Consider the following 112,004-nt stretch of genomic DNA (forward strand, 5'->3'; position numbering starts at 1 on the left):
GGTGTCGATACAGTAAAGCGCGCAATAACGGGTCCTTCCACTGCAATTATCGGTACCCGCCATACGCGTACTGACGAGAGAGACTACCTTCAGGTCTAGTTCAGTTATCCCAATTTATCAACCTGTGGCCGGGTCGACAGCGTTCCCTCAGGGCTCCGCTTATGGCCCGGCATGATTTTGGTAGCTGGAAAAAGAGCCTGTTTGGTGATAACCATGCCTATGGAGAGGAAGGAGTGCGCTGATACGGGGAGCCGAGCCATGCCGCGTAATGTCTTTGATTTCATCATTGTGGGTGGCGGTTCCGCTGGCTGCCTGCTGGCCAATCGCCTCAGCAGTGATCCGGACAAGCAGGTACTGTTGCTGGAAGCCGGCGGCAGTGACCGCTACCACTGGATACACATTCCCGTCGGTTATCTGTACTGCATCGGCAACCCGCGGACAGACTGGCTGTACCAGACTGAACCTGATGCGGGGCTGAATGGGCGCTCGCTGCGGTATCCGCGCGGCAAGACCCTCGGCGGCTGTTCGTCGATCAACGGCATGATCTACATGCGCGGCCAGGCTCGAGACTACGACGAATGGGCAAAACTCACCGGTGATGAAACCTGGTCCTGGCAGCACTGCCTGCCCGAATTCAAGGCACATGAAGATCACTACCGACTTGAGAGTGATGCCTTTGCCGATGCGGACGAACGTGAGGCGTTCGCCCGCCTGCATGGCAGTGGCGGGGAATGGCGGATTGAAAAGCAGCGCCTGCACTGGGACATTCTGGAATGCTTTGCGGATGCCGCAGAGCAGGCCGGCGTGCCGCGCACGGCCGACTTCAACAGTGGTGACAACCATGGTGTCGGCTATTTTGAAGTCAACCAGCGCCGCGGCTGGCGCTGGAACACGGCCAAGGCATTTCTGCGTCCGGTACGGCAGCGCAAGAACCTGACGGTGTGGACACAGGCCCAGGTCGAGCGGCTGACGCTCGACCGAACTGACGGCGGGCGGCCGCGCTGCTCGGGAGTCTGCGTGCGACGGTCCGACGAGAGTGTCAGCGTGCAGGCCCGACACGAAGTCATTCTGTCCGCCGGCGCCATTGGCTCACCGCAGATCCTGCAGCTCTCCGGCATCGGGCCGGCACCCTTGTTGCAAAAACTGGGCATTGATGTCGTGGCCGATGTTCCCGGGGTCGGGGCCAATCTGCAGGATCATCTGCAGATACGGTCGATCTACAAGGTACAGGGAGCCAAAACACTCAATACCATGGCCAACAGTCTGCTGGGCAAGGCGGCCATCGGCCTGGAATATCTGCTGAACCGGTCCGGTCCGATGAGCATGGCGCCCAGCCAGTTGGGCGCGTTTTCCCGCTCTGACCCGGAGCAGCCTTATGCCAACCTCGAATACCATGTGCAGCCGCTGAGCCTGGATGCGTTCGGAGAAGACCTGCACCCGTTTCCGGCCTTTACCGCCAGTGTGTGCAACCTGAACCCGACCAGCCGCGGTGAGATCCGAATCACCTCGCGCGACGCCAGCCAGGCTCCCGTGATCTGCCCCAACTACCTGAGTACGGAGGAAGATCGGCGCATCGCCGTGCAGAGTCTGCGGCAGGTTCGCCATATCGTGTCACGGCCGGCACTGGCGGTTTACCAGCCCGAGGAGTGGCGACCAGGCGCTCAGTATCAGAGCGACGAGGAACTGGCGCGGCTGGCGGGAGACATTGCCACCACCATCTTCCACCCGGTCGGCACGGCAAAAATGAGCACCCCGGATGACCCCATGGGTGTGGTCGACACCCGGCTGCGCGTGCGCAGTGTTGATGGCCTGAGGGTGGTCGACGCCAGCATCATGCCGTTGATTATCAGTGGCAATACGAACTCGCCCACCCTGATGATTGCCGAAAAGGCAGCCGTCTGGATAGCAGCTGACAGCCACAGGAGATAGGCGGCTGGAGTGTACGGCTCTGCGCGTCATGGTAGCAGTGGCTCGGGAGGGCGACCGGACGCGTGCCGCACCTCTGCGTGAACCTGATCACATTTGGTGCACTTGGCCATCGCCGTCCATTGCCCGCTGGTCTGAGCTCATCTAGTATTTTCCTGTTGTCCGACAGGCTTCTGCAGCATCTGAAGGCAGGGGGTCTGAACAACCATTGTATTGACCAAAGAGGTAATCAGAGAGTCTGTGGCAGACGGATGTTGGCATGGTGGTACTTTCTGAGTTGAAACATGTTGTTACAACATTCTCAACTGCAAAGGGACTTGAATCATGTGGCATCTGCGCTCTGTGTCCACGCTTCTGCTGGCCTCGGGTCTGATCGCCTGCAATATGGACGGCGGTCAGGATGATGAGGTTGGCTTCGGGGATCTGGACGGCATTCTCTACTACGCGCACGCAGGCGACCTCTATGCCTTTGATGCCGACTCCCAGCACATAAACTTGATCGGCAGCCGGCAGGGTCGACAAGGCCCGTTTTTCAGCCCGGATGGCGACTATTTTACCTCCAATAACTGGCCCGGTGGGCGAGAGCTACTGGCCCTGTTCGAGTTGCCTTTTGCCAGCCCGGTAGCGGAATACCATTTTGGTGCCCCCGTATTCCGGAATGATATCGGCATACGGCCGTCCCCCGGTGCGGACTACTTTTCTGCGGTTGCGGCTGGTGGTACGCATGGCAACTTCAGAGTCGTGAACCAACAGGAGCAGATCGTACTCGAGATCGATCAGCAGGGCTTTCGGGTAAGGGGCCACGGTTGGTCTCCGGACGGTACCCTGGTCCTTGCGGGGCAGCTGTATCTGGAGGAAGACAATCCAATGGTTCTGGTCTATATCGAGGACGTGACGGACCCGGAAGTCACTCTGATTCGGGAACTGAATACCACATTCAGCAACCTTCCGACCAATATCGCTGTCTCCAACGATGGCAGCCAGATGGCCTACAGCCTGGCCGGCAGCATATGGATGGGCAGCCTGGGGCAGGGCGCCGACGACCATGGCGAAGTGGTGTTTTCAAACCAGAGTCTTGCCCGGCCTGTATTCTCCCCTGATGACACCCATCTGGCTCTGGTGCTGCTGAACAGTACCGCTTCCATGCGGGGCGACATTCACGTGGTATCCCTGCCTGACAACCCTCCGGTGCGCATTGAAGACGGAGGGCCGACCCGCCTTCCCGGGCCCAACAACGGCGGCATCTGGTCCAGTGGCGAAGACAGCTCACTGGGCTGGTTTGATCACTAGACGTCCTGGTTACATTTAATGCTGTCAAAGCCCGTTGTTGTCTTTTGTCTTTTCATGTAATAATATTTGTTACATAAAAAGAAGCGGCATGCTTTCTGGCGTACTGCACTTTCTTCTGCACATGGCAGAAGAGGGAGGGCTGGTGCGATCCGGGAAGCGCCGTGGCGGGGGATGGCAAATTTGCCTTCACCGGAACCATTGACAAGGAGCGGGGCCATGTATGATGTAGTGATTGTCGGAGGAAGTTATGCGGGTATGGCTGCGGCGCTGCAATTGGCCCGTGCCCGCCGCAAGGTATTGGTTGTTGATGCCGGCCAGCGCCGGAATCGGTTTGCCTCGACGTCGCATGGGCTGCTGGGCCGGGATGGCTATAGTCCGGCAGACATTGCCACCGAAGCGCGGGAACAACTGCTGAAGTATTCCACAGTCACCTGGCGGCAGGGGCAGGCAGTTGGTGCCAGTTCTGTGGATGGTGGGTTTGAAGTCGAATCGGACAGTGGTGAAAGGGTGACTGCACAGCGGTTGATACTGGCCATGGGGATCAGTGATGAAATGCCGCCCGTACCTGGTCTGGATGAACGCTGGGGCCGGTCCGTGTTCCATTGTCCCTACTGCCACGGCTATGAGCTGGAAGAAGGCCCGCTGGGCGTATTGGCGGTCGGTGAAGTTTCCATGCACCAGGCGCTGCTGCTCCCGGACTGGGGGCCGACCACGCTGTTCATCAACGGACAGTTCGAACCCACGGCTGAGCAACGCGAGCAGCTGGATGACCGTGAGGTTACTGTGGAGACCGAACAGGTGAGCCGGGTCAGTGGAGATCGAGCCACGGTAGAACTGGCTGACGGGCGCACAATCGAGCTGGCCGGGCTCTTTGTGGCTCCGCGCATCCGGCTCAACAGCCCGCTGGCCAGTCAGTTGGGTTGCCAGCTTGCCGACAGCCCCATGGGTGAGGTGATTGAAACTGATGGCATGAAGCAGACCACAGTGCCTGGCGTCTTTGCCTGCGGCGATGCCGCCAGAGCAGCCGGCAACGTGACCTTCGCCATTGCCGATGGTTCACAGGCCGCGTTGGCCGCTCACCACTCCCTGATCTGGCAGGGTTGAGCTCAGCTCTGCTGGCCCCATTGCAGCATGTGGTTCAGAATACCGAAAAGGTTTGAGAACAGGTTTTATGAACCAACAGGAACTGCTTGAGGCCATCAACCAGACCATGCCGTTCGGCAAGTACAAGGGACGCAAGCTGCTGGATCTGCCGGAACCCTACCTGGTGTGGTTTCATCGCCAGGGTTTTCCGGACAGCAAGCTGGGCCGCCAACTGGCATTGATGTACGAGGTGAAGCTGAACGGGCTTGAGGGTATGTTGCGTCAGGGGCTGAAGGACTAGCGAGGTCCCACAATTCAGACAGGCCCGTACACTCACAGCGTGTACCGGCCTGTGGACGGCAGGGCCTGCCTGCTGCATTTTACGTGTCCGACTTTTCTATTGGATAGCCTGCCTCCATCCAGTCTTGCTTGCCTTCCACATATTCGAATACCCGTTGGTAGCCCATGCTTGACAGCATTTGGACGGCGATGCGGGAGTTTCTGCATTCTGTGCTGGCGCAATACACCACGATCGTGGCGTTCTTGTCAGACAAATCACTGCCGGCCCGTGCGCGAACTTCATCATGTGGAATATTGATTGCCCCGGGGAGGTGTCCGTCGTCGTAATATTTGCGCGGGAGAGCTTCTACCAGCGTAACGGGCTCGCCGGTGTCCAGTCGGTGCTTGATCTCGTCTCTGGTCATGGTGTCCACAATAGTCTCCTTAGGTTTGTAGTTGCACTTGCAACTATATGCACAATAGGGCTTTAAAGTTGTAATTGCAACTATGTGTCGATAAAATTCCTGACATGACAACTCAACGACCCAGTGAAAATGCCATTGCAGCCTGGACTCGGCTGGTCAGAGTCTCAACGCAATTGCATGTGAAGATCGAGCAATCACTGAAAAATCAGGGGTTGCCGCCACTCTCATGGTACGACGTACTCATTGAAGTGCATCGGGCAGGCAGTGAAGGGCTGCGTCAGTTCGAGATTTCCAACAAAACGCTATTGCCGAAGCACAATCTTTCCCGGTTGATAGACCGCCTTGAGAAAGAAAAACTGGTGCGGAGGCAGACATGCTCTGAAGACGGCAGAGGTAACCTGATCCTGATCACTGAAGAAGGCACCGAGGTGCTTAAACGCATGTGGCCAGTTTACGGTTCTGGCATACATGAAGGTATAGAAGGGAGCCTGGAACCAGAGGAAGTTTTAATGCTGGCTGAATTGCTTGAAAAACTGACTACTGGATCCAGAAAGTAGAATCTGGCGTTGATGTACGAGGTGAAGCTGAACGGGCTTGCGGGTATGTTGCGTCAGGGGCTGAAGGGCTCATGAGACCGAGTCAGCATGGTCCTGACGTGCTCTCCGTAGAAATTGATCCGGGCTCAATGGTTGATTGAAATCCGAGCAGAAATTTCGCTGGTGACTTGCCAGCCCGCCAACTAATGGACTAGAACATATATCGTGGCATGATATTAGAGAGGCAAGTATGACACCGATGCAAATGATTGCTTCGCCATTTTCTGCCAGAGGGTGGGAAAAGCTGCAGGCGATGAACATTTCCATCCCGACTCTGGCCTGGGTTTTGGTGGTGCCACTGTCATTTCTGCCGCCGATATTGCTCTACTTTGCAGGCACCCACTATGGCGACAGCTATATTCAGGGCTTTGCCGACAAGAACTGGCAGTTCATTACCACCACCTTTTTTCTGGCCGAATTGCTGACGTTTTTTGTCATGGGTTGGCTGATCTACTCTGTCCTCAAGGGGCATGGTCTGGATATCAGCTATCATGATGCCTACCTGCTGGCCGCTGTCGCCCCGATTCCCATGTGGCTTTCTTCTCTCGGTTTGCTGGTACCCATGGTAATGGTCACCGCTGTTGTAGCCGGCCTGGGCATGATGGCCTCATGCGTGATCGTCTATATCGGCACGCGATCGCTGTGCCATCGCCAGCAGAACGATGTGGTCAGCATGTCGGCCACCTACACAGTGATGGCAGCGGCTTTTCTGGCCTGGGTTCTGCTGATGGTGACTATCTGGGCGTACTGACTTCCCGACCCGTTGCGGGCATTTTCGGGCCGCCGGACGGTAGTTCGTCACAGACAGACCAATTGCAGAATTGGAACAGGCCATATGGTGTCATGAACCGCCTGCGGGATCTGACCGGCCGCGACGGGTAAATCCTCCGGGTTTCGTGCTGTAAACCCTCAACTCGATGATAGTTCTTGACTCTTTTAAAACTGTATCTAAAATATATCTTTAAAGATGTATAAGAAATACATTTTTTAAAATACCTGCCATACCGATGTTGTGTGGAGTGACTCGTGTGCAGATGCGGGTCGCCCGCCGACCTCCAACCGGGAGAACACCATGATGACTACTGCCACCCCTTCCTTGCTTGGCACCAGCCTGGGCGAAATCGCCACTCAACTGGCCGGCGCCACACGCGTGCTGAGGCAATACAAGCTTGATTTCTGCTGTGGCGGCCACGTGACGCTGGAAGAAGCGCTGGCCAGCAAGGGGCTCGATGCGGAGCCCATCGTGCAGCAACTGCAGGCACTGACTGCCGGCTCTGCCGAGCAGGACTGGCAGAGCCGGCCCGTAGAGGAACTGATCGACCATATCTATCAGAACTACCACCTGCTGCACCGGGAGCAGTTGCCGGACCTACTGCGCATGGCACGCCGGGTTGAAGCGGTGCACGGGGACAAGCCCGGATGCCCGGTTGGTTTGGCTGACCACCTGCAGGCCATGGCAATTGAACTGGAAAGCCACATGCAGAAGGAAGAGCAGGTTCTGTTTCCCATGCTCCGGCAGGGCATGACAGCTCAGGCGGCGGGGCCGATCACGGTGATGCAGCATGAGCACGATGACCACGGTGAATCTCTGCAGCACATCATCGAACTTACCGATGACATGACACCGCCTCCGCACGCCTGCAATACCTGGCGGGCGCTGTATCTGGGACTGGACGGCCTGCGCAACGACCTGATGGAGCATATTCATCTGGAAAACAATGTGCTGTTCAAGGGTGCCTTGAATGCATAGGACGATGACAGGACGGCGCACAGACCAGAGCTTCGGGCAACGACAGACCGGCAGCAGACAGAAGATCCGCTTTCAGGCTGATTTCCCGGCGGGATTGGCGCGCGTCAGCAGGAAGGTGGCCACGCCGGTAAAGAACAGGGTCAGGAAGGACATCACCTCCCACCGTGTACCGATCAGCCACAGCGTTACCCAGCTCGCGGCAAGCAGCCCGCAGGCCACCCACTTGGCATGCAGCGGAATGGCACGCTCCCGGTGCCAGGCACGGATAATGGGGCCGAACTGACGATTGCGCAGAATGCGCCTGGCCAGGCGCGGAGACCCCCGAAACCCCGCCCACACCGCTACCAGCAGGAAGGGTGTGGTGGGCAGCAATGGCATGACCACGCCCACGGCACCAATTGCAGTACAGAGATAGGCCAGGCCAAGATAAAGCAGTCGCGTCATGGTCCAGTGTTCCTCCTGCTTCCAGGGTCAGAGGCGAGTCAGTTCAGGGCCAGCATCCGAACCAGTTCCGGCTGATGCCGAGAGGTCACCAGGTCTGCCAGGCTGTGGCGTGCCAGGGTGTCGATAAACGCCTGTTGCGCTTCGGCCAGGATGTGCTTGAGTTCGCACATGGGGGTGATGCGGCAGGTATTGTCGTCGGTAAAACACTCTACCAGGCTCAGGTCAGTCTCCGTCTGCCGGAACAGCACACCCAGGTTGATCTCGGCCGGCGGTTGCTGCAACCGGAGGCCGCCGTTCTTCCCGCGAACGGACTCGATATAACCCAGGCGGCTCAGTTGATGCACGACTTTCATCAGATGATTCTTGGAGATATCAAAGGTTGCCGCGATTTCGCCGATCGTTGTTTTCCGCTCCGGGTCGGTGGCCAGATAGATGAGCACGCGCAGTGCGTAGTCGCTATAGCTTGTGATGCGCACAGTGACCTCCTGTACATGCACAGCCGCTCGCACTCATCGTGCGGTGGCATTCAAGTGAGTCAGCAGCCATGCCAGGCGAGATAGTCAGCATCGCTATCGGCGTGACGAAGGTGTATATAAAATACATTAAAATGAGCCCATAATAAAGGCCGGGCCCTGTCAGCGGGCCTGCCCGGGTCCGATCTGACTGCATGCGTGCAGCAGGGGTTCTGCCAGTGCCGGCGCCAGATCCGGGCCGGTGGCCAACCCTACCTCGACCGTGCATTGCCAGTCGGTCAGTTCCACCAGCACCATGTCGGTCAGTTCGCGGTGTTCCTTCCAGTCCGGCATCAGAGCCAGGCCGACATTGGCCTGCACCAGAGCGCGACTGTACTCGATGGTGCGCAGGTGGGCCCGAGGCTGCACGGTGATCTGTAGCTGGTGCAGGGCCTGCACGAAATGGGCATTCGCTTCGCAGTGCTCGCGGATGATAAACGGCTGCCCGTTCAGGTCGGCCAGGGCGAGCCTGGGTTTCAGGGTCAGCGGGTGCCCGGCGGGGAGCGCGAGACGATAGGCATCCTGCCAGATGGGTTCGAAGCGTTCGTGCGGGGCACACATCGAGGCTGTAATGATGCGGGCGTCACAGGGCTCTTCGGGATTCACCAGCGTGAGTTCAAGTCGATCCCCCACCTGCAGCAGTCGCTGCAGCCAGCCACTCATCCGCTGCGCGCCCAGTGAACGCATCAGCCCAAGCGTCAGGGGCTGGCGCTGATCCGGCTCGCGGAAACTCTGCACGATAGCAGCGCTGTCTGCGAGCAGCCCGGCGGCCATGGGGTACAGCCGTTGCCCGGCTGCAGTAGGGCGCACGCCCTTGGTGTGGCGCTCGAACAGTGCCGTGCCGAGTTCATCTTCCAGTTGTGCCAGCGCAGCTGAAATCGAGGGCTGGGCTACATGGCAGTGCCGTGCAGCACCACTGACCGAGCCGGCCTTGTAGGTGGCCAGAAAATAGCGCAGGGCTCGCATGTCCATAGATTTTTCCGATACATGATCAAGTTAATAAATATTACACCTATGGAACTGGAAAGACTAAGCTGTTGCCGATAACAGTCTTGGCTGGAGCGTGATCATGCCGTCCTCTACCTCTCCCTTCGCAGGCCTGCGGCATCTGTTGCTGGAGGCACCACTGCCCGATCTCAGTGATACCCGCTGGCGACTGGCGGATACCGATCTGGGGGTATCGGCACTGGCAGAGCTGTTCGAGTCCCAGTTGCTGAGCCGAGTGCTGGACCTGCAGGCCCGTGTGCTGCAACCCCGCGGGGATGCCTATTACACCATCGGCAGTGCCGGCCATGAGGCCAATGCGGCGCTCGGGCTGGCGTTTCGGGCGGGCGATCCGGCCTTCCTGCATTATCGCGATGCGGCACTGTTCATCCAGCGCAGCAAGGCGGTGCCGGGGCAGACCATTACCTGGGACATGCTGCTCAGTTTCATGGCGTCCACCGACGACCCCATTGCCGGCGGGCGGCACAAGGTGCTCGGCTCCCGGCCGCTCAATGTACCGCCTCAAACCAGCACCATTGCCTCGCATCTGCCCAAGGCCGTCGGTGCCGCCTACAGCCTGGGGCTGTGGCGTCGCCTGGGCGGGCAGGGCGAGTGGAGCAACGACAGTGTGGTGCTGTGCAGTTTCGGAGATGCCTCGCTGAACCATTCCACGGCTCAGGGCGCGCTCAATACGGCCGGCTGGACGGCCTTTCAGGGGGTGCCGTTGCCGCTGGTATTCGTCTGTGCCGACAACGGCATAGGCATCTCAACACCGACGCCACCAGGTTGGGTGGAAGCCTCGGTCAGCCAGCGCCCGGGGTTGCATTACATTCATGCCAACGGTCTGGATCTGGTCGATACCTGGCAGGCCGGCTGCGCCGCCGCACGTCATGCACGCCGCCGCCAGAAGCCGGTCTTCCTGCATCTGGATACGGTGCGCCTGCTGGGCCATGCCGGTTCCGATACCCCGGAGTCCTATCTGACGCCGGACCAGATAACTGCCATGGAGGCTCGCGATCCCCTGCGCTACAGTGCCGCTCGTCTGGTGCACGAAGGTGGTTTCAGTCGGGCCGACCTGGCGCAGCTGCTGGAGCAGACCCTGCACCGGGTGGACGCTGTCTCGGAGCAGACCCGGCAGCGCCCGCGGCTGCAGGATCCGCAGCAGGTCATGTCCTCCATCGTGCCACCGAAAAGGGCCAGCCGGGCCGATCCGGACGCCCACCTGCCGGCTGGCAGTCAGTCGCCGCAGCCCATGGCCAAGCTGATCAACCAGGCTCTGCACCGTCTGCTGCGTCTCTATCCTCAACTGGTCATGGCGGGAGAAGACATTGGCCGCAAGGGCGGGGTCTACGGGGTCACGCTGCGTCTGCAGCAGACCTTTGGTCGACACCGGGTCATCGATACCCTGCTGGACGAGCAGAGCATCCTCGGCCTGGCCATTGGCCTGGGTCAGAACGGCATGCTGCCCATTGCCGAGATCCAGTTTCTGGCCTATCTGCACAATGCGGAAGACCAGTTGCGCGGCGAAGCCGCCACGCTCAGTTTCTTCTCCAGTGGTCAGTACACCAACCCGATGATCGTGCGCATTGCCGGCCTGGGCTATCAGAAGGGCTTTGGCGGTCACTTCCACAATGACAATGCCCTGGCCGTGCTGCGGGATATTCCGGGGCTGGTGGTGGCCTGCCCGAGTGATGGCGCCGAGGCGGTGGGCATGCTGCAGGAGTGCGTACGCCTGGCCGATGAGGAACAGCGGGTGGTGGTGTTTCTCGAACCCATTGCGCGCTATCACTGCCGGGATCTGCACGAAGACGGCGACCAGGGCTGGTGCCGTGTGGATCCAGGGCCGGACTATCGCATTCCGCACCGCCAGTTCCGCTGCGATGAGGCACCGGAAAACAGCGGCGGCCAAGCGGGCAAGGCGACCAGGCTGGCCATCATTACCTATGGCAACGGCGTCTATCTGAGCGAACAGGCCCGGCCGCTGCTGGCCGAGCAAGGGCTGGCGCCGCGCCTGATCGATCTGCGCTGGCTGACCGATATCGACCATGATGCGCTGCACGAGACCGTGCACGACTGCACCCATGTACTGATCGTGGACGAATGCCGACGCCATGGCTCGGTGAGCGAAGAACTGATGGCCGAGCTGACCGAACGCGGCTTCCCCGGTGATCGACTCGCCCGGTTGACTGCCGATGACAGCTTTATCGCGCTGGGGCGGGCGGCCACCAGTACTCTGCCTGGCCGGGACGATATCGTCGCCGCTGCCCTGAGCCTGGCTGCCCAGCATGACCGGGAGGCCACCCAATGAGTACACGGAGAGAGCGTGCCATACTGATCTGCCCCGGGCGTGGCACCTACAATGCTGAACAGTGGGGTTACCTGAACCGTCGGCACCAGGGCCGTTCGGACCTGCTGCAGGCGTTCGACGACTACCGCCGCCAGCACAACCAGCCCACCCTGACCGATCTGGACAGCCACAAGCCGTTCAGCCCGGCGCTGCAGGGGCGTGGTGAGCATGCGTCACCGCTGATCTATGCCTGCAGCTTCCTGGATGCGCAGGAGGTATTGGAAGGAGAGCTCGAAATCGTCGCTGTCACCGGCAATTCCATGGGCTGGTATTCCACCCTGGCCGCCGCCGGTGCACTGGAGGCCAAAGCCGGGCTGCATCTGGTCAATCAGATGGGCACGCTGATGCAGCAAGAGCTGATCGGCGGTCAACTGGTCTACCCCTGGTTCGATGAGGACTGGCGTCCTGATCCGGCGGCGCGACAGGCCTGTCTCGACACCATGGTCGCCCTGCGGGCCGAGCACGGGCACGAACTGTACATTTCCATCGAACTTGGCGGGCTGCTGGTGTTCGGCGGCGACAAGGCTGGCATCGACGCACTGGCCAGGGCACTGCCGCGACGCAAGCAGTTTCCCCTGCGCCTGCAGAACCATGCGGCCTTTCATACGCCGCTGCAGCAGCCGGTGCGAAAGCGGGCCCGAGAACTGCTGGCCGACCTGCCGCTGCAGCGGCTGCGGATCCCCATGGTGGATGGCCGCGGGCATATCTGGTCACCCTGGAGCACGGACACGGGAAAACTCTGGGACTATACGCTCGGCCATCAGGTCACCGAACCCTATGATTTCACGCGGGCGGTTACGGTGGCATTGCGCGAGTTTGCGCCGGATCGGGTAATCATCACGGGCCCGGGCACAACACTGGAAAGCGCGGTGGCACAGTGTCTGATCCTCGCCAACTGGCAGGATATCGACAGCCGTGCGGCCTTTGAGTCCCGGCAGCGTTCCGGACCTCTGGTGGTCTCCCAGGGGCGCGAATAAGGGGCGGGAGCAAGGGCAGTCCTTTGCCAGTCGGGTGCCAGGGGTTCAGGCCGGTATGCGGCTGAATTTGCCGGTTTGCAGGTCCTTGATGGCCTGATGAATTTCCTCCTGGGTGTTCATGACGAAGGGGCCGTAGCCTGCGATGGGCTCGTCAAGGGGCTCACCACTCAGCACCAGCACCGTGGCGTCACCGTCTGCGGCCAGCGAGAGGCCACTTCCGGAGCGGTCGAGCAGGGCGAACTCGCCTTCTCTGACGGCTTCCGTGCCATTGACCTGCACGTCACCGTGCAGCGCAATGACAATGCCGGACCAGCCCTCAGGCTGATCAAGCCGGGTTTCATGGCCGCCGTTCAGCCGCACATCCCATACGTTCATGGGTGAAAACGTACTGGCGGGGCCGGACTCGCCGTTGTAATCCCCGGCTATCAAGCGCATGTGGCCAGCACCATCGGGCAGTTCCGGGGTCGGAATGTCGGCATTCAGGATGGTCTGATAACCCGGTGTGGTCATCTTGTCCTTCGCGGGCATGTTGACCCAGAGCTGCACCATTTCCAGCTCGCCACCCTGGCGGGTGAATTCCTCGGAATGGAACTCCTGGTGCATGATGCCGCCGCCGGAGGTCATCCACTGCACATCGCCCGGGCCGATCCGGCCTCCGGAGCCGGTGGAATCCAGATGATCCACCTCGCCCTTGTAGACAATAGTCACCGTCTCGATGCCCCGGTGCGGGTGTTCACCCACGCCACGCGGGCGCTCTGCCGGTTCAAAGTACTTGGGCCCGGCATGGTCCAGCAGCAGAAACGGGCTGATGTGTTGCCCGTGACTGTCATAGGAGAACAGGGTACGTACCGGAAAACCATCACCGACCCAGTGGCGGGGTGGGGCCTTGTAGACGCCGAGTATCTTTTTCATGACAACCTCCAGTTGGGGTGTATTGGATGATGGTAGTCATTCTGGATCAGCAACACTGGAGTGACTAGGGGGCAATTGATACACTCATCGTTCCAAATATAGAACGATGCAGGGCGCTATCCATGCAGGATCTCAACGACCTCTACTATTTTGCCCAGGTGGTGGAGCACGGTGGCTTTGCCCCGGCAGGTCGTGCTCTGGGCGTGGCCAAGTCCCGCCTCAGCCGTCGCATAGCAGCGCTGGAAGAGCGCCTGGGTGTGCGGCTGCTGCAGCGCTCGACCCGGCAGGTGGCGGTCACTGAAGCCGGGCAGGTGTATTTTCAGCACTGTCGGGCCATGCTGGTAGAGGCGGAAGCCGCTCAGGAAGCCATCGACAGCCGCCGCGCCGAGCCCTGCGGCACCGTGCGTCTCAGTTGTCCGACGGCGCTGCTGGATGTCTGTGTCAGCGAGTTTCTGTGCACCTTCATGCAGCGCTATCCCGGTATCAACATCGAGGTTGAATCCACCGATCGCCGCGTGGATGTCATAGAAGAGCGCATGGACCTGGCTCTGCGCGTCCGGCCGCGACCGCTGGAGGACAGCGATCTGGTACTGCGCATCCTGTCCGACCGCGCCCAGTGCCTGGTGGCCAGCCCGGAACTGCTGGCAGACGTCGGCAAACCCGGCGTGCCGGCGGACCTGTCTGCGCTGCCCAGCCTCGCACTGGGGCAGCCCCAGCAGCGCCACCTCTGGCACCTGATCGGCCCCGAGCGCGCAGAGGCTCGCATCGAGCATTCGCCCAGACTGGTCACGCGCAACATGAACACCCTGCGCCTGGCCGCTGTGGCCGGGATTGGCCTGGTGCAGATGCCGACCATGATGATCCGCGCCGAACTGGACAGCGGAGACCTGCAGGCCGTCCTGCCCGACTGGGCCCCCAGAAGCGAAGTCATCCACGCCGTCATGCCCTCCCGTCGTGGCCTGCTGCCGGGTGTGCGGGCCCTGCTGGACTATCTGGTAGAGCGGTTTTCGGCGCCGGAGTTCAGTACTGATACGCCGGGCTGACGACGCCAGAGGCCATTTGACAGTCACGGCTGGATATATTTAAATTATTGAGTAAATTTACTCAATGATTTAAATATATGGAATTCAGACGAACTCAGGCACAAACACTGAATGGCCGCCTGAAAGAATCACCAAGAACACTGACCATCATTGCCGGGCCGCGACAGGTCGGAAAGAGTACGCTGGTCAGACAGGTGCTTGGCTCTTTTCACAGTCACTATGCGTCAGCCGACCAAGCTCCGGATAACTCTGTGCCGTTGATTGGGGAACCACTGGGTGACATTTCATCGTTGCCGGGCAGTCCGCCGACAGCAGATTGGCTGATCAGACAATGGGAGATAGCTCGGGCCCGTGCGCGACAGATGCCCGCAGACAGGTATTTTGTACTCGCCATTGATGAGATACAGAAGGTTCCTCGCTGGTCAGACGTAGTGAAGGGGCTGTGGGATGCTGACCGCATGCAAGGTCTCAATCTGCACGTGGTATTGCTGGGCTCGGCGCCTCTGCTGATGCAAGAGGGGCTTGCTGAAAGCCTGGCGGGTCGTTTCGAGTTGATATCTCTGACGCACTGGTCCTATACCGAAATGCGGGATGCGTTCGATCTTTCTCTGGATGAGTACATCTATTTTGGCGGCTACCCCGGAACGGCGACATTCCGCTATGAAGAATCACGCTGGCGGGAATACGTACGTGACGCTCTGGTCAGCCCGAACATCCAGAAAGATATCCTGCAGATGACGCGGGTCGACAAGCCTGCACTGTTGCGCAGCCTGTTCGAGTTGGGTTGCCATTATTCCGGTCAGATCATTTCCTATACCAAGCTGGTGGGGCAACTGCAGGACGCCGGGAATACCACTACTCTGGCTCATTACCTGCAACTGCTGGCGCAGGCCGGGCTGTTGACAGGGCTTACCAAATTTGCCGGACAGAAACACCGCCAGCGGGCTTCCAGCCCCAAGCTGCATGTACTCAACACGGCCTTGATTTCAGCTCAGGGGGATTACACCTTTGATGCAGCCCGAGCTGATCGATCATATTGGGGCCGCCTTGTGGAGAGTTCTGTGGGAGCCCACTTGTGCAACAGTGCGGAACCAGAGCTTCAAGTGCAGTATTGGCGGGAAGGTGCCCATGAGGTGGATTTCATCCTGACCCAGGGCAAGCGACAGGTCGCTCTGGAAGTGAAGAGCGGTCAGGGCACGATCAAGACCAAGGGTATGGCGATTTTTCAGCGCAAATATCCTGAAGCAACCGGGCGGATTGTCGGCAGCGGCGGTATTCCACTGGATGAGTTTCTGGCCCAGCCGGCCAGCCATTGGCTGGAGGAGTAAGCCCTCATGCGGTGTGAGCGTCAGATAGAGTTGCTGCAGAAAGACGGGTCAGCAAAGCAGGCAGCCGAGATCGGCTCGCTGGCAGATTTTCGGCACACACCGGCCTGGGTACTGCTGGGAGAGCCTGGCTCAGGCAAAACGACAGCGTTGCAGTATGAGGCAGAGGTGCTTGGAGACAATGGATTGTATCGGACGCTGGCGGAGTTTCTGGCGGAAGACACAGTGCTGGACGAATGGCGTGGAAAAACCCTGTTCCTCGATGGTCTGGATGAAATCCGTGGCAGTGGTGATCAGATGCTGTTGCACCGAATCGCCAGTCGTTTGCGCCAATTGGGCAATCCTCGATTCCGTCTGGCCTGCAGGGCTGCCGACTGGCGGGGCAGGAGCGATCTGGATCGCTTGAAGAGCTGTTCGCCAAACCAGCAGATCGCACAACTGACACTACGCCCGCTGGATCGCACAGACATCCTGACGTTGCTGCGCGACGAGTATCAGTTTGAAAACGCCGATCAGTTTATTCAGCAGGCAGAGCAGCATGGCATTGACGCCTTGCTGGGCAACCCGATCAGCCTGGAACTTCTGGTAAAGGCCATGAGGCAACAGGGCTCACAAAGCTGGCCAGCCGGTCGGTATGATGTTCTGGACTTGGCTTGTCGTGAACTCGTTACAGAATCCAACAGAGATCATCGAGACCGCTTGCGTGATTTCCCGATACCGCCGGAAAGCCTGCTCGACAGTGCCGGGGAACTGAGCGCCCTGATTCTTCTGGCCGACATCCAGGGGTTGGCTACAGATCAGGATGCCGGTAGTGATCTGTATCCAACCGTCGCAGACCTGAGGCTTGGTAATTCGTCTGCCGCTGCTCAGTCCCTGAGCACCCGGCTGTTCAGCGTGGCGGCTCCGGAGAGAATGAGGCCAGTTCACCGCACCGTTGCGGAGTTTCTAGGTGCGAGGTGGATCAACAGGCAGTTGGCTGACAAGCGCTTGATGCCGCATCGCTTGCTGAGTCAGCTCCTGGCCCCGGATGGCGGACTGGTGGCCGAGTTGCGCGGGTTGACTGCCTGGTTGGCTGCTTTGAACGCTGACTTGTGCCAGAAATTGACAGATGCAGACCCAGTCGCCGTGGCCCTCTATGGCGATATTCAGTTGCTCCCTGCAGCGTCGCAGCGCTATTTGCTTCGGGCACTGTTTAACAAGGCCCGGGGGTTGCCCCAGTTGCACTGGCAGCTAGCGCAGAGTCCGACCTCTGGAGATCTGGCAACGGCAGAGTTGCTTGAAGATTTTCAGGGTTTACTAACCGGTTATCGACATGCCGAAGCCAGTCAGGCCGAACTGAGTATTGCACTGACCATCTTCATGCATCGCCCCAAGGCTCTGCCTGAGCTCAAGGGCAACCTGTTGAATATCGTGCAGGACGCGCGCTGTTGGCAGATCAACCGAATTCGGGCGCTGGAATCCTGGCTGGGACAATGTGCACCTGATGAGGTGAGTGGTCTGCTGCAGGCAGTCGGCACCGGTCAGGTGCAAGATGCAGATGATGAACTGTTGGGTCATCTGCTGGAATTTGTCTATCCGAATCATCTGCGCACCCTTGATCTCCTGGACTATTTTCATCCCCTCAAGCAGCGTAATCTGCTCGGTACCTATTGGGGCTTTTGGCGGCTTAGTCTTTGGGACAAGCTGCCAGAAGCTGACATGCCTGCATTACTGGATCAACTGGTTAAACGCCCTGAGCTGTTCGAGGGTGAAGATCAGTTGTCTGCAGCGCGCGACCTGGCAGACCGGCTGCTGGTTACAACATTGCAATTCCACGGGGATCAGATTGATGACGATCGGTTGTTTCAGTGGCTGGGCGTCGGTATTGATCAGTATGGCCTGTTGCGGCGCGACCGCGAAATGCACAACCAGATTCGGGACTGGCTCAGTGCGCGACCGGAAAGGGTCAAGGCGATGGTACGCCGGGTGGTCGAGAAAGACGGAGCCGAGGAACGTCACCGCTGGCTAATGGATCAGGGGCGGCTGCATGACGCACGGCATCCCAATGATATGGCAGACTGGCTGCTGTCCGTGGCTGCCAGCGCTGATGAGTCCGTTGCGGTTGCCTGTGTCAATTATCTCGCCCAAGGGATCAATGCGGGACACAACCCGATCACTCTCACGCTTGATCAGGTACTGACCTGGCAGCAAAATCACCCTGATCGGGCGCATCTGCTTAAGCCACTTCTGGTCTGCAACCTCCCCTCTTTGCAAACACAGCAAGCGGAGTGGCAGGTGCGCGAAAATGATCGACGCCAGGAACTGCGGTCAAAACGCACCCAGGCCGTTCGGCCGTTGATTCCGGCTATTCGCGATGGCACAGCCGAAGCCCATGTCTATGATCAACTGGCAAAGCTGTGGCATGGCCGTTTCTATGACACACCGGGGGACACGCCGCAGGAGCGGTTTCAGAGCTATTGTGATGTGGGAGACGTGCTTTTTGAGGCCACACAGACCGGGTTTGTCACCTGTGTCAGAGAGGTTGAGCTGCCCACTGCACAAAAGATAATCGATCTGCGAGCGAACGATCAGAGGCACCGCCTTGACCTGGCGGTACTGACCGGCGCGCAGATACTGTTGGAAACCAACCGGGACGATTTTGACGCACTGCCGGATCAGCGACTGGCCTCGCTGGTCGCCTTTGATCTGGTCGACGGTGGAGAAGGTCGACACGACTGGTGGGCGCATTGCCTGAGCAGTCGCCCGCAACTCACCGCCAGCGTGTACATTGATTATGCCATTACCTTGCTAAAGGCAGGCAAAGACTATCTGAGCGGCAGTTATGCGCTGTACCATGATGACCAGTACAGGGCTCTTGCACTATACGCGCTGCCCGACCTCCTGCGCAGGTTCCCACTGCGTGCCAGACGGCATCAGTTGAACCATCTGACCCATTTTATTCGGGCCGCTCAGAAGCTGGTACCGGATGATTTGCGAACCATTGCCGCAGAAAAGCTCAGCAAAAAGAGCCTGCTTGCCAGTCAAAAAGCCTATTGGCTGGTCGCCGCTCTGGGGGCAGATCCAGAGGGTTACGAGGAGACACTGCTGCAGGAACTCAAGCATTCGACTCAGCGCCTGAGAACGACTGCCGATGTGCTGGAGAAGGTAGCCACAGAAGATACTCTTCACACCTTTTCTCCCCAATTGACTGGGCAACTGATCGAGTTGTTGATTCCGCAACAAAGCCTTGAACTTGAAAGCGGATGGGTAACGCTTGAGCACCGTTTGGGTGATTTTTCACGTGCGCTGATATCACGCCTTTCATCTGATCCGGACCCTGCCTGCACGCAGGAAATTGAGAGACTGCTACAACTTGAACTGCCGGACACCCTGAAATTCTCGCTGGCCAGTGCCAGGGAATCTCAGGTGTTGGCCCGTCGCGATCACGAATACCGGTTTCTCGACATCCATCAAGTGTCAAAGGTACTGCACAATCAGAGCCCGCAGAGTGCGAAAGACTTGCAGCACCTGGTGCTGGACGTGTTGCAGCAGATTGCAGAGGACTTGAGAAGCAGCAGAGCCGATATTTTCAAGCATTTCTGGGACAGGCCCAGCAAGTCGGACCGGACACCAAGACTTGAGAATGAGTGCCGGGATACGCTGATCAGCCTGCTCAAAGACAAACTGGACAGCTTCGACATCAGAGTTGACCCAGAAAGCGATCATCGGAATGACAAGCGTTCTGACATACAACTCAGCTATCGCAACAGCCTCTCGCTGCCGGTGGAAGTCAAGCTCGAGAGCAGTGACGACCTCTGGACGGCCATGCATCAGCAATTGATGGCTCAATATACGATCACTCCGGAGTCGGGAGGACGCGGGTTGTTCGTGGTGTTCTGGTTCAACAAGACGCCCACCAGGCCGCCACCGGGCGGTCTGCCTAAACCCAAATCCGCTGCGGAACTGAAACGCATGCTGGAAAAGCTTTTGAACAGAACTGAGGCCGATCTAATCAAGGTCATTGTGCTCGATGCAAGTTGGTCCAACTGACCCAACTGCCGTATATTTAGCGGTCCTTGATTTCAACTGACCGGAAGTGACGGCACCTCTATGACCTTCGATGCCATCCGCATTCGCGGCGCTCGCCAGAACAACCTCGCCAATCTGGATCTGGACATCCCCCTCGGAGAGATGGTGGTGGTCACCGGGGTGAGCGGGTCGGGCAAGTCGTCACTGGCGTTCGATACCATCTATGCCGAAGGTCAGCGCCGCTATGTCGAGACCTTCTCGGCCTATGCCCGGCAGTTTCTCGACCGCATGGACAAGCCGGCGGTGGACAGCATCGACGGCATCCCGCCGGCCATCGCCATCGAGCAGAGCAACACGGTACGCACCTCGCGCTCCACCGTGGGCACCATGACCGAACTGAACGACTACCTGAAGCTGTTGTTCGCCCGGCTGGCGCAGTTGTATTGCCAGGGCTGCGGCCGTGAGGTGGTGTGTGACTCGGCGCAGTCCGTGGTGGCCAGCCTGTATGCTGACTGGCCCGAGGACCAGCGCCTGATGGTGTGCATGCCGGTCCATGTGCCGGAAGACCTCGGTGACGATGAAGTGCTGAAACTGCTCAACCAGCAGGGCTATGCACGCATGCACAGGCGCGATGGCCGCCGAGTGGAGGTGGTGCAGGACCGACTGCGCCTGAGCGAGGAGAATCGGGGGCGGTTGACCGAAGCCGTGGAAACCGCGCTGCACTATGGCAAGGGGCATGTGCTGGTCTACCCGATGGATGAAGAGCGCAACACCGGCATGCCGGCCCGCTTTTCCAGCCATCACCATTGTGCGCACTGTGATATCGACTACCCGGACCCCAGCCCGAGCCAGTTCTCCTTCAACTCGCCGATCGGCGCCTGCGAGACCTGCCGAGGCTTTGGCCGCATCATAGGCGTCGATTACGGCCTGGTGATTCCGGATATCAGCAAGAGCCTGCAGGAAGGCGCCATCAAGCCGATTCAGACGCCGTCCTATGAAGAAGTACAGCGTGATCTGATCCGCTATGCACGCAAGAGCGGCGTGCCGGTGGATGTGCCCTGGGCCGAGCTGACCGAGGCGCAGCAAGAGTGGGTGATTCAGGGCGAAGGCGACTGGGACGAGGGCGTCTGGTACGGCGTTCAGGAGTTCTTCGACTGGCTGGAAAGCAAAGCCTACAAGATGCACATCCGGGTGCTGCTGTCCAAGTATCGCTCCTACACCCCCTGTCAGGCCTGTGGCGGTGCGCGGCTCAAGCCGACCGCGCTCTGGTGGCGGGTGGGTGACCATCAGGCTGCGGAAACCGCTCTGGGCGACCGCCCGCGCTTTGTACCGCAGGGCAACACCCTGGAGCAGACCCAGTTTGACCGGTTGAACGGCCTCAATATCGCCGACATCATGCGGCTGCCTCTGGGCCGCTGCGCCGACTTCTTTCAGACGCTGGGCGAGACAGATGCCGATGAGCCGACGCAACTGCTACTGGAGGAAATACGCGCCCGGCTGGGCTATCTGTGTGAAGTCGGGCTCGACTATCTGACGCTGGATCGCCAGTCACGCACACTGAGCGGCGGTGAGGTGCAGCGCATCAACCTGACCACGGCGCTTGGCACCTCACTGGTGAATACCCTGTTCGTGCTGGACGAGCCCAGCACCGGCCTGCACCCGCGCGATATCAATCGCCTGGTCAAGGTCCTGCACCGGTTGCGCGATGCCGGCAATTCGCTGCTGGTGGTGGAGCATGACCCACAGGTGATCCTTGCCGCCGATCGCATTCTGGACATTGGGCCCGGCCCTGGCCGGCAAGGTGGCCATATCGAATTCTTCGGCACGCCGGGCGACCTGCTGCAACACCACCACAACCTCACCGCCCGTTACCTGAACGGCTCTGAACAGGTAACCGGGAGGCGCATTTCGGGGCCGGAGGCGAATCCGGGAGTTCTGGCTCGGAGCCGTCTGCCGCAGGGAAGCGGATCCGAGGTTGCCTCAGGTGGTGACACGTCTGGGACTGAGAGGCCTGCGAGGGACCGTGCACAGCATGGACGCTGTGCCCGAGCCCCCATGGATGGGTTTACGGCGAGTCCCGAACAGGCCTCTCAGCCCCAGAGAACGCCAGCCATTGAAATCCACGGCGCCCGCGAACACAACCTGAAAAACATCGACGTGCACCTGCCGCTCGGGCAATTGGTGTGCCTCACCGGCGTCAGCGGCTCCGGCAAATCCACCCTGATGCGCCAGGTGCTCTATCCGGCCATACTGCGCCATCTGGGCGAGCAGACCGAAGCGCCCGGCGCCCATGAGCGCATCGACGGTCTGGAGCAGATCGACCGCGTCGTCATGGTCGACCAGAGCCCCATCGGCAAGACCACCCGCTCGACCCCGGCCACCTATGTCGGTGCCTATGACGCCATCCGCAAGCTGTTTGTGGCCGCTCCGCTGGCAAAGGAGCGCGGCTACACGCCGGGCACCTTCAGCTTCAACTCCGGCAACGGACGCTGTCCCACCTGTCAGGGCAACGGCTTCGAACATGTGGAAATGCAGTTCCTGAGCGATGTCTACCTGCGCTGCCCGGACTGCGACGGTACCCGCTTTCGCGACGAGATCCTGCAGATCCGCCTGCCGGAAGGCGACGACGGCCAGCGGGTGGTGTCCATTGCCGATGTACTGGCCATGACGGTCAGCGAAGCGCTCGATTTCTTCCGTGACCAACCCGCCGTGCAGCGCAGCCTGCAGCCACTGGCCGACGTGGGGCTGGACTATGTGCAGCTCGGTCAGGCCGTGCCCACGCTCAGTGGTGGCGAGGCGCAGCGTCTGAAACTGGCCGGGCATCTGGTGCAGACCGCCAGCAAGTCCAAAAGCGGCAAAGGAAAGGCAAAAGGCAACGAACACATCCTGTTCCTGTTCGACGAACCCACCACCGGCCTGCACTTCGCGGACATCGCCACCCTGATGGGTGCCTTCCGCCAATTGCAGGCGGCCGGGCATTCACTGCTGGTGATCGAACACAACCTCGACGTGATTCGCGCCGCCGACTGGGTGATCGACATTGGCCCCGAAGGCGGCGACGCCGGCGGGGAACTGCTGGGTGCAGGCACCCCGGCCCAGTTGATGGCCGGGGAGAGCGGCTATACCGCCCAGGCGCTGCGCGACTACGAGACCACACTGGCCGGCGGGTACCAGCCCCAGGCCGTCGCAGAGGCCAGGGCGACGTACCAGCCCAACCCCGTCATCAGTGTTCACCATGCCCGGGAACACAACCTGAAGAACATAGACGTCACCATTCCCCGCAACCAGCTCACCGTCATCTCCGGTGTCAGCGGCAGTGGCAAGAGCACCCTGGCCTTTGACCTGATCTTCGGCGAAGGTCAGCGGCGTTATCTGGAATCGCTCAATGCCTATGCACGCCAATTCGTGCAGCCCTCGGCGCGCCCGGATGTGGATGCCATCTACGGTATTCCGCCTGCCGTGGCCATCGAGCAGCGTACCAGCCGCGGCGGCCGCAAGAGTACCCTGGGTACCCTGACCGAGATTCATCATTATCTGCGCCTGCTGTACGTCAAGCTGGGCACCCAGCACTGCCCGGATTGCAACGTGCCGATTGAACCGCAGACGCCGGAGGCCATTCTGGCGCGTTTGCACACCGACTACCGACATCAGACGGTGACTCTGCTGGCGCCCATGGTGGTGGCGCGCAAGGGCATCTACCGGGAACTGGCCGAATGGGCGGCCACCCGCGGCTATGAGCGCCTGCGCGTGGACGGCAACTGGCAGCCCACGGCAGACTGGCCGGTGCTGGACCGCTACAAGGAACACAATATCGAACTGCCGGTGGCCGAACTCACCGTGCAGCCGGAAAACGAGCAGGCACTGAAGGCAGGACTGGAACAGGCTCTGAAGCTGGGCAACGGCATCGTGATGGTGGCACCCGTGGATGACCCAACCGGTGAGCGCCTGTTTTCCACCGAACGGGCCTGCCCTGGCTGTGGTCGCGGCTTCGACGAACTGGACCCGCGCCTGTTTTCCTACAACTCCAAGCATGGCTGGTGTCACAGCTGTTATGGCACAGGGCAGGCCATCAAGGGTTTTGACGAGGAGCAGACAGGCGAAGAAGGCGCCTGGCAACCCGCCGAGGAAGACGGCAAATCAGGTGGGACAGAGACCACCTGCAAGACCTGTGACGGCCAACGGCTCAACCCCACGGCATTGGCGGTGCGGTTTCGCGGACGGTCCATTGCCGAACTGTCCGCCATGCCCGTGGATGCCGCCGAGCAGTGGTGCGAAGCCCTGGAACTGCAGACCCACGAAGCGGCTATCGCCCGCGACCTGCTCTCTGAAATGAAAAACCGGCTGAGCTTCTTGCAGAAGGTTGGCCTTGATTATCTGAGCCTGGATCGGGCCGCGCCCACATTGAGCGGCGGCGAAGCCCAGCGCATTCGTCTGGCCGCGCAACTGGGCTCCAGTCTGCAGGGTGTCGCCTATGTGCTGGACGAGCCCACGATAGGCCTGCACACGCGCGACAACCGCCGGCTGATCGAGACCCTGCGTGAACTCCAGCAGCAGGGGAACACCGTCATTGTGGTGGAACACGATGAAGACACCATCCGTGAGGCGGATCATGTCATCGACATGGGCCCCCGTGCCGGTGTTAACGGCGGTGAAGTGGTGGCGTTTGGCTCCCTCGAACAGATCCTGCACAGCGAGCGCTCACTCACCGGGCGTATGCTGTCCGAACCCCTGCGCCACCCCATGCCGGACCTGCGCAATACCGAGATGCGCACTCTTTGGGAACCGGAAAGCCTGCACATCCAGGGCGCCACGCAGAACAATCTGCGCAACCTCAATGCCAAGATACCCCTGCGCCAACTGGTGGCCATCAGCGGCGTCAGCGGCAGCGGCAAGAGTACGTTGATTCGCGGCGTGCTCTACCCGAACCTGAAACAGGCCATTGCCGACAAGCGCAAACGCGCGCCCGTCTGGCACGGCGCCAAAGACATTACCGGCTGGGACAACATCGACCGCGTGCTGGAAGTGGACCAGACCCCCATCGGCAAAACACCGCGCTCCTGCCCGGCCACCTATATCGGCATCTGGGACACCATCCGCAAACTGTTTGCCGGCACGGTCGATGCGCGCCTGCGCGGCTATACGCCTGTGCGCTTCTCGTTCAATGCCGGTGACGGCCGCTGCGATGCCTGCGGCGGCCAGGGCGAACAGAAGATCGAAATGAACTTCCTGCCCGACGTGCGGGTACCCTGTGACGTCTGCCACGGCTGGCGCTTCAACGACGAAACCCTCAGCGTGCAGTACAAGGGCAAACACATCGGCGAAGTGCTGGCCATGAACATCGACGAAGCCGTGGATTTCTTCGCTCCCATCACCAAGGTACACCACGCCCTGCGCCTGCTGCAGGACGTCGGCCTGGGCTACCTGACCCTCGGCCAGCAGAGCCCCACCCTGAGCGGCGGCGAAGCCCAGCGCATCAAGCTGGTGGCAGAGCTCAGCAAGGCCAATATGACCCCGGAAGACAACAAGGGACGACGTTCACAACACAACCTCTACGTCCTCGACGAACCCACCGTCGGCCTGCACATGGCCGACGTGGACAAACTGCTGCACGTCCTCCACAGACTGGTCGACGCCGGCAACTCCGTCTTGGTGATCGAACACAACCTCGACGTCATCGCCGAAGCGGACTGGGTGATTGATATGGGACCGGAAGGAGGATCAGCAGGCGGGAAGGTGATAGCGCAGGGTACGCCGAAGGCGCTGACTAAGCGGAAAAAGTCTTATACCGGACGGTATTTGGGGGAGTTGTGGGAGTGAGGTGTATACATTTAATAAGATACAGTATTTCCGCTCAAGCGTCATACATTGGCTAAGAAAGCTCCTTATTTAATTCATTACTTTCGATTATTTTAGTGGGATTAGAATGAATTAATTGATCTATGTACATTAATATAGAATAAGTAAGTATAGGGGGGACAGCATTCGCGATGAGTTTGCGGATAGAGGTGATAGAATCTACAGCGTCAAAATTGTACCAGTCTGGAAAACCTTGAATCCGCATTGCTTCTCTTGCTGTAATAGGTCGCCTCTCACTCGGGTGAATATATCTGCCTTGTCCCATAGAACCGAATCCTGATGTAATAGTCTGAGCCGGCTGATCCCATCTGAGTCGGCCATATACAGACTTATAGCTATGCTTCTTATCCCTGTGGCATGGTGGGCGCATCTCGTTAGGTAGATCATACAAGTCATTAGCAAATAAATAATCAATCCTAGTTTGATTGTCATCGCTAATTTTTGTAGTTCTGTCTAATATTGAGTCATCGTATATTTTTATATCTTTAAGCCATGCAGATAAAGTATTATCGTTTTGAGGTTTGAATGATGAATCAGTTATCTCCGTAAACATGGAATTCTTGCTAGCCAAAAGAATATGGCGTTTTCGTTTTTGGGGTATTCCGATTTTATCAAATGAAATAACAATTTCAGTATTGTAGTATCCTATTGAGTCTAAGAAGTTTTTTGTCTTTTGGACAACTTTCTCTTTAGAGTGTACTATTTCGGGCACATTCTCAATAATTACAAAACTAGGCTTTAAAATCTCAACAGCTCTTGGAACTACGAAATATAACTCATTTCTCGGGTCGAGTCGTCTAGTTGAATTATTTAAGCTAGAATGCCCTTGGCAGGGAGGGCCTGCCATTAGCATGTCAACATGGCCAGCTGTATCAGCAATTTTTGATTCGGTTGGGGATAATGCATTTCCTAGGGGCGAAAAAACACTAGAAAGGTCGGTGCCTAAAAAATTATTTATAACCTCACTAAAGTTAGATTGATATGCTGAGAGTGCATCTGTATTTGAATCTGCAGCCAGCGTAATCTCCATGTTAAGCCCCAGCTCAGATGCTGCCATAGTGGCTCCCGCCGTCATTCCCCCTGCACCACAGAACAGGTCTACTACTTTTAGATCCCGGGTGCCACCAACCGGTAGATTAAATGGCCTTTTAACAGCCTCTAAAGGACTCGTAAAACTGTTTAATCGTTTATGCGACATAGCCTGAGTTTTTTATATATTTGTCGATATTACGAATTACACTTCTTAAAAAAACAACAGTTTCTTTTCTAAGTGAGGCTAAATCTTCGTGCGTATATTCCCTGCCGCATTCCGCGAAAGAAATATGCCCGTGGGCTAACGCATTTCTCTTCTCTTTGATAGTCAACAGCTGAGACCCACCATTTGCTTTATAGTGTACTTTCTCGCTAATGCCATGTTTTTTTAAAAGCTCCCTAGTTTTTCTGGCGTCTAAGTTACCAGAAATCGGGAGGGAGTCAATAGACAGACTTAACGGCTGACTATTAAGTATGTCAGAAACCATGTCTGAGATTAGGTTACGATAAGTTGATTGATTTGAGGAAACAGGATCTTTCCCTTTAAAAGATTGCATTATCCAAATTAATTTATATTCGTCTTTGAATTCCGAAATCACTTTATTTTCATTTTGTATGCAATCATAAAGCTCTTTAAAAGATGATCGAATTGTTGATTCAATTAGGTTGTATAATAACAAGAAGAAAGTAGCTTTCATTACTTTTGGTAAATCATTCCCCATTTTAATTTTTACAGAATTTCTGCTTCCAGTTCTGTAAAAACTATAGTCCTCGTTCTCCATTTTATAGATGGCATTTAAATATTCTTTAACTTCGTTTGCCCGCTCCTCAAACTCTTCTCTAATAATTTCCATCTTATTTACCTAACAGCATATCTCTAACGAACTCAACGCGTTTTTTTAGTTTCGGGGCTGAATTGCTGGCATGAGTAGTTGTGTGGAATTGAAATTCCTCTGAATCAAGCCAAGAGAGTGATCCTGGCGTTAAATTGGGATTTTGCCGCAACGCGAGGTTCGTGCCGACAGCAATAGCCTCAAACCTAACTCTCGGAGTGCTAGAGGAGTTTTTTGTTTTAGCGAACCCATTAGGGAAGTGCCGGTTCACAAAGTGCATTGTTTGATTGAATTCGCTTTCCATTTTATCTTTGTCGAAGTTATCCCGGAGATCTTCAGTGTATTTATCAAGAAACTTATATACATCGTGTTTAAATACTTTGTATCGATCTGAGTATGCGAAGAATCTTAACACAAGTTCCTCTGGTTCTCTGCGACTCACTAGAGACTTTGATACCGGGCATGTCTTCCTGAACATGGCATCACTAGCACAACGAATCACAAATTGCATAAATGGAGACTCAAAGTCGCCGCGCCGAACCTCAGAGGGTTTTGCTTTTACGGAACCCGTGTTAATTCTATTGAATATTTCTTTCCTTCTGTTTGCTGATGTCGCATCTTCTAAGACAACTATCCTCAACGCCTTAGTGTCAAATTTTCGTTGTTGAGACTCAGGCAAGTCTTCATATGTAAAGCCTTTTAAGCTATCTAGTATTTTGAGGTCTTTAAGTTTCAGGTCGCTGTTCCTGAACTCCTCAAGCGTTTGAATACGTTGTGCTCCGTCTACTATTTCTAGTCTACCGTCATCTAAGTCGGCTAGAAACATCATAGGTACAGGAAGCCCCAGAATAATTGACTCAATGAATCGCTCTTTATGATTTTGTGGCCAAATGAACTCTCTTTGGTATTTTGGCACAAAAAATAGTCCATCTTGAAATTTTTGTATAATATATTCGATGGTGAAATCTCTAATGTCGTATCTGGTTTCTTTTTGCTGCTCACGTATTTGGTTCTCAGCAGCATCACGAGTGTCCTTAGATACTGGGAAAGCTAAAGAGTTTTGATTTTTCATCTGCTATTCCTTTACTTTAGTAAACATTATCGAATAATTATATTTTGGGATACTTTAATGTCACCGCTACTGGTAGCCTCTATTATTTAGTAGTAGTGCTGTATAGGGGTGTCGCCCAGATAAATCGGACACATTTCTGTTAAGCAACGGCCTGCTCGTACTCTATCGTCCTTCGGTAGCCGATACCAGGGGCAGGCATTGCGGGCTGTAGAAGCCATCGAGGTAATTGCTGACTGCCGTGTACAGCCATACTCAGCACCCCGATCTGTATGGAAGATCAGCCCCGGTGCTGGCTTCCTCTGTCCAGTGCCGGGCGCAGCGCCACACGCGTCACTATGGCTGTTTTTTCATGGCTCAGTTTCCAACTGACAATGCGCCGTGTGAACCGATCCATTACCACCGACAGATAGCGCCATTTCTGGCCTACGCGGATAATAGTGTAGAGCGCCACGTTAATCTGCTTGTAAGGCGACACCCAGATTTACGCACCCCGGGGTGATTGTCTACGCTGCTCTCCTGTCCATTGCGGGGAGCGGCGTACCGATGACCACTCACTTGGAGGTACGTATGACTATCAAGACCCTGGCCCGCAAGGGCACACCCAAGCGGGCCATTGCCCGCCAACTGGACAACTAGGTTGACAGAGAGGGTCCGCTTCCAGCTTGCGGATCTCTTTCCGTTGTCAACACCAACTTAGATTGTCCGCTTTGGGGGTGCGGATCTTTTCTTGGACAGGTTCATGCTGCAAAACCCAAGCTAACTCGATACTCAAGGGGGCTCAAGCCACCCAGCGATATTTTAATTCGCTTCTCGTTGTACCAGCGGAGGTACGTCGAGCTCTTCCATAAATTGCTCAAGTAAGTATTAGGGTATGTCCAAACTGTCTGACAACACTTCATTGGCTCCCAGGTATATACACCCTAGCGGGTAGTAGAGTTAACCCTACGCTTGAACCGGTCATTTCTTTGAGTTGCTTTGCTCCATAGGGTGAGCGAGGTAACTGGTTTATTTCACGAATACAGATTCGGAGCGAAACATCTATGATCTCAATTGTTTCAGACTGGGCCTTCTTTGCCTTATTAGGAGTTGGATATTTGTACTGCGTAATCCCAGAATTCTTCATTAATAATATGGTGCCGCCTCTTTCGGAACGCGCCAGGTTTCCTCTACGAGAGCCAGGACTGGATGTGTAGTGACTCGACAGGTTGTGATGAACGTAATCACAAAGCTGGTCGTACTTTCCGACTAGGTTTTTTCCTTCTGTGCTAGCAACCAGTTTGGTAAGTGACTGCATGACATTGAAAGGCTCAAGGTGCTTTTTCGACGTTCCCGTTGTCTTTAATTGCTTTGCAAGTTCTTTATTTGATGTGCCGAACCGGGCGCGCATAATGATACCGAAAAATTGTTCTCCCTTGGGTCTCCACTTCTCTTCCGGTTCCTTTGTGATTGAAGTCAAGCGGTCAGTAACATCATGAAGAAATGCTGCGAGTTCCAGTAATGACCTGGTAAATAGGTACATTCCTAGAGAAGAGTTCAATCTAGCGTTCTCAAGGTATCCGTCCACCAGTGCAACGGTCTTTATCTGGTTTGCCGCTACGAAATTCTCACCATGCAAGGTACACATTTGATGCAGATACTTGAATTGTCGCAGCTTATCACCGCTACGCGCTGCCATATTGAGTTTCATTGCAGGCTCAGGTATTTCAATACCAGCGTACAGCTCTTCTCGATAGCAGCGGACTTGCTCTTCAATGTCATTTAAGTCCATTTACACCTCACATCAGGCCTAATACCCTGAATATTCTGCCAAATTCGAGTGGCTGCGGAAATTGATAATCTTATATCTGACAAATTAGTCGGTCCTGAAGGAAGTAGGCTGTGTGTCAACCTTTGTCGATACCGGACACAAGTTTTTTCACTCGCGCCTTAATGTTTTCGTAAGCCAAAGAGAGATGCGCTTTACCGTTTTCGGTTAGGAGGCCAGTGTGGCCCACTACATTTCTGACGGGGCGGTATGACACGGCATCAGTCCAAAGAGACTGGCTCTTACCCCCGTCTTTCTTCCTCTCCACACTAAAAGCCAAATCGTCCATACCAAGATAGCTGAGGTCGTTGTTACCTTTACGAATTGAAAAGCTGATGTTCGCCTCGCCTTTGCGGTTTGCTTCTCTATCCCTCCATTCCTGAGCAGTCTTCTCAATATTTGGTTTCAGTGGGACGCGTTTGTCCTCAAGGTACTTCCGCACTAGGTTTTCGGAGAGAAAACAGTCCACGTAGGCTGAAACATTGAATTCTGCATCATCACGAAGTTCATCCAACCAAGCATCCACTTGATCCTTCGCTGGTGCGTCCTTCTCTGGCCGATACTCGTCCTGCGTTGCAGTATATAGGTCACGAGCCTTACGTTGTTTTTTAGTCTTCCGTTCGTTTTCAACGTCACCTTCCTCGCCACGCCTCAAGCGATACTTGTCCCAGTCGTCGAATATTCTCAGCAGAGCATCTCTCTTCAAATAATCCAATAAGGCTTGAAAATTCGCATCGTCTTCAACTACGCCCTCTCGGCTGCTAGTGAACGGATCCTTCCCCTCGGAATCCATTGAGTCGAAGTGGATCTGACCATAGATGTAACTTTCGACGATACGTTGAGTAGGAATATGTTTGATTAGGTTTTTTTCCCTCAAACGGCCGTTCACGAACAAATCAATCGTGGCACGTTCTTCAGTTCCGGTAATTTTCAAATGGCGCGGTAACTCCACTGACGCGACAAAACCCTTGATGTCGAGTGCAGTTGTTAGTTCAATTTTGTCGTGCTTCAAATTTCCTAATGCATTTAAAAAACTATCCTGACAATTATTTATGTCCCATAAAAACTCAGTTTTTTGAACAAGATCTTTCAGGTCGTTAATTGAAACTTGTTCATCATTAACGAAGATCGAAAACTCTTTATCGATAAGTGTGAATCGAAAACTAAGTGCCAACATTTTCTTTATATGCGCAATAGAGTTTCGAATTTGCTCTTTTGTATCTTCAAAGATCACTATTGTCCCTTGAGGATGTTGGTCGATCAAATCAGAAATCAAGTCAAAGTTCAACCCCTCCAACGGGTACTTTTCTGGTGTTAAATCACTCTGGATAGCGCGATCTAGGTCTGAGTTATTAATTAGTCCGCCGACATACTCTAGTCCTTGCTTTCGCGAGAATACGGAGATTCGTTCGGCGCAAGACAGTAACGCCAACTTGCCTATCCCTTTGGCACCAATGAATGGTCGCCCTGAGGCAGACTTCATTCCTCCATCTTTTCTCTTCGAATATCCGATCTTAAGGAATTTGTTCTGAAAGTCATCAGAGTCCATGCCAACCCCATCATCTCGAATTGAAAACGTGGAGCTTTCGCGATTTATATTTATCCAAACATTTTTGGCATCCGCGTCCCAGGCATTGGATATTGCCTCACCTAATACCGTAATGAAGTTTCGATACAGATTCCGACCGAGGTGATTTAGTACGCTCAACGAAATTTCAAAATTGAAATTCTGGTTATCGGGCATGATTGTCAATCCTCGCTGACAGAGACTGAAGGATCGAAATTCCTATGGCTTCAGCTAGCTTAACTGGGACCGCGTTGCCAATCCATCGACCAACTTCAACAAATGAATGCCGTTCACTTGCCGGAAGAAATTCATAATCGCCTGGAAAGGACTGCAAAATTGCAGCTTCCCTTAGGGAGATAGCGCGATCCTGCTCGGGATGCCCGAACCTCCCATTTCCATAGCCGTAGCATTGTGTGGTCATAGTGGGAGCAGGCTCTTCCCATGACATCCTTGCGTACACTCCTGAATATGTTTTCCCCGCAGGCCTGCGGTGGCAAGCAGCTCGTAAGTCTTCTGGCCAATCACGCCAAGTGCCCCCAGCGGTAGATGCCCTAATACGGCGCAAATTTATTTCTGAAAGGGAAGATGCTGCGTGAAGGGGGTCATCTGGGTCGGAGGCACCCGCATTGATGCACCGAAGGCCTGAAATAGCTTCGCGTACGGTTACAACGTTAGAATGCGTTGGAGCTAACGGACAGACCTTTCCTGATTTTGAGGCAAGTACCACAAGGCGTCTGCGCCTCTGCGGAACGCCAAACTCCTCACACTTGGCTACTGTCCATTCGATCGTATATCCAGCTTCCCGGAGCGTTAGGCAAAACTTCTCGAACACGGTGCCATGCTTGTAGCGAAGGAGTGCAGGAACATTCTCCATCGTTAAGTAATCTGGTTGAACTTCAACCGCTAGCTCGGCAAATTTATTCACCAAACCCCACTGTGGGTCCTCTGCGTAACGCTGCTTGTATGATGAGAAAGGCTGACAAGGTGCGCATCCAGCCAGTACTGATGGCAATCTCCCGCTAAAATGACTTCGTAGTTCGGAAGCAGTCAACTTCGCTACGTCACGAGCATAAAAACTCGCAGCGTTATTTGTTTCGAATGCGTACTTACAGCGTGCATCCACATCGTAACCAGCAAGAATTCTCAGGCCCGCTCGCTTTAAGCCATGGCTCAGCGCACCGACACCACAAAATAAGTCAACAACCTCCCCAACAGGCTGCTGACAATCAAGATTCTGTACTTCAACCATCTATGCACTCCAGTTTAGGCGTCGACGATTATAGTTTTTCAGCGATCGAAAGTGTAAGAAAGCTTCCCTGACGCCTAAGCCCGCATACAGTGGATTGTGGTCTTCGTTCGCTAATCGGACACATTTCTGTTAAGCAGTAAGCTGGGCACACACTATCGGGCTTCGGTTGCCAATCAATGGGGTCACCCATTAGGAAGCCCGTGTCAATGAGCCAAACAAACCCCGTCATGGTTTTTTCCATGATTAAAATTATCAGTTTTTTTTGGTCTCACACCCCAAGTTTTCTTAAATCAATGGGGTCAGAGTCATTGGTCACCCCACGCGCTGTCGCCGATTCAACTCTCTCAACCGTTTTACCACCCCGCCGTGAGACAGAATCTGGTAGTCGATGCATTCACGCGCGTGTTGTTCGGGGTTCTGATTGTCAGACATACATTTACTATCCGGCGATGTCGGTATGCGGGGAGGTCTTGATGATTAACTTATGTTCCTTGGGGCGGTTCAATTGCCTGGTCTTTGTTGTTGGCGTTTCGGACACGCTTCCGCCCGGCCGGGTGAAGTGGCTTGCCAATCCCTGCGGCTGTGGTTGCGGTGCATCCCTTTGCTACAGGCCTAGCCTTAGGTTTAGCCGCCATGGCCTGATTTTGCAAGTGTTGCATTGAACACCTTGAGAATTCTGGGCACGACTTTGAACGGCACGGCCCCGGCGGTGACCTGGTTGACGGCGCCGGTGAGGTAAAGGTCCAGCTTCGGGGCGTGGAAGAGCCAGGTGCCGGTTGAGCCGGTGTGGCCTTCGACCCGTGGCATGGGCCGGAAGGGGGTGAACAGGCGGGGCAGTTGGAATCGCATGACGCCGAGGCCGTATTGGATGGGCCAGCCGGGTTGGCGCAGGGCGGCGCGGTCGCGCGGGAAGGAAAAGGTTCGGGCGTGGGCCTGCATCTGGTGCCAGGTGTCTGGGTTTTGAAACAGGCCGCCGTTCACCAGGCCTTTCAGAAACCGGGTGAGGTCGTCGCAGGTGGAATTCAGGTCGCCGATGTCGGCAAGAAAGTTGGGTAGCTGCACCACGTCTGCACCGGCGTAGAGTGCGGGGACCTGGGGCTCGGCTTCGCGGTTGTTGGGGCTGCTGGGATAGCGACCGGACAGCCAGGTGTTGTTGAGGCTCAGGGGGCGCAGGATCAGTTCATCCAACACCTGAAAGAAGGGGGCGCCTCGGCAGGTTTCGATGATGCCTATGAGCAGTTGATAGTTGGTATCGGAATACCGGATGCGGGCACGGGGGTCGCTCAGCGGTTGGGGTACAAAATGCGGTGTGAGTCGTTCGCGTACCCAATGGGTAGTCTCTGCCAGCGTCCAGGCTCGGTCGCCTTCTGCCAGCAGTGTTTCGACCAGGCTGCGCCGGTCGGGGCCCTGTTTCGGGTAGTCTTCAATGAAGTCGGGGAGCCCGGAGGCATGGCCCAGCAGGTGTTTGAGGGTGATCTGGTCTGTGTGGTCCTGTCCGTCGAGCACGTGAAGCCGGTGGGTGAGGGCGGTGTCGAGCCGGTCAACCAAGCGGTCCTGCAAGGCCAGTTCACCGTTCTCCACCAGCCGCAGCACGGTGGCGGCAATGAACAGTTTGGTAATGCTGGCGATGAACCAGGGTGTGGTCTCTGTCACCGGCGGGCCGCCCGGTGACATCACACCCCGGGCGCCGGCCCACTGGAATGACCCGTCGCCGGAGGTGACGGACATGACGGCGGAGTGAACATCCTTGCGTTCAATCAGTTCGTCGAGCAGAGCGTCCAGGCTCAGGGTCATTGTCATGTTCTCATTTATTGGTGGTCCGGCACTTTCCTGCGCTCTCGCATCAGGTTGATCAGATTGCCGGCAAGAATCAATGCTGCGCCCAAAGCCAGGAAACCGTCCAGGTGCTCATCATAGAGTGCATAGCCCACCAGGGCGATCAGTGGCAGGCGTAGAAAATCCATTGGCACCACCAGGGTTGCATCGGCTAGTGACAGAGCTCGCACCATGCAATAGTGGGCGGTAAGCCCGGTGATGCCCACGCCGACCACCCACGGCCAATGGGCAGCCGTGAGAGGCACCCAGTCAAAGGCTGCTGGCACAAACCCGAGCGGTAGCTGAATCAGCATCATGAAAAACAGGATGCACAGGGTGCTGTCACTGCCGGAAAGCTTCTTGGTGAGCGTGTGAGACAGCCCATAAGCCACGGCACCTCCCAGTATGGCCAATGCGGCGGGATGAACGACGTCCAATCCCGGTCGCAGGATCACCAGCACACCGACAATCCCAAACAGAATGGCCAGAACTCTTGCCCTGGTGATGCGCTCGGAAAGCAGGATCGTGGCAAATATCGCGGTCCAGATGGGCACGGTGAACTCGATGGCGAACACAGCCGCCAGGGGAATAAACGCAATCGCATAGAACCACCCGAACTGACCGCAAAAGTGCGCCAGGTTCCGAATCAGATGAAGCTTGATGTTCTGCAGCGACAACTGCTGCCAACCCACCCGGCTCAGAATGGCGGAGACAAGCAGCAGGCCGATCAGGCTGCGGACGGCCAGAATCTGAAAGGTGCCGAGATCAGCCGAAAGCTCACGCGCGGCAATTGCCATGGCCGCGAAAGAGACCAGGGTGCCGCCCATCCAGGCGGTGGCTTTGAGAGCAGGGGAATGCATGCGTTTACTTGACCTCAGCCTGAATAGAAGTGGCAACAATGTCGAAACGGTGCCAATGCTTGGGCCCCTGCATGCTGCTACCGTCCTCATCCACTTCATGCAGGTAGTGAATGTTCAGGTCTGTCAGCAGCTCTGCCACTTCCTCGGCGGTGTGGAAGGTCAGGTTGGGGTTGGCGGACCAGCCATCCCGGTCACCGAACAGATGGCCCACAAACACACCGCCAGGCCCGAGTGCGGAGAGAATCAGTCTCCAGAGCTCAGGGAAGCTCCGTGGGTGACAGAAGGGCAGGCTCAGCCCGGCGTGAATGAGCATTGATTCAGGCAGGGTGTCGAGCGCTTCAAATGAGCTGACTTTGGTTTCCAGGCGCGCGGTGCTGTCCGCAGGCTGAAGATTTCGAACCCGCTCTATGGCCCCGGGTTCCTGGTCTACCGCGAACACGTCCCATCCGGCCTCAAGCAGGAAGCGGGTTTCCGAACCACTGCCACAGCCGAGGTCAACGGCCTGTCGCGGCTGCGGCTGTGCCGGCAAATGCGTCATGGCACGCTTGAGCAGTGGCGAGACCGGACGCCTTTCATGATGCCGGTAGTATTCGGCCCAGCGCTTGCTGCGCATGGTGGTCTCATCAGGCATGGTGTTGCTCTCCTTGTTGCGATGCGGGGCGGCTACTCAGTACACCGCAGGCGCATCAACCCGCGCAAGGACGCCTCGCCCTGAGCCGAAAACTCTATGGCCCGGGAGTCCTCCACCCGCCGCGCCCAGCCGAGTTCAAGTATGCGTGACAGCAGTGCAGCGCCCAGCGCACCTGCCAGATGATCCTTGCGTTCGCTCCAGTCAAGGCAGGCTCTGCAGAATGAGCGTCTTGACTGCGCGACCTCATCGGCATCAATACCGAGTTGCCGGAACCACTCCCGCCCCTGGTCCGTGATCGACAATGCGCCGTCTTTCTGCAGCAGCAGGCCGTACTCCAGCATCTGCTGGTACACATAAACGCCCATTTCACCGGCCAGGTGGTCATAACAGATACGGGCCTTGCGCAGCGCCGGGTCCCGCGGGCCGGTACGAGGGTGCTGAGTCGTTGTGTGAAAGGCGACGCCCATCATCGACTCTATCAGGTACGCAACATCAGCGCCCGCCAGGCGAAAATATCGATGGCGCCCCTGCTGGCTGACCTTGAGCAACCCTGCCTCCAGCAGCTTTTGCAGGTGAGAGCTCATGGTCTGCCTTGTTACGCTGGCTGCGTCTGCCAGCTCGGTCGCGGTCAGGGCACGGCCAGACATCAGCGCAGAAAGCGCCTCGGCCCGGGCGTTGTCTCCAATAAGCGCAGCAATGCGCACAATGTTCGGCCCTTCACTCATGGTTCGGTCCTGATCGAATCAATCGGGTGTGGCGAAGTGTAGGGTCAACACCTCAGCCAACAGGAGTTTTCCCATGATAGCAGTAATCTTTGAAGCCATACCGCACCCGGAGCACAGCAAGGACTACTTCGACATTGCTGCTGCCTTGAAGGATCACCTGGAAGAGGTCGACGGGTTCCTGTCGGTCGAGCGCTTCGAGAGCCTGACCCACCCCGGCAAGTTCCTGTCATTGTCATTCTGGCGGGATGAAGAGGCCGTGCAACAGTGGCGCAACCTCCAGGTTCATCGGTCTGCACAGCGAACAGGCCGCAACCGAGTCTTCGCTGATTATCGCCTGCGCGTCGCAGCGGTGGTGCGGGACTATGGCCTGGAGGATCGGAAAGAGGCGCCTGATGACTCACTGTCGGCACACCGGCCCGAGTAGTTGCAGGCCGCTGGCATGATGGCGAAGTGATTCTCCGGTTGCGATCCGGCTAAGCGGTACACCGCACCAACAGGCACTTTATAGTTTGCTACCGTCTGTTTGCATCCCGTTGATGGTTTGAGTGATTCCCTGCCATCACGGACTTTGGGGTTTGCTTTCAGGCTGCAGAGCAGCCAGGAGAAATACCATGATGAAGAAAGAACAGACTTCGGCCAATGGCTCTCGTCCCACGCCCACGGGTAGTCAGGAGAGCGATGGAACCAAAGATCGCATTGCCAGAAGTGCTCATGCAGGCATTGATGCGGCCTCCGAAGCTGCTCACCCAACGATTGACAGTGCGGCTGAAGGTGCTCATAGGGCCGTGAAGAACGCAGACGAAATGGCCGATCATGCCGTCGAAGCCATGGAGCGGGCAGGCGTCAAGCGTGACGAAATGATCACTGCGAGTAGCAGCTATATGCGCGACCACCCTCTGATTACGTTGGGCCTTGCGGTCACAACAGGCTATGTACTGAGTCGCTTGCTGTCCTCGCGCCAGGATAAACAACCGAATTCATGAATACCTCAGACGAGGCGTCTGGTGCGGCGGGGACCCAGTCCTCGCCGTCATCCAGACCACTGGAGGCAAGCATGAATCGGCTGGTCCACGAGTTTCGCGAACTGGCGCAGGACCACCTGCAGTTGGCCACGCTGGAAGCGCGTCTTTCGGTGATCACATTGCTCAGGATGGCGGTGGTGTCCATGGCAACGGCGCTTGTGCTTGCCAGCGCCTGGGGGGCGCTGGTTGGTGCGGCAGCGCTGTGGCTTATCGGCATGGGTCTGGCGCCGGTATGGGCCATGCTGTTGCTGGCCGGAGCCAACCTGTTGCTGGCTGTTCTGGGTTGGCTGTGGATCAGGCGCATGAGTCGTTGGCTTGGCTGGCCCGCCACCCAGCGGGCGCTCAAGACATCTGACAGCCCTGACAAAGGCAAGCGAGGTGCAGAGTGATTTTTCTCCGCAGTTTTGATGGTCGGGCCGCGTCCCTGCGGGCACAGATCCTTGTCGTGGAGCACAGAATCAGGCGTCGTCGCGGTCATATTGATGGCGCCGTTGGTGGTATTACTGACAACCTCAGAAGGCAGATTATTTCACCGGCTGCCGTTATCACGGCAGGCGTGCTTGGTGTGGCCCTTCACCGCAGAGAATGGCTAAGCGGCAGTCGCGTGCTGGCTATCTCCCAGGCAGTAAATGCCGGCTTGAAGCTCCTGATGACAACTACCACCAAGCAGGAAAAATCTTGATCATTCACAATGCGGCCGCCGATACCCGTGCTATGGCTTCGATCTCGATCAGCAGATCCGGAGAGGCCAGGGACGCAACGCCAACACCGGTCAGTGCTGGGCGCGCCCGGCCCAGATACTTCACCAGAATTGGCACCACAGCCTCCATGTGGTCACTCAGCTCGCCTCTGACATAAACACGCAGTTGCAGCAGGTCATCGACGGACGAGCTCGCCTCTCCCAGTACCGTCAGCAGGTTTTTCGATGCCGCTTCGGTCTGTTCTTCGATGCTTTCATGCACCACTCCGAAGTCGGTGTTCCAGTCCACCTGGCCCGAGACAAAAACGAGTCCGTTGAGCGTGTCGACCCGGGCGTGGGACAGGCCGGAAGCTGCGCCGTCATACAAGGCAGCAGGATTGATGTTGCGGATACTCATGGTAATAACTCTATTCAATGCAAGACCGGCGCAATACTAGACTGCTGGGTGCACATCCCGCTATGGAACCTGGCTTGTGCTCAATACAAGCCTGGCTAGGGTTGGTCAATGAAGCGGTCTTTTACCTGATCAAGCAACCATGCCATGAACGAGTCGCTGGCGGTGCTGGGATGATAGGCCACCACCACCTCGTAGCCGGGTGGATGCTTCTCCAGCGGGATCTCGTGCAGGCCGTCGCACGGCAGCAGGCGAGAGGGCATGAACGCCACCATACGCGAGTGCTTCAGACAGACTTGCGTCATGAAGAACGATGGCGCCGAGACCGCCACCCGCCGTTTCAGCCCCTGGCGCTCGAACCAGGCATCCGCCGATCCCTGGAAACTGCCTGTCCCGGGCGACGTGATGACAAAGTCCTGTTCAGCCAGCTGTGCTGTCGACAGCGGTTCGTCCCGAGCCAATGTCTGGTCCGCAGAAACGCAGCTATAGCGTTCGGTGAAGAGCGGGTCGGACACCAGCCCTTCCGGTACATAGCCAGTGGAGGTGAAGGCCAGGTCGATTTCGCCCCGGCTCATGCGCGTGAGCAATTCGGCGCTTTCGATATGGGTGATAATGATCCTGACGCCGGGTGCAGCCTCTTTCAGTACCTCCAGCAGGGGCGCCACGATGACCTCCTGAGCATAGTCCGTAGCGGATATCACCAGCGTTCTATCCAGTTGGCCCAGGTCGAGGGATGCCGGCCGCGGGATGGCGTTCAAGTGCTCCAGCACCTGGTGGACGTGCGGTTGGATGGAGCGGGCATAGGGCGTGGGGACCATCCCGTGCCCAGAGCGGACGAACAATGGGTCGCCGAGAATCTCCCGCAGTCGTTTCAACTGGAGACTGGTGGCCTGCTGGGAGACGCAGAGATGTTCGGCTGCCACTGAAAGGTTGCCGAACTGATACAGGGCAGACAGCGTTCTGAGGTGGTGTATTTCCAGCTTGTCTATCAAAAAGCGTTCCCCTGCCAACTGCCTGCTTCGATTATCAGAAATATATCAGATCCCGTCCGTAATCTGGCTCTGAACGCAGGGTGGTGTCCCGTAAAGGGGTGAACAAACTCTGTGTGAGTGCTGCCTGGCAGCAGAATCAGCAGAAGGAGCAGGGAAATGAAAGCCATAACAACTCTATCGATACTGATTGCACTCGTACTGGCAGGATGCAACTCGTCCTCCGGGAGCGGAACGGCCAGTATGGACCCCAATGGTCACTGGGAAATGAGCTTGACGTTCGAGCCGCAGCAGCCCGGTGATGCCCCCGACGTCTTCACTACCAACATGGTGATCGCACCCGACAATCACTTTGTATGGAGTGGAGAAAATGGTGTGTTCATGAGTTTTGATAACAACTCGGTAACTGTTGCGGGCGGTCGTCTCGGGTTGAAGGGTTCCATCTGTGTTGCGGACTATGAAGATACCTTCTGTGCGGACGCTGAAGCCGATCTGAAGATAGAGAACAACAACCGGGCTGAAGGTTCGTTCTCTGCAGCATTGCCCGGCCTGGAAATCGAGAAGATGACGCTGGTCAGGGATGATGCTACCCATGTCGATACACCATTCAATAGTCTGGTCGGCATCTGGTCGGACATTGATGATGCCAACTCCACCTTTGAAATTCAGGCTGATGGCACCCTTGCCAATGGCAATATTATTGCTTCTGTGACCGGTGTTTACAGCCAGGTTGCATTTTCCAACATGACCGGAGATGTGGAAAAACTGGAACGGAACCTGTTCGGCCTGTCGATTCAGTTGCTGGATCCACAGGATGATCCGGTAGCGTCCATTGCCGGCTATGGCTATCTGGACAGTGACGAACAACTGGTTCTGGGTCTGGGTGGCACTGACAGCCACAACCAGAACGCTGTGCTGCAGGCAACATTCGAGAAGCACTGATGCCCGGGAATTTTGCCGCAGTCAAAAGGGGGCTGGCTCCATTGCGTTGCCTGTTTCTGGTGATGCTGCTGGGTCTGCCCCTGTCGGCAGCGGCAGACCCTGACGCGCAGAACGCCCTGGCCATGGCGGGTTTGTACGCCTGCGCGGCAACGATCAGTTCGTTGGGTTGTCCCTTCTTGTGCCAGTCGGGATAGGCTTTTTCTGAAACCTTACCGGTCCAACTTGGTTTCCCCGGCCACGCTTTCCAGTTCGCCCTCATTGACGCCGAGCAGTTGCAGGATATTGCTCTGGGCGGCACTCAATATGTGCTGGCGCTCCTGTTCCAGCTCGCCGGGCAGGCTCTTGGCAATGGCCACAGCGCCCACCAGCGAGGCGAGAATGGCGCGGGATTTCTCGGCAATGAGTTCGCGGTCCGGCTCGAAGGGCAGTCGCTTCAGGCGGCTCAGGGCAACAAGTCGGGTTTCCAGCATCTTCCTGAGACGCGAGTATGAGGCTTCGAACAAGGCGCGGATCTCGGTGTTCTCGTTGCCAATCTCATTGAACAGGACTGTTTCCGGCCCCGGCTGCCGCTTGCGTTCAAGCGCCTGCAGGTTCCAGCAGTTGGCCACCAGGTCCGTCAGGTGCTGCATGGACAAGGGCCCCTTGACCAGCCTGGCCGCACGGCTGCCCTCCAGCGTTTCTCTTACCGAGGCATGGTAGAGCGCCTCCTTGGAGGCGAAGTGGGCATAGAAGGCGCCGTGGGTCATCTTGGCCAGCTTCATGATCTGCCCAATGGACACCTTCTCGAAACCCTGGCGGCTGAACAGTTCGATGGCCGACTGCAGAATGCGCTTGCGCGATGTGACCTTGTGGTGCGTCGAGTAGGGCATGGCGAGCTTACTCTCCCCCGCAGAATATTATCTTGATCATATCAAGGCCGGTGCTAGCTTGGCACAACTTCAGGCCATCAAGGAATCTACCATGGAATCACCTATCGTCATCACCGGCATGGGCATGATCAGCCCCCTTGGCTGCGGCGTCAAGGCAAGCTGGGACCGCTTGCTGGACTGTCAATCCGGCATTTCGCCGATCACCCGCTTCGAAACCGATGAGCTGCCGATCAGGGTCGCGGGCGCGGTGCCCGACCTGGCCGCCGACCCCGAAGCAGGCTTTGACCCGGAACGCGTGGCTGACGCCAAGGAGCGGCGCAAGATGGATCTGTTCAGCCTGTACGCCATGGCTGCCGCCGAGGAAGCGTTGACTCAGGCCGCCTGGATGCCGTCGGGCGATACCGAGAAAATGGCCACGGCCACCGTTATCGGTACCGGGATAGGCGGCTTTCCTACCATCACGCAAGCACAGAATACCCTGGTGACGCGAGGCCACCGGCGGCTGTCTCCGTTCACGGTGCCCGCGTTTCTGGCCAACCTGGCGGCGGGCAATGTGTCTATTCGCTATGGCTTTCGGGGGCCTGTGGGTTGTCCGGTAACGGCCTGTGCCGCCGGGCTGCAGGCCATAGGCGATGGCATGCGCCTGATCCGCAGTGGCGAAGCCGATGTGGCGCTGGTGGGCGGCGCCGAGTCATGTATTGATTCGCTTGCGCTGGCCAGTTTCCATGCCATGAAGGCGCTGTCCACCGAGCAGGATGATCCCGCCGGTGCATCACGCCCCTTCGACCAGACCCGCAGCGGCTTCGTGATGGGGGAGGGCGCCGGACTGCTGGTTATCGAAACTCTGGCCCACGCCGAAGCACGTGGGGCGACCCCCCTGGCCATTCTCAGTGGTTATGGAACCAGTGCAGACGCCCACCACATTGCCGCCGGCCCGGAAGACGGCTCCGGTGCCGCCACAGCCATTCGGCTGGCGCTCCGCATGGCGGGCCTTTCTCCACAGGCCATTGACCACATCAATGCGCACGCCACCTCGACACCGGTAGGAGACCGGGCCGAGATCGCAGCCCTGCGCAACGCCTTTGGTGAAGCTCTGGCCGGTATTCCGATTTCTGCCAACAAGGCGGCGATTGGCCACCTGCTCGGTGCATCGGGCGGCGTCGAGAGCATCTTCTCTGCACTGTCCGCCATGCACGACCGGCTGCCACCCACGCTTAATCTGAACCAGGCCGATGACGACATGGAGGACCTCGACTTTGTGACCGGCGCGGCCCGCGACCAGGCCACACAGCATGTGCTGTGCAACGGGTTTGGTTTCGGCGGAGTGAATGCGGCCCTGATCGTCAGTAAGGTGTAGCCACTTGTTTCAGGCCTCTGCCTCATGGCAGACCGCTTCTATATTGTGTCCGTCCGGGCCAATGACAAAGGCGGCATAGTAGGTGGCGTGATAGTTCGGACGCAGTCCGGGCGCGCCATTATCCTTGCCGCCGGCCTCCAGGGCCGCGCGATAGAAAGCATCGACCTGTTGGCGAGTCTCCGCAACGAACGCAATGTGGAGCGGTGCAGGTGTCTCCGTGGCCTGGTACAGGCACAGTGATGCATCGTTACTGCCGCACAGCTCGATGCCGTAAGACGGATCGCCTTCGGCACCGGCCTCGACACCCAGCGGCTCGAGCGCCTGCAGGAAGAAGGCCTTGCTTTCCGCATAGTTACTGGCTCCAAACTTGAGATGATCAATCATGTTCTCTCCTGTGGCATGGGTTGGTGGTGCCCCCGGGATTTCAACCCGCTACTCTGCCCGAAGAGCAATAATTATCAAGCAATACACCGGCAGATCGTTATTGTGGGCTGGCGAGATAACTCAGGGAGGTCAAATGAATACTGTCCAAAGAGCCTTGTGGTATATCGAACACCACAGTCAGGAATCACTGACGCTCAACAGTATTGCTTCAGCCTGCAACGTGTCGCCCTTTTACCTGACACGTGCTTTCTCTGCACTGTTCGGGCAGACACCCGTGCGCTATATGCGCCGGCGTCGGCTCTCCGAGGCTGCGCGACAGTTGGCAGACGGCGCACCGGATATTCTCGCCCTGGCGCTGGAGCATGGCTACAACTCCCACGAGGCTTTCTCCCGCGCTTTCAAGGAAACCTTTGCCCTGACTCCAGAGCAGGTTCGCTCTCAGGGCCATACTGATAACCTGATACTGACGGAGGCAATCTCTATGTCTATTGGAACCCATATTCAACTTGATGCACCACGCCGGGAATCACTCAAGTCCTTGCACCTGGCAGGACTGGTTTCGCGTTTCCACTGTGATGCCAAAGCAGGCATCCCCCAGCAATGGCAACGTTTCCAGCCGTTACTGTCGGCCCTTTCCTCGCACAGTGGCGATGCAGCGTATGGTGCCTGTTTCAATTTCGATGATGAAGGCAGTTTCGACTATATGACCGGCGTTGAAGTGCCAGCACAGGCATCACTGCCCAGTGGCGTGGTGAGGACTACGCTGCCCGAGCAAGACTATGCGGTGTTTGCCTACAGCGGCCATATTGCCGACATAACCTCGGTCATGGCCGCCATCTGGAACCATGGGCTCACCGACCATGGCCTGGAGCCCAGCCATGGTCCAACCCTGGAAAAATACGGCCCGGACTTTGATCCGAACACCGGACAGGGCGGCTTTGAAGTCTGGATCGCGGTACGTTGATGGCGTGCAGGCCCGGTGTCGTGAGAATTACCGGCTTTGCATTACAGACCACCGGAAGGATCAATGAAACTGCCGGTTACAAATGACGACTTGTCCGTAGCCAGCCAGAGTATGGCTTCAGCGATTTCTTCCGGCTGGCCCCCGCGCTGCATGGGGATCTTCGACTGCAAGCGGTCTACCCGGTTCGATTCACCACCGGACGCATGCATCTCGGTGTGGATCAGGCCCGGTCGTACCGCATTGACCCGAATGCCCTGTGCGGCCACTTCCAGGGCCAGCCCCCGGGTCAGGGTGTCGATAGCGCCCTTGGAAGCGGCGTAGTCGACGTACTCGTTGGGTGAACCGCTTCTTGCTGCAACCGATGACACGTTGACGATGGCGCCGCCTGTGCCTCCGTTATCTGTCGACATGCGTTTGATGGCTTCTTTCGAGCACAGGAAACAGCCCATGACATTGGTTTTGAGCACCTGCAGGAAGCGTTCTTCGGAAATGTCTTCCAGGCGGCATTGCGTCATCAGTATGCCGGCGTTGTTGACCAGCACGGATAATCGCCCCAGTTCAGCGTCCACGGTGCTGAACAGCCTGGCGACATCATCCGCTGACGACACATCGGCCTGCACCACCATGGCGTGCCCGCCGTCTGCAATGATCTGATCCCTGACGGATTTGGCCGCCCCGGCATCCGAGACATAATTGATGCAGACGGAGAACCCGTTACGGGCCAGCAGCTTTGCGGTTGAGGCACCAATGCCTCGACTCGAACCTGTGACGATAGCGACCTGATTGGTATCCATGCGTTCTCCTGCACCTTGTTGCTTTACGACAGAGCCCGAAGCATTCGGGGCACCATCTTGAACGGAACCGCCCCGGCGGTAACCTGATTGACGGCTCCGGTCAGGTACATGTCCAGCTCCGGGGCGTGGAACAGCCAGATGCCATCGCCGGAGGCCACCGACATGATGGCGGAGTGGATATCCTTGCGTGCAATCAGCTCGTCGAGCAGAGCGTCCAGGCTCTGTGTCATGTTCATGCTCTCGTGCTACAGGAGGGCTCCAGTATGATTATTTCAGCCGCTCAAGTCGCCCCTTGCGGCGGGCAAGATTCCTGTAGTCCCACTGGATCTCCTGTGCCTTCTCGAGCCAGCGCTGCAGGTCCGAAGTTCTTATTTCCGAAGCGTGGTTGAAGAACACCGAGGCATCCTTGAATTTCTTGCCCAGTACATTCAATTCGTCTTCATCAAAATCTGCGCCGCTCCAGAACATCAACCGTATGCCCGGCTTCTGTTTGCTGTATCCGACCGTTGGATTGCCATCCAGAAACCAGACCGGGTGTCGGTGCCAGATCTTGCTTTCAGCCTCCGGCAGGCCTTTGTCGATTGCGCGGGCCAGCAGGTCGCAGACGGCCCTGTGATCAGGCTCCTGCTGCTGGTTGTAGTTCACGATGTCGGGATGCATCACTGTTCCCCCTGCGCAGACTCCTGATCGGGCTCGACTGGAATATCAAAGTGCAGGACGTTTTCACGAACCCCGAGCTTGTCGTAGAGCGCGATGGCGGGTTCATCTTCAACGCCGGTATCAGCCTGCACGAAAATGACATAGGCGCCTCGTTCTGAAGCCATCACTTTCAGCCTCTCGATCAAGGCCGTCGCAATACCCTGCCGCCGGTAGTTGGTTGCAACGGCCAGGTCGTAGATGTAGATCTCACTGCGTTCCTGCTCGAACTTCTTCAACTCGTAGGCCGCAAGACCACCAATAACCTCATTGTTGTCCAGCGCCGCCAGTGCAATGAAGGTTTCACCGCCGAGCAGGCGTTGCAGGTAGTCCGCACTCGGGCGTCTGCCGGTATAGGTTTCCATGTCATCGAAAACCTCTCCGAACATCGCCAGCAGGGCATTCATCAGCTCTGTATCAGCGGGTGCAAGGTGATGGATTGTTACCGACATTATGGCCTCCTCTTCGAATGCCCGGCCCCACGAATGGGCGCTCGTCGACCGTCAATTATCGACTTCTTTGGCCAGATATTCAAAGAACGCCTTTGTGGCGTCATCGGCGGGAAAGTAACTCTCGATCATCAGTTCCTGCAAACCGGCATCCAGTGCCGTACCGAAGCTGGTGAGCGTCGAGAAGATGCTCAGTGGCTGGCCGTGCACATTCAGGTTGGCGGTGAGCATGGGGCCCTCCCAGCTTTGTGGAGTCGGTGTTTGCCAATGCTCGGGTGGGTCCAGGGACAGCAGATGGTTCATCAGGCCCGCGAGTTTGGGGCTGGGTTGGGTTTGCAGTTGCAGCTTCAGGCGGCGTAGCAGCAGGGCGGCAACGTCCGGCCAGTTGGTGATGAAGGGCCGCAGCCCGTCCGGTTCGAACAGGACGACCATCATGTTGAGTTGTGTGTCAGATTGGTGTGCCGGGAGCAGGGCGCTAATCAACTGTTGCATGGACCTGTTGGCCATCTGCAGATCCCAGTGCTGGTTCAGCACCACGGCTGGGTAAGGGGCATGATGTTCCAGCATGATGGTCAGGGCCTGGCGCACGGATGCCATGGCGGTCTCTTCAAGAGGGATATCGGAATAGACGGCAGCATAACCACAGGCCGTGAGCAGGTGATTGGTGTCGCGATGGCTCAGGTTCATCACGGCCGAGAGTCTCAGCAGAACGTCGCGGCTGGGTTGTGTGCGGCCGGTTTCAATAAAGCTGATATGGCGTGCCGACACATCGGCCTGCAGGCTCAGCTCGAGCTGCGACAGGCGCCTGGCACGACGGAATTGCGACAGGATGTGGCCGGCAGATCCCATGACGATTGTTCCTGTGCAGTGAAGATTTTCTCATTCTGCCGCAATCCGGGTAGGTGGTGCCATTACCTCTCAGGTAATTGAGTGGCAACGGGCTTCGGCGCAATCTGACAGGCCTCAACCCAAACGCGAGGATCATGACATGAAAATCCCAGGTATTTCTGCAACCCTGATGACCAATATTCTGCTTTCTGGCCTGTCCGGCATTCTGTTGCTGGCTTTTCCTGGCCTGATCAGTGACGTAATGGGCGGTGTGCCTGCCTGGCTGCTGCAAGGCGTCGGTGTCGGCCTGCTGCTGTTCGCGGCGGGCGTTTATGGTGTGCGCCGTGCATTGCCGGACGCCCGTAGCGGTGTGGCCTGGGTACTGGCCTTCGATGTTGCCTGGATTGTGGCGACACCGGTGGTAATGGTGGTATTCGCCAGCCAGCTCAGTCTGTGGGGGCACATTCTGCTCGCGGACGTGGCGCTGATCGTGACCGCCTTCGCGCTGCTGGAGTGGCGCTGGCTGAAAGCGCCCGAAGTGGAAGCCGCAACAGGCTGATACTCCTGCGCCTGATCAAAAGCCAGAAGAGGGCACACACTCATCGAGCGGTAAAGGCGGTCATCCAAGCTTGCTATGGGAGAGACCGAGTCCGGACATAGCGAGCGCTTTCCGCAATGACATCCTCTATTGGAGGGCGAGGCATCTGCTGTTCAGCCAGAAAGCGGTCCGTTATCGTGGTGTCGAAGCGCGTTGTCTGAATGAAGTGCAGAGTCTCAGGCATGGTGTTTAAAACTTTTGGCAGCCCAGGGATGCGCAGCAGCAGGGCCAGGGCCGGTATTGGAATATGGCGTGTTGGTGCGCGGCGGTTCAATGCATTGGCGGCTATGGCTAACGTACCTTGCAGGTTTGGTGTTTCAGGATCCAGTGCAAGTAGTCGTGACGGCACAGAGTCCGCAGTCGCCGCCTTCGCAATCAGCCCGGCCAAGTGGTCCACAGCCACCAGCGGCAGCCAGTGAGACGGGCTGCCTGGCACCATGGAAAGGCGCCCGTTGGCAAGGTTGGTCATGAGTGTGTAGAGGGGTTGGCTTGCATCCAGCTCACCGTTTTTACTATGCCCTGTGACGGTGCCCGGTTGCACTTCCACTAACTCCGTACCTGATTTCCTGGCAAAAGCTCGGAGGCGGAAAGTCGCCTCCAGTTTGCTCGCCTCATAAGCGCCAGTGCAACGGTATACCTGGTCCCAGTCAGTGTGTTGCGGGTCATCCTGGCTTATGCCCAGCCGCCTCAGATGCTCTTGATTCTCAAGCATGAACCCGCTGGTGAACACCAGCCGAACACGATGCCGGTGAGCCAGTTCTGCCACGGCGAGAGAGCCTGCCACATTGGTGCGCTTGGCAGCATCCTGATTCAATTGCCAGGCAAAGCGGGCGCCCAGATGGATGATGCCGCCGATTTCCGGCAATTCATCGACTATGCCCAGGTCTGGTTGATCCAGATCCCCCTTCAGTGCATGAATAAAATGAGCTCTGCCGCCAAGTGCGTTGACGTGTTCACGCAATTCGGATAACTGTCGGTCCGGTTCGCGCAGCATCGCCAGAACCCGCTGTCTGCCGCGGGTTAACTGGGCGCACAAGTGGCGGCCGACAAAGCCGGTTGCTCCGGTAATCAATAAAGCCATCTCTCTTCTCCTCTTTTGCAACAATGAAGACAAGCGAATAGCCTAAGGTGTAGAGTTAACTCTAAGGTCAATACCTTTGAAACCGGAGAGGCATGTCGCCATGAGAATTGCTGAATTGGAGTATCGAACCGGTATAAATCGCCATACCTTGCGCTACTACGAGAAAATCGGCCTGCTGAAAGAAGTCGACCGAACCAGCAATAATTACCGGGACTACCCGGAGAAGGCAGTGGAGAGGATGAACATGGTGCGGTGGTTCAAGGATCTGGGTTTCTCGATCCGGGAAATCAGCGCTGTGCTTGATGCTTTGCGCAGCGACAGCATTGATTGTGAGCAGGGTGCGTTGCTTATGGCAGAAAAGAAAGCTGCTGTGGATCACAAGATCACCGAGTTGACGCGCGTCAGTGTCATGCTGGGCAAGGAACAGCGCCGACTCGCAGCTAGCGCGGAGGCGGCTCGTCAAACCGGTCAGTGCGAAGCATGAACGATGTTTGCGGGGCTACTGTCTGGCGCTCTGACAGCTCACAATGGCCGGCGATTGGTGGATCAGGACATCGTTGTCGATGGCCTTGACCATGAACAACGCGAAATCGATACGGCGCGTGCGGTTACTGGCGAGAATCGGATCACCCACATGTTTCGCCCAGACGGGCAGGCCCTCGCTTTCGCCTTCTTCAAGATCACTGCCGCGCACCACAGTCCATTTGCGCTGGCTCTGAAAAATCAGGTTGGTGGCCCGCACCTGGTCCTCGATGTCGACCAGTCTCAGCCAGCGCGCCAGGGGGCTTGCAATGGCAACAAGGGCCTTGAGCTTCCAACTGTACTGGTCCTGGCCATCCTGGCTGATGTGCCAGCCACAGGAAAAGATCAACCGCGCGTCCGGCGGTGACTGCTCCAGCACGGCCCGTGCCGTGCCCAGTGAATAACCATGCACGCCCCAGGGCACCAGCACGGTCAGCACGGCAACACAGCCTTCGGTGGCCTGGCGGATGACGTCAGTGTCGTCCGTTGCTCCACCAAACAGAGTGATGCGGTCTTTGAAACGGTCAAGCTTGTGGCGGCTTTTCTCCCGACAGACACCGACCACCTGATAGCCTTCATTGAGGGCAAGCTCGACCATGTATTGTCCCAGCTTGCCCGAGGCACCGACGATACAGATCTGTTTGGCTTCCATGGTTTTGCTCCGACTGATTAACCTTGTTGATCATAATCTGTTTTTAAGTCCCGGATAATTGCGTAATCTGGTCTATCAGGTATACGAATTTGCATGGCTTAGTGGCATGGACTGGAGCGCAATCAAGTTTGACTGGAATCGGGCACGCGCCTTTCTGGTGACGGCCGAACAGGGCTCCTTCTCGGCGGGCGCACGGGCATTGGGCCTGACCCAACCCACGCTGGGGCGCCAGGTGGCCGCTCTGGAGCGGGAGTTGGGCGTGACCCTGTTCGAGCGGGTAGGGCAGGGGCTGGTGCTGACAGAATCAGGTCGCGCCATGGTGCACCATGTACGCGCCATGGGAGACGCCGCCACCCAACTGTCGATGGCTGCCTCCGGGCAGGCCAGTGCTCTGGAGGGAACGGTGAGCATCACGACCAGCGAGCTGGAAGCGGTGTTTCTGCTGCCGCCGGTGCTGGTGCAGTTGCGGCAGCAGTATCCCGGCATTCATCTGGATATTCAGGTGACGCATGAGGTGGCCAATCTGACTCGGCGAGAAGCGGATATAGCGCTGCGCAGCTTTCGGCCCAGCCAGCCGGACCTGATAGCGCGCAAGCTGTATGACGATCCGGTCTGGCTCTATGGCACGCCGGAATACCTGGCGCCTTTTGGCAACCCGACCTCCATCGAGGAACTGAATTCAATTCAGCTGATTGGCTTTGACCGGGAGCACCAGCTTCTCTCGGTACTGGGTGACAAAGGCTGGCCGCTGGACACCGGCAACATTCGGCTCACTACTCTCTCGTTGTCATTGCAGTGGGAACTGGTGAAACGCCATCAGGGTCTGGCCTTTATTCCACAGACGGTAGGCGATCGGGAGCCGCTGTTCAGACGGGCTTTCGAGCAGTTTGGCCCGCCGCTGGTGTTGCCGCTCTGGCTGGTCTGCCATCGCGAACTGCATACCAGCCAGCGGATACGTGTGGTGTTTGATGCCATTGCGGAGGCGCTGTCTGCCAAAGACAATGCGCCCGCACGAAGTGTTTGATTGCTATCGGGCCACGAACATTGTTGGGCGGGCATGCCTATTGTGAGTCGGGCGCCTCGGACATTCTCACCATCTCATTGGCCATGACGGCCCTTCCGTTGTACGACGTTTCAAACTCCCGGCTCACCGAGAAGCCGTATTTCCGGTAAAGGGCGATGGCGGGGGCATTGCTTTTTGCGACGTACAGTCTGGCAGGTGAATCGACTTCGGTGAGCAGGTATTCGAACATTGTGCTGCCAATGCCCTGACCGCGATGCCTTGGATGTACAAACAGAGATTCAATATCGTTCTGGCAGACCGCTCCGTAACCCGTTATGCCATCGGCCTCCCACACAAAGATCCTGGATGCCAGCAACGACTGCAGCCTTTTCTCGTCCTTCTCCAACGGCAGCAGCTCGAACTTTTTCGGCTCGAAACGCAGTTCATCCAACTTCGACTGCGCATAGATCGCCATGATCTCTTCGAAATCGGAGGGTCGGTAGTCTCGTATCATCATTTCAGCCCCCGCTTCGCAGTCTGCCAGGCCTGGCGTGCGGGCTTGCCCATACCGGTGGGCAGGCGTACACGGTCAGCACCCAGATACTGCATGAACTGGCGCGCTGCGTGCGTCAGGGCCTCGGGCAGGCCGTCCGGCAACTGCTTCGGGTTGATGTCCGCTTCCCAGTGCCAGGCCAGAATGGTCAGTTCGCCATTCTGGCAGCGGCCATCAAAGCGCGCCACAAAACGGTCACCCCACTGCACCGGCAGTACATAATAGCCCCAGCGCCGCTCCCTGACCGGCTTGTACACCTCCCACACATAATCGAACCCGAACAGGCGGGCCACGGCTGTGCGGTCCCACATCAGCGGGTCCAGCGGGGCCAGAAAGCGTACCGAGGCATCTGCGGCAGCGGCTGCCTCCGACGACTGGTCCAGCAACTCCAGCGCCGCGGGTGTCGCCCAGTAGCGGTCACCGTCAATGTCGACTTCCGCCAGTTCACCGGCACGGATGGCCTCGGCAGCGACCTCATCACGCTGCTTGCGATTGCAGGGCAGCAGCCAGACGGCCGCATCGGCTTTGGGGCGCAGCAGACCCACCGCCTGCACCCGGCGCAGAATCAGGTGCCGCAGAGCCTCGGACTCTGTGCCCGGCGTTGCCTTGACGGCCTCGGGAAACACTCGCTCCGGCAGGTCATAGGCATGGCGCCCGGCCACTCTGTGCCGAGTGACAAGCCGCCCGGAATCCCACAGGGCTTTCAGCAGATGGCGCGAGCGCTTGGGGCCGTACCAGGTACCGCGCAGGCCGGGGTCCGACTGCTGATCCCCCAGTTCCAGGCTGGTAGCCGGCCCCCGGTCTGCGACTTCTTTCAGCAGAGCCTGTGCCTCGTCGCCATCCACATCCACACCCTGCGCCCGCCAGCGCTGCGCAAACCAGCCATGGAAAGGCGCCTGGGCCCACCAGGCGTCGGGCTGAAACAGACTGGCCTGCTTGTCCCAGCCATCCAGAAGCAGGCGATCGCGATAGGCCGCCTGCTGCCAGTCATCAACGCGATACCCCGGGACCCGCGCCTGCAGCACCAGATCCGGGTTGTTGCCCATGGGGGACAGCGGGTCATATTGAATGGTCCCAAGGCGCTGGATGATGTCCGGCAGAGCCGCCTGCCGGAACTGATACCGAGTCAGCAGACGGCGAGCTGTGGCAGGGTCAAGCGGCTTGGGCATGATCAATTCCTTCTGGTTGCGGCGTCTGAACAGAATGTTGGCTCAGGGTACAGCAGGGCATGGTAGCCCAACAGAATCCTGTGGTCTCTGTACCTGTGACAACAATCTGGATCAAATCGTGTTGCTTAAAAACGGGACGTCCGGTATGTTCTGGGTTCAGCATAGAAAGTAAAATAGAAAACAGCATGAAAGGACCACCGCATGCCCTCACCATTTGATCGCGATATTCGCATTCCCTCCGCCTTTCATGAGGTGCTGGGTCGAAACCAGAGCCTGGGCGGGCTTGCTTCGATCGCGCTGGTGACCGCTCTCGCCGGGTTGACCTGGGCCTTGACGGCCCTGCCAGAGGTCTCTGATCTGGCCCTCTGGCGACAGCTGCTGGCGGCCCTGTTGATGCTCGATATTGCCGCTGGTGCCGTGGCCAATTTCACGTCGGGTACGAGCCGTTTCTACTCTGAACGGCCGGCTTGGCGCTGGGGGTTCATCGCGCTCCATGTGCACCTGCCCGTTGTCGGCCTGTTGCTGGGCCTCCCCATTGCACCCCTGCTGTTGGTCTGGGTCTATACCGTGGCGGGGGCGTGTCTGGTTAACCTTTGTTTTGCCCGGCCCTGGCAGCCGGTAGTCGCCGGTGCACTGCTGTGCATTGGCCTGCTGGGTGTGCCGCTGTTGTCGCTGGCGCCCTGGCTGACGGCGCTGTCACTGCTGTTCATGACCAAGGTGCTGTATGCGTTTGCGGTCAACCACTATGGGAATACCTATGAAAACCAGTCGCTATGAACTGCTGCTGATCGCTTTTCGATTGTTTCTGAAGAAGGGCTATGAACAGACCAGCATGCGCAATCTGGTGGCCGCCAGCGGACTGTCGAAAGGGGCATTTCACCATTACTTTCAGCGCAAGGGAGACCTGCTGGATGCCTGTATCGAGCATTTTTTCAGTCGTTTTCTGCCCCATGTCGAAGACGCGTCGCACAGCCACTTTGCGGAACTGGTAGAGGACAGCGCCCAGCAATATCTCGCGCTGCTACGCGAACTGCATCGCCTCGATATCCCGCCGCCGGCCTACCAGCGCTTTGTCTGGTCACTGCTGCCAGACCATGCTGCAGAGTTCGAGCAACGCCAAGAACTCATCGCGAACCGTCTGGTTCAACTGGCTGAGCAGGACCTGGCCGACGGCATCTTGCAAACGCCCAACAGCGCCCAGTCACTGGCTCTGCAGGCCATGGCCATCATTGAGGGGTTGGGCATACTCGCCTCGGCAAGCCCGAACACTGCATTCAGCACCCTGGAGGCTCAGTTCAGGCAGGGGATCAGCGATTACCTGGCCAACCTGAGGTCATAGGCCAATGGCCAGGGAAATTGCACTCGCCAGTTCCGGCAGTTGCCGGCGCAGTTCAGAGAGAGACAGCGCCCTGGCACCCAGGCTCAGCGCATAGGGCTGACCGGCACCGCAGATCACCAGAGCAACCGGGTCTGCCTGTGCATGCAGCCAGAGTGCGCGGTCATTGTAATCGCCTTGCAGGCGTATCTGCTCGATGGGAATCAACGACAGGCCAGCCACCTCGATCCGGTTGCCCATGCGCAGCTGTGTCCGCTTCATGACCGCATCGCTCGTATGGCCCGGAAGGTGGTGGGGGACACCATGAATCGAATCATCACAGCCAGGTATTCCAAAGGCACCACACGAACACGGCCGCTGCTGGAGAAATCCAGCACCTCTTCCGAGAAATCCGGTTGAATATCGACCTGCGTCACGCCGGGTGCGTCCAGAATCACGCTGATCGGGCCAATGAGCGCCCAGGCCAGGCCTGTGTCTGCCGGGTCGCCCAGACCCAACCGTCCCCGTATATCGAGATGATGAATGTGAAGGCCGGCCAACAGGCGGCGCACCAGTTTCAGCAGGTGGCTGACAAAGCCTTCTACAGACAGCGCTGCCATTGGACTGGTGCGCGGTCGCTCGGCTCGGCGTTTTGGCTTGGGTGTGGGCTTGGCTTTGGCGGGTAGTTTTTCTGACTTGCTGGAGCCGTCAGGCTGGCACGGAAGCTTCACCCGGACCAGCCCGAACAACCACCTGAACTGACCCTGTGCCGACCGCTGATCGGCGTCCAGCCGGATCGCATAGGACAGCTCCACCGGCACCGCCAGCAAAAGCAGCAAACCTGCCAGACATCCCATCAGGACCCAGAGGGTAAGCATGGGTCAGCCCTCAGTCCTTGCTCTCGTCAGCTTCCTTCTTCATCGTCTGGCCGATGACATCCGCCACCCGTTCCAGAACGGAAGTTGCCGCCCCCTTGATGGGTTCTATGCGAACGCCGTCCTTGTCGATGATGATCAGGGCGACAGGTTTCACACCGCCGCCACCGCCAGTTCCGCCGCCGGTGCCTTCACCACCTTCCCCTGTTTTCAGGGAGCCGGTGCCCTGACCGCCGCCGGCACCAAAACCAAACCCCACACTGACCAGCGGGATAATGGTGGTGCCTTCAATCTGAATCGGATCACCCACGACTGTCTTGGAGTCGAGCATCCGTTCGATTTCGCCCATTGCTGTTTTGAGTAACGCTTCAACATGTTCCATGGTTGTGTTCCCGAATGACGACCTTATCGGTCGAGCAATACCAATTATAGGCCGGTACTGTGGGCAGGAATTGACGCAAATCAGGGAAGTGAATGCTGCCTGAATGGGCTTCACCCCAAGACGGCAGGGGCAAAAATCTGGATAATGCCGGGTTTCTGTCCCCGCTTCTCCGAAGCGCCCTGCACCCGGTGTCTGTCTGCTCATGGAAATCAAGGTCAACTATCTCGACAACCTCCGCCTGGAGGCCAGGTTCGACGACTTCACGGTCATCTCCGACCAGCCCATTCGCTACAAGGGGGATGGTTCGGCACCCGGGCCCTTTGACTACTTCCTGGCCTCGTCGGCCCTGTGTGCGGCCTATTTCGTGAAGGTCTACTGCAACGCGCGGAACATTCCCACCGAGAACATCCGGCTGTCGCAGAACAACATTGTCGACCCCGAGAACCGCTACAACCAGATCTTCAGGATCCAGGTCGAGCTGCCGGAAGATATCTCCGACAAGGATCGCCAGGGCATCCTGCGTTCCATCGACCGCTGTACGGTGAAGAAGGTGGTGCAGGCCGGGCCCGAGTTCCAGATAGACACTGTCGAAAACATCGACGAGGACGCCCAGACGCTGCTGATGGGCACAGGGGCGGGCGAGGGGAGCGGTGCGGGCAGCACCTGGATCGAAGGCAAGGACCTGCCGCTGGAGCAGACCATCGCCAACATGAGCGGCATTCTGGCCGACCTGGGCATGAAGATCGAGATCGCCTCCTGGCGCAATATCGTGCCGCATGTCTGGTCGCTGCACATTCGTGATGCGGCGTCACCGGCCTGCTTTACCAACGGCAAGGGCGCCACCAAGGAAAGCGCCCTGTGTTCTGCGCTGGGCGAGTTTATCGAGCGGCTGAGCTGTAACTTCTTCTACAACGATCAGTTCTTCGGCGAGGAGATCGCCAACAGCGCCTTCGTGCACTACCCGAATGAACAGTGGTTTCAACCGGGGCCGAATGACGAGCTGCCCGAGGGCATTCTGGACGACCACTGCCGCGCCATCTATGACCCGGACGGCGAGCTGCGCGGTTCCCACCTGATCGACACCAACTCAGGCAAGATGGAACGCGGCATCGTGTCGCTGCCGTTCGTGCGTCAGTCCGATGGCGAGACGGTCTATTTTCCCTCCAACCTGGTGGAAAACCTGTATCTCAGCAACGGCATGAGTGCCGGCAACACGCTGCACGAGGCGCAGGTGCAGTGCCTGTCAGAGATCTTCGAGCGGGCCGTGAAGTGGGAAATCATCGAGCAGGAAATCGTGCTGCCGGATGTGCCGCAGGAAGTGCTCAATCGCTATCCGGCCATCGTGGAAGGCATCGCGGCGCTGGAAGCACAGGGCTTCCCGGTACTGGTGAAAGACGCCTCGCTGGGCGGCCAGTACCCCGTCATGTGCGTCACCCTGATGAACCCGCGCACCGGCGGGGTGTTTGCCTCGTTTGGTGCCCATCCCAGCTTCGAGGTAGCGCTGGAACGCAGTCTGACCGAACTGCTCCAGGGGCGCAGCTTCGAGGGGCTGAATGATTTCATGCCGCCCACCTTCAACTCACTGGCGGTTGCCGAGCCCAACAACTTTGTCGAACACTTTATCGACTCCTCCGGGCTGATCTCCTGGCGCTTCTTCAGCAGCAAGGCGGATGTGGACTTTGTCGAGTGGGATTTTTCCGGCACGAACGAAGAAGAGGCGGCCACCCTGTTCGGACTCCTGGAAGAACTGGGCCACGAGGCCTATGTGGCCGTGCACGAAGATCTGGGTGCGCCCGTGTGCCGCATCCTGGTACCGGGCTATTCAGAGATCTATCCGGTGGAAGACCTGATCTGGGACAACACCAACATGGCGCTGCTGTTTCGCGAGGACATTCTCAATCTGCATGCTCTTAGCGACGACCAGCTCGCCGCCCTGCTGGAACGGCTGGAGGAAAGCCAGCTCGACGAGCACATGGACATCATCACTCTGATCGGCATCGAGTTCGACGAGAATACCGACTGGGGCCAACTGACCATCCTCGAACTGAAACTGCTGATCCACCTCGCGCTCGGCCAGCATGAAGACGCACTGGAGCGGGTCGAGATGTTCCTGCAGTACAACGACAACAGCGTCGCGCGCGGGCTCTTCTATCGCGCCGTGCAGGCGGTGCTGGAAATCACCCTGGACGATGAGCTTGAGCTGGAGGATTTCCGGCACAACCTCGCGCGAATGTTTGGAGAAGAGACTCTGACAGCCGTAATCGGCTCAGTGAACGGCACCGTGCGCTTCCACGGCCTGACCCCCACCAGCATGAAACTCGAAGGCCTGGAGAAACACCAGCGCCTGATCGACAGCTACAAGAAACTGCATGCGCACCGGGCGGCGAGGGCGGGTGTTGGAACCTGATCTGCACCTGAGTGGCATTGACAGCTGTCAGATCAGGAAACCATAATGAAACCGTTATGCAACCCATTGAGGCTTGGCCATGGCTACGGTAACTTTCAAGAATATTCCTGACGACCTGTACGAGCAACTGAAGCAAGCTGCCAGGGCGCATCACAGAAGCGTCAACAGCGAACTGATTCATTGCCTCGAGAAAACCTACAAACCGACGCCGATCTCTGCCACCGAGCTTGCCGAACAGGCGCTGGCACTGCGGGGCCGTGTTTCCGCTTCTCAACTGAGCACTGAAGAAATCAACAACGCCAGAAATCAGGGCAGAGAATGATCGTCGCGGATACCAATACCATCGCCTATCTCTACCTGCCGACTGAGCAGACAGACAATGTCGTTTCACTGCTGCACAAAGATCCACACTGGGTTGCACCGTTACTGTGGCGAAGCGAATTCCGCAATGTCCTCGCCGTTTATGTCAGAAAGAGCATCATCGATCTGGATACGGCCATTGCCATGCAGGCTCAGGCAGAAAGGCAGCTTGCGGACAACGAGTATACCGTCAACTCGATGGACGTCCTGGCACTGGCAGAGGAATCCGGTTGCTCGGCCTATGATTGCGAGTTTGTATCGCTGGCAAAATCACTGAATCTGAAGCTGATTACCGGTGACAAGAAGCTCGTACGATCCTTCCCCGGCATTGCCATGACGGCTGGTGATTACCTGAACCTACAGGTCTGAATCCAGGCTTCGGTGTCCTGTTTTGTGTCCTCTCTCTGAAGCCTGTTCTCCAGCTCTGATGTGTTCATGAAGATGCTAAATAGGGCGCACCAGCATGTCCCCCGGTGCTCATCGCAAAATCTTTTCCATCGCCTTGCCCTTGGCCAGCTCATCCACCAGCTTGTCCAGGTAACGGATGTTGCGCATCAGCGGGTCTTCCACTTCTTCAACGCGAACACCACACACCACTCCCTTGATGAGTGAGACGTTCGGATTAATAGCCGGCGACTGCGCAAAGAAAGTTTGGAAATCGACTTCCCGCTCAACCTGCTTTTCCAGCTCAGCGGTTGAGTAACCGGTCAGCCAGCAGATGATTTTGTCGACTTCATCTCTGGTACGACCCTTGCCTTCCGCTTTCTGGACGTACATCGGATACACCCTGGAGAACGCCATCTTGAATATCGGGTGTTCTGTAGTCATTGTTCCTCCGACTGTTTCTGATTTTTACCGGCCTGGAATGAAATGGAAAGAATAGCCTGTTTTCAATAGGATGGTCCCGTTGCCAATATCAATACCGCTATTCCGATAATTATGACAATGATCAAAACGAGGCAGCCTATTCCTCTCGAAATGGTGTCACCAAAGGACCTTCCACCAGCCAGGGCACCTAAAATTGCTATTACTACAAATAAGATTACCCAGAATTCCATTGCTTTTCTCTCTGTCCACGCAGCATGTTCTTAGCCCTCGTGACTTGACCCGCACCTTGATGGGCTATAGCAGCGGTTTATAACGGCCGCCGACTACCAGGCAGTTTGAGGGCCTCTGCGGCAGATACAATGGTAGTGTATTCGCCCGCCAGATTCGCCAGGGACATGGCATGCACTTCATCTGCTGTTCTTGGTATGCCTGCGTAATCTTCCTGTGCAAAGGTAAATGTGGCGTCGGATACAACGGTTGTTTTGAAGCCGAGATTGCCTGCAGATCGAGCGGTAGATTCAATCGAGTGATTGGTGCTCACGCCAACGATGACCACCTGCCCAAGGCCACGAACATGCAGCCAGCGCTCGAGACCAGTATGAACGAAGGCATCGGGGACATTCTTTTCCACAACATGCTCATCGTCCAACGGGGCCAGCTCGGGCTGGAATTCTGCTCCAGGTCGACCGGGCCAGAACGGAGAATCGGGTGTCCTTGAAATATGGCGAACATGTACGACTGGCCAGCTCGCATTCCGCCACGCTGTTAACAGCGTCAGGATATTCCGCTCGGCGTCAGGGTTGTTTCGTACGCCGGCAGCAGGCTCTTTCATGCCTTTTTGCATGTCGACCACGATCAGCGAGATCGGTCCATCTTTCATTGAGTTGTTTCCGTCTCCAGTGTCGAGAGCATCCAGCAACAGGGCGGTACCCCTGCGCTGTGGCTCAAAGTAACAATAGCGCCCAGAGCATCAACACCATCGTAAAGCCTACCCCCGCCCAGCGCAGGGCGAACCTGCTGCGACTGGCCGGCTGCCACCAGGGCAGGCGGGGTACCAACAGCAGCGCCAACACCAGCAACCCGAGGGTGGCGATCAGGCCAGCCCACCAGTAGGCAAGGGGTACCACATTCCAGACACCAAGCTTCCAGATCAGCGCAAGCACGAAGGTGGTTTCAATCATTGTGCCTGCAAAGTGAAACCGGTCAACCGGCTTCTTCGCGGCGCCCTCCAGCGTGGCCCGTGCCTGGCTGCGTAAACCAAAAACCATCATCGGCGCCAGTGGCACAAGCACCAGAGTCAGCCCCAGCAGAAACCAGTTGCGCTCCGGGGCCGGCGGCGAGTCATCGCCCCGCAGCAGGCTGAAGGCAAAACCATCACCGGCATGGCTGGTGTTGCTGAGCATGACGAGGCCTCGCCCGCTATCGGGCAAGACGCCAATAAAGGCGTAATAGCCCCCGGTGCGCCCGTTGTGCCAGATCATCCGTTCACCGTCGCGCTCACTGATGGCCCAGCCCAGACCGGAGGCCTGTTCGCCGCTCTCGGCGGCCCAGTGCATGGCCATGCTTGCGGCCAGCGGCGACCCGGGCTCGGCCGCCATGGCCGCCTGCAGCAGGGTGATCATGTCCTCGAGGTCGGCACTCAGACCGCCCGCCGGATTGTAGGCATCCAGCCGCCAGTGGCGAGCCGGGCGCAGGTTCTCGCGATGTGGTCGCGCCAGACCAGGGTCATCCAGAACCCGGTCGGTAAAGGTTGTCTGGTCCAGGCCCAGGGGGGCCAGTACCCTTTCCTCAAGCAGGGTTTCATAGGGCTCACCCGCAGCGACTTCCAGCAGACGGCCCAGCAGGGCAGGCCCGAGATTGGAGTAGGCGAATTCGCCCCGGGTAGAGACATCTTCGGCGGCAAGATCAGCAACCGCCGCAAAGATGTCCTCATTGCTCAGACCTGCATACGGGTCGGCAGGGCGGGCGATTTGTCGCCAGAGCATCGAGGGGTTGTTGGGCAGGCGAGGCAGGCCGGATGTGTGCGTGGCCAGTTCCTGCAGGCGGATAGCGGCGACGGCCGGGTCAAGCGCCCAAGGCTCGGGCATCAGGTCACCCAGAGTAGTGTCGAGTGATACCACACCGTCGTCGCTCAGCTGCGCGAGCAGCAGGCCGGTCAGCACCTTGGTCACGGAGCCTATCTCGAACAGCGTGTCCTCGCTGACCACGCCATTCGGCCCGGCCTGACCGGACACCGCCCGGGTCAGCTCTTCCGGAGTCAGCAACGCAACGGCGATGCCCTGAGCCTGCCGCGACTGTGCTACATAGGCATCCACCTGTTCCTGCAGCGAGCTTGCGGCCGTATTCAGGGCCGCCAGCAGCAGGCCTGTCAGTGCCAGAAAACGAGTCATCCTTTCTCCCTTGTTGTGAGGCCTTGAGGCGTGCCGAAGACCCGGGTCAACGGTCGCGCTTAAGTACTGTCCAGATTTGGTGTCAAGCCCGGCTTCTTGCCAGAATCAGGTTGAATTCGGGCGTCTGCAACGCATTGTAGAGCCTTACCCACAGTGCCAGGTACATCTCCGTTCCGCGTGCCTGTTCTATGCCGCCCAGATCCAGCCACTGCTCGTGCTGCCAGCCGAAGGAAGCAGCAATCTCTCGCACCTTTTCCTTGGCGTCGGCATCATTGCCAGACACCAGCAACTGATGCGGACCTTCAAGTCTGGCTGGCTCGACCATCATGGCGTTTGCCAGGGTGTTGAAGGCCTTGACCACCCGAACGTCCGGCAAGACACGCTGAATCTGTTCACCCAGTGAATCGTCATTGCAGACCGTCAGCCGGGGCGGGAAACCGTTGGAAAAATCCAATGGGTTGGCCACATCTACCAGTACCTTACCATTCAAATGATCCTTGTTGATGCTGTCTATTACTGCGAGAGAGTGCATCCCGGCTGTGCAATTGAACACCAGGTCTGCAAAGGCAGCGGCGTCATCAAAGGTGCCCTGACGGGCCGATTCTCCCTGGCTCTCGGCCCACGCTCTGGCCGCGGGATTATCCGCCGTTCGCGACCCCATCATGACGGTGTGGCCTTGTTTGATCAGGGCGGTTGCCATCGTCCTGCCGACGTCTCCGGTACCCAATACGGCGATGTTCATGCTGTGTCTCCTCCAGTGGTGATTTGAATACAACAAGTGAAGTTTGGGCTTGTTACTTGTTATCCACTAGGCAATGATAGGAAAACTAAAATTAACCAAAGGTTAACCATGTGAGCTCGCTTGTTGATCTGGACTATTTTCTGGCCGTCGCCGATACCGGCAGCCTGACCCGGGCGTCCGAGCGGTGCGGCATCTCCGTGCCAGCCATGAGCAAGGCCATGCGCCGGCTTGAAAACAGTCTGGATGCTCGCTTGCTGGCGCGGTCCAGCCAGTCCATTCGCCTCACCGAGTCTGGCCAGTTGCTGGCAGCGCGGGCGCGGGTTATTCGGCAGGAGTGGGTTCTGGGGAAACAGGAACTGGCCCAGTTCCAGCAAGTGCCGGCCGGGCGAGTGAGCATCAGCGCTTCCGCCGGTTTTGCCAGAACGCTGTTGTTGCCTTTGTTGTCCGGGTTTCGAGCCAGATACCCCGAAGTTGTTCTGGACTTGCAACTGGACGACCACATTGCCGATCTGAGTAGCGTTGACCTGTCCATTCGGGTGGGATTGGTGGAAGAGCAGGGAGTAATAGCGCGGCCGCTGTTGCCGCTGGGCATGCAGTACGGTGCCAGCAAGGAATTCTTGAGCCGGTATCAGAAACCGGACCAACCGGAGGATCTGCACCAACTGCCGGTGATTGGCTTTCGGTTGCCTTCTTCCGGCCGCTTGATGCCCTGGCAATTTCAGCGTGAGAGTGAAATCTTCACGCTCGATATCAAGCCAGTGGTGATCGTCAACGAACCCCAGGCCATACTGGACCTGATTCGGGCTGGAGTGGGCGTCGGCCTGATCAATGCCTATATGTCGGAGCTCTTTGTCATGAGCGGCGAACTGGAGACACTGCTGACCGCTTACCTGCCGCCGAGTGAGCGCGGCATTTATCTCTGCTATCAGAGCCGTGAACATATGCCGCTAAAACAACGCGTGGTCATTGATTTTCTGATGGAAAAACTGGGCGCCCCTCTGAGCGGCAGGGGCATCGCCTGATTCCCCTGAAGATCGAATCAACAGTGGGCTGGCCACCTGTCGCGCCTTGCGCAGGCAGGGTTCGATCGCCTCTGCCTCTCGCAATCTCCCATTGGCGGCACTTGCAGGACAGCTTTACGTAAGCACCCGGTAACTGCCAGATATTCCAGCGATATTCGACTATTCTCAGGGCAAGCGCGGGAGGAAAAAAGATGATCTGGTTGTACCGGCTGAACGAGCTGGCGAACTACGTCTGGGCACTCGCTCCCGGGAGCAGAACACCTCTCGGCAACAGGGAAATCAAGCTGGTTGCCCATCGCGGTGTACATGGGCCGGGCGGCAGCGGCACTGTCATCGAGAATACACTGGATGCCTTCAGCCTGTGCCAGCAAGTGGGCGCGTGGGGGATAGAGTTCGACATTCGCCTGACGCGCGATAACGAGCCGGTGGTGAATCATGACCCTCACCTTGGCCGCCTGTTCAAGCGTCCGGACATTGTCATTGCCGAAACCCCGTTCGATGCCTTGCGGAAGGCCGTACCTCAGGTGCCGCATCTGGATGAAGTGGTGACGCGCTATGCCGGCAAGTTGCACCTGATGATAGAGATCAAGGAGTCCTGGCGGCAGCGCCCGGCACTGCCTGCCCGCGTCGCCCATTCGTTGGCCTCATTGGCACCCGGAAGGGACTACCACCTGATGAGCCTGGTACCCGATCATCTGGAAAGTTTCAGCGCAGTACCGCGCGATGCCTTTATTGACATCGCTCGTACCAATTTGCGCGATATCCTCAAACAGAACCTGGAACTGGGGCATGGCGCCCTGGCCGGCTCTTTTGCCCTGATCGGTCCGGGCAGTCTGCAACAACTGCATGCCGCCGGACGCCGAGTGGGCACCGGTATCGTAAAAAACCGGCGCGTCCTCAACAGGGAAGTGCAGCGCGGCGTGGAGTGGATCTTCACCGATGCCGTCGTGCCACTACTCGACAGCGGAGTAGTGGCAACAAACACCATGCAAGGGGATGACTCGTCGAAATAGATTCAGGCCAGCACAAACGGAAAATGAGCTCTCAACCAGCGTTTGCACTGGCTTTTGCCTGCCGAGCCAGCGCTTCTATCTGACCCCAGTCACGTTTTTTTAGCGCCTCTCCCGGAACTATCCAGGAACCCCCAACACAGGCCACATTGGGTAGCGCCAGATATTCCCTGAAATTGCTGGCTGAAATACCACCAGTGGGGCAGAACTGCAGATTGGGCAGAGGTCCGTAAAACGCTTTCAATGCCGAGACCCCTCCAGATACGGCGGCAGGAAAGAATTTAAAGCAATCGTAACCGACTTCCATGCCTTTCAGTATTTCGGACGCGGTGGAGACTGCCGGTAGATAGGGGACAGAACTCAGCCGCCCTACCTCCAGCAATTGAGGGGTTGATCCGGGGCTGACGGCGAAGTCAGTCCCCAGGGCTTCCAAGTCCCGCAGTTGGCCAACGTTGGTTAAAGTGCCGGCACCAACGGTGACTCCTTCCACTTGTTTCATGGCTTTGATCACTTCAAAGGCTGCTTTGGTTCGCAATGTCACTTCCAGAACCGTCAGCCCACCTCGCTTTAGCGCCTCTGCCAAAGGCACGGCATCTTCCACATTTTCAACGGCAAGCACCGGCATAACCGGATTTGATCGAGCCAGTATCTCCTTGATTTTAGAACTCATAGTGTTTCAACCTGTTGCTAATGAAGACATGTTCATTGATTGCGTATCGACTGCAAGGCACGCTCAACGCCTCGAATCTCTGCCATTCCCCGCAATCGCCCGATTGCGGGGTAGCCGGGCCTGAACCCAGTGCGCAGGTCGCTCAACATGGCATGGCCGTGATCTGGGCGGAACGGCAGCTGCTCACCCCGTCTTTCTTCAATATCGAGAATGATATCGATGATGCGGACCATATCGGTATCACCGTCCAGGTGTGCGTCTTCGAAGAAGCTGGCCCCGTCAGACTCCAGAGTTGTGTTGCGCAAATGCAGGAAGTGAACCCTGTCTGCCTGCTCCCGCAAGATGTCGTACACGTTGTTGTCGCTGCGAGCACTCATTGATGCCGGACAGAAGGTAAAGCCATTGGCGGGGGATCTTGCCATGCTCACGATATCCCGGAGATCCTGTGCGGTTGAGACGACACGCGGCAACCCAAACAAGGAATAGGGCGGATCATCGGGATGAATCGCCAACCGAGCGCCGGTCGACTCTATTTTTGGAATTACCCTGGAAAGAAACGATGCCAGGTGCTCTTTCAGGGTTTCAGGTGTGATGTCGTCGTAGTCCGCCAGGCGTGCTCTGAAACTGTCAAGGCTGTAGCTCTCCTCTGAACCGGGGAGACCAGCAATGATCGTTTTCGTCAGTTCTTCAATCTGGTCCGATGTCATCTCTGACAAACGAGCTCTGGCGGCATCAATCGTTTTATTGTCATAATCGGACTCAGCGCCAGACCGCTTCAGGATGAAGAGATCAAAAGCAGCAACATTCAGCGCGTCATAGCGCAAGCATAGGGCGCCATCCGGCAACTCGTGCCGCAAAGAAGTCCTGGTCCAGTCCAGCACGGGCATAAAGTTGTAACAGACCGTTTTTATGCCGGCATTGGCAAGGTTGACTGCGCTTTCTGCCCAGGCATCAGCAAGCTCTTCCCAGCCCTCGGCCTGAGTTTTTATGTTCTCGTGAATCGGTATGCTTTCTGTTACAGACCACTCAAGCCCTGCCGCCTCAATCATGGCCTTTCGATCAAGAATCTCTTGTTCCGGCCAGACAGTACCATTAGGCACATGATGCAAGGCTGTCACGACGCCGGTGGCTCCCGCCTGCCGAATGTCGGCCAAACTGATTGGATCGTCCGGGCCAAACCAGCGCCACGTATGTTTCATAAACTTCTCCCCCTGTACCTATCGTTTTAGTTCGCGGTATTGCTAAACAAGTACCCGTCAAAATGCGGGTCTTCCACATCGGACAGCTCCATCAGGGTGTCCCGAACGTTTTCCAAATGGGTCCACATTGCCTGCCGGGCGCCTTCGGCGTCTTTCAGTTGCAGCGCAGACAGGATGTCTTCATGGTCTTTGAGCCATTGCTCTCTGTAGTCAGTATCAAATATGCGCTCATGCAGTCGGGCCCACATCAGACTCTGGTCCCTCTTTCGCCAGAGCTCGGAGACCATGTCGACCAGGACACTGTTTTGAGTCGCTTCCGCTATCAGTCGATGAAACAACTCATCACCCGAGTAGTCGTTGTTCTTTGCTTCAATGCCCTTGCGCTCCATCTCAAGCGCTTCCCGCATCCTTACGATGTCGTTCTTTGTCACGGTAACCGCGGCGAAGCCGGCGATACTGCTCTCAAGCAACTGTCGGGCCTGTAGCAGCTCAAACGGGCCAATGTCATCCACTATGGGTCGGGCTAATCGGTTGCTGTCAGAAACCAGATATATTCCGGACCCTTTTCTCACCTCGACCAGATCTTCAATTTCAAGCATGAGAATGGCTTCCCGAGCTGCAGATCGGCCCACGTTCAGGGCTTCTGCTATTTGGCGTTCCGTTAAAATGCGATCGCCAACCTTGTATCCTTTCTGCTGAATCAGGATCTTGAGTTCGTGAGCAAGCTCTTGGTAGCGCCGTAAACCTTTACGCATGAGATTTTTCCACTTGTCAGTTCTTCAATGCATGGTAAAAAAGCCAGAACGCGAGTGCATCTTTGGCACACGATCCAGAGTACGAGTATTGTTGACACAGAACATCAACCAATTCCAATTTTTGGTATACCACGCGCTGCCCTCAAAGAAGTACCACTTCTCCTTCAGCATGGCCCAATTTGAGGGCACTGGGACTGACTCTCCATCAAACGGATCGCAGTCCCTGGGTTCAACGCGGTCGACTGGGGCTGGTGGCTGCATTTCATACCATTTTTGACGAAGATCCGTATCAAGCAGGTCCACACACTTCCTCAGCCACGACCTATTGAGCCGCTGCTCTGATACGATCGATCAGGTCTGCCAGATCATCAGATTGGTCAGCCAGTTCGTCATGCATTGGCATGACTGCTTCAATAAAAGGCGCCTTCTCTACTTCATTGATTTCGACACCCATCTCATTCTGAGCAGTCTCCAGTGCTGCCATCGCGGTTTCATTCCAGGACTCAGAGTGAAAGGCCTGGGCTTCCGACGCGGCCTGCCGCATCGCTACCTGCTGATCTTCCGTCAGGCCATCCCAAACTGCGGTAGAGATAACAACCACCGAGGGAATGATGGTGTGCTCGTTCAGCGAGAAGTTGCTTACCACTTCTCCATGACGGGCATTGGTCAGGGCGGTTGGGTTGTTCTCAGCCACGGCAACCACGCCTTGCTGCAGCGCGCTGTACAATTCACCCCAATCGATAGGCGTTGGATCGCCGCCCAGCAGCTCAACCATCCGAATCGCCGACGGGCTAGGCTGCACCCGCACATTAACGCCCTCCAGATCTGCTGGTGAGTTTACGGCACGGTCCCCGTAGAAAGAACGCGCACCCTCTGTCAGAAAGGCAAGACCGATAAAGCCCCTGTCGCGTGAAGCGTTCAGTATGTCCTGACCAATCTCACCGTTGATCACGGTTTCGAAATGCTCTTCACTCTCGAAGATGAATGGCAGGTTCATTACGGCATAAAGCGGTTCGAAAGCTTCAAGCTCGGCAGTATTGCTACGGGCCATGGCCAGGATCCCGCTTTCTACCAACTCCATGGATTCACGCTGAGATCCAAGCTGGGCGTTGGCATAAACGCGAATATTGAGTTCTCCATCCGTCAGCTCGGAGAGGCGTTCGCCCATGTACTCCATGCTGATGTGCGTCGGGTGATCTTCGGGGTTGTTGTGGTTCAGGCGCAGTGTTTCTGACTGAACCAGAGAGGCCACTGAGAGCAGCAAAGCCCCCGCCAGGGCGGAGCTCCGCAGATGTTTGATTGTCATGAGTCGTGTCTCCAGTTTTATTGTTTCGAGAGGCGCGTGCTCTCTTTTTTTGGTGCACCAGTTTTCGATTGCACGACCAAAAGATGGCTTACGGAATTCATTATGTCAACCAATAACTAAAATTGGTTGACAACTTATGTCACAGGAGCGACTCTCTCGAAAAAGAAGATCAGACTATGAGTTCTGGTCGTCCATCACAAAAATAAGACAAGAGGTCTTCCGTATGAAACGCGCACTGGACTTTGTGCTCGGTACGACTGTCTTTCTGATACTGGCTACCATCGTCGTCAGTGTGTCATGGCAGGTTTTGTCCCGCTACGTACTCGGAACTTCAAGCACGGCCACAAGTGAGGTCGCACGGCTGCTGTTCATGTGGCTGGCACTGCTGGGCGGGGCCTATACATTTGGTCAGGTCCGACATCTGGCGATAGACATTCTGCCACTCGCGTTACGTGGTCGCCCTCGCCAAATCCTGAATACTCTCATTTTGCTGATCGTGGCCAGCTTTGCTTTTTTTGTCATGGTTCGCGGAGGCTGGACCATGGTTTCACGCACTCTGGCGACAGGCCAGGCAACCCCAACCCTGGGGCTGCCCATGGGTTACGTCTACGGAGCCCTCCCCGCCGCTGGAATCATCATCCTTGTGTACTGTGTCATGTTTCTGGGACGCATCTGGCTGAATCCGAAGTCGGAGGGCGGTTTCGCCATCGATCCTCACAAAGCACCCGCCCCAGAAGAGAGAGCCTGATATGAACATGACAGTACTCGTGCTTTTCGGTTCGTTTGCGCTGCTGATGTTCCTTGGCGTGCCTATCGCCTTCGCGATTGGTGTAGCGGCAACACTGACATTTCTCCTGTTCATGACCACGGAGCAATCGCTCAGTATTGTGGCCCAGCAGATGGCTTCTGGGCTGGACAGTTTCACGCTGCTGGCGATTCCCTTCTTCATCCTGGCAGGCAACATCATGAACCGCGGCGGGATTGCGCTGCGCCTGATTGATCTGGCGAAAGTGCTCGCGGGTCGGCTTCCGGGATCTCTTGCACATGTCAACATCATCTCCAACATGCTGTTCGGCGCACTGTCCGGTTCAGCTGTAGCGTCGGCGGCCGCCGTCGGGGGCGTGATGTCTCCGATACAGAAACGGGACGGCTATGACCCTGCCTTTTCCACTGCCGTCAACGTTACGTCTTGTCCAACGGGGCTCTTGATTCCCCCCAGCACAACGCTGATCGTCTATTCGTTGATCAGTGGCGGCACCTCGATAGCAGCCTTGTTTCTGGCCGGATACCTCCCTGGCATCCTGATCGGCTTGTCGCTGATGGTGGTAGCGGGAATCATTGCAAAACGAAAGGGTTATCCGGTCGCAGAAAAATCCTCTTTCAAGGACGTAAGAGCCGCCGTCGGCCGGGCGATATTGCCTCTGGGTCTGATCTTTATTGTTATTGGTGGAATTATCAGTGGCGTTTTTACGGCCACGGAAGCTTCCGCCATCGCTGTCGCCTATTCACTCTTGCTGGCTCTGGTTTGGTACCGGGAAATCGGAATCAAGGATCTCCCGAGGATCTTTGTCGACTCTGCAGTGACAACCTCCATCGTACTTTTTCTGATCGGCTGTTCGATTGCCATGTCCCGGGCAATGGCTTTCGGTGATGTGCCCTCTACCATCTCGTCATTCATGATCGGGCTATCAGAAAACCCGGTGATCATTCTGTTATCCATTACAGCGGTACTGCTACTGATCGGTACCTTCATGGACATGACGCCGGCACTGCTTATATTTACGCCCATTTTCATGCCAGTCATGCAGGGGCTGGGTATAGATCCGGTGCATTTCGGGATCATCATGACGATCAATCTGTGTGTCGGCATATGCACCCCACCCGTGGGTTCTGCGCTATTTGTGGGCTGCTCCATCAGCGGTGTGAGCATTGGGCAGGTCATGAAACCGATACTCCCATTTTATTTCGTACTGATCGCCTGTGTTTTGCTGGTGACTTTCATACCTCAGATCAGCCTGTTTTTACCACAACTCATCCTGGGCTACTGACGACGTGACTGGCAAAGCAGTTAAGGATTCACAATGAAAACGTTAAAGAACTGGAACCTTGAAAAGAACGATGACACGACAGTCTACCTGAGAGTGGAAGATCGCCATCTGGTCTGCATCAACATTCTGGCAGACACGCTGTTCCGTGTGCGGCTACTAAAAGACGGCACCTGGCGCCTTGACCGCTCATGGACAATCAACCCTGATGGTCAAACCTTCCCGCAGGGCCGTTCACGTGATTCAGTTGCAGGTTTCAGCTGCCCTTCATACCGCCTGACGCAGTCAGAGAACCAGTTGCAGATTGAAACAGGTTCATTGCGGCTTACCATTACGCAGCCATTGCAGTTTACCTGGGAAGCACGAACGGAAAGAGGCTGGGCGCTGGTCACAGAAGACAGACCAACCGGCGCCTACATGCTGGGGGTTCGCACGCATGCCCATTCCCACTTTCTCCGCCGACAGTCCAAAGAAAGGGTATATGGACTGGGCGAGAAAGCCGGGAAGCTGGAACGGTCGAAGCGGCGCTTCGAGATGCGCAGCCTGGACGCCATGGGCTATGACGCAGAGCATACCGACCCGCTCTATAAACACCTGCCCTTTACCATTACCCAAACCGAGTCTGTTGGCAGCTTCAGTATCTTTTACGACACGTTGAACACCTGTGTCTTGGACATCGGGCGGGAGCTGGACAACTACCACGCGCCTTATCGCTCATTCACTGCTGATGATGGTGATCTGGATTACTACTTCCGGTGGTCCCCACGAATCCTCGACCTTGTCAAAAGTCAGCTCGAATTGACTGGCGGTATGGCGTTGCCACCTCGCTGGTCTCTGGGCTATTCGGGTTCGACGATGGCTTACACGGATGCGCCCGACGCACAGAATCAACTCATCGGCTTCTTGCAGAAGCTGGAAGAAGAAGGGATTCCCTGCGACAGCTTCCATCTGTCATCAGGCTACACCTCGATTGAGGATAAACGCTATGTGTTTACCTGGAACAGGGAAAAGATCCCTGATCCGGTAAAGCTGACCGGACAGTTCAATGATGCCGGCGTAAGACTGATTGCCAACATAAAACCCTGTTTGCTGAGAAATCATCCTCATTATCAGGAAGTGGCTCAGAGAAACCTCTTCATCAAGGACAGTGAGTCTGACAACCCGGAGCTTTCCAGCTTCTGGGACGACGAAGGGTCTCATCTCGACTTCACCAATCCCGACACACTTGCCTGGTGGCAAGACAATGTGACTCATGCGTTGCTGGATCAAGGCATTACTTCCACCTGGAATGACAACAACGAATTTGAAGTCTGGGATCATGGCGCTCGCTGCCACGGTTTTGGAAACGAGATCGAGGTCGGTCTGATACGCCCGCTGCATTCATTGTTGATGGTCCATGCCTCCTGGGAGGCACAGTCACACTACAGCCCCCAAACCAGGCCGTATCTGGTTACACGTTCGGGATGCGCTGGCCTGCAACAGTTCGCACAGACCTGGACCGGTGACAACAGAACCAACTGGGAAAGCCTGCGCTGGAACATCCGCATGGGGCTGGGTCTGTCTCTTTCCGGCATCTACAACATTGGGCATGACGTCGGGGGATTTGCGGGCCCGCAACCAGGACCGGAACTTTTGCTGCGCTGGGTCCAGAACGGCATATTCCATCCCAGATTCACCATTCACAGCTGGAATGATGACGGGTCAGTCACCGAGCCGTGGACGCATCCCGGTGTCGTCCGGGAGATACGAGCTGCCATCCGATTCCGCTATCGTCTGTTGCCGTATCTCTATACCTGTCTCTGGCAGGCGGTGAACCACAAGGAACCCATACTGCGACCGACGTTTCTGGACCATGAAAGTGACCCGCGGACCTACGATGACACCGACGACTTCCTGTTGGGGAGGGATCTGCTGGTAGCCTCGGTGGTCGAGGAAGGGGCGATTACGCGTGTTGTCTACCTGCCGGACAATGGCTCGGGCTGGTGGGATTTCTGGACCGGTCAATGGCACAGCCCGGGCACTCGGGTTGAACAATCGGTATCACTGGAAGACATGCCGTTATTCGTGCGAGCAGGGTCGATCCTGCCCCTGGCCGATGAGGCAGAAAAAGCGACGCCGGAGGCTGAAGTTGGTCGGACACTAATGCTGTTCCCGGCACCCGGGTCGTTTTCAAGCACCTCAATGATCTTTGATGACGATGGCGAGTCTCGAGACGGACCACAGTGCATCACGGAATTGCAGCTCAGCGGGGATGATCAAGGCCTGGAACTCAACCTGACCCATACTGGCGACATGCCATTTCCGTTCTCCCAACTCAAGGTATCTCTGCCCGCTGGCGAGCGCAGGCCATTGAGCTGCAAAGGTCAATTGATCAAGAAGGGCGGGCTGATAACGGTCAGGGAGGGCTCATGAACGAAGGTAGCACGCAGTTGAAGCCACGCTGGTTGCACATTGGTTTTGGCGCTTTCGCGCGGGCGCACACAATGGCTGCGCTGGATCGAAGCAACAAGGAAGGCGCCTCTGATTGGGGTGCAGTGGTCGCCCGCCTGAACTCCGGTGCCGACCAACTGGATGCTCTGGAACAAGCCGGATTCGAATATAACGTGGCGGAAGTCGATGACTCGGGCACAGCGGTGCAGACGGTAAAAGCAGTCGTTGGCACCTGTCACCCCGCACGCGACGGAAAAGACGCACTGAACGACCTGATAGCGTCACCCGAGTTGTCACTGATTACATTGACCATCACCGAGAAGGGCTATAGAGACGGCCCCGCCATGACGGCATTGTGCAGCGGTCTATCAAAACGCAAGCAGAATGGAGAAGCGGGGCTGACCATTCTGTCATGCGACAACCTTTCAGAAAACGGCGAACTGACTCGGCAGGCGGTGTTGGATAAAGCGTCCGCCGACGACTCGGAACTGGCTGGCTGGATCGAGAAAGAGTGTCGCTTCCCATCTTCCATGGTCGATCGGATCGTGCCTGCCATGACGGCAGAGAGCCACAACAAGCTGGAGGCCTTGTTGGGCAAGAGAGACTCCAACGGCGTAATCTGTGAACCATTTTTCCAATGGGTGGTAGAAGACAACTTCCTCGACGCCAGGCCGCCTCTGGAATTGGCCGGTGTACAGTGGGTAGATGATATTCGTCCGTGGGAATCGATGAAACTGAGAATGCTGAATGGGAGCCATACCTTTTTGGCTCTGCTGGGGCGGATCTCCGGCCACCGAACGATTGATGCCTGTATGGCCGACCCGGTTTTTTCAGATGCCGTTCATCGGTTGATGTTGCTCGAGTCGGCACCCACCCTGCCTGCACTGCCCGGTGCTGATCTGCCGGCATATGCCCAGCGCTTGCTTGAAAGGTTCAGCAACTCGGAACTCAAGCATCGCACGGAACAGATTGCGACCGACACCAGTCAGAAGCTTCCCCAGCGATTGCTGGAGTCGATAGCGGCCAATATTGACGCCCAAAGGGATTGGCAACTATCGGCCCTGGCCGTCGCGGCATGGGGTGTCTGGCTACTGGGGCGGGATGACAACCAGGAAACCCTGCCCCTGTCCGACCCTCTTGAGCAGGACCTCGAGGCACTTGCAGAGACAACTGGTGAGCAGGGATTCATGGAAGCCCTTGTAGGCCTGGATTCCGTTTTCCCCCCGGCCCTGGCGGACAACCCCAGCTTCCGTGCCGGGGTAACAAACGCCTACACAAGAATTCGGACGCTCGGTGCAAAAGGCGCCATTTCTGAAACATTGAACCGGAAGGCATCCCTATGACCAATTTTCTTCACTCTGACTTCCTGCTGGACACCGAGGCTGCGCAACGCCTGTATCACGACGTCGCTTCGGACCTGCCGATCATCGACTACCACAACCACTTGCCTCCGGAGGAAGTGGCTCAGAACCGCTCCTGGGACAACCTGGGGGATCTATGGCTCAGCCATGACCATTACAAATGGAGAGTGATGCGCTGGGCGGGTGTTCCCGAGTCTCACATCACCGGCTCTGCAACAGACAAGGAAAAATTTCTGGCGTTCGCCGAGATTCTGCCCAAAACCCTCGGCAACCCCATGTACCATTGGAGCCACCTTGAACTCTGGCGCTACTTTGGAGAAGAGGGCAGGCTGATAAGCAAGGATACAGCAGAGGGTATCTGGGAAACCACTCAGGAAAAGCTGAGCCAGCCAGATTTTCGAGCCCAGGGTCTGTTGGAGAAGATGAAGGTCGAGCTTATTGGCACGACCGATGATCCACTCGACAGCCTTGAACACCACCAGACGTTTGCCGCGCAAAAGCAGGATGGGCTTCTGATGGTCCCGACCTTTCGTCCGGATCGCGCGCTGGCGATAGAAGGGGCGGATTTCAGTACCTACATTGAAAAGCTCGAAACCCTGACCGGACAGTCGACCCAAACGTTTGAAGGGCTGGTTGGTGCCCTGCTGAATCGGCTGGAACACTTTATAGAGCACGGTTGTCGTGCTGCAGACCATGGCATTGGCGAGCTGGGCCCGGCCGACGAACTGAGTGCACATCAGCTTGATGCCATTCTGGAAAAGGGCCGCAGTGGCAAGGTAGTGGCGCCGAGAGAAGCAGAAAGCTTTCGCATGGCAGTATTGCAAGAGCTTGGCCGAGCCTACGCGCGTGCCGACCTCGTCATGCAGTTGCACATCGGCCCGCTTCGCAACAACAGAACTCGACTGTTTGAGGACGTGGGCGCTGATGCCGGTGCCGACTCCATTCAGGACAAACCCTTCGCCGAGCCGTTGAATCGATTGCTGAACCGTATGGATCGGACCAACCAGCTGCCTCGCACCATTCTCTATGCACTGGATCCGAGCAAGAACCCGATCATTGTCACCACAGCGGGTAATTTCCAAGGCGATGGCATTGCAGGCAAAGTGCAGGCCGGCACAGCGTGGTGGTTCAATGACCAGATCGATGGCATGGAAAACCAGATGAACCATCTGGCCCAAATGGGGTTGCTGTCTACATTCACTGGCATGTTGACGGACAGCCGATCATTTCTGTCTTTTCCACGCCATGAGTATTTCAGACGATTGCTCTGTCGCATCGTCGGCCGCTGGGTTTCAGAGGGTCTGGCACCGAATGACCATGAGCTCCTTGATGGCATGATCGCCGATATCTGTTATCACAATGCGCGTCGTTGGTTCATCTCATGAAAACCTCGAACTCATTTTTGACGTTGGGAGAGACCATGGTGGAGCTCGCCCCGGTAGAAGGCTCGTTGTACAAGCGGGGGTTCGCCGGTGACACACTGAATACCGCCTGGTATCTGCGGGCCTGTCTTCCAGGTGACTGGACAGTTGGCTATGTGACAGCCCTTGGGGACGACCCATTGTCCAGTGAGATGACAGCATTCATTCAGGATCACGGCATCGATACAACGTCCATACGATACGTATCGGGAAAGGCCTGCGGGCTCTATTTGATTGCACTTCAGGAAGGAGAGCGCAGTTTCTCGTATTGGCGGGACAGCTCAGCGGCGCGACAGTTGGTGGACGACCCTGACTGGCTGAAAGCGGCAATAAAAAAAGCCGACAACCTGTTCTTGTCCGGTATTTCCATTGCCATCCTGTCACCTCAGGACAGGGGAACGCTAATGGGCATACTGCAGGACTTTCTGTCGCAGGGTGGTGAAATTTCCTTCGATCCGAACTTCAGGCCAAAACTCTGGGAGAACAAAAAGACCAGTCGTGAGTGGCTTGAAAAATTTGCGGGGTTAAGTACCACTGTTTTGCCAAGCTTTGATGACGAGCGCGACCTGTTCGGAGATGCCAGTCCTGCAGATACCTGCATCAGATACCGGGACCTCGGCATCAGGGAAGTTGTGGTCAAAAACAGCAGCCAGCCGGTTACCTATTGCCGGAGCGACAATATTCATGTGATGCCAATATCGGATGTTGCTCGACCAAAAGACTCTACCGGCGCCGGTGACAGCTTCAACGGTGCTTATCTGGCCTCGGTAGCTCTGGGGCACTCGCAAGAGCAAGCGATCAAAAATGCCATCTCCCTCTCTGCGCAGGTAATCAATACTGAGGGGGCCTTGATGCCAATGTCCGAGGTCCGAACATCCAGTTGGAGCGGGTCGTTGGTGTAATGACAACCCTGTGAAAACACCCAAACAGGGAGAAATGATGTACTTTCGAGACTATCAAATCCATGTTTTTGACTGTGACGGTGTGGTACTCAACTCGAACAAGATAAAGACCGAAGCCTTTTATCAGGCTGCGTTGCCGTATGGCGAAACCGCGGCTCGCAGACTGGTGGAATATCACACCTCAAACGGCGGGATGTCTCGCTACAAGAAGTTTGCGCATTTTCTTGACGAAATAGTACCTGTTGCCGCACCTGGCCGTACTGGCCCTTCATTTGAGTCGCTTCTGAAACGCTATGCTGATGGTGCTCGTGAAGGGCTGATGACGTGCGAAGTGGCGCCCGGCCTGCAACAGCTCCGTGACCAGGCACCCAATGCCAAATGGTTGATCGTATCCGCCGGAGACCAGGACGAGCTCAGGGAAATATTTGCCGTGCGAGGGCTGGCAGATCTTTTCGATGGCGGCATTTATGGCAGCCCCAGAACCAAGATTGAAATCTTGGAGCACGCATTGGGTGACGGGCCATTCAAACGCTCAGGCTTGCTAATAGGTGATAGCAAATATGACTATGAGGCCGCGATGTTCGCTGGCCTCGACTTCGTCTTCCTCAGTGACTGGACTGAGGTCAACGGGTGGCAGGAATGGGCAGACGAAAACTCCATATCAGTGCGGAAAGCCCTGAAGGAATTGCTGTTTGATCCAGTTTGAAGGGACGATCTTGCAAACCTGGGCCTGTCAGATCGATACCGAGTCATCCTTCTCCCTTGCCTCACGCCCCCAGCATCGGCAGGTGCTTCACGCGGTGATACTGCAGCGCCATTGAAATGCAGTGCTTCAGTGGGCCAACTGGCATCTCGCCGCTGATCGGCAGGACTATGGCCCGATTCCCCTCAAACTCGAACAGGTCCCGGTAGAGTTCCCTGAAAGTCTCGACCAGCCGGGTCTGGCAGTGGCAGTACAGGTAGCACCGGTCAGGGGTATCCGGCTGCCAGTGGATACGCATCGTACTGCCGGAGCTCGTCACATAACTTGGCTGGCCCCATTTCAGAGTCTCCCTGAACCCGGTGACCTCTGCGCTCTCTGCGGCTGTTTCGAAGATCAGTTCGCGCAGGTGGAGCAGGGCAGTGCGCGCCTCATGCGGGCAGGCGTTGATTTTCTCCAGCGCCGCTGTGTCGGCCTGTGCCTTGTCGGCCAATGTGTCCGGGTTACGCGTCATCCGTGCCTCCGGCTACGCCCACGCAGATCTTGAACTGAACGCTTTCCGGGGCCATGTTTCGCAGGTCGTAAATTTCCAGATCCGTGTCATAGCGTCGTCGTGCCTTGAGTGTATCGTCGGCCCAGATTCTCTGCCAGCAGGCCAGGCCGACTTTCGAGAACGGGCCCTGCTCTGTGGTGAACTCGGCATAGGTTGCAGCAGGAATCTCCCCCCGGAAGAACGCTTCCGGGATGCCTTCGAAGGTGCTCACTTCGGTTCCGATCACAAAGCGATAGCGCCCGTTCTCATCGGATTCTATATCGGTATAGGCTGCGACCAGGGTGACGTCATCTACCCGGTTGGGTATCTGCGCCAGGATGTCCTCGGAAAAGAAGCGGCTCCAGAGCGCAGGGATCTTTCCTTCACCGCTGAACTCCTGTTCGTTGGATGTGAACACATCAATGCCGGCAATCAACATGCTTTCTCGAGCCACAATGGGGTAGTTCATCCGTTCCTCTCCTGTTTCGAGTCGTAGAGGAAGGGTATTCACCAGTGGGTTCGAGAACTTGACCCTATGTGCTGTTTCGGCCGCGTCGAGCAGCGCTACTTGATGGAGATATAGATCTCCGATACGGGCCCACCCGGGCCGTGGAAGCGTTCATCGAAGTGGTCGAAGTCATCGCTATCGCCGTGCTCGTAGCCGGTTTCCGCAAACCAGCGTCCGTAGATGTACTTCCACCCGGCGACAATCCGCTCCGTGGTGTTGCCGGGTAGGGTGAACTGCATATAGTCCCCGGCGGGCAGGGTATGGCTGACGTAGCCTTCGGGTGAGGTAGTGCCGGGCTAGGTAAAGGCACCCACCAGAAAATCGAAATTCTCCTCGAGGTCCCACCCGGTGTAGATGCCATTGGCGGTGCCGTATTGCAGCGGGGAGGGAATGAGATCGAAGCGGTTGCTGCGCGTTGCCTCGGCCCAGAATGCAGGGATGTCGGTGTAACTGCGCTCCTGCTGCATGGTGGTGCGGTATCGCCTGCCGACAAAGTGCATCTCCTTGCGTACTACCTTTTGCCAGGTGATGCCATGTGCCTCGTAGTAGGGGCGCCTGCTGTCAGTGGCCATGTTGATGCGGTCAAAGTGGAGGTGCTGGTTCAGCCGGCGATAGTCCGAGGGCACGGCCCCGAACTCCCGCTTGAACTCGCGCAGAAAGCTCTCGGGGGTTTCATACTGATACTTGAACGCCACGTCGATGACTTTGTGCCGGGTTGTCAGCAACTCGCGCGCGGCCTCCGAGAGGCGTCGCCGGCGAATGTAGGAATAGAGCGAACTCCCAGTCATCGACCTGAAAATCCGCTGAAAGTGCCACTTGGAACTGAAGATCTGCTCCGATACGTCCTGCACGGTGATCGGCTGCGTGAGGTTCTGCTCCATGTACTGGATAGCGCGTTCGATCTTTTCGATGTAGTCCATCTTCGGCTCCCGTTGCAGGCCGGTTTGGCAAAGGGATCGGTTAAAGGAACCTTTGTGTTTCAACGCCGATGTGTGTTCGGAGCACCGCACAGCGGCAGATAACCGGCTTCAATAGTGGTACCTGCAGGAGATTATCGTGACGGAGGAGTCATCCACTGCATAGACCAGGCGGTTGGTCTCGTCGATGCGCCGCGACCAGAACCCAGCCAGGTTCTCTTTAAGCGGCTCCGGTTTGCCAATACCCTCGAACGGAGATCGCTTCACGTCAGCGATTAACCTGTTGATGCGCTTCAGAGTCTTTTTGTCCTGACTTGGCCAATAGATATAGTTATTCCATGACTCGTCAGTCCAGCAGAGCAACCGACTACTCGTCTTCATCTATCAACTCATGCTCGACGACCTTTCCAGCCCTGTATTGTGCAATTGACTCATTCAGGTGCTGAGCATTGGCGGGGGAGCGCAACAGATGAACCGTCTCCATAAGGCTATTGTAATATTCAAGAGACATCACCACGGCATCCTCAGAGTCGCGCCGTGTAATCACCGTGGTATCGGCATCGTTGACCACGCCGTCAAGAACCGCTTTAAGGCCATTGCGAGCTTCCGTGAAAGAAACTATTTTCATGAAACACCTCTTGTACATGTCATTGTACAAGTATAGCCCAGACAGACAATCTGTACAGTATATAAGACATGTTTTTCTGCCCGCCGGATGCTGTGGTCAGACACTAGTTGTCCGAATGAAACCCAATGAGATTGCCTTCAGTATCCTTAACAAGTGCGCAGAAGCCGTGTTCACCGATGGATGTCTTTTCCTGTACTACACTGCCACCATTTTCTGCGGCTCGACTGGCCTGCACTGCACAGTCATCACAGCCAAAATAGACCAGAGTGCCGCTACCGCCGGGAGCAAAGCCTTCCATCTTGACCAGCATGCCGCCTGCACCGTAGCTGCTCATTCCGGTCTCTTGGTCGAAGGGAAAGATCCACATATCCATCTCTGTCTCAGGCGTCGGATTGGGCATATGCTCGAGCCCGGCTCCAAGCACAGCCTCATAGAACGTTTTGGCGCGCTCCATGTCCTGCACGTAAATCTCGAAATGAACCACTGGGTTGTTTTTCATTGAGTTTCTCCTGCAGTGGGGTTGAGAGGATGTCTAACTCAGCTTTGTGGGGTGCTATTGGTCCATGCAAATCACTATACAATGAAGTACCGATTGGTGGCCATTATGCGCACGTTCCTGGTTGAATTGACCGACGGCGTGTGTAACAGGCGCATATCCATCAAATAGACATCTCCTGGGCCGCCTGCCATCTCTGTTATTGAAAGCTCGATACCTCCCACCTTCGTACTGTGGTTGTTGCCGTGGCCCGTGAGCATGGAGATACCTTGCTTTGCTTGGGACTGGTTTTTCAGTCGATGTGAGCCAGCCAGCGCCAACGTGGCCCCACCTTTGGGGGATACCTTGTCCAGAAGGATGAAAGCTTGAACTCCTGGAATGCCCTTCAACTGAGATTGTGAAACATCACGATGCCAGTTCAATCCCTCCAGAGTCCATTCGACTTTATGAGGCAATGAAATGAGCAACTGGGTACCCTGGCCTGACAAAGGTGAGTCAGCCAACACACACATGGCAGAATGAAGCTCCTTTGAAATGAGCTTCTCATTCAGGTCTGGGTGACTTATCAACTGGCCCAATCTGGCAGTTTGCTGAAAAACCGGTACACCTTGCAGCTTTTTGGACTGCGCTCTTCCCGCCGACCAGATATTCAGCCTTTTCAGTTCATTGAGCACATGGGTCTTGAAGGGCTGAACCACATTCTTGCCGACAGCGCCCGGCATATAGAGAAAACCTTGCTCTTGAAACCATCGGTGTTGCTCTGGTGTCATTGGTCGGCTCGCTTTTGTCTTTTTGGGCGTGCTGGACGGGTCGTTGTAGCTTGGGTGCTGCGAGCACCACCCGCATTGATTGAGCAATCCGTCGGCGCAATCGGGCAACTGCAGCAGGCAAAATGGCCTATGCTTGGTAGTCTGTCATTCGTCACGCGAGGAGCAACCCATGCAGCCCATCAAGACTCGTGCCGCCGTGGCCTGGGGCCCAGGCCAGCCGTTGTCGATTGAAGAAGTGGATCTGATGCCGCCACAGCAGGGCGAAGTCCTGGTGCGGATCGTGGCCAGCGGTGTCTGCCATACGGATGCCTATACGCTGTCGGGTGATGATCCGGAAGGGCTGTTTCCGGTGATCCTCGGCCATGAAGGCGGGGGCATTGTGGAAGCCGTTGGTGACGGCGTCACCTCCGTTGCCGTGGGTGATCATGTGATACCGCTCTACACCCCGGAGTGCGGCCAGTGCAAGTTCTGTCTGTCCGGCAAGACCAACCTGTGTCAGGCCATTCGAGCCACGCAGGGCAAGGGTGTAATGCCGGACGGTACCAGCCGTTTTTCCAAGGACGGCAAGCCGCTGTATCACTATATGGGCACGTCGACCTTTTCCGAGTACACGGTGCTGCCGGAAATCTCACTGGCCAAGATCAACAAGAGCGCACCGCTGGAAAAGGTCTGCCTGCTGGGCTGTGGCGTGACCACCGGCATGGGTGCCGTCATGAACACCGCCAAAGTCCAGCCGGGTGATACCGTGGCGGTGTTTGGTCTGGGCGGCATCGGTCTGTCGGCCATCATTGGTGCCGTCATGGCCGGGGCCAGCCGCATCATCGCCATCGATATCAACGAGAGCAAGTTCCCCATTGCCACACAACTGGGCGCTACCGATGTGGTCAACCCCAGTGACCATGACAAACCGATTCAGGACGTGGTCATCGAGATGACCGACGGCGGCGTCGACTTCTCCTTCGAGTGCATCGGCAATGTGCATGTGATGCGCTCAGCGCTGGAGTGCTGTCACAAGGGCTGGGGTGAATCGGTGATTATCGGGGTCGCGGGTGCCGGTCAGGAAATTTCCACCCGTCCTTTCCAGTTGGTGACCGGCCGGGTCTGGCGGGGTACGGCGTTTGGTGGCGTGAAAGGGCGCTCCGAATTGCCGGACTATGTCGAGCGCTATCTGGCCGGGGAGTTCGAACTGGATACCTTCATCACGCATACCCTGCCGCTGGAGCGCATTAATGAGGCCTTTGACCTGATGCACGAGGGCAAATCCATCCGTACCGTCATTCATTTCTGAGAGGACTGCATGCACACTCTGGAGAAAATCAGCGATCAACGCCTGTTTGCCGGCCGTCAGATCCGCTACGCGCACGATTCCGCAGTACTGAACTGCCGCATGCAGTTCTCCGTCTACCTGCCGCCGCAGAGTGAGCAGCAACCGGTGCCGGCGCTGTACTGGCTGTCGGGCCTCACCTGCACGGACGAAAACTTTTCCGCCAAGTCCGGGGCCCAGCGTGTGGCAGCAGAGCTGGGGCTGGCCCTGGTCATACCGGATACCAGTCCGCGCGGGGAGGGCGTGCCGGATGACCCGGAAGGGGCGTACGACTTTGGCCTGGGAGCCGGCTTTTATGTCAATGCCACCCAGGCGCCTTACCAGGATCACTACCAGATGTACGATTACATCAGCCGGGAACTCCCGGCTCTGGCAGAAGCGGATCTGCCCATCTCGACGCAACGTGCGATATTCGGCCACTCCATGGGGGGGCATGGTGCCCTGGTCATGGCCTTGCGCGAGCCGTACCGCTACCGCTCGGTCTCTGCCTTTGCGCCCATCTGCAACCCGGTCAACTGCCCCTGGGGTCGCAAGGCATTGGCGGGCTATCTGGGCAACGATGAAAGCCAGTGGCAGGACTATGATGCCTCGATGCTGCTGGCAAAGCGGAAAGCGGCCGTGCCGATACTGGTAGATCAGGGCGATGCCGACCAGTTCCTGGCCGAGCAACTGAAACCCGATACCCTGCAAGCGGCCGGCACGGTGAGCGGCTCGGCACTGGAACTGCGCATGCAGCCCGGCTATGACCACAGCTACTACTTCGTTGCCACATTTATTGAAGAGCACTTGCGCTTTCATGCCCGTTATCTGCTGCCTTGAGGCTGACAGCAGTCAGTGCATCTTGCCGGTATTCTCGGGCCCGCAGACAGCGGGCTTACGCCGCCCGAAGAATGGGGGCTGGCCTATTCTTCTCGTATAGATGGGCTGTCGAGTGAAACTAGGTGCGGAGAAAAGACAGCATCTCATCGAACAGCTCGGTCGGCTTTTCCTCTATAACCAGATGGCCGGCGTCATCAACCACCCGCAGGGTTGAGCCGGGTATCAGGCTCTCGAGTTCCTGCCCCTTGGCCAGAGGAACCCAGGAGTCTTCCCGTCCCCATAGAATCAATACCGGCACTGACACCTGGGCATACAACCTCTGCACCTCATCGGTATAGCGCTGGTTTGCCTGGGCAATCTGCCGGTAAAACGCGGGCTTACCCTCTTCGCCGGTCCAGGGCCTGACAATGCCTTCGAGTGTCTGTTCATCCAGTTCCCTGAAAGCAGCCGTCTGCACGTAGGCACGAACTATCGCTTCATGAATATAGTCCGGAATACCGGAAAATGCTGCCTCGTGCTCATTTACGTGCCGGAAAAAAGGCGACCCCCAGGGCGCTATCGCCACCGGGTCGATCAGGACCATCTTCTCGAATCGACGGCCATTCAGCAGGTGAGTCCGCAGGCTTGTGGCACCACCAAAGTCATGACCCACGATAATCGGGTTCTCCAGCCCCCAGTGATCAAGCAGCTGATTCAGAACCTCGTTCTGGATACCCAGCGATACATCACCAGGCTGCTTGCTGGACTGCCCGTACCCGAGAAGATCATGGAAATAAACCGTGTAGTGCTCTGACAGCTTTCCAATCAAATGACGCAGATTGAAGGATGACCACGGCGTACCATGAACGCAGACAAGGGGCGGGCCATCCCCGACAATGCCATAGCGGACAGATCGGCCCTGATAATCAAAAACCTCTGGCAGTTCCCATGAATCCATAATCCGATCCTCCTGAATTGTGCTCATGAGCGTCTCCTTGAGTAAGCCAATATAGACCATACTTGGCCCATTTTATGGCGGATTCCATAGCCGACAATTGAACACAGCACTGTCTGCTGTCACTCGTCGACCTAGTCTTCTCCAAACAGCTCTTTCAACATGGGCTCGGGGTTGTTCAAAAAGGCCTTCGTCACCTCATAGTGCTCGGTATCCTCATACTTGATCGGATTGATGCCGGTGGAATCTATGAGGTAGATCGAAGCGCCCGGGTAGGCCATGAGGATCGGTGAATGGGTTGCGATGATGAACTGCGACTGTCTCTTGACCAATTGGCGCATGCGACTCAAAACAGCCAACTGCCGAGTGGGCGACAAAGCGGATTCCGGCTCATCCAGTATGTACAGGCCTCTGCCGGAGAAGCGCTCGATCAGCAACGTCAGAAATGACTCGCCATGGGATTGTTGATGTAGTGACAATCCGCCGTAATTGTCTTTTATGGGTGGCGTGTAGACGCTTTCATAACTGGGCGCTTCATCCAGTTCATCGATCTTTGTGGCGACATTGTAGAAGCTTTCAGCGCGCAGAAAATAGCCATCTCTGTGCTTGCTGTATGATCTCGAAAACCTCAGGAATCTGTGCAGATCAGAGTGGGTATCACGCGTGCCAAAGCTGATATTCTTGGAGCCACCTTCGGCATTGAACCCCATGCCGATGGCAATTGCTTCCAGCAGGGTCGACTTTCCGCTCCCGTTTTCGCCAACGAATATCGTTACTCCTTCTCCGAATTCGACCAGATCCAGCTCCTTGATTGAAGGTATGGAAAACGGATAGTCGGCGAAAGAGTCTATATCATTTCGCTTGAGTTCAATGGACTTCAGATAGGGCAACGGATTCATATCTCAGCCACTCGCGCGTCTGCTCTGAGCTGAGGGGAGCGATGCACTGTCGCTGATCTCAAGGCGGCTCGATCTCTGCGGCCCCAGCAGCAGCTTCCCTTGATCATGTATCACCTCTGAACATTGAGCGTTTGCTTCAGTGTCAGTACGATACAAAGAAACTGTATGCATGTACAGTTACGCGTCTCAATGACGCCAAACTCACTGGAAGCTGGGCAGGTCGTTGCTGTCGTTGCTCATGAGCTGCAGCAAGCGAGGATTCAGAAACAGCTTTTCATTGCCCGCAGTCTTCTCCTGCAGGACGCCCACCTCAACCAGTTGCTTGAGGTACACAGAAGCCGTCTGTCGCTTGGCGATGCCCTTGTCGACCAGATTGCCGATTCGGCAGTAGGGCTGCTCAAAAATGACCTGTATCAGCTCATGGCTGTATATTTTCGGAAGCTGCTGCTTGACGTGGGCCTCTGTCATGCCCATAAGTGTTCGCATGGCAGCGATCTTGTTGCAGGTCCAGGAAGATACCTGCGCCACGCCTTTGAGCATGAAGATAATCCATTGTTCCCATTCGCCGGTGCGGGTAACCTGGGTCAGCAGGCGATAATAGTCGTTCTTGTGGGCCACGATATACCGGCTGAGGTACAGGATCGGCAGCGTCAAAAGCTGTTGCTCGATCAGGTAGAGCACATTCATGATCCGCCCGGCGCGGCCGTTGCCATCATGGAAGGGGTGGATGGCTTCAAACTGGTAATGACTGACCGCCATCTTGATCAGCGGGTCGATATCATCCTCGGTGTGCAGAAACTGCTCCCAATTACCGAGCAGGTCCCGAATGACGCCTTCACCGTTTGGCGGCGTGTAAACCGTCTCGCCGGTATCCTGGTTGCCTATGATGGTTCCGGGCACCTTTCGAACGTCCATTTCCACGCCTTTTAGCGTACTGCAGACCTCTATCGCTGTATTCGCGGACAAGGGCCGGCGTTGAAGCTGGAGAAAGCCTTCATAAAGGGCGGTACGGTAGCGAAGGGCTTCCTTGGTGGCGGGATCCGCCCCTTTGACTTCCTGCGCATACTGAAACAGTTTGTCCGTCGTGGTGACAATGTTTTCGATTTCGGAGCTGTCCCTGGCTTCCAGCAAGGGCAACAGGTTGATCAGCAAAGCCTGATCGGGTATGAGCTTTCCCGCCTGCTTCAGTTCGGCCAGCGCGGCCCGTGCCGGGATGCAGGCCTTTAAAATGCCCACTGTTTCCATGGCTTCCTGAACTGGCGGCAGGGCGGGTAACTGGTTGTAAGGTTGATCTGGACACCAGTTCATGTACAAATTCCATTGATTTTTCGACATAGATGGGTTCTGAGAGCAGCCTATGTCGATTGCATCGACATAGCAAGGTTCTATGTCGAAATAGTTCACAAATTTCGACTCTTCTAGCCCAGAAGCCTTCCAGGTGCGTCCATATCCTCAATCAGCAGCCTTTATCCGCTTGGGCCGAATCAATGCACCGCTTCTTGCTTATAGTGGTGGTGGCTATTGTCCATGCAAATCACTATACAATGAAGTACCGATTGGTGGCCATTATGCGCACGTTCCTGGTTGAATTGACCGACGGCGTGTGTAACAGGCGCATATCCATCAAATAGACATCTCCTGGGCCGCCTGCCATCTCTGTTATTGAAAGCTCGATACCTCCCACCTTCGTACTGTGGTTGTTGCCGTGGCCCGTGAGCATGGAGATACCTTGCTTTGCTTGGGACTGGTTTTTCAGTCGATGTGAGCCAGCCAGCGCCAACGTGGCCCCACCTTTGGGGGATACCTTGTCCAGAAGGATGAAAGCTTGAACTCCTGGAATGCCCTTCAACTGAGATTGTGAAACATCACGATGCCAGTTCAATCCCTCCAGAGTCCATTCGACTTTATGAGGCAATGAAATGAGCAACTGGGTACCCTGGCCTGACAAAGGTGAGTCAGCCAACACACACATGGCAGAATGAAGCTCCTTTGAAATGAGCTTCTCATTCAGGTCTGGGTGACTTATCAACTGGCCCAATCTGGCAGTTTGCTGAAAAACCGGTACACCTTGCAGCTTTTTGGACTGCGCTCTTCCCGCCGACCAGATATTCAGCCTTTTCAGTTCATTGAGCACATGGGTCTTGAAGGGCTGAACCACATTCTTGCCGACAGCGCCCGGCATATAGAGAAAACCTTGCTCTTGAAACCATCGTTGTTGCTCTGGTGTCATTGCTCGGCTCGCTTTTGTTTTGCTGCAGTCTATATCTATAACTGCTTTCTGAAAAACACTCGGTTGAAACCGTCTTCGCGCCTACGGCTCACCTCGACGTACCCCATTTTCGGATACATTGATATATTTTCCACCATCGCTTCATTGGTGTAGAGCTCTACGGTTTCACATCCTGTATTCTTGGCGGTGTTTTCGACGTGCTCAATCAAGCGCTTGCCAATACCCCGACCGCTGTACTCTGGCAGCACGGCAACGCTCTCAAGGCTAAACTTGCTGTCCTCCGGGTAGCTCACCACGTAGCCGACCACACGTGATTCGCTTATCGCGACGTCTACACAGCCCTGGGCTATCTGTCTGGCAAAGTCAGCATGCATGGGCGCAGGCTCTTTACCCATACGCTGAACGTACCTTGTATACGCAAGCTGTGCGCACAACTGGATATCTGCCATGTCGGTTTCGAGAGCTGTCCGGATTTCGACTTTCATAACGTGCTTCAGCCCGATCGGCTGGGTGAGAACCTGCTCCATTCACTCGGCCGACAAGATAATGCTGATGCCACGAGACGTGGCTTTTTCAATGATGTCCGGGGTCAGTTCGCGTGGGCCAACTACCAGAACCTCCAGCCCGGCCAGGCGATCCCCTTCTTCTTCCAGATCAAGGGCATGCTCGACTACAAGTGTTGTCAGCTCGCTGTTGGAACCACCGACAACAATGCCAAAATCATTGGAGTGGCCAAGCTGGAAGGCGCCATGAAGATCAGATGCTGTGCGAGATGTGCCCTGAACTCTATAAGACGAGATTGTCATTGAATCAGGCACCGCCCCACGTGAAGGGACATAGAATGCGTAGAATCCTTGTTCGAACTGCCCGAATCCCTCTGCCAGCAAATCTTCCTGGCTGATGGGTGCAACAGTCGCACAGCCCACAAGAAACAGTGACAGCAGTAAAACCTTGATTCCTTTCATATTCTCATCCTCAAGGACTATGAATTCACACAGGGTTCGATCATGACTTGATTAGTTGGATATATAGCACCTTCTGGTGGGCCGGTACATTGGAACATCATTTCTGCGAAAACGTGACTCTGCCAGCACTCCCTTGTCCAGAGCCAGCGCCCCTCTAGTCGTCCACCATCGCGAAGTCCACATGGTAGTGGTCATCGTGCCGTACCCATGACGGATTGACGTTGAATCGCAGGCGGCTCTGGAGCGTACTGCCAGGATCGCTTTCGAATAAGCGTTCTTGCAGGTCTGGAGCAAAGACCACCAGATCTATCCGCAGCCCATGCTCCCTGGCTACGCGGTCCATAACATCCAGATGCGCTGCCATGGAATCAAAATCCACCTGAAGATTACCCGAGCGCCCGTTGCTGTCAAATTGCAACGCATAACCAAACTTGTTGAAGGGGCTTGTTGGCAGCGCAATCGGCTCGCCGTTGTGTGTCACCGGTACCATGAAGTCTACCGAGAGCCCGTTCTGATGTGTTCGGTGTGGTCTGAAGCGGCCGCCCCATGGCCACCCTGTTTCACCATAAACGTACTGAACGCCAGGGGTGCCTTGCTCAAGCTCTGCGTATGCTGCGAGCATCGCGTCGCGCACTCGGCTGTGGACCGCCGTTCTGCCAAGCGTTGAACCCAGCCGTGAATAGGTTTGGAAGTTTGGCCCGGATGACGGGAGACGCTTTCCGTGAATGAGTCGGCCGTCATTCACGGGCCCTATGCTCGTGCTTGGCGTGCTCGACTCGAGCAAGCGGAGAATGTCATTCCCCCAGAAGGCGCAGCCGAAGAGCAATAGCGCGGAGACGGCAGTGATTGCAAGAACGTTCTTCATCGGAAATTGATATTGGTCAGCAAGGAGCCACGCAGGCGTAACCATGATATTGGAACCATGGGGTCAGCCCGCACTTTATCGGGCTTCGGTAGCCGATGCCAGATTGAACTCGATGGTCTGCTCCTTGTGCGGACAGGACGGCCCTTCACGCCGGAAATTGCTGCACCCCCAGAAGCTGCCATAAGGCCCGTTACGCTGTTTCATATCCCCGCCACACTCCGGACAGATCGGCACCATGGTCTCGCACTCCGGGTTCACACAGACGCGGAAGCGGTCTTTTCGGTACATCTGGCTGTCGCAGGTCGGGCAGCCCGACTCCGTATGTGAGCATAGCGGATACTTGCTGCACCCGTAGAAGGGGCCGAATTCGCCATCACGGGGCACCATCGATCCGGTTTTGCACTTGATGCATTTCATCAACTCGAACAGTTGCTGGGTCAGGGAGGTTTCGAACTCGTCCAGTTCCAGCGGGTACTTGTCCTTGAGCAGTTCCACCACGAATTCCGAAGCCACCGTCATGTCGGTAACGAGGTAGACCCGATGCCTGGCGCGGGTCAGAGCTACGTAGAACAGGCGTCGTTCCTCCGCATGGGGATAGGGCTCGGCAACTGGCAACAAGGCCTCCAGCAACGGATGGGTCTGTTTCCGCGAGGGCGTGCCGTACTCGCCGGACACCGGCCCGAGAATGACCACATAATCGGCTTCCATACCCTTGGAGGCATGAATGCTGGCGCTTTTTATCGACAGGTTCGGAAACAGCCGACGCAGTCTTCTTTTTTCAGCCTTATCTGGCAAGTTGTTCTTGTAGCGCGACAGCAGGTAAACACTGCTGCCGTCGTCGGCAATCTTGCTGATGCGCTCCAGCACCTGCAGCAATCGATCATCGTCCTGATAGCGCCCGGTCTGGCGCAACAGTGACACGGCAGGGCGGTCAACCTTCTGCAGGGACTTCAGCTCCTTGGGAATCTGGGTCGGGTTGCGCAGCACGAACCGTGAGGCCACCTCGCCAATGCGGTTGTTGAAACGGAAGGTCTGATCCAGGGCCACGGTGCACGTAGGCCCGAACTCATTCTTGAACCGGGTGGTGTACTTGAGATCACTGCCGGTGAAGCGGTAGATCGACTGCCAGTCATCCCCCACGCAGAACAGCGAACAACCAGGGTTGGATTGTTTCAGCTCATACAGCAGGCGCGCCCGGGGTTCGGAAATGTCCTGAAACTCATCCACCATGATATAGCGCCACCGGCCCCGGCACTGGCCGCTGCGGACATACTGTATCGCCTTGCCGATCATGTCATCGAAGTCGATGTCCTGCTGCTCATCCAGGTGTTGCTGGTAGTCTTCGATGATGGGCTCCAGAAGCTCCAGGGCTGCGCGTAACTGCTCCGAATGGTCGCTTCTGATGACGGGCTCATGACGGCCGGGTTCATAGCAGTTGGCCCGGTAGCGCTGCAGCAGGTCCTTCATCAGGGTGGCAAACGTGCTGATCTCACCCAGCTCTCGCAGCGTTGCCAGAACAGCCTCACTGGGCAGCGGATCTCCAGACACCTCGTGCTCTGCCAGCGCCTCTGCAAGGTCTGTCTCCAGAGTGCCTTCCATGCGCTGGTAGTGGAACAGTTCGATCAGCGTGGTGTCTTGTTCCTTGTGCAGGTTCTCCTTCCAATCCATGTCTTCAAGGTATTTTTTGCGGTTCACGAAGGGCGGTGTATTCTTTTGGCGGTCAATGCCATAGAACTCGATGTAGATATCGTGCTCGGGCAGATAGAAGTCCGGCTGGTACTGGCGATGGAAGACAGTTGCTGTTGTGTGCTTGTACTTCGCCTCGTACGTGTACTCGATGCCCTGCACAAACAGATAGTTGGCAATATGGCACTCACCGAGGCTCTTCACGGATTCGCCTTTCAGCGTGCGGATGTTGTTGGCCTGCAGTGATTCCAGATAGTCACCTTCGGTTTCGAAATCGAACGGGTTGATCTCGGGGTACATATAATACTGAAAGTATCGGTTGGCCTTCTTGCGGTACTCCGGGTCCGCCAGGTGATCCTCCAGCCACTGGTTGACGGCATGGGCTAGTTGGGTGCCATCATTCTCGGTAGCAAACGGGCTGACGGTGGGTTTGGCGCCCTCCACGGCGCCAATGATGTCCTGCCCCAGCTTGTGAAAGGTCTTGGCCGTGATGCCGATGCTACCCAGCCGCTTGTCGGCGCGTTCCTGCATTTCCCTGGCGGCCTTGTTGCCGAAGGCCAGCATCAGGATGTCCTCAGCCTGCGCCTGGCCGCTGTGGACCAGGTAACCCGCCCGGCCGATCATCACACTGGTTTTGCCCGTGCCGGCACCCGCCAGAACCAAGTTGTTGTCCTCATCGATTACACAGGCCTCACGCTGACGCGGTGTCAGCGGCATGCTCTCCACCTGATCAAAAAACGCCGCATGTTCCTGCACCTGCTGCTCTATATAGCGCTGTTGCAGCAGAGCCTTCTGCTCATCATTCAGGTGTGCCGCCTTATGAAGATATTGGAACACCGGCAGCCTGGCATCCCCAGTGCACCACTCAGCTTTGGGCACCCGCCCGAACAACTGCACCGCATCGGTGGCTTTTGCCTGCGCCTGCGTGACCCGGTATTGGCTGGGGTACCCCGAATTCAGAATGGCTTTGACCGCAGCCGCCGAAGCATTCACTTCCGGCGCCATGCGAGCCAGCACACCCACCCGCAACCAGTGCACCAATGTCCTGGCCTCTTTCTTTCGCAGCCCGGAAAGCACCAGCGGCCCTTGCTCGGTGCTCAGGTGGACACGTGCGAACAGAAAACCCTGACTCAGAGCGGAAGGCTCTATCAGAGAGGCTGGCAGAACAGTGAGTACATTACCGTTGTGCTCCGCCTGCAGCACGGGCCCGGAAAAATGAAACTGAGTAGGACCTGCCCCGGCAAAGAGCCTGGCAAGAGGGTGGGGTTGGATGGTTCTGGAGGCTGGTGGTTGTGTCATGGAGGGACTGCTTTCTGGATACTGCTCTAGAGCTTTGATAACAGAATGATGGCCCGGTTTGCGATAGGTTAGACGCTATGGAATGATCTTTCGGCGCAATGTTGCCTGTTGGCGCTGCCTATCTGAAAACCTGGAGTAGGGCAGAGGGAGTCCGAGCGATGAGCTTTGCCTTCTATCTGACTTCATCCAGTTGAAATGCAACGCGGTACTTTAGCAGCTTTATGTTTGAAGAGGCTTTTGCTGCCAAAACAACTCTGGGATCAAAATCCGATGCCACTATAACTCCTCTTACTGGCCTATTTGGCTCCAGCTCCTGGACGCTGCCTATGTAGCCGAGAAGTTGTCCCACAGCGGCATCACGAGCTTTCCCTGCTTTGAGTTCAATCACAACCAGTTCACCGTTGCTTCCATTGCAGAGAAGATCAACTCTGCCTGCTTCTGTTTGGTACTCCACTCCTCCCTCAACAAGTTGAAGGCCAGGCTCAATGTCCGAAGGCATTCGAGCGAGGTAAGAATGGAGATCGCGTTCAAGCGATAGACTTGCCTCGATGGTCTCTTCAACTTCAGAATCTGTCGTCTCATCTTGGCTGTCTTGTGCCATGATTGCCCCCGGCACAACAATCTCGCCTCGTTTAATCTGAGACTTGTACCAAGCGTAGTGAGTTTTTTGCCACTTGCTGGAAGGAAAATTCTCGAGCACGAGCGACGTTAGTTTTTCATATGAAGGAAATTGACCTTCGCTCGCGCAGGTATCTATCACCAACTCTTTGATGCTTGAGTAATTGTTCATAGTTTTCTCGGGTAAGGATGGCTAGGCGTGCCAACAGTACCGGGGGAAGTCCAGCATCGGTTGGATGGCCTAGTTAGGACGCATCTACTCAAATGCCGCTATACACTGCCCGATCAGGCAATCCTTATTATACATGCCCTCTTGGATTTCCGTTCCGTGGCGAAAGGATACGTACTGTTCGCATACGGCCCGTTTGTCAATGACATTGCTGAAATATCCCGAAGCGATCGCTGGGTTTACTGAGACCGAAATCACAAGGACCACGAGGGCAAGTGGATACGCAATTGCTGCCCTATACTTACTTCGGAGGTACTTCCCTATTGGAATGGCGACTAGCCAGATGCTAAGTGCAAACGCGCAGAAGACCGCCATGGTGGCAAACACGAGATCTCCATTGCCGGTGGGCTCCGTGACATCTCCAATCACGACTATGCGGTTCAAAGCGATAATGAAGACAATGGCCACTGGAATGTTCAACAACGCGTAGGCCTTAATACCTTGATAGAAGATAGCACCGTGAAGTTTCAATCCACTGACGGCTAGGATAACTGCCGATGCAAGCCAAAGACAAATTGAAAAGGAAACTGTGTTGACTGTAAGTAGGACCAAAAACATGTCCATGCGTAAGATGCTCACGGGATCTATCTCAAGGTAGCCAGGCAGGAAAGTGCCTATTGTTGCAATCGCCGCTCCCAGTGCCGCCAGAGCCGCAATGTAATCAAGCAGCACATACTCCAGATCTGGGTCGTTCGAAGACTCCAGATGCAAATAGGGATTCCGGAAAAAGCGGACGAGGCGCTTGTAGCTCTCCGGTACAGATGCAAGAAATCGATGAATGGGGTCTTTGCTAACCATGAGAATGTACCATATTGGTTGAATGGATTTTCTAGAGCCCTAACGACTGGAACGGGGTAGGTTCAGGCTCCAAGTGCTTGCGATTGTTTTACGATATCCGCAGCATCACGGGAAAATCCCCTTTCGACCAAAATCGGATCCTCACATGGGGTTTGTTCTGGACAAAGCGCTTTCTGTTGCATATTTAGAAAACACAACGGAGCCCTGACTGCCGGTTACTCTCCGATAAGCGCTGCCCAACAGAACCTTAAGGTTGCTGCTTGTAGAAAGCGAAATATCACCAGTGTTCTTTTACTTGAGCATGAACAATTTGCTCTCCGCGCTTCACTAACCGATCTATCCACTCAGTCTCCATTGCATTGAAGTTGGTTGCATAGCCAGCCGTAACCTCTCTCTTTACCAAATTAGGGGGAGCGAATTTTAAACTGCTATCTTTCTGCCCAAGATATGGCAATAAGAAGCCTTTAAGCTTACCTGATTCCTTGAGATCAAACAGGCGTTTCGTTGCATGATTTTGAGCCCTAGCGAATACACTCTCAAAGGCTGCATGCATACGCGAAATCCAAACAGAAGGTGGTTCAGTTACATCTAGTCCGTATCCAGCTCTACAAGCAATAATCCAGTCATGTTGCTCTACAGGCATGCTGTCGGAAAAGTCACGGTCTGGCCATAACGGTGCAAGCCCGAGGTTGTCGTACACGCCGCCATCGGTCAACGTTATACGATGAGCCACTTCTTTACCGTTCTTGCTGAAAACCAGTACCTGTTCGAGCGCCGGCAATGCAGCTGGGTATGCCGCCGAGGCTACAACCGCATCAGCCAGTTCTACCCCATCTACGCTTGCTGAGCCATAACGCCAACAATGGAGGCGCTCCTTAGTGAAGTAAAACGCCGCCTTCGATCTAAGCTCGCATGCGACAACTATTAGCATTGGACGATCTTCACGAAGTTCTTGCAACTTGCAGTGATTGAACGTTTCGCTGAATACATTTCTCAAGATTGTGGTTCGGCTGGCTTTACGCAGAAACGGAGCAGAATTTGGCCAATGTTCACCTTGTCTGTCTCTCTTCAAAAGCTTCAGCGCCAGTCGCGCAATGATTGCGACTGCTCTCTCAATCATCAAGGCTGTGGCATAGCCTATTGCTTTCAGCCCATCAGTGGAGGTGACTGCCCTTATTACTGCAGGTCGTACAAATCCTCTCCTCAAGACCTCCTGAACCTTCGTCTCAAATGAATCGAACGATCCAGAGTGGCTGCAATAAAGCCCAGCAAGCACGCTGCCACCAGACACTGCAGTGATCGTGCTTACTTGCTCAAGGAGCTTCAGATCATGCAACGCTCGAAGACATCCTAAATGGAAAGCCATAGCCCGAGAACCTCCGCCAGAGAGAGCTAACGCAAGTTTGCCTGAGCTGCCATCAGCAGTTACCAGGAAGGTCTCATTCCTCTCCATGAGCAATCACTCCGTGCACTGTTTCACGCTCTTGCCACCCAGCTCGAAGCCAGGTATCCAGCTCTCCACAGATGGCCATCACAAACGGGGAACCAGAGGGCTCCATATGAGTTTTCAAATGGGTATAAACTCGTTCGTCATCATCACTCGGTCTCGCAGGCACCCCGCCTGGGTGACTGTGCCACTCACCGATGTAGTGCAGTCGACCTGCTGAGGCTTTGGCCAACCTCTCAATGATTGGCTTGAGATCTTTGATTCCGCGAATGAAGTACGTTGGTGTCTGTTGACTATCAGGAGGAGCGGGCAATGCTGCTACGATGTGCGTAACATTGCGCACAAGATCGAATGTCCCTAGAAGCACACCGCCGGTTTCATTTTCACCTGATTGGCGACGATGCATCCGCATCGTCCGAACAACCTCTTCGGAGACGGTTAAGCGCACATCGTTAGCTTGGAATCGGGAGACTTTGTGCACTGGCATGCATACAGAATCGACAGCACCTATGTCAGGCTCCAGTCTCCACATACGAAAACCGGCATTGACCTCAACAAGTAACTGAGCAAGGCGTCCGGCCGCTAGGCCGCATAGAGTGTGTACTTGCCACGGAGGTAGAGGTCGCGAAAGATCTTGGCATGCATTGGCATAACGAATTCGATCCAAGCGAGCCGCGATGAGATGATTCTTGAGTCGTTCTTCAGTCGCTACTGCCCAAAAATACTGTGCTTCAATTTCATCCAGCTTGATTGATCTGGACAGGTCTTCAGATATAACCACCAAATCTGAGCCATCGGGTCCGAAGAAGGCACTTGCCGCACGTTTTGCCGGTTGGTCCGTCAGCCACCCCAAGACCGCCGGAGATGCACTGAAATCGATTGCCACTTCAGCATTGCGTAACGCTCTATCCAACGAGGCTTGTTCCTTGCCAGGATTGAATACATTCACCGAGATAGAGGTATTGCCACCTACCGCTAAGACACTGTCTAGCTCCTGCTTGAGAACATAGGCTTTAGACAAGCCCACCGAAATATTTCTCTGCACTTGGCGAACAGTATTATGAGGTAATGTTATGTCGCCATCCACCAGTACCCATGGACCAAGCCCAGAGCGGGTTGCTATTGTGGCAACGTTAGAACCAATGGCACCAGCACCGATTCCGAGCAAAGGAGTGTCCTGTGCACGACTTGAGCCAGAAAAGACTCTGGCGGCAGACCTATCCAGCCGTTGAACAACCCGCCAAGGGTCCATCCGGATCGACGAAAGTTCGGCATTGCTGATGTCGCCGAGGACCTTAGGTGCCGTTGTATCATCTTCGGTAATGGTGACATCCAGGCGCTCCCCAAGCTCAGCGACAGAACCTCCAAGCGTATAGCACCAGATTTCAGGCTTCTCGTTCACCCCTTCAACGGTTCTTCGCTTCGGAACTGTAAGGATGAGCAATGGACGGCGATGGGCCGCGCTAGCGAGGTGTTCGCTCTCCAGAAGCCACGCTTTCAAGCCCTCTATCAAGTTGAAGCCCAGCTCTAAGCATAAGCTCTGCAATGCTCCCAAATCATAAGGAGTATTGGAAAGCCCCCGATGAACTTGGCTTGGCAAGCACGGAGAGTAGACTGCAAAGTCCTCTTCAAAGATTGGCGTTTCGGGCTCAGCCCTCGACATACTCACAATTGAGCACGTTCTATGCTTTAGCGCCATGTCGATATGCCAAGGCCCCTCCATCTCTCCGGCCGGTATAATGAGAGTGTTGGAACCGGTGAGAATCAACGGCTCCAAGAATTGATCATCATCGTGAATCGTGCCTGCAGCCATCGCTGTAAACCATGCCCTGATGCGCTCAATCAGGCTCTGACCCGTGAGGCTTGTCGCTAGGTCAGACCAGTCCTCTTCCCAAATACACAGACACAACCCACCATCAACATCCGGATCCAAGTTGGTATGCACAAGCCCAACGGGAAAATCACTACGGGTTGAAATAACATGAGGCGACCATGAATCATCATTAGCCATGAAGATTCTTATAGGCTCCGTTGAGCAAATTGGCACACTCCGGCGCTGATCAAGCGAAAGGTCAAGGTCGATGTCCAACACATCGACCGCGCCGCGCAGGGAGAAATCTCTAAGAGTCGCGTAAGGGTGTACCTGCGACTCACTTAAGTATCGTACAACCGATCGTGCGAGCCTAGAACGAGGCATGTCGTACCTCTGGTTCATGTCAAATCCCTGCGCGTGGCGCGGGAGTCTCGACGACGACATTCGGCGCTTGTTTTCGAATCTTATATCCCGTGCTCTTGATCTCGATAACTAGTGGTTCTGGCTTGGATATCGTCGGATGTTCCATTGAGACCACCCATTCCCCATTTAGCTTTCGAGCTACCCCTTTGTAGTAAGCGGCGGCCTGACGATGAGGTGGCTGCTTATCCTCGTCATCGCTCGGAATTGGCTTGCTAGTGGAAACTAGCAGGCCAGCAGATTGACCTGCCTCTTCGTAAAGCCACTTTGACGTTGCAGTTGGCTCAGTTTCCTCATTACCTTTTTCGTCAGACAAAGCAGTGTAGCTACAGTGATGTGGGATGTTGTTGATATCCCACTCTAGCCGGTAATCTCGATCACGATATCGAGTGACTTCAACGATGTCATCGATGACTTCATGCCCGACATCAGCCGACAAGATCATCTTGGTTTGTTCTCCATCGACCTCGAAAACCGCTTGCATGAACAGGGCATCATTGTTGCGCACTCGCACGATGTCTTCTTCATCACGCTTACCAAAAGGAGAATGCACGAAGAACTCGACACAGTCTTGTCCAAGGTTGAACTCTGGGCATAAGGTGCCTGCATCGCTGATCAGGTTACGGCGCTTGGCTGGCTCAATTTCACGGTCGATCAGGAACTGGTCTAGCTCTTCCGGCCTAGAGAACACTCGAATCCCCTCCCCCTTAAGGAAACGATGGCGAGCCTCAGCACGAAGAGTTCGGGCCTGCCCCTTCACTCCTGCCTCAAGGACGGCGTGAGCCGGTACCCACAACGTTTTGATCCTGATGCGATCATCGTTCTGGTACTTTTCTGCGTGTTCTAAATAAAAGACCTCTTTCGCCCGATTGCAGTGGTCTTGATCTAAATGGGTGAACGCCACGACATCGATTTCTGTATCGTCTCCAAGGATCTCGCGCAACTCCTTTTCCAAATCGCAACGCTTGTCGTCAGCATCGTCAGGGCTATGCATATCCGCGAAGTCGAAGAGAACTCGACGGCCATTGGCAAGCTCTATTAAGCAAGTATCGGCATTGCCGATGGGGAAAAACCGAACAATATGCATACGATCTCCTTTGGTGAAAAAATCTGTATAGCAACAGTCCGGCATCGCTTTAGATGCCGGAAATACTACACATAGCCTACATATGACTAGTGTCCTGCCTGATTAATTCGGCAACTCTCTGCGTGCGGTCTGCGGTCTCTAGCCAAGGCGACATCCCGCAGGCGTGGTGGGTCCACTTCAAGGGATGTCAACACTGGCCAGGGGCCGCAGAGGCACGCCCTCCGGGAGCCCCTGAAGCGCTCTGATAGCGGCGTTGCGATGTTTAGATTTGGAGCCACCAGACCTTCAACATCGCGCCTTGCTCTCAAAGCGCTCAATGGCTCAGGGCAGTGTCGAATTAACCATACAGGGCACTAGGGGACTCTCCGTTGGCACTTTCGTATCTCGGCTACACGGGCGCTGAGAATGTTTGTACAGCCACGCTACCGCCCGGCCGGGTGCAGTGGCTTGCCAATCCTTCGGGACTGTTGTTGACCCGCCCTGTCGCTATGGGCAGGTTTTGAACACTGTCCCTAGGTTTAGCTTCTGCGCCCGGGTTTTGCAAGTATTGCGTCAAGCAGTGGTGGTGGGGCGGAGTACTTTGGTCTGGTAGATGTCGGTGGCGGGCTGGGCCATCAGGCGGTCGGCCATTTCCTGTTTCAGTTCGGTCAGGCGCATTTCGTCGGTTTGGGTTCGGTTGGTTCTTCGGGCGAGGGTGATGAATTCGGAGCGCCCTTGGCATGATCAGGAGAGAGACGGCTAGAGCAGTCCGAGGCGACCTGCCTGCGCAACAGCGGCCGCGCGCGATGAGCAGTCCAAGCGGGTATAGATGTTGGCCAGATGACGATGCACGGTGTGCTCGCTCAGCACCAGATGTTTGGCGACCTGCCGTTCGGTCAGGCCTTCTGCTGCCAGCTTCAGGATCTCCAGCTGCCGCCGGGTGAGCGGGCAGGGTTCCGGAGGGGTGTCGTCCGTGGCGAGCTCTGCGAGCAGGGCGGTGGCCCGGTCGGCCTCGCTGGTAGCCTCCAGTTCATCCAGCGTTGCCCAGGCCCGGCGTGTCTCGACCACCGCCAGTTCAGAGCAGGCGGTCGATGTCAGCGCCTGGGCCAGCTCGAGGCGCGCCAGCGCGGCCTCGAAAGGTGTACCGGCACGGTCGAAGCTGGCGACGGCGTCGGCGCAGTGTTGTGCCGCCAGTTCGGCATTGCCGTCGGCCAGCGCGAGTCGGGCTTCACACAGTCTGGCCGTTGCCACCAGGGAGCTTGTGCCCACTGTGGCGGCGAGATGGCACAGCTCTCGGGCGTAACCAGCGGCCGTGTCAGGGGCTTCGAGTGCCAGCCGTGCGCGTACAGCTACCTCAAGGGCGTCAGCTCGTTTCGGGCTTGTGGCCGGTAATTGACGCAGTGTGCGCTCGGCCAGGATGGCGGCACCGGCAGCGTCGTCTGCGTCCAGATGCAGTGCTGCCAGCCCGGCCTGGGCGAACCAGTGTTCACCGGCCGCCTCGAAAGCCTGTCGCGCCTCGGCGTGACGGCCCTGGCGGCGTCGCAGGTCGCCGAGCCGGGCCAGTGCGTCGGCACGCCAGGCCTGTGGGCCGTTGGGGAGTCGGTCGACGGCGGTGACGAGTTCCTGTTCTGCATCCTGCCAGGAGCCCCTGCGCGTGAGGATACGACCATAATGCGAACGGCAGTTGCCGACCACGAAGGGTACGCCAAGGCGTTTGCTGAACGCGCCGATCTGCTGGCTCCACTGCCCGCCACGTTCGTCGTCGCGCAATTCCTCGCATGCGGTGAGTAGCAGGCAGCAGGACCAGACCGCCGGCACGAGCTCTTCGTACTCGCCGGCCAGGGCAGCCGTCGCTGCCTCATCCAGGCACCGCATGCCCGCCGCGATTTCACCCCGCTCCAGCAGCACGACGCCTTCCATGGCAACAGCGAACATCTGCAACCCGACCGCTCCGTGGGTTTGGCCAATTCTCTGGGCTTCGTGCACCAGCGTTCGCGCGGTGTCGAGTTGTTGGCTGCGCAACGCCAGATAGGCGTCGAACACTGCCAGCCAGCCATGTTCCGGAGCTTCGTCCAGTCCGTCGAGCAGACGACGGCTGCGGGCAAACCACCCCTCGGCAATCGCTGGCTTGCCGGCAAACCACAGGTGGTCGTCGCCGATCCATGCCGCCATCCGGGCGGCCCCGTGGGAGTCGCCTGCGGCATGATAGTCGCGGTAGGCCTGTTCTCGAGTTGCCAGGCAGGCGGCGAGGTCTTCCTGCCACCAGTGGACCCAGCTCAGCCCTTCGAGTGCGGCGGGGCCACTGTTGCTGGCCAACGCCGAGTCAAAGCACGACCGGGCCTTAACCCACCCGCCCCGAGCAAGTGCTTGATAGCCCTCGGCAACCGCCTCGCTGATCAATGCTGGCTCTGTCATGCGGCGCACCTGAGTACCCTGAATGAACCCCGAGTCCTCAGTGTACGCCGACATTTTTGTCGCCGGTACCCCGTCACGGCCTGCCCCGTTCAGGGGCACGGCCGCTTTCGGTCCGTTCGCTCTCCTCATCGGTTCTGGCCGGTGATAGTCAGGTACTCGGCCGGCAGCACGACCTGGCCATCGGCAGTCTTGTAGCGCGCAAACAGGTCGGCCAGCTCGGCTTGCAGGTCGGGCCAGCGGCCATCGGCCTGGGTCAACTCGCGGGCCATGTTGACCGGGCCGAGATAGTCGGTGTAGCAGGAAACAGCCGCATCGACGGAGGGGTGGGTGATTTCCCAGATCGCGCGCTCGAAGCTCAGTGCCAGGCCGGTGCCCTCGAAGAGCTCGCGGACATTCTTCTCGTCACCCCAGGCCAGCGGCGGATCGACGAACTCCGGGTCGGGTGGTAAATAGTTCGCTACGATGCGAAAGAAGTCGCCGAATACGCCCTCCGGCGTCCAGGCGCACAGCCCGAGTTGTCCGCCGGGTGCGAGTATCCGCGCGAGCTCGTCAGCAACGACGTCGTGGCGCGGCGCGAACATGCAGCCGAATGTCGACAGTACAATGTCGGCATGAGCATCGGAGAAGGGCAATTCCTCGGCGTCGCCTTCGATCCACTCGACGTCCACCCCGGCCTCCTGCGCGCGGCCGCGGGCCAGGTCGAGCATATGGGGTGTAAGGTCCACGCCCGTGACCCGGGCGCCCGCCTGAGCAGCCGGAATGGCAGCGTTGCCGCTGCCGCAGGCGACATCGACCACGTTCTGGCCAGCGCCGATGCCAAGCCTGCGCACAAGCTGCGCACCGACCTCATACAGGTTCTCTGCGCGCATCATGGCATCATAGTCGCCTCGAGCCCACACGGTGCGGGCGGCTGATTTGACCTCTGACAATTGTTGCATGGTGACCTCCTTGGTGATTGGGAGAACACCAGTATCGTCAGGGACGCCCCGGGGCGACTTCCCCTGAACGGGCCAACTTGTCAGGCGGCTGCCATGGCCCGGACGGGTAAGACCAATCCATTCAACTGTGCTATGTAACGTGCTGCTGCTTCTTGCGCTCGATCAGCATGGCCATGCCATCCAGAAACCGCTCCAGCCCGAACCTGAAGGCCCGTTCCGGGTCACCCAGGCCATAGGTCTCGCCGGCCACTCTGCCTACGTGTGAGGCCAATGGGTAGGGCGAGAAATCAACATCGGCAAGAAAGGGTTCGATGCTGGGCCACCATTCATCGTCGGTCATGCCGGTGGCTTCCAGAACCGTCTGTGCGCGGGCGGCATCGCGGACGGCTCCCAGCACATAGTTGTGCAGCGCCGTGACGCTCAGGTCCATCTCTATCTCATCCAGCCCCAGCCCTTCGAGGGCACTGAGTGCCACTTCATAGGAGGCCATGGTGTTGGGCCCGAGTATCGGGCGGTGGGTCTGAAACTGCACGATCCACGGATGCCGCAGGTAGAAGTGCCAGGCATCCTCGGCAATGAAGGTCATGCGTTGGCGCCAGTTCATGGTCGGCCAGTCGTCCGGCCGCGCTGCGCTTTCGGCGGTGACCTGGTCCAGCATCAGGTCATGCAGTTCTGCCTTGGAGGGCACATGGGTGTAGAACGACATGGGGGAGATGCCAACGGCTTCTGCCACATTGCGGGTACTCACGGCTTCGATGCCTTCCGAGTCGGCAATGGATATGGCGGCCGCCACAATGTCCTCGAGGCTGGCTTTGGGTTTGGGGCCACGCCTTGGAGCCCGAGATTTTCCCCACATCAATTCAATCAGTTTGCGTGGGTCACCCTTGCCGGCAAATTCCTGAGACATTTTTTCTCCTATAACTATTTACACTGTACATTGTTTTCAGTAACCTTGTGCACCGTACAAGGTTACTGTTGTCAGGGCACCTTGTCGAGGTCATGCGGTTCTGGAGCCTGCTGACAATATTTGTCACCAGGCTCTGCGAACCTTGAAACGAACACAAAGGGAGACCTGAACAATGATCCAAGCTACTGATCTGACTCGCTCCTTCAAAACCAAGGCTGGTCTCGTGGAAGCGGTGCGCGGGTTGAGCCTGCAGGTGGAAGAAGGTGAACTGGTTGCTTTCCTGGGCCCAAATGGCGCTGGCAAGTCCACCTCGGTGCGCATGCTGACAACACTGTTGCCGATCACGTCCGGCAGCGCCACCGTGGGCGGGTTTGATGTCGCCCGGGACCCGGTTGGCGTGCGCCGCACCATCGGCTATGTGGGGCAGGGCACCGGCTCCGGGCCCTATCATCGGGTACGTGATGAGCTGGTGACGCAGGGCAGGGCCTATCGCATGGGCGACGCAGAAGCCAGAAGGCGTGCCGATGAATTGCTCGGCGTGCTGGAACTGGAAGGCCTGGCTGATCGCAACTGTGCCACCCTGTCCGGTGGCCAGAAGCGCCGGCTGGATATCGCCCTGGGGCTGATGCATACGCCGAAAATCCTGTTTCTTGATGAACCATCGACCGGGCTGGACCCACACTCCCGGGCCAACCTCTGGGAGCATGTCATCAAGCTGCGCCGGCAAACCGGCATGACCATCTTCCTGACCACCCATTACCTGGATGAAGCCGACACCATGGCCGAACGGGTGATGATCATGGACCACGGCAAGATGATCGCCGATGACGTGCCGGAGAAACTGAAGGCAGATCTGGCCGGTGATCAGGTCAGCCTGGGCCTGGTCTCCGAAAGTGATGCCATCACTGCGGCGGAGAGCGCCATGAACCTGCCCACGGTGCGAGACGTCACCCAGACTGACCGGCGGCTGACATTCACTATTCAGAACGGTGAAACACTGATGCCGGAGTTCATTCGACAGTTGCACCAAAAGGGGCTTGAGGTCGCCACTGCCAATGTAGTCAGACCAACGCTGGATGACGTCTTTCTGAGCCTGACCGGGCGCAGTCTGCGTGAGAGTTCGCTGGCGGTACAAAAAACAGAACAGGTCGCCCACATTGAACGTTACACATCCGAGGTGAGTTCATGAACTTTGTACAAGACACCTTGGTGTCCTTTCGGCGCGAAATCGGGCCGACCCTGCGCAGTTGGTACTACATCCTGTTTGGCATTATTCAGCCCTTGCTGTATCTGGGGCTGTTTGTGCCGCTGCTGACCAGTGTGCCCATGGGTGGCGAAGGTCATCCGCTGCAATGGTTCGTACCGGGCATGATTGTCATGCTGGTGCTGTTTACCACCGTCAGCTGTGGCTGGGCGCTGACGGAAGAACTGATGTCAGGCAGTTTCGAGCGTTTTCTGGCCACCCCCATGAGCCGACCGGCCATGCTGATCGGGCGGGCTCTGAAGGAACTGGCACCCCTGCTGGCGCAGGCACTGATTGTCATCGGGCTGGCCGCGCCCTTCGGGCTGGTGCTGCATCCTGTGACCATGCTGTTTGGCCTGCTGCTGTTGCTGGTGTTCGGGGTCGGGGTAGCGGCGCTGTCATACGCACTGGCGATTGCCAGCAAGCATGACGGCGGGCTGTTCTATATGGTCTCGCATTCGGTGGCGCTGCCGTTGATGCTGCTCGGGGGCGTGCTGTTGCCCATGGATATGGCACCGGGCTGGCTGTATACGGCATCACGTTTCAACCCGTTGACGTATCTGGTCGAAGCGGAGCGCGCGCTGTTCCTCGGTGAACTGTATTCCGCTACGGTACTGAATGGCGTCATTGTAGCCTTTCTGGTGGCCGGTGTCGGTTTGCTGGTAGGGGCGATGACGATCCGCAGGGCGACGCTCTGACAAAACCCGGCCCGGTTCTTTCCGGGCCATGACCTGTCTGGGAGTGCAGTTCGGCGCTGACAGTACTGGAGTGTAGAATGGCCGGCATTCAATGCTCAGGGATTCTGCCACAAGGAGCCGACACCATGGACAGCACGCAGCAACAGGTTCAGCACCACCTGCAAAACACCTTCCGGCTCAGCGCTTTTCGCCCCGGCCAGCAGGACGTGATCAACACCCTGCTGGCGGGGCGTTCGGCGCTGGCTATTTTTCCGACCGGTGGCGGCAAGAGCCTCTGCTATCAACTGCCGGCGCTGATGCTCGACGGCCTGACGCTGGTGGTCTCACCGCTGATCGCCTTGATGAAGGATCAGGTGGATGCGCTCAATGCCCTGGGTGTGCCGGCGGCGCGTCTGGATTCGAGCCGCACCGGGGAAGAAGTGCAGGCGATCTATCAGTCCATGGACCAGGGCGAGCTCAAGCTGCTCTATGTGGCGCCGGAGCGGCTGGCCAACGAGCGATTCCTGACCCGGCTGTCGCGCCTGAATATCAGCATGATGGCGGTGGACGAAGCGCACTGTGTGTCCGAGTGGGGACACAACTTTCGGCCCGACTACCTGAAGCTGGCTCAGCTGGCGCACACGCTGAATGTGGGGCGGGTGCTGGCGCTGACGGCGACCGCGACGCCCAAGGTGTCGGAGCAGATCTGCTCGAATTTCGGCATTGCGAAACAGGACCATATTCAGACCGGCTTCTATCGCCCCAACCTGCAGATAGGTGTCACGCCCTGCACCAGCGAACAGCGCAATCAGCAACTGCTGGAACTGCTGGAACTGCTCAACAGCCGCCCGGCCGAGCCGTCCATCATCTATGTCACGCTGCAGAAAACGGCCCTGCAGGTGGCAGACTTTCTCAACCGGAATGGTTACCGGGCCCGGCCCTACCATGCCGGTTTGAAAGACGAAGAGCGCAGTGCCACGCAGGAAGCCTTCATGAGTGGCGAGACGCCCATAGTGGTCGCCACCATCGCCTTTGGCATGGGCATCGACAAGTCCGATATTCGCGCTGTGTACCACTACAACCTGCCCAAGTCACTGGAAAACTACATGCAGGAAATCGGGCGGGCAGGGCGTGACGGGGAGGACTCCCGGTGCCAGTTGCTGGCCTGCCGCGATGACCTCACCGTGCTGGAGAACTTCACCTACGGCGATACGCCGGACCCGGAGTCACTGGCTGAACTGGTGCGCTGGCTCTGTGTGCAGTCGTCGCCCTTTGATCTGTCGACCTATGAGCTGTCGCAGCAGTTCGATGTGCGCCCGCTGGTGCTGAACACTCTGCTGACCTATCTGGAACTGGAAGGGGTACTCGCGTCCACGGCGCCGTTCTATACCGAATACAAGCTGGCCCTGACCGTGCCCGAAAACGAACTGCTGGAACGCTTCGACCCTGCCCGGGCGGAGTTCCTGCAGCGGCTGTTCGCCACGGGCAAGGCCGGGCGCACCTGGCTGACGCTCAAACCGCGTGAAGCCGCCGAACAACTGGGCGAATCCCAACCCAGAATCATCAAGGCGCTCAACTACCTGGAACAGCAGGATCTGCTGGAGATGAAGGTGGCCGGTCTGCGCCAGGGCTATCGCATGGAGCAGGTGCCGGGAGATGTAGAAGGGCTGATCGATCGGATGGCAGAGCAGTTTCGGATGCGGGAAGAACGGGATATCGACCGCCTGCAGACGGTCTGCGACTGGGCGCAAAGCCCCGGCTGCCTGCAACAGCCGCTGATGCAGTATTTTGGCGAAACCCTGGAGCAAGCCTGTGGCCGCTGCAGCGGTTGCCTGGGCCAGACGCATGAACTGCCGCCGCGCCACAGCCAGTCGGTGGATCTTGATGTGGTGCGCGAGGTGATGGACCAGCAGCACGAAGCCCTCAGCCAACCCCGCCAACTGGCGCGTTTTCTGTGCGGCATCACCAGCCCCAAGGCCAGCCGGGCCAGGCTGGGCAAGCAGGCCCGCTTTGGCGCCCTGGCGGAAGTGCCCTTTACCGAAGTGTTGGCGGCCTGCGAGCAGTTGTAGCACCAACCTTGAGAGCAGATCAGCCCCCGCTCAACGCCTGAAAGATATACAGGGTGCCGTCTTCCGGCACCCTGTCTGACAGCGTTTTGCGGTCGAACACTATGGAGTCGTTGATGCCGAGGTTCACATGCCGACGCAGAGCCCCGCGGTCATCCAGTATGTAATCGGTGAAACCGGGGGCCTGCTCGTTGATGGCGTGCAGCGCCTCTTTCACCGAGCCGGCCGGCACGGTGACGGTCTGGCCTTCCAGTTGCGGGAAGAACCGGTAGAGGTGCGGTGTCATCTTTACGGTGGGCATGGCGGTCACCCGAAACGCACGGAGTAGATAGGCGGGAAATTGTTGCCCAGACACTGCCAGGTCTCTCCCCGATCTTCCGACACATAGGCATTGCCGGTGGTGCTGCCGAAACAGAGACGGTCACCGACGGCATCCAGGCCGTGGCGCAGCACGATGTCGTGGGCGTTTTCCTGGGGCAGGCCTTCGCGCAGTGGCTGCCAGCTCTGGCCGCCATCCGTGGTGCGGGCCACGAACAGGCCGCCGTCTATGGTCATGCGCTCGGCATCGCTGCGCCCCGGCACCACCCAGGCGGTGCGGCCATCGTGGTCATCCACTGCAATGGGGAAACCGAAGTGCACGCCGTTTTCCGGCTGGCTGACCCTCTTCCAGGTTTGGGCGCCGTCATCGCTGTAGAACACGCCAAAGTGGTTCTGCTGCCACACATGCTCCGGCTGCCCGGGGCAGTGGGTGACAAAGTGCGGGTCATGGCCCCATTCAACGTTCGGGTCGGGGGCATAGTCCACCAGCATGCCCTTGTTGCGACCGGCCCAGGTCTGGCCGCCGTCGGTGCTTTCCAGCACGCCGGCTGAAGAGGCTGCCACGGTGATGTGGTTCGGGTCGCGCGGGTCGACCATGATGGAGTGAATGCCGGGCTCGAACACACCATAGTCAATACTGGCCGGGGTGCCGAACCAGTGGGTTTCGCTGGTGGCTTCGCCGGCAAACAGATCACCGCCGCGGCTTTCGTGGTTCCACAGCGGGCGGTTGAGGGTCCAACTGTCGCCGCCGTCATCACTGACAAACAGGCCGCCGGGAATGGTGCCGGCATAGATGCGCCCGGGCTGGTCCGCGCTGCCAAAGGCGATATGCCAGATCTTGTAGAGCACGGCGTCAGCATACTCGGGCTGGCCAGTGGGGGCGTTGGGGTCGAAATCCGGCGTCGGCATGGTCTGCACGATGTGGCGGGCGCCCTCGGGGTATTTCAGCGAGCTCAGGTCTTCCCAGGTTGCACCGCCGTCGCGCGAGCGCGACAGCTTGGGCCCCCAATGCCCGTGATCCAGCGAGGCCCACAGGGTGCCATCGCGCGGGTCTTGGGTGGCAAAGCAGACCGGCACCCCGGCATGCTGAATGGGGCGGGGCTGCCAGCCCGCCGCAGTACGATCAACAATAACGGTGCCCTTGCGGGTACCCAGAATAATGGTGTCAGCCATCGGTCAGCCCTCATGCAGTCAGCTTTTTGTCGTTGTGCTCTTTCACTGCGGCACCTCTGAAACCCGGGTTCGACCGCAAATGTCAGGCACCCTGCCAATGGTCGAACGGGAACACTCAATATAGACAACTGATGAAACAAGATACAGCCGCAGTGCAAACTGCGGTGCCCTGTCAGCCGGTCTGAAGTGCAGATAGCTGAACTTGCAACGGTGTGCTCTGGGTATGTCGGACCGACACCGCCCCGAGTGGAGCAGACGGAAAAATCTGCTGGGTGATGCTCCACAGGCCCTCGCGGCCAAATACTTCCACCGATGAGCGGTCCAGGTAGATCACCAGGCTGGCATCCGCCAGGTTCAGTTCGTGAGCACTGTCGCAGGCCGCAAACTGAGCCGGCAGATGGCTTCCGGTCAGACCGCTGCGGTCAAGACGGGCGATGCCGCGGCGGGCATCCAGATGCACGGCCAGAATGTCCTCACCGAAGTGCAGATACAGTTCCAGCTCGCCATCGCTGAAGCCGCAGGTGTTCAGGCTGAGGCGCTGGGTGGTCGCCGGTAGTCTGACCTGCATGGCTTCGCGGTGGCCCAGGGCATGGTCGGGTACCAGGGCCCGCTCCGTTTCATTCTGCAGCCTTGGCCTGACCGGCTCAGATACCGGGCGATATTGCCCGTCCTGCTGGCGCAGGTGCAGCCGGCGTGCCAGTGTCATCTGCCCGCGAAACCCCTGATGCGGGATGTCGTTGGCATACTGCCAGTTGTTCATCCAGGCGATCACAAGCGGCTCCGAACCCGGCTCGTTGTGAAAGGACACGGCGGCATAATAGTCGCGCCCCCAGTCCAGCCGATTGTAGCCGGGGTGCGCGCCATCCCGGACGGGCGGATTGTCGGCCGCATTGAAATGGAATTCTCGGCCGTCGAAGTCACCCACGAAGTAGTGCTGGGTGGACCCGGCCTGGCGGTGAGCACCTTCGGTGTTGATGCTGAGCAGCAGCACCCAGCGGGTGTCGTCGCTGTTGCCAACGCGCATTTCCACCAGATCGGGTACTTCCCACAGGTCCCCCGGGTTGTTGCCGGGGTCCGAGAAAGTTGAGACAGCCTCCCAGTCCAGCAGATTCCTACTGCGGTAGAAGATGACCTTGCGGTCTTTGGCCAGCACCAGCACCATGATCCAGTAACCGGATGCAGCGTGGTAGAAAACCTTGGGGTCGCGGAACTCATCAGCGTCATAGCCCTGAGCATTGTCCTGATGCAGATGGATCAGCGGCACACCGCCGTAAAACTGCCAGCTGTCGCCGGCATCCAGGCTGTAGGCCAGTGACTGTGCCTGCCGCCCCATGGGTTTGGGGGCGGTGCTGTAGTGACTGGTGTAGAAGGCCAGCAGCGGCTGCTGGCCGGCCTCGCCAAGGCCACTGACATTGTCCTTGTCCAGCACACAGCAGCCGGAAAAGATGGCTTCGGTACGTTCGGCCAGTTCGCGCTGGGGCAGGGCGATGGGCTGCTCCTGCCAGGTCACCAGGTCGCGGCTCACCGCATGGCCCCAGGACATGTTGCCCCAGCGGGTACCGAAGGGATTGCACTGATAGAACAGATGGTACAGCCCGTCGATCCAGACCAGACCATTGGGGTCATTGATCCAGTGCCGCTCTGCCGAGAAGTGATATTGGGGGCGATAGTCCGGTTGTCGAGAAGTTGCTGTCACGTTGGTATCCACTGCTTGCATGAATTGAATCTCCGTTGGGCCTTCAGCCCTTTACTGCACTGCCGGTTACGCTCTGGACGAAGTGGCGCTGAACGATCAGGAAAAACACCATGATGGGGATGGACATCATGACGGCGAACGCCATGATCTGGCCCCAGTACATGCGGTTGGAGTCGAAGTAGGCTGCCATCGCCACCGAGAGCGGCCGGAACTCCGGGCCACGGGTGACCATGACCGGCCACAGGTAGTTGTTCCACTGCTCCAGAAATATCAGGATCGACAGTGTCGCAATGATGGGTTTGCACAGCGGCAGGCCGATGTACCAGTAAGTCTGGAACAGGTTCATGCCATCCACCCGGGCGGCTTCGATCAGATCTTTCGGAATCTTGGTGAAGAACTGATAGAACAGAAACAGCGCAAAGGCATTGGCGATAAAGGGCAGAATCTGCACTTCATAGCTGTTCACGATGCCCATGCGGCTGGACATCAGCAGCAGGGGGAGCACCAGGCTTTCCATGGGAACGGCAATCATGGCCACGACAGCCACCACGGCCCACTTGCGGTACCGCCCCTGACCCCAGGCCAGAGCGAAGGCGGCCATGGAGTTGACCAGAATGGCGCCGATCAGAATGGCGCCCACGATAAACGCCGTGTTGAACAGGTAGCGCAAAAAGGGGTGGTTGCGGTCGGTCAGCACGGCCTGATAGTTCTCGAAGGACACCACATGAGGAATAAAGGCCCGGATGGTACCCATGTTGACGCTGATGTCGGGTTCGCTTGGATTGAGGCTGACGGTTACCATCATCATCAGCGGGCCGAGGACGACGAGGACCATCAGCAGGGCGAAGAAATAGGTCAGTGTTCTGGACATGACGGGCCTCACTCGTTTTCGTTCTTGAAGACCAGGCGCTGAATCACGGCAATGACCGCGACCAGAATGAAGAACAGCACCGACACTGCGCTGGCAAAGCCGATGCGCCCCTCGGAATAACCGTTGACGAACATGTAATTGATGATGGTGTTCGTCGAGCCCAGAGGCCCGCCCTTGGTCAGGATGTTGATCTGGGTGAACAGCTTGAAGGCCTGCACCGTGGTGATGATCAGCACGAAGATGTTCACATTGATCAGCCCTGGCCAGGTAATGGCCTTGAACTGCTGCCAGGCGTTGGCGCCTTCCAGCGTGGCGGCTTCATAGCGGTCTTCGGGGATCTCCTGCAGCCCGGCCAGATAGATCAGCATCTGGAAGGGAAAGGAGGCCCAGGCCGACAACAGCACGATGGCCGGCATGGCCAGATCGCGGGAGCCGAGAAAATCGACAATGCGATCATCCCGGGTCACCAGATTGACCGCCGTATTGAAAAAGCCGTTCGGCACCTGATACAGCGCCGCCCAGATGGCAATGATGACGGTGATCGGGGCCAGCAGCGGCAACATGGCGACGCTGCGGAAAAACGTCAGGCCAGCCAGTTTCTTGTTGAGCAACAGGGCGGCGCCCAGAGAGATGGCACACTGAAAGGGCACCACCATCAGGGTGAAATAGAAGGTATTGCGTACTGCCTGCCAGAAATCAGGATCGGTCAGCACGCGGCTGTAGTTGCGCCATCCAACCCACTGGCTGGGTACCGGGCGGGGGATCAGCCGCTCATTGGTGAAAGACAGATAGCCAGAGAGAAAAAAGGGCGCGATAACGAACACCAGCAGCAGTATCACCGCCGGGGCCAGCAGGGCGCCTTCACTCCATAAATGCCGGATACGTTGCATGACTGAATGCTCCTGGATCAGGGTGGGCTGGGCTCGCCCGAGAGCGAACCCGGAGCCTGTCTCAGTTGAAAGGCGGGTAGCCCATGTTGTCTTCGATGTCTTCATCGATGCGACGG

113 protein-coding genes and 2 pseudogenes (2 of these 115 only partly in view) are annotated in these 112,004 nt (G+C 57.0%); 42 read left to right on the top strand and 73 right to left on the bottom strand.

All coding sequences use genetic code 11. The features are described 5' to 3' along the window. On the bottom strand, window positions 1-25 hold the 5' end (the start) of the coding sequence (locus E4656_RS11760) for a potassium channel family protein (RefSeq protein WP_135483472.1). Its footprint begins 740 nt before the window's first position; only the first 25 of its 765 coding nucleotides appear in the window; its start codon is at window positions 23-25; its stop codon lies beyond the left edge, outside the window. A 233-nt stretch (window positions 26-258) separates the two neighbouring features. On the opposite strand from E4656_RS11760, the gene E4656_RS11765 reads away from it, so the two are divergent. From E4656_RS11765 to E4656_RS11780, 4 genes are all read left to right on the top strand, one after another. Beyond that, window positions 259-1,929 (top strand): GMC family oxidoreductase, encoded by a 1,671-nt coding sequence (locus E4656_RS11765; RefSeq protein ID WP_135483473.1) that lies wholly within the window; start codon window positions 259-261, stop codon window positions 1,927-1,929. 321 nt (window positions 1,930-2,250) lie between these two features. After that, window positions 2,251-3,216, top strand: coding sequence for a TolB-like translocation protein (locus E4656_RS11770; protein ID WP_135483474.1), 966 nt, complete (start codon window positions 2,251-2,253; stop codon window positions 3,214-3,216). A gap of 216 nt (window positions 3,217-3,432) precedes the next feature. Beyond that, window positions 3,433-4,320, top strand: coding sequence for an NAD(P)/FAD-dependent oxidoreductase (locus E4656_RS11775; protein ID WP_135483475.1), 888 nt, complete (start codon window positions 3,433-3,435; stop codon window positions 4,318-4,320). A gap of 67 nt (window positions 4,321-4,387) precedes the next feature. Next, a complete protein-coding gene (locus E4656_RS11780) occupies window positions 4,388-4,600 on the top strand; it encodes a DUF3820 family protein (RefSeq protein ID WP_135483476.1) in 213 nt (70 codons plus the stop codon). A gap of 79 nt (window positions 4,601-4,679) precedes the next feature. On the opposite strand, the gene E4656_RS11785 is transcribed toward E4656_RS11780, so the two are convergent. Then, the gene (locus tag E4656_RS11785; RefSeq protein ID WP_240753982.1) at window positions 4,680-5,003 is read right to left on the bottom strand and encodes a rhodanese-like domain-containing protein; all 324 of its coding nucleotides are present in this window, start codon (window positions 5,001-5,003) and stop codon (window positions 4,680-4,682) included. A gap of 179 nt (window positions 5,004-5,182) precedes the next feature. On the opposite strand from E4656_RS11785, the gene E4656_RS11790 reads away from it, so the two are divergent. The 3 genes from E4656_RS11790 to ytfE all read left to right on the top strand — a co-directional run bounded on the left by E4656_RS11790 (window position 5,183) and on the right by ytfE (window position 7,349). Further along, window positions 5,183-5,560 carry a MarR family winged helix-turn-helix transcriptional regulator gene (locus E4656_RS11790; RefSeq protein ID WP_167856040.1) on the top strand — a complete coding sequence of 126 codons (378 nt, stop codon included), beginning with the start codon at window positions 5,183-5,185 and terminating at the stop codon, window positions 5,558-5,560. A 229-nt stretch (window positions 5,561-5,789) separates the two neighbouring features. Next, a complete protein-coding gene (locus tag E4656_RS11795; RefSeq protein ID WP_167856041.1) occupies window positions 5,790-6,350 on the top strand; it encodes a Yip1 family protein in 561 nt (186 codons plus the stop codon). A gap of 321 nt (window positions 6,351-6,671) precedes the next feature. Further along, on the top strand, window positions 6,672-7,349 hold the full coding sequence (gene ytfE, locus E4656_RS11800) for an iron-sulfur cluster repair protein YtfE (RefSeq protein ID WP_240753972.1): 678 nt from the start codon (window positions 6,672-6,674) through the stop codon (window positions 7,347-7,349). 72 nt (window positions 7,350-7,421) lie between these two features. Here ytfE and E4656_RS11805 read toward each other — a convergent pair whose 3' ends face one another. The 3 genes from E4656_RS11805 to E4656_RS11815 form a co-directional block, all read right to left on the bottom strand. Continuing rightward, window positions 7,422-7,793: a YbaN family protein gene (locus tag E4656_RS11805; protein WP_135483478.1), complete on the bottom strand. Its 372-nt coding sequence runs from the start codon at window positions 7,791-7,793 to the stop codon at window positions 7,422-7,424. A gap of 38 nt (window positions 7,794-7,831) precedes the next feature. Beyond that, window positions 7,832-8,269, bottom strand: a complete 438-nt coding sequence (locus E4656_RS11810; RefSeq protein WP_135483479.1) for an Rrf2 family transcriptional regulator — start codon at window positions 8,267-8,269, stop codon at window positions 7,832-7,834. Between the two features lie 159 nt (window positions 8,270-8,428). Next, a complete protein-coding gene (locus E4656_RS11815) occupies window positions 8,429-9,277 on the bottom strand; it encodes a LysR family transcriptional regulator (RefSeq protein ID WP_135483480.1) in 849 nt (282 codons plus the stop codon). 97 nt (window positions 9,278-9,374) lie between these two features. On the opposite strand from E4656_RS11815, the gene E4656_RS11820 reads away from it, so the two are divergent. Further along, window positions 9,375-11,597: a thiamine pyrophosphate-dependent enzyme gene (locus tag E4656_RS11820; RefSeq protein WP_135483481.1), complete on the top strand. Its 2,223-nt coding sequence runs from the start codon at window positions 9,375-9,377 to the stop codon at window positions 11,595-11,597. Then, complete coding sequence (locus E4656_RS11825; RefSeq protein ID WP_135483482.1) at window positions 11,594-12,613, top strand: ACP S-malonyltransferase; 1,020 nt, start codon at window positions 11,594-11,596, stop codon at window positions 12,611-12,613. Before E4656_RS11820 ends, E4656_RS11825 begins: the two co-directional genes overlap by 4 nt. Before the next feature lie 45 nt (window positions 12,614-12,658). Here E4656_RS11825 and E4656_RS11830 read toward each other — a convergent pair whose 3' ends face one another. Then, the gene (locus E4656_RS11830) at window positions 12,659-13,525 is read right to left on the bottom strand and encodes a pirin family protein (RefSeq protein WP_135483483.1); all 867 of its coding nucleotides are present in this window, start codon (window positions 13,523-13,525) and stop codon (window positions 12,659-12,661) included. Window positions 13,526-13,647: 122 nt separating this feature from the next. Between E4656_RS11830 and E4656_RS11835 the strand changes: the two genes are divergently transcribed. Together E4656_RS11835 and E4656_RS11840 are read left to right on the top strand one after the other, a co-directional pair. Next, window positions 13,648-14,568, top strand: a complete 921-nt coding sequence (locus E4656_RS11835; RefSeq protein ID WP_135483484.1) for a LysR family transcriptional regulator — start codon at window positions 13,648-13,650, stop codon at window positions 14,566-14,568. A gap of 77 nt (window positions 14,569-14,645) precedes the next feature. Next, on the top strand, window positions 14,646-15,896 hold the full coding sequence (locus tag E4656_RS11840) for an ATP-binding protein (RefSeq protein WP_135483485.1): 1,251 nt from the start codon (window positions 14,646-14,648) through the stop codon (window positions 15,894-15,896). A 129-nt stretch (window positions 15,897-16,025) separates the two neighbouring features. On the opposite strand, the gene E4656_RS11845 is transcribed toward E4656_RS11840, so the two are convergent. Next, window positions 16,026-16,226, bottom strand: a complete 201-nt coding sequence (locus E4656_RS11845) for a hypothetical protein (RefSeq protein WP_135483486.1) — start codon at window positions 16,224-16,226, stop codon at window positions 16,026-16,028. Window positions 16,227-16,445: 219 nt separating this feature from the next. Between E4656_RS11845 and E4656_RS11850 the strand changes: the two genes are divergently transcribed. Both E4656_RS11850 and uvrA read left to right on the top strand, forming a co-directional pair. Then, the gene (locus E4656_RS11850; protein ID WP_167856042.1) at window positions 16,446-19,922 is read left to right on the top strand and encodes a hypothetical protein; all 3,477 of its coding nucleotides are present in this window, start codon (window positions 16,446-16,448) and stop codon (window positions 19,920-19,922) included. A 60-nt stretch (window positions 19,923-19,982) separates the two neighbouring features. After that, window positions 19,983-25,718 carry an excinuclease ABC subunit UvrA gene (uvrA, locus tag E4656_RS20690; protein ID WP_135483488.1) on the top strand — a complete coding sequence of 1,912 codons (5,736 nt, stop codon included), beginning with the start codon at window positions 19,983-19,985 and terminating at the stop codon, window positions 25,716-25,718. Between the two features lie 52 nt (window positions 25,719-25,770). On the opposite strand, the gene E4656_RS11860 is transcribed toward uvrA, so the two are convergent. The 12 genes and pseudogenes from E4656_RS11860 to E4656_RS11910 all read right to left on the bottom strand — a co-directional run bounded on the left by E4656_RS11860 (window position 25,771) and on the right by E4656_RS11910 (window position 37,345). Beyond that, on the bottom strand, window positions 25,771-26,955 hold the full coding sequence (locus E4656_RS11860) for a DNA cytosine methyltransferase (protein ID WP_135483489.1): 1,185 nt from the start codon (window positions 26,953-26,955) through the stop codon (window positions 25,771-25,773). Further along, complete coding sequence (locus E4656_RS11865; RefSeq protein WP_135483490.1) at window positions 26,945-27,643, bottom strand: MAE_28990/MAE_18760 family HEPN-like nuclease; 699 nt, start codon at window positions 27,641-27,643, stop codon at window positions 26,945-26,947. The genes E4656_RS11860 and E4656_RS11865 overlap by 11 nt, the downstream gene beginning before the upstream one ends. Window position 27,644: 1 nt before the next feature. Then, window positions 27,645-28,694 (bottom strand): DUF262 domain-containing protein, encoded by a 1,050-nt coding sequence (locus E4656_RS11870; protein WP_135483491.1) that lies wholly within the window; start codon window positions 28,692-28,694, stop codon window positions 27,645-27,647. Between the two features lie 277 nt (window positions 28,695-28,971). Continuing rightward, window positions 28,972-29,145 carry a hypothetical protein gene (locus E4656_RS20240; RefSeq protein ID WP_167856043.1) on the bottom strand — a complete coding sequence of 58 codons (174 nt, stop codon included), beginning with the start codon at window positions 29,143-29,145 and terminating at the stop codon, window positions 28,972-28,974. A 286-nt stretch (window positions 29,146-29,431) separates the two neighbouring features. After that, a pseudogene (locus E4656_RS20695) lies at window positions 29,432-29,552 on the bottom strand (IS3 family transposase); the annotation flags it as partial. Between the two features lie 37 nt (window positions 29,553-29,589). After that, window positions 29,590-30,462 carry a hypothetical protein gene (locus E4656_RS11880; RefSeq protein ID WP_135483492.1) on the bottom strand — a complete coding sequence of 291 codons (873 nt, stop codon included), beginning with the start codon at window positions 30,460-30,462 and terminating at the stop codon, window positions 29,590-29,592. Between the two features lie 115 nt (window positions 30,463-30,577). Then, window positions 30,578-32,242, bottom strand: a complete 1,665-nt coding sequence (locus E4656_RS11885; RefSeq protein WP_135483493.1) for an ATP-binding protein — start codon at window positions 32,240-32,242, stop codon at window positions 30,578-30,580. Then, complete coding sequence (locus E4656_RS11890; RefSeq protein WP_135483494.1) at window positions 32,232-33,314, bottom strand: DNA cytosine methyltransferase; 1,083 nt, start codon at window positions 33,312-33,314, stop codon at window positions 32,232-32,234. Before E4656_RS11890 ends, E4656_RS11885 begins: the two co-directional genes overlap by 11 nt. 624 nt (window positions 33,315-33,938) lie before the next feature. Continuing rightward, window positions 33,939-35,108 (bottom strand): serine hydrolase domain-containing protein, encoded by a 1,170-nt coding sequence (locus E4656_RS11895; protein ID WP_167856044.1) that lies wholly within the window; start codon window positions 35,106-35,108, stop codon window positions 33,939-33,941. 14 nt (window positions 35,109-35,122) lie between these two features. Beyond that, window positions 35,123-35,989 (bottom strand): DMT family transporter, encoded by an 867-nt coding sequence (locus tag E4656_RS11900; protein WP_135483496.1) that lies wholly within the window; start codon window positions 35,987-35,989, stop codon window positions 35,123-35,125. A gap of 4 nt (window positions 35,990-35,993) precedes the next feature. Then, window positions 35,994-36,620: a class I SAM-dependent methyltransferase gene (locus E4656_RS11905; protein WP_205849192.1), complete on the bottom strand. Its 627-nt coding sequence runs from the start codon at window positions 36,618-36,620 to the stop codon at window positions 35,994-35,996. Between the two features lie 32 nt (window positions 36,621-36,652). Further along, a complete protein-coding gene (locus tag E4656_RS11910) occupies window positions 36,653-37,345 on the bottom strand; it encodes an ArsR/SmtB family transcription factor (RefSeq protein ID WP_135483497.1) in 693 nt (230 codons plus the stop codon). A 73-nt stretch (window positions 37,346-37,418) separates the two neighbouring features. Between E4656_RS11910 and E4656_RS11915 the strand changes: the two genes are divergently transcribed. The 4 genes from E4656_RS11915 (at window position 37,419) to E4656_RS11930 (ending at window position 39,049) form a co-directional block, all read left to right on the top strand. Continuing rightward, the gene (locus E4656_RS11915) at window positions 37,419-37,769 is read left to right on the top strand and encodes an antibiotic biosynthesis monooxygenase family protein (RefSeq protein ID WP_135483498.1); all 351 of its coding nucleotides are present in this window, start codon (window positions 37,419-37,421) and stop codon (window positions 37,767-37,769) included. A 187-nt stretch (window positions 37,770-37,956) separates the two neighbouring features. Continuing rightward, entirely contained in the window at window positions 37,957-38,328 is a 372-nt protein-coding gene (locus tag E4656_RS11920) for a hypothetical protein (RefSeq protein ID WP_135483499.1), read from the top strand. 71 nt (window positions 38,329-38,399) lie between these two features. Further along, window positions 38,400-38,756, top strand: coding sequence for a phage holin family protein (locus E4656_RS11925; RefSeq protein ID WP_167856045.1), 357 nt, complete (start codon window positions 38,400-38,402; stop codon window positions 38,754-38,756). Beyond that, window positions 38,753-39,049: a hypothetical protein gene (locus tag E4656_RS11930; RefSeq protein ID WP_135483501.1), complete on the top strand. Its 297-nt coding sequence runs from the start codon at window positions 38,753-38,755 to the stop codon at window positions 39,047-39,049. Before E4656_RS11925 ends, E4656_RS11930 begins: the two co-directional genes overlap by 4 nt. A gap of 4 nt (window positions 39,050-39,053) precedes the next feature. Here the strand turns inward: E4656_RS11930 and E4656_RS11935 are convergent, their stop codons facing one another. Beyond that, window positions 39,054-39,464 carry a RidA family protein gene (locus tag E4656_RS11935; protein WP_135483502.1) on the bottom strand — a complete coding sequence of 137 codons (411 nt, stop codon included), beginning with the start codon at window positions 39,462-39,464 and terminating at the stop codon, window positions 39,054-39,056. Window positions 39,465-39,559: 95 nt separating this feature from the next. Then, a complete protein-coding gene (locus E4656_RS11940; RefSeq protein WP_135483503.1) occupies window positions 39,560-40,453 on the bottom strand; it encodes a LysR family transcriptional regulator in 894 nt (297 codons plus the stop codon). A gap of 156 nt (window positions 40,454-40,609) precedes the next feature. Here E4656_RS11940 and E4656_RS11945 point away from each other — a divergent pair, with 156 nt between their 5' ends. Then, complete coding sequence (locus E4656_RS11945; protein ID WP_135483504.1) at window positions 40,610-41,392, top strand: hypothetical protein; 783 nt, start codon at window positions 40,610-40,612, stop codon at window positions 41,390-41,392. 209 nt (window positions 41,393-41,601) lie between these two features. On the opposite strand, the gene E4656_RS11950 is transcribed toward E4656_RS11945, so the two are convergent. Then, on the bottom strand, window positions 41,602-42,261 hold the full coding sequence (locus E4656_RS11950) for a TetR/AcrR family transcriptional regulator (RefSeq protein WP_135483505.1): 660 nt from the start codon (window positions 42,259-42,261) through the stop codon (window positions 41,602-41,604). A 91-nt stretch (window positions 42,262-42,352) separates the two neighbouring features. On the opposite strand from E4656_RS11950, the gene fabF reads away from it, so the two are divergent. After that, window positions 42,353-43,618 carry a beta-ketoacyl-ACP synthase II gene (fabF, locus tag E4656_RS11955; RefSeq protein ID WP_135483506.1) on the top strand — a complete coding sequence of 422 codons (1,266 nt, stop codon included), beginning with the start codon at window positions 42,353-42,355 and terminating at the stop codon, window positions 43,616-43,618. Between the two features lie 9 nt (window positions 43,619-43,627). Here fabF and E4656_RS11960 read toward each other — a convergent pair whose 3' ends face one another. Beyond that, window positions 43,628-44,002 (bottom strand): VOC family protein, encoded by a 375-nt coding sequence (locus tag E4656_RS11960; protein WP_135483507.1) that lies wholly within the window; start codon window positions 44,000-44,002, stop codon window positions 43,628-43,630. 133 nt (window positions 44,003-44,135) lie between these two features. Here E4656_RS11960 and E4656_RS11965 point away from each other — a divergent pair, with 133 nt between their 5' ends. Continuing rightward, window positions 44,136-44,966, top strand: coding sequence for an AraC family transcriptional regulator (locus tag E4656_RS11965; RefSeq protein ID WP_135483508.1), 831 nt, complete (start codon window positions 44,136-44,138; stop codon window positions 44,964-44,966). Between the two features lie 41 nt (window positions 44,967-45,007). Here E4656_RS11965 and E4656_RS11970 read toward each other — a convergent pair whose 3' ends face one another. The 5 genes from E4656_RS11970 to E4656_RS11990 are packed head-to-tail and all read right to left on the bottom strand — an operon-like array spanning window position 45,008 to window position 47,754. Then, a complete protein-coding gene (locus E4656_RS11970) occupies window positions 45,008-45,760 on the bottom strand; it encodes a glucose 1-dehydrogenase (RefSeq protein ID WP_135483509.1) in 753 nt (250 codons plus the stop codon). A gap of 23 nt (window positions 45,761-45,783) precedes the next feature. Next, complete coding sequence (locus E4656_RS11975) at window positions 45,784-45,990, bottom strand: hypothetical protein (protein WP_135483510.1); 207 nt, start codon at window positions 45,988-45,990, stop codon at window positions 45,784-45,786. 37 nt (window positions 45,991-46,027) lie between these two features. After that, a complete protein-coding gene (locus E4656_RS11980) occupies window positions 46,028-46,420 on the bottom strand; it encodes a DUF1801 domain-containing protein (RefSeq protein WP_135483511.1) in 393 nt (130 codons plus the stop codon). Continuing rightward, the gene (locus E4656_RS11985; protein ID WP_135483512.1) at window positions 46,420-46,908 is read right to left on the bottom strand and encodes an AAC(3)-I family aminoglycoside N-acetyltransferase; all 489 of its coding nucleotides are present in this window, start codon (window positions 46,906-46,908) and stop codon (window positions 46,420-46,422) included. The genes E4656_RS11980 and E4656_RS11985 overlap by 1 nt, the downstream gene beginning before the upstream one ends. Window positions 46,909-46,959: 51 nt before the next feature. Continuing rightward, complete coding sequence (locus E4656_RS11990) at window positions 46,960-47,754, bottom strand: helix-turn-helix domain-containing protein (RefSeq protein ID WP_135483513.1); 795 nt, start codon at window positions 47,752-47,754, stop codon at window positions 46,960-46,962. A 139-nt stretch (window positions 47,755-47,893) separates the two neighbouring features. On the opposite strand from E4656_RS11990, the gene E4656_RS11995 reads away from it, so the two are divergent. Continuing rightward, the gene (locus E4656_RS11995; RefSeq protein ID WP_135483514.1) at window positions 47,894-48,292 is read left to right on the top strand and encodes a hypothetical protein; all 399 of its coding nucleotides are present in this window, start codon (window positions 47,894-47,896) and stop codon (window positions 48,290-48,292) included. A gap of 73 nt (window positions 48,293-48,365) precedes the next feature. On the opposite strand, the gene E4656_RS12000 is transcribed toward E4656_RS11995, so the two are convergent. Beyond that, on the bottom strand, window positions 48,366-49,412 hold the full coding sequence (locus E4656_RS12000; RefSeq protein WP_135483515.1) for an SDR family oxidoreductase: 1,047 nt from the start codon (window positions 49,410-49,412) through the stop codon (window positions 48,366-48,368). 100 nt (window positions 49,413-49,512) lie between these two features. On the opposite strand from E4656_RS12000, the gene E4656_RS12005 reads away from it, so the two are divergent. After that, window positions 49,513-49,896, top strand: coding sequence for a MerR family transcriptional regulator (locus E4656_RS12005; protein WP_135483516.1), 384 nt, complete (start codon window positions 49,513-49,515; stop codon window positions 49,894-49,896). A 15-nt stretch (window positions 49,897-49,911) separates the two neighbouring features. Here the strand turns inward: E4656_RS12005 and E4656_RS12010 are convergent, their stop codons facing one another. Then, window positions 49,912-50,586: an NAD(P)H-binding protein gene (locus E4656_RS12010; protein WP_135483517.1), complete on the bottom strand. Its 675-nt coding sequence runs from the start codon at window positions 50,584-50,586 to the stop codon at window positions 49,912-49,914. 106 nt (window positions 50,587-50,692) lie between these two features. On the opposite strand from E4656_RS12010, the gene E4656_RS12015 reads away from it, so the two are divergent. Further along, complete coding sequence (locus E4656_RS12015) at window positions 50,693-51,610, top strand: LysR family transcriptional regulator (protein WP_135483518.1); 918 nt, start codon at window positions 50,693-50,695, stop codon at window positions 51,608-51,610. A 37-nt stretch (window positions 51,611-51,647) separates the two neighbouring features. On the opposite strand, the gene E4656_RS12020 is transcribed toward E4656_RS12015, so the two are convergent. Further along, a complete protein-coding gene (locus E4656_RS12020) occupies window positions 51,648-52,106 on the bottom strand; it encodes a GNAT family N-acetyltransferase (protein ID WP_135483519.1) in 459 nt (152 codons plus the stop codon). Next, the gene (locus E4656_RS12025; RefSeq protein ID WP_135483520.1) at window positions 52,103-53,311 is read right to left on the bottom strand and encodes a DNA glycosylase AlkZ-like family protein; all 1,209 of its coding nucleotides are present in this window, start codon (window positions 53,309-53,311) and stop codon (window positions 52,103-52,105) included. The genes E4656_RS12020 and E4656_RS12025 overlap by 4 nt, the downstream gene beginning before the upstream one ends. Window positions 53,312-53,512: 201 nt before the next feature. On the opposite strand from E4656_RS12025, the gene E4656_RS12030 reads away from it, so the two are divergent. Then, complete coding sequence (locus tag E4656_RS12030; RefSeq protein WP_135483521.1) at window positions 53,513-54,088, top strand: hypothetical protein; 576 nt, start codon at window positions 53,513-53,515, stop codon at window positions 54,086-54,088. Continuing rightward, entirely contained in the window at window positions 54,069-54,650 is a 582-nt protein-coding gene (locus E4656_RS12035; RefSeq protein ID WP_167856046.1) for a TetR/AcrR family transcriptional regulator, read from the top strand. Before E4656_RS12030 ends, E4656_RS12035 begins: the two co-directional genes overlap by 20 nt. Here E4656_RS12035 and E4656_RS12040 read toward each other — a convergent pair. From E4656_RS12040 to E4656_RS12050, 3 genes are read right to left on the bottom strand one after another with little or no spacing between them, the layout of a single operon-like run. Next, window positions 54,645-54,908, bottom strand: coding sequence for a hypothetical protein (locus tag E4656_RS12040; protein WP_135483523.1), 264 nt, complete (start codon window positions 54,906-54,908; stop codon window positions 54,645-54,647). The two genes, E4656_RS12035 and E4656_RS12040, sit on opposite strands and share 6 nt — an antisense overlap. Continuing rightward, window positions 54,905-55,504, bottom strand: coding sequence for a DUF2953 domain-containing protein (locus E4656_RS12045; protein WP_135483524.1), 600 nt, complete (start codon window positions 55,502-55,504; stop codon window positions 54,905-54,907). Before E4656_RS12045 ends, E4656_RS12040 begins: the two co-directional genes overlap by 4 nt. Before the next feature lie 10 nt (window positions 55,505-55,514). Continuing rightward, window positions 55,515-55,883: a GerW family sporulation protein gene (locus E4656_RS12050; RefSeq protein WP_135483525.1), complete on the bottom strand. Its 369-nt coding sequence runs from the start codon at window positions 55,881-55,883 to the stop codon at window positions 55,515-55,517. A gap of 202 nt (window positions 55,884-56,085) precedes the next feature. Between E4656_RS12050 and E4656_RS12055 the strand changes: the two genes are divergently transcribed. The 3 genes from E4656_RS12055 (at window position 56,086) to E4656_RS12065 (ending at window position 59,019) form a co-directional block, all read left to right on the top strand. Then, window positions 56,086-58,290 (top strand): OsmC domain/YcaO domain-containing protein, encoded by a 2,205-nt coding sequence (locus tag E4656_RS12055; protein WP_135483526.1) that lies wholly within the window; start codon window positions 56,086-56,088, stop codon window positions 58,288-58,290. Window positions 58,291-58,369: 79 nt separating this feature from the next. Next, window positions 58,370-58,612 (top strand): FitA-like ribbon-helix-helix domain-containing protein, encoded by a 243-nt coding sequence (locus tag E4656_RS12060; protein ID WP_135483527.1) that lies wholly within the window; start codon window positions 58,370-58,372, stop codon window positions 58,610-58,612. Next, complete coding sequence (locus tag E4656_RS12065; RefSeq protein WP_135483528.1) at window positions 58,609-59,019, top strand: type II toxin-antitoxin system VapC family toxin; 411 nt, start codon at window positions 58,609-58,611, stop codon at window positions 59,017-59,019. Before E4656_RS12060 ends, E4656_RS12065 begins: the two co-directional genes overlap by 4 nt. 108 nt (window positions 59,020-59,127) lie before the next feature. On the opposite strand, the gene E4656_RS12070 is transcribed toward E4656_RS12065, so the two are convergent. From E4656_RS12070 to E4656_RS12085, 4 genes are all read right to left on the bottom strand, one after another. Beyond that, window positions 59,128-59,478 carry a DUF2200 domain-containing protein gene (locus E4656_RS12070; protein WP_135483529.1) on the bottom strand — a complete coding sequence of 117 codons (351 nt, stop codon included), beginning with the start codon at window positions 59,476-59,478 and terminating at the stop codon, window positions 59,128-59,130. A gap of 307 nt (window positions 59,479-59,785) precedes the next feature. After that, the gene (locus tag E4656_RS12075) at window positions 59,786-60,358 is read right to left on the bottom strand and encodes a cysteine hydrolase family protein (RefSeq protein WP_135483530.1); all 573 of its coding nucleotides are present in this window, start codon (window positions 60,356-60,358) and stop codon (window positions 59,786-59,788) included. Between the two features lie 64 nt (window positions 60,359-60,422). Further along, on the bottom strand, window positions 60,423-61,868 hold the full coding sequence (locus E4656_RS12080) for a serine hydrolase domain-containing protein (protein WP_135483531.1): 1,446 nt from the start codon (window positions 61,866-61,868) through the stop codon (window positions 60,423-60,425). A gap of 82 nt (window positions 61,869-61,950) precedes the next feature. Next, window positions 61,951-62,610: an NADPH-dependent F420 reductase gene (locus E4656_RS12085; protein ID WP_135483532.1), complete on the bottom strand. Its 660-nt coding sequence runs from the start codon at window positions 62,608-62,610 to the stop codon at window positions 61,951-61,953. A gap of 110 nt (window positions 62,611-62,720) precedes the next feature. Between E4656_RS12085 and E4656_RS12090 the strand changes: the two genes are divergently transcribed. After that, window positions 62,721-63,632: a LysR family transcriptional regulator gene (locus E4656_RS12090; RefSeq protein ID WP_135483533.1), complete on the top strand. Its 912-nt coding sequence runs from the start codon at window positions 62,721-62,723 to the stop codon at window positions 63,630-63,632. Between the two features lie 191 nt (window positions 63,633-63,823). Further along, on the top strand, window positions 63,824-64,645 hold the full coding sequence (locus E4656_RS12095; protein ID WP_135483534.1) for a glycerophosphodiester phosphodiesterase: 822 nt from the start codon (window positions 63,824-63,826) through the stop codon (window positions 64,643-64,645). 31 nt (window positions 64,646-64,676) lie between these two features. Here the strand turns inward: E4656_RS12095 and eda are convergent, their stop codons facing one another. From eda to E4656_RS12120, 4 genes are all read right to left on the bottom strand, one after another. Continuing rightward, the gene (eda, locus tag E4656_RS12100) at window positions 64,677-65,312 is read right to left on the bottom strand and encodes a bifunctional 4-hydroxy-2-oxoglutarate aldolase/2-dehydro-3-deoxy-phosphogluconate aldolase (RefSeq protein ID WP_135483535.1); all 636 of its coding nucleotides are present in this window, start codon (window positions 65,310-65,312) and stop codon (window positions 64,677-64,679) included. A gap of 32 nt (window positions 65,313-65,344) precedes the next feature. Next, window positions 65,345-66,511, bottom strand: a complete 1,167-nt coding sequence (gene uxuA / locus E4656_RS12105) for a mannonate dehydratase (RefSeq protein WP_135483536.1) — start codon at window positions 66,509-66,511, stop codon at window positions 65,345-65,347. Window positions 66,512-66,537: 26 nt separating this feature from the next. Continuing rightward, the gene (locus E4656_RS12110) at window positions 66,538-67,266 is read right to left on the bottom strand and encodes an FCD domain-containing protein (protein ID WP_135483537.1); all 729 of its coding nucleotides are present in this window, start codon (window positions 67,264-67,266) and stop codon (window positions 66,538-66,540) included. A gap of 322 nt (window positions 67,267-67,588) precedes the next feature. Then, entirely contained in the window at window positions 67,589-68,572 is a 984-nt protein-coding gene (locus tag E4656_RS12120; protein ID WP_135483538.1) for a TRAP transporter substrate-binding protein, read from the bottom strand. A 223-nt stretch (window positions 68,573-68,795) separates the two neighbouring features. Here E4656_RS12120 and E4656_RS12125 point away from each other — a divergent pair, with 223 nt between their 5' ends. From E4656_RS12125 to E4656_RS12155, 7 genes are read left to right on the top strand one after another with little or no spacing between them, the layout of a single operon-like run. After that, window positions 68,796-69,320, top strand: a complete 525-nt coding sequence (locus E4656_RS12125; protein WP_135483539.1) for a TRAP transporter small permease — start codon at window positions 68,796-68,798, stop codon at window positions 69,318-69,320. Between the two features lies 1 nt (window position 69,321). Then, window positions 69,322-70,620 (top strand): TRAP transporter large permease, encoded by a 1,299-nt coding sequence (locus E4656_RS12130; protein ID WP_135483540.1) that lies wholly within the window; start codon window positions 69,322-69,324, stop codon window positions 70,618-70,620. 33 nt (window positions 70,621-70,653) lie between these two features. Beyond that, window positions 70,654-73,029: a glycoside hydrolase family 31 protein gene (locus E4656_RS12135; RefSeq protein ID WP_135483541.1), complete on the top strand. Its 2,376-nt coding sequence runs from the start codon at window positions 70,654-70,656 to the stop codon at window positions 73,027-73,029. Then, on the top strand, window positions 73,026-74,390 hold the full coding sequence (locus E4656_RS12140; protein ID WP_135483542.1) for a mannitol dehydrogenase family protein: 1,365 nt from the start codon (window positions 73,026-73,028) through the stop codon (window positions 74,388-74,390). The genes E4656_RS12135 and E4656_RS12140 overlap by 4 nt, the downstream gene beginning before the upstream one ends. After that, window positions 74,387-75,793 (top strand): glucuronate isomerase, encoded by a 1,407-nt coding sequence (gene uxaC / locus E4656_RS12145; RefSeq protein WP_135483543.1) that lies wholly within the window; start codon window positions 74,387-74,389, stop codon window positions 75,791-75,793. Before E4656_RS12140 ends, uxaC begins: the two co-directional genes overlap by 4 nt. Beyond that, window positions 75,790-76,731 (top strand): sugar kinase, encoded by a 942-nt coding sequence (locus E4656_RS12150; RefSeq protein ID WP_135483544.1) that lies wholly within the window; start codon window positions 75,790-75,792, stop codon window positions 76,729-76,731. Before uxaC ends, E4656_RS12150 begins: the two co-directional genes overlap by 4 nt. A gap of 10 nt (window positions 76,732-76,741) precedes the next feature. Beyond that, window positions 76,742-77,437 (top strand): HAD family hydrolase, encoded by a 696-nt coding sequence (locus tag E4656_RS12155; protein ID WP_240753974.1) that lies wholly within the window; start codon window positions 76,742-76,744, stop codon window positions 77,435-77,437. Window positions 77,438-77,498: 61 nt separating this feature from the next. On the opposite strand, the gene E4656_RS12160 is transcribed toward E4656_RS12155, so the two are convergent. The 8 genes and pseudogenes from E4656_RS12160 to E4656_RS12195 all read right to left on the bottom strand — a co-directional run bounded on the left by E4656_RS12160 (window position 77,499) and on the right by E4656_RS12195 (window position 81,282). Further along, window positions 77,499-77,945: a DUF1801 domain-containing protein gene (locus tag E4656_RS12160; protein WP_135483545.1), complete on the bottom strand. Its 447-nt coding sequence runs from the start codon at window positions 77,943-77,945 to the stop codon at window positions 77,499-77,501. After that, window positions 77,935-78,432, bottom strand: coding sequence for a GyrI-like domain-containing protein (locus E4656_RS12165; protein ID WP_135483546.1), 498 nt, complete (start codon window positions 78,430-78,432; stop codon window positions 77,935-77,937). Before E4656_RS12165 ends, E4656_RS12160 begins: the two co-directional genes overlap by 11 nt. 95 nt (window positions 78,433-78,527) lie before the next feature. Beyond that, window positions 78,528-78,746 (bottom strand): annotated as a pseudogene (locus tag E4656_RS12170) (GyrI-like domain-containing protein); the annotation flags it as partial. Between the two features lie 21 nt (window positions 78,747-78,767). Beyond that, on the bottom strand, window positions 78,768-79,391 hold the full coding sequence (locus E4656_RS12175; protein WP_135483548.1) for a helix-turn-helix domain-containing protein: 624 nt from the start codon (window positions 79,389-79,391) through the stop codon (window positions 78,768-78,770). A gap of 108 nt (window positions 79,392-79,499) precedes the next feature. Next, window positions 79,500-79,769, bottom strand: coding sequence for a Txe/YoeB family addiction module toxin (locus tag E4656_RS12180; RefSeq protein ID WP_135483549.1), 270 nt, complete (start codon window positions 79,767-79,769; stop codon window positions 79,500-79,502). Next, window positions 79,756-80,016, bottom strand: coding sequence for a type II toxin-antitoxin system Phd/YefM family antitoxin (locus E4656_RS12185; protein ID WP_135483550.1), 261 nt, complete (start codon window positions 80,014-80,016; stop codon window positions 79,756-79,758). Before E4656_RS12185 ends, E4656_RS12180 begins: the two co-directional genes overlap by 14 nt. Before the next feature lie 103 nt (window positions 80,017-80,119). Then, a complete protein-coding gene (locus E4656_RS12190; RefSeq protein ID WP_135483551.1) occupies window positions 80,120-80,515 on the bottom strand; it encodes a VOC family protein in 396 nt (131 codons plus the stop codon). A gap of 74 nt (window positions 80,516-80,589) precedes the next feature. After that, window positions 80,590-81,282, bottom strand: a complete 693-nt coding sequence (locus E4656_RS12195; protein ID WP_135483552.1) for a phytanoyl-CoA dioxygenase family protein — start codon at window positions 81,280-81,282, stop codon at window positions 80,590-80,592. Window positions 81,283-81,451: 169 nt separating this feature from the next. Between E4656_RS12195 and E4656_RS12200 the strand changes: the two genes are divergently transcribed. Together E4656_RS12200 and fghA are read left to right on the top strand one after the other, a co-directional pair. Next, complete coding sequence (locus E4656_RS12200; protein WP_135483553.1) at window positions 81,452-82,570, top strand: S-(hydroxymethyl)glutathione dehydrogenase/class III alcohol dehydrogenase; 1,119 nt, start codon at window positions 81,452-81,454, stop codon at window positions 82,568-82,570. 9 nt (window positions 82,571-82,579) lie between these two features. Next, on the top strand, window positions 82,580-83,425 hold the full coding sequence (gene fghA, locus E4656_RS12205) for an S-formylglutathione hydrolase (protein ID WP_135483554.1): 846 nt from the start codon (window positions 82,580-82,582) through the stop codon (window positions 83,423-83,425). 118 nt (window positions 83,426-83,543) lie between these two features. Here the strand turns inward: fghA and E4656_RS12210 are convergent, their stop codons facing one another. From E4656_RS12210 to E4656_RS12285, 16 genes are all read right to left on the bottom strand, one after another. Continuing rightward, window positions 83,544-84,389 (bottom strand): alpha/beta fold hydrolase, encoded by an 846-nt coding sequence (locus E4656_RS12210; RefSeq protein WP_240753975.1) that lies wholly within the window; start codon window positions 84,387-84,389, stop codon window positions 83,544-83,546. A gap of 104 nt (window positions 84,390-84,493) precedes the next feature. After that, window positions 84,494-85,258, bottom strand: a complete 765-nt coding sequence (locus tag E4656_RS12215) for an AAA family ATPase (protein ID WP_135483555.1) — start codon at window positions 85,256-85,258, stop codon at window positions 84,494-84,496. A gap of 201 nt (window positions 85,259-85,459) precedes the next feature. Further along, on the bottom strand, window positions 85,460-86,662 hold the full coding sequence (gene fic, locus E4656_RS12220) for a protein adenylyltransferase Fic (protein ID WP_276605975.1): 1,203 nt from the start codon (window positions 86,660-86,662) through the stop codon (window positions 85,460-85,462). 133 nt (window positions 86,663-86,795) lie between these two features. Further along, window positions 86,796-87,488 carry a phytanoyl-CoA dioxygenase family protein gene (locus E4656_RS12225; RefSeq protein ID WP_135483556.1) on the bottom strand — a complete coding sequence of 231 codons (693 nt, stop codon included), beginning with the start codon at window positions 87,486-87,488 and terminating at the stop codon, window positions 86,796-86,798. A 35-nt stretch (window positions 87,489-87,523) separates the two neighbouring features. Continuing rightward, the gene (locus tag E4656_RS12230; RefSeq protein ID WP_205849193.1) at window positions 87,524-88,015 is read right to left on the bottom strand and encodes a GNAT family N-acetyltransferase; all 492 of its coding nucleotides are present in this window, start codon (window positions 88,013-88,015) and stop codon (window positions 87,524-87,526) included. Further along, window positions 88,016-88,453, bottom strand: a complete 438-nt coding sequence (locus tag E4656_RS12235; RefSeq protein ID WP_135483557.1) for a hypothetical protein — start codon at window positions 88,451-88,453, stop codon at window positions 88,016-88,018. Between the two features lie 154 nt (window positions 88,454-88,607). Beyond that, complete coding sequence (locus E4656_RS12240; protein ID WP_240753976.1) at window positions 88,608-89,363, bottom strand: penicillin-insensitive murein endopeptidase; 756 nt, start codon at window positions 89,361-89,363, stop codon at window positions 88,608-88,610. A gap of 30 nt (window positions 89,364-89,393) precedes the next feature. After that, entirely contained in the window at window positions 89,394-92,303 is a 2,910-nt protein-coding gene (locus tag E4656_RS12245; RefSeq protein ID WP_135483558.1) for a UvrD-helicase domain-containing protein, read from the bottom strand. Between the two features lie 172 nt (window positions 92,304-92,475). After that, window positions 92,476-93,093, bottom strand: a complete 618-nt coding sequence (locus E4656_RS12250; protein WP_135483559.1) for an endonuclease NucS domain-containing protein — start codon at window positions 93,091-93,093, stop codon at window positions 92,476-92,478. 84 nt (window positions 93,094-93,177) lie between these two features. Continuing rightward, window positions 93,178-93,948: a hypothetical protein gene (locus E4656_RS12255; protein WP_135483560.1), complete on the bottom strand. Its 771-nt coding sequence runs from the start codon at window positions 93,946-93,948 to the stop codon at window positions 93,178-93,180. Window positions 93,949-94,225: 277 nt separating this feature from the next. Further along, complete coding sequence (locus tag E4656_RS12260) at window positions 94,226-95,401, bottom strand: patatin-like phospholipase family protein (RefSeq protein ID WP_135483561.1); 1,176 nt, start codon at window positions 95,399-95,401, stop codon at window positions 94,226-94,228. Then, entirely contained in the window at window positions 95,388-97,652 is a 2,265-nt protein-coding gene (locus E4656_RS12265) for a Mov34/MPN/PAD-1 family protein (RefSeq protein ID WP_338090035.1), read from the bottom strand. Before E4656_RS12265 ends, E4656_RS12260 begins: the two co-directional genes overlap by 14 nt. After that, window positions 97,612-98,715, bottom strand: coding sequence for a ComEC/Rec2 family competence protein (locus E4656_RS12270; RefSeq protein ID WP_135483563.1), 1,104 nt, complete (start codon window positions 98,713-98,715; stop codon window positions 97,612-97,614). Before E4656_RS12270 ends, E4656_RS12265 begins: the two co-directional genes overlap by 41 nt. 738 nt (window positions 98,716-99,453) lie before the next feature. Next, window positions 99,454-101,163, bottom strand: coding sequence for a LuxR family transcriptional regulator (locus E4656_RS12275; protein ID WP_167856047.1), 1,710 nt, complete (start codon window positions 101,161-101,163; stop codon window positions 99,454-99,456). Between the two features lie 71 nt (window positions 101,164-101,234). Continuing rightward, entirely contained in the window at window positions 101,235-102,047 is an 813-nt protein-coding gene (locus E4656_RS12280; RefSeq protein WP_135483565.1) for a class I SAM-dependent methyltransferase, read from the bottom strand. Window positions 102,048-102,177: 130 nt separating this feature from the next. Then, entirely contained in the window at window positions 102,178-102,954 is a 777-nt protein-coding gene (locus tag E4656_RS12285; protein ID WP_135483566.1) for a TetR/AcrR family transcriptional regulator, read from the bottom strand. Between the two features lie 172 nt (window positions 102,955-103,126). Between E4656_RS12285 and E4656_RS12290 the strand changes: the two genes are divergently transcribed. From E4656_RS12290 to E4656_RS12300, 3 genes are all read left to right on the top strand, one after another. Beyond that, entirely contained in the window at window positions 103,127-104,143 is a 1,017-nt protein-coding gene (locus tag E4656_RS12290) for an ATP-binding cassette domain-containing protein (RefSeq protein WP_135483567.1), read from the top strand. After that, a complete protein-coding gene (locus tag E4656_RS12295) occupies window positions 104,140-104,895 on the top strand; it encodes an ABC transporter permease (protein ID WP_135483568.1) in 756 nt (251 codons plus the stop codon). The genes E4656_RS12290 and E4656_RS12295 overlap by 4 nt, the downstream gene beginning before the upstream one ends. A 125-nt stretch (window positions 104,896-105,020) precedes the next feature. Next, on the top strand, window positions 105,021-106,943 hold the full coding sequence (locus E4656_RS12300) for a RecQ family ATP-dependent DNA helicase (protein WP_135483569.1): 1,923 nt from the start codon (window positions 105,021-105,023) through the stop codon (window positions 106,941-106,943). A 19-nt stretch (window positions 106,944-106,962) separates the two neighbouring features. Here E4656_RS12300 and E4656_RS12305 read toward each other — a convergent pair whose 3' ends face one another. The 6 genes from E4656_RS12305 to E4656_RS12330 all read right to left on the bottom strand — a co-directional run. Next, window positions 106,963-107,241, bottom strand: coding sequence for a ubiquitin family protein (locus E4656_RS12305; protein ID WP_135483570.1), 279 nt, complete (start codon window positions 107,239-107,241; stop codon window positions 106,963-106,965). A gap of 5 nt (window positions 107,242-107,246) precedes the next feature. After that, window positions 107,247-108,431, bottom strand: a complete 1,185-nt coding sequence (locus tag E4656_RS12310) for a WD40/YVTN/BNR-like repeat-containing protein (protein WP_135483571.1) — start codon at window positions 108,429-108,431, stop codon at window positions 107,247-107,249. 172 nt (window positions 108,432-108,603) lie between these two features. Then, entirely contained in the window at window positions 108,604-110,148 is a 1,545-nt protein-coding gene (locus E4656_RS12315) for a glycoside hydrolase family 32 protein (protein ID WP_135483572.1), read from the bottom strand. 22 nt (window positions 110,149-110,170) lie between these two features. After that, window positions 110,171-110,998: a carbohydrate ABC transporter permease gene (locus E4656_RS12320; protein WP_135483573.1), complete on the bottom strand. Its 828-nt coding sequence runs from the start codon at window positions 110,996-110,998 to the stop codon at window positions 110,171-110,173. Window positions 110,999-111,006: 8 nt separating this feature from the next. After that, entirely contained in the window at window positions 111,007-111,888 is an 882-nt protein-coding gene (locus E4656_RS12325; RefSeq protein WP_135483574.1) for a carbohydrate ABC transporter permease, read from the bottom strand. Between the two features lie 61 nt (window positions 111,889-111,949). Further along, window positions 111,950-112,004, bottom strand: partial view of an ABC transporter substrate-binding protein gene (locus E4656_RS12330; protein ID WP_135483575.1) — the 3' end only. The gene runs 1,208 nt beyond the window's last position; the window shows 55 of its 1,263 coding nt (coding positions 1,209-1,263); its start codon lies beyond the right edge, outside the window — the gene reads right to left on this strand; it ends in the stop codon at window positions 111,950-111,952.

Source organism: Natronospirillum operosum, assembly GCF_004768465.1.
Lineage (GTDB): Bacteria > Pseudomonadota > Gammaproteobacteria > Pseudomonadales > Natronospirillaceae > Natronospirillum > Natronospirillum operosum.

Excerpts from the sequence above, each read along its gene's own strand:
- E4656_RS12235 (WP_135483557.1), bottom strand. The coding sequence starts at position 88,453 with ATGAAAGGAATCAAGGTTTTACTGCTGTCACTGTTTCTTGTGGGCTGT.
- uxaC (WP_135483543.1), top strand. The coding sequence starts at position 74,387 with ATGACCAATTTTCTTCACTCTGACTTCCTGCTGGACACCGAGGCTGCG.
- E4656_RS11820 (WP_135483481.1), top strand. The coding sequence starts at position 9,375 with ATGCCGTCCTCTACCTCTCCCTTCGCAGGCCTGCGGCATCTGTTGCTG.
- E4656_RS11995 (WP_135483514.1), top strand. The coding sequence starts at position 47,894 with ATGAAAATCCCAGGTATTTCTGCAACCCTGATGACCAATATTCTGCTT.
- E4656_RS11825 (WP_135483482.1), top strand. The coding sequence starts at position 11,594 with ATGAGTACACGGAGAGAGCGTGCCATACTGATCTGCCCCGGGCGTGGC.
- E4656_RS11980 (WP_135483511.1), bottom strand. The coding sequence starts at position 46,420 with ATGCATCCCGACATCGTGAACTACAACCAGCAGCAGGAGCCTGATCAC.
- E4656_RS12270 (WP_135483563.1), bottom strand. The coding sequence starts at position 98,715 with ATGCATATTGTTCGGTTTTTCCCCATCGGCAATGCCGATACTTGCTTA.
- E4656_RS11965 (WP_135483508.1), top strand. The coding sequence starts at position 44,136 with ATGAATACTGTCCAAAGAGCCTTGTGGTATATCGAACACCACAGTCAG.
- E4656_RS12120 (WP_135483538.1), bottom strand. The coding sequence starts at position 68,572 with ATGACAATCAAACATCTGCGGAGCTCCGCCCTGGCGGGGGCTTTGCTG.
- E4656_RS11945 (WP_135483504.1), top strand. The coding sequence starts at position 40,610 with ATGAAAGCCATAACAACTCTATCGATACTGATTGCACTCGTACTGGCA.
- E4656_RS11985 (WP_135483512.1), bottom strand. The coding sequence starts at position 46,908 with ATGTCGGTAACAATCCATCACCTTGCACCCGCTGATACAGAGCTGATG.
- E4656_RS12195 (WP_135483552.1), bottom strand. The coding sequence starts at position 81,282 with ATGACACCAGAGCAACACCGATGGTTTCAAGAGCAAGGTTTTCTCTAT.
- E4656_RS11795 (WP_167856041.1), top strand. The coding sequence starts at position 5,790 with ATGACACCGATGCAAATGATTGCTTCGCCATTTTCTGCCAGAGGGTGG.
- E4656_RS11830 (WP_135483483.1), bottom strand. The coding sequence starts at position 13,525 with ATGAAAAAGATACTCGGCGTCTACAAGGCCCCACCCCGCCACTGGGTC.
- E4656_RS11915 (WP_135483498.1), top strand. The coding sequence starts at position 37,419 with ATGATAGCAGTAATCTTTGAAGCCATACCGCACCCGGAGCACAGCAAG.
- E4656_RS12185 (WP_135483550.1), bottom strand. The coding sequence starts at position 80,016 with ATGAAAATAGTTTCTTTCACGGAAGCTCGCAATGGCCTTAAAGCGGTT.
- E4656_RS12295 (WP_135483568.1), top strand. The coding sequence starts at position 104,140 with ATGAACTTTGTACAAGACACCTTGGTGTCCTTTCGGCGCGAAATCGGG.
- E4656_RS12255 (WP_135483560.1), bottom strand. The coding sequence starts at position 93,948 with ATGGTTAGCAAAGACCCCATTCATCGATTTCTTGCATCTGTACCGGAG.
- E4656_RS12305 (WP_135483570.1), bottom strand. The coding sequence starts at position 107,241 with ATGCCCACCGTAAAGATGACACCGCACCTCTACCGGTTCTTCCCGCAA.
- E4656_RS12210 (WP_240753975.1), bottom strand. The coding sequence starts at position 84,389 with ATGAGCACAATTCAGGAGGATCGGATTATGGATTCATGGGAACTGCCA.
- E4656_RS12085 (WP_135483532.1), bottom strand. The coding sequence starts at position 62,610 with ATGAACATCGCCGTATTGGGTACCGGAGACGTCGGCAGGACGATGGCA.
- E4656_RS12165 (WP_135483546.1), bottom strand. The coding sequence starts at position 78,432 with ATGAACTACCCCATTGTGGCTCGAGAAAGCATGTTGATTGCCGGCATT.
- E4656_RS12200 (WP_135483553.1), top strand. The coding sequence starts at position 81,452 with ATGCAGCCCATCAAGACTCGTGCCGCCGTGGCCTGGGGCCCAGGCCAG.
- E4656_RS11890 (WP_135483494.1), bottom strand. The coding sequence starts at position 33,314 with ATGGTTGAAGTACAGAATCTTGATTGTCAGCAGCCTGTTGGGGAGGTT.
- uvrA (WP_135483488.1), top strand. The coding sequence starts at position 19,983 with ATGACCTTCGATGCCATCCGCATTCGCGGCGCTCGCCAGAACAACCTC.
- E4656_RS11935 (WP_135483502.1), bottom strand. The coding sequence starts at position 39,464 with ATGAGTATCCGCAACATCAATCCTGCTGCCTTGTATGACGGCGCAGCT.
- uxuA (WP_135483536.1), bottom strand. The coding sequence starts at position 66,511 with ATGAAACATACGTGGCGCTGGTTTGGCCCGGACGATCCAATCAGTTTG.
- E4656_RS12225 (WP_135483556.1), bottom strand. The coding sequence starts at position 87,488 with ATGACACCAGAGCAACAACGATGGTTTCAAGAGCAAGGTTTTCTCTAT.
- E4656_RS12025 (WP_135483520.1), bottom strand. The coding sequence starts at position 53,311 with ATGCCCAAGCCGCTTGACCCTGCCACAGCTCGCCGTCTGCTGACTCGG.
- E4656_RS12010 (WP_135483517.1), bottom strand. The coding sequence starts at position 50,586 with ATGGAAGCCAAACAGATCTGTATCGTCGGTGCCTCGGGCAAGCTGGGA.
- E4656_RS11925 (WP_167856045.1), top strand. The coding sequence starts at position 38,400 with ATGAATCGGCTGGTCCACGAGTTTCGCGAACTGGCGCAGGACCACCTG.
- ytfE (WP_240753972.1), top strand. The coding sequence starts at position 6,672 with ATGATGACTACTGCCACCCCTTCCTTGCTTGGCACCAGCCTGGGCGAA.
- E4656_RS11990 (WP_135483513.1), bottom strand. The coding sequence starts at position 47,754 with ATGGGATCTGCCGGCCACATCCTGTCGCAATTCCGTCGTGCCAGGCGC.
- E4656_RS11785 (WP_240753982.1), bottom strand. The coding sequence starts at position 5,003 with ATGACCAGAGACGAGATCAAGCACCGACTGGACACCGGCGAGCCCGTT.
- E4656_RS12160 (WP_135483545.1), bottom strand. The coding sequence starts at position 77,945 with ATGACGCGTAACCCGGACACATTGGCCGACAAGGCACAGGCCGACACA.
- E4656_RS12325 (WP_135483574.1), bottom strand. The coding sequence starts at position 111,888 with ATGCAACGTATCCGGCATTTATGGAGTGAAGGCGCCCTGCTGGCCCCG.
- E4656_RS12075 (WP_135483530.1), bottom strand. The coding sequence starts at position 60,358 with ATGAAAGATGGACCGATCTCGCTGATCGTGGTCGACATGCAAAAAGGC.
- E4656_RS12230 (WP_205849193.1), bottom strand. The coding sequence starts at position 88,015 with ATGGAGCAGGTTCTCACCCAGCCGATCGGGCTGAAGCACGTTATGAAA.
- E4656_RS12060 (WP_135483527.1), top strand. The coding sequence starts at position 58,370 with ATGGCTACGGTAACTTTCAAGAATATTCCTGACGACCTGTACGAGCAA.
- E4656_RS11960 (WP_135483507.1), bottom strand. The coding sequence starts at position 44,002 with ATGATTGATCATCTCAAGTTTGGAGCCAGTAACTATGCGGAAAGCAAG.
- E4656_RS11950 (WP_135483505.1), bottom strand. The coding sequence starts at position 42,261 with ATGCCCTACTCGACGCACCACAAGGTCACATCGCGCAAGCGCATTCTG.
- E4656_RS11775 (WP_135483475.1), top strand. The coding sequence starts at position 3,433 with ATGTATGATGTAGTGATTGTCGGAGGAAGTTATGCGGGTATGGCTGCG.
- E4656_RS12310 (WP_135483571.1), bottom strand. The coding sequence starts at position 108,431 with ATGGCTGACACCATTATTCTGGGTACCCGCAAGGGCACCGTTATTGTT.
- eda (WP_135483535.1), bottom strand. The coding sequence starts at position 65,312 with ATGAGTTCTAAAATCAAGGAGATACTGGCTCGATCAAATCCGGTTATG.
- E4656_RS12000 (WP_135483515.1), bottom strand. The coding sequence starts at position 49,412 with ATGGCTTTATTGATTACCGGAGCAACCGGCTTTGTCGGCCGCCACTTG.
- E4656_RS12030 (WP_135483521.1), top strand. The coding sequence starts at position 53,513 with ATGCCCTCACCATTTGATCGCGATATTCGCATTCCCTCCGCCTTTCAT.
- E4656_RS12265 (WP_338090035.1), bottom strand. The coding sequence starts at position 97,652 with ATGTCGTCGTCGAGACTCCCGCGCCACGCGCAGGGATTTGACATGAAC.
- E4656_RS12130 (WP_135483540.1), top strand. The coding sequence starts at position 69,322 with ATGAACATGACAGTACTCGTGCTTTTCGGTTCGTTTGCGCTGCTGATG.
- E4656_RS11880 (WP_135483492.1), bottom strand. The coding sequence starts at position 30,462 with ATGGACTTAAATGACATTGAAGAGCAAGTCCGCTGCTATCGAGAAGAG.
- E4656_RS12150 (WP_135483544.1), top strand. The coding sequence starts at position 75,790 with ATGAAAACCTCGAACTCATTTTTGACGTTGGGAGAGACCATGGTGGAG.
- E4656_RS12125 (WP_135483539.1), top strand. The coding sequence starts at position 68,796 with ATGAAACGCGCACTGGACTTTGTGCTCGGTACGACTGTCTTTCTGATA.
- E4656_RS12055 (WP_135483526.1), top strand. The coding sequence starts at position 56,086 with ATGGAAATCAAGGTCAACTATCTCGACAACCTCCGCCTGGAGGCCAGG.
- E4656_RS11900 (WP_135483496.1), bottom strand. The coding sequence starts at position 35,989 with ATGCATTCCCCTGCTCTCAAAGCCACCGCCTGGATGGGCGGCACCCTG.
- fabF (WP_135483506.1), top strand. The coding sequence starts at position 42,353 with ATGGAATCACCTATCGTCATCACCGGCATGGGCATGATCAGCCCCCTT.
- fghA (WP_135483554.1), top strand. The coding sequence starts at position 82,580 with ATGCACACTCTGGAGAAAATCAGCGATCAACGCCTGTTTGCCGGCCGT.
- E4656_RS12300 (WP_135483569.1), top strand. The coding sequence starts at position 105,021 with ATGGACAGCACGCAGCAACAGGTTCAGCACCACCTGCAAAACACCTTC.
- E4656_RS12320 (WP_135483573.1), bottom strand. The coding sequence starts at position 110,998 with ATGTCCAGAACACTGACCTATTTCTTCGCCCTGCTGATGGTCCTCGTC.
- E4656_RS12290 (WP_135483567.1), top strand. The coding sequence starts at position 103,127 with ATGATCCAAGCTACTGATCTGACTCGCTCCTTCAAAACCAAGGCTGGT.
- E4656_RS11865 (WP_135483490.1), bottom strand. The coding sequence starts at position 27,643 with ATGGAAATTATTAGAGAAGAGTTTGAGGAGCGGGCAAACGAAGTTAAA.
- E4656_RS11895 (WP_167856044.1), bottom strand. The coding sequence starts at position 35,108 with ATGACCCTGAGCCTGGACGCTCTGCTCGACGAACTGATTGAACGCAAG.
- E4656_RS11805 (WP_135483478.1), bottom strand. The coding sequence starts at position 7,793 with ATGACGCGACTGCTTTATCTTGGCCTGGCCTATCTCTGTACTGCAATT.
- E4656_RS12140 (WP_135483542.1), top strand. The coding sequence starts at position 73,026 with ATGAACGAAGGTAGCACGCAGTTGAAGCCACGCTGGTTGCACATTGGT.
- E4656_RS12285 (WP_135483566.1), bottom strand. The coding sequence starts at position 102,954 with ATGTCTCAGGAATTTGCCGGCAAGGGTGACCCACGCAAACTGATTGAA.
- E4656_RS11920 (WP_135483499.1), top strand. The coding sequence starts at position 37,957 with ATGATGAAGAAAGAACAGACTTCGGCCAATGGCTCTCGTCCCACGCCC.
- E4656_RS11870 (WP_135483491.1), bottom strand. The coding sequence starts at position 28,694 with ATGAAAAATCAAAACTCTTTAGCTTTCCCAGTATCTAAGGACACTCGT.
- E4656_RS12015 (WP_135483518.1), top strand. The coding sequence starts at position 50,693 with ATGGACTGGAGCGCAATCAAGTTTGACTGGAATCGGGCACGCGCCTTT.
- E4656_RS11770 (WP_135483474.1), top strand. The coding sequence starts at position 2,251 with ATGTGGCATCTGCGCTCTGTGTCCACGCTTCTGCTGGCCTCGGGTCTG.
- E4656_RS12280 (WP_135483565.1), bottom strand. The coding sequence starts at position 102,047 with ATGCAACAATTGTCAGAGGTCAAATCAGCCGCCCGCACCGTGTGGGCT.
- E4656_RS12240 (WP_240753976.1), bottom strand. The coding sequence starts at position 89,363 with ATGGTTACGCCTGCGTGGCTCCTTGCTGACCAATATCAATTTCCGATG.
- E4656_RS12245 (WP_135483558.1), bottom strand. The coding sequence starts at position 92,303 with ATGACACAACCACCAGCCTCCAGAACCATCCAACCCCACCCTCTTGCC.
- E4656_RS12040 (WP_135483523.1), bottom strand. The coding sequence starts at position 54,908 with ATGAAGCGGACACAGCTGCGCATGGGCAACCGGATCGAGGTGGCTGGC.
- E4656_RS11905 (WP_205849192.1), bottom strand. The coding sequence starts at position 36,620 with ATGCCTGATGAGACCACCATGCGCAGCAAGCGCTGGGCCGAATACTAC.
- E4656_RS12050 (WP_135483525.1), bottom strand. The coding sequence starts at position 55,883 with ATGGAACATGTTGAAGCGTTACTCAAAACAGCAATGGGCGAAATCGAA.
- E4656_RS12095 (WP_135483534.1), top strand. The coding sequence starts at position 63,824 with ATGATCTGGTTGTACCGGCTGAACGAGCTGGCGAACTACGTCTGGGCA.
- E4656_RS11780 (WP_135483476.1), top strand. The coding sequence starts at position 4,388 with ATGAACCAACAGGAACTGCTTGAGGCCATCAACCAGACCATGCCGTTC.
- E4656_RS12250 (WP_135483559.1), bottom strand. The coding sequence starts at position 93,093 with ATGAACAATTACTCAAGCATCAAAGAGTTGGTGATAGATACCTGCGCG.
- E4656_RS12180 (WP_135483549.1), bottom strand. The coding sequence starts at position 79,769 with ATGAAGACGAGTAGTCGGTTGCTCTGCTGGACTGACGAGTCATGGAAT.
- E4656_RS12035 (WP_167856046.1), top strand. The coding sequence starts at position 54,069 with ATGAAAACCAGTCGCTATGAACTGCTGCTGATCGCTTTTCGATTGTTT.
- E4656_RS12005 (WP_135483516.1), top strand. The coding sequence starts at position 49,513 with ATGAGAATTGCTGAATTGGAGTATCGAACCGGTATAAATCGCCATACC.
- E4656_RS12135 (WP_135483541.1), top strand. The coding sequence starts at position 70,654 with ATGAAAACGTTAAAGAACTGGAACCTTGAAAAGAACGATGACACGACA.
- E4656_RS12275 (WP_167856047.1), bottom strand. The coding sequence starts at position 101,163 with ATGTCGGCGTACACTGAGGACTCGGGGTTCATTCAGGGTACTCAGGTG.
- E4656_RS11840 (WP_135483485.1), top strand. The coding sequence starts at position 14,646 with ATGGAATTCAGACGAACTCAGGCACAAACACTGAATGGCCGCCTGAAA.
- E4656_RS11885 (WP_135483493.1), bottom strand. The coding sequence starts at position 32,242 with ATGCCCGATAACCAGAATTTCAATTTTGAAATTTCGTTGAGCGTACTA.
- E4656_RS12045 (WP_135483524.1), bottom strand. The coding sequence starts at position 55,504 with ATGCTTACCCTCTGGGTCCTGATGGGATGTCTGGCAGGTTTGCTGCTT.
- E4656_RS12020 (WP_135483519.1), bottom strand. The coding sequence starts at position 52,106 with ATGATGATACGAGACTACCGACCCTCCGATTTCGAAGAGATCATGGCG.
- E4656_RS12260 (WP_135483561.1), bottom strand. The coding sequence starts at position 95,401 with ATGGAGAGGAATGAGACCTTCCTGGTAACTGCTGATGGCAGCTCAGGC.
- E4656_RS12190 (WP_135483551.1), bottom strand. The coding sequence starts at position 80,515 with ATGAAAAACAACCCAGTGGTTCATTTCGAGATTTACGTGCAGGACATG.
- E4656_RS11970 (WP_135483509.1), bottom strand. The coding sequence starts at position 45,760 with ATGGATACCAATCAGGTCGCTATCGTCACAGGTTCGAGTCGAGGCATT.
- E4656_RS12065 (WP_135483528.1), top strand. The coding sequence starts at position 58,609 with ATGATCGTCGCGGATACCAATACCATCGCCTATCTCTACCTGCCGACT.
- E4656_RS12315 (WP_135483572.1), bottom strand. The coding sequence starts at position 110,148 with ATGCAAGCAGTGGATACCAACGTGACAGCAACTTCTCGACAACCGGAC.
- E4656_RS11860 (WP_135483489.1), bottom strand. The coding sequence starts at position 26,955 with ATGTCGCATAAACGATTAAACAGTTTTACGAGTCCTTTAGAGGCTGTT.
- E4656_RS11835 (WP_135483484.1), top strand. The coding sequence starts at position 13,648 with ATGCAGGATCTCAACGACCTCTACTATTTTGCCCAGGTGGTGGAGCAC.
- E4656_RS11975 (WP_135483510.1), bottom strand. The coding sequence starts at position 45,990 with ATGACACAGAGCCTGGACGCTCTGCTCGACGAGCTGATTGCACGCAAG.
- E4656_RS12070 (WP_135483529.1), bottom strand. The coding sequence starts at position 59,478 with ATGACTACAGAACACCCGATATTCAAGATGGCGTTCTCCAGGGTGTAT.
- E4656_RS11815 (WP_135483480.1), bottom strand. The coding sequence starts at position 9,277 with ATGGACATGCGAGCCCTGCGCTATTTTCTGGCCACCTACAAGGCCGGC.
- E4656_RS12215 (WP_135483555.1), bottom strand. The coding sequence starts at position 85,258 with ATGAATCCGTTGCCCTATCTGAAGTCCATTGAACTCAAGCGAAATGAT.
- E4656_RS12080 (WP_135483531.1), bottom strand. The coding sequence starts at position 61,868 with ATGACTCGTTTTCTGGCACTGACAGGCCTGCTGCTGGCGGCCCTGAAT.
- E4656_RS11910 (WP_135483497.1), bottom strand. The coding sequence starts at position 37,345 with ATGAGTGAAGGGCCGAACATTGTGCGCATTGCTGCGCTTATTGGAGAC.
- E4656_RS11765 (WP_135483473.1), top strand. The coding sequence starts at position 259 with ATGCCGCGTAATGTCTTTGATTTCATCATTGTGGGTGGCGGTTCCGCT.
- E4656_RS12175 (WP_135483548.1), bottom strand. The coding sequence starts at position 79,391 with ATGGACTACATCGAAAAGATCGAACGCGCTATCCAGTACATGGAGCAG.
- E4656_RS12110 (WP_135483537.1), bottom strand. The coding sequence starts at position 67,266 with ATGCGTAAAGGTTTACGGCGCTACCAAGAGCTTGCTCACGAACTCAAG.